The sequence below is a fragment of the Seohaeicola saemankumensis genome (genome assembly GCF_021021435.1).
Classification (GTDB): domain Bacteria; phylum Pseudomonadota; class Alphaproteobacteria; order Rhodobacterales; family Rhodobacteraceae; genus Seohaeicola.
Genome location: NZ_JAINWI010000018.1, coordinates 1 through 115,343 on the forward strand (window position 1 = coordinate 1; position 115,343 = coordinate 115,343).

At 58.6% G+C, this 115,343-nt stretch carries 98 protein-coding genes and 3 pseudogenes (1 of these 101 running past the window's edge); 55 read left to right on the top strand and 46 right to left on the bottom strand.

The annotated features are described in order from the left end of the window. Positions 1–265: 265 nt before the first annotated feature. Positions 266–1,423, top strand: a complete 1,158-nt coding sequence (locus K7H22_RS16445) for an acyl-CoA dehydrogenase family protein (RefSeq protein WP_230801974.1) — start codon at positions 266–268, stop codon at positions 1,421–1,423. Between the two features lie 21 nt (positions 1,424–1,444). On the opposite strand, the gene K7H22_RS16450 is transcribed toward K7H22_RS16445, so the two are convergent. Together K7H22_RS16450 and K7H22_RS16455 are read right to left on the bottom strand one after the other, a co-directional pair. Further along, positions 1,445–2,611 (bottom strand): CaiB/BaiF CoA transferase family protein, encoded by a 1,167-nt coding sequence (locus K7H22_RS16450; protein ID WP_230801975.1) that lies wholly within the window; start codon positions 2,609–2,611, stop codon positions 1,445–1,447. An 18-nt stretch (positions 2,612–2,629) separates the two neighbouring features. Then, positions 2,630–3,775, bottom strand: a complete 1,146-nt coding sequence (locus K7H22_RS16455; RefSeq protein WP_230801976.1) for a CaiB/BaiF CoA transferase family protein — start codon at positions 3,773–3,775, stop codon at positions 2,630–2,632. Positions 3,776–3,879: 104 nt separating this feature from the next. On the opposite strand from K7H22_RS16455, the gene K7H22_RS16460 reads away from it, so the two are divergent. The 10 genes from K7H22_RS16460 (at position 3,880) to K7H22_RS16505 (ending at position 12,994) form a co-directional block, all read left to right on the top strand. Next, positions 3,880–4,257: a Zn-ribbon domain-containing OB-fold protein gene (locus K7H22_RS16460; protein ID WP_230801977.1), complete on the top strand. Its 378-nt coding sequence runs from the start codon at positions 3,880–3,882 to the stop codon at positions 4,255–4,257. Between the two features lie 3 nt (positions 4,258–4,260). Continuing rightward, positions 4,261–5,412 carry an acetyl-CoA acetyltransferase gene (locus tag K7H22_RS16465; RefSeq protein ID WP_230801978.1) on the top strand — a complete coding sequence of 384 codons (1,152 nt, stop codon included), beginning with the start codon at positions 4,261–4,263 and terminating at the stop codon, positions 5,410–5,412. Positions 5,413–5,435: 23 nt separating this feature from the next. Beyond that, entirely contained in the window at positions 5,436–6,293 is an 858-nt protein-coding gene (locus tag K7H22_RS16470; protein ID WP_230801979.1) for a MaoC/PaaZ C-terminal domain-containing protein, read from the top strand. 10 nt (positions 6,294–6,303) lie between these two features. After that, entirely contained in the window at positions 6,304–7,440 is a 1,137-nt protein-coding gene (locus K7H22_RS16475; protein WP_230801980.1) for a CaiB/BaiF CoA transferase family protein, read from the top strand. Positions 7,441–7,503: 63 nt separating this feature from the next. After that, positions 7,504–8,223, top strand: coding sequence for a transglutaminase-like domain-containing protein (locus K7H22_RS16480; protein ID WP_230801981.1), 720 nt, complete (start codon positions 7,504–7,506; stop codon positions 8,221–8,223). Then, the gene (locus K7H22_RS16485) at positions 8,220–8,669 is read left to right on the top strand and encodes a MaoC family dehydratase (protein ID WP_230801982.1); all 450 of its coding nucleotides are present in this window, start codon (positions 8,220–8,222) and stop codon (positions 8,667–8,669) included. Before K7H22_RS16480 ends, K7H22_RS16485 begins: the two co-directional genes overlap by 4 nt. Next, complete coding sequence (locus K7H22_RS16490; RefSeq protein WP_230801983.1) at positions 8,656–9,780, top strand: acyl-CoA dehydrogenase family protein; 1,125 nt, start codon at positions 8,656–8,658, stop codon at positions 9,778–9,780. The genes K7H22_RS16485 and K7H22_RS16490 overlap by 14 nt, the downstream gene beginning before the upstream one ends. After that, a complete protein-coding gene (locus tag K7H22_RS16495) occupies positions 9,777–10,928 on the top strand; it encodes an acyl-CoA dehydrogenase family protein (protein WP_230801984.1) in 1,152 nt (383 codons plus the stop codon). Before K7H22_RS16490 ends, K7H22_RS16495 begins: the two co-directional genes overlap by 4 nt. 32 nt (positions 10,929–10,960) lie before the next feature. Further along, positions 10,961–11,770 (top strand): enoyl-CoA hydratase/isomerase family protein, encoded by an 810-nt coding sequence (locus K7H22_RS16500; protein WP_230801985.1) that lies wholly within the window; start codon positions 10,961–10,963, stop codon positions 11,768–11,770. Between the two features lie 27 nt (positions 11,771–11,797). Next, positions 11,798–12,994: a phenylacetate--CoA ligase family protein gene (locus K7H22_RS16505; RefSeq protein ID WP_230801986.1), complete on the top strand. Its 1,197-nt coding sequence runs from the start codon at positions 11,798–11,800 to the stop codon at positions 12,992–12,994. 238 nt (positions 12,995–13,232) lie between these two features. Here K7H22_RS16505 and K7H22_RS16510 read toward each other — a convergent pair whose 3' ends face one another. From K7H22_RS16510 to K7H22_RS16530, 5 genes are all read right to left on the bottom strand, one after another. Next, a complete protein-coding gene (locus tag K7H22_RS16510; protein WP_230801987.1) occupies positions 13,233–14,381 on the bottom strand; it encodes an acyl-CoA dehydrogenase family protein in 1,149 nt (382 codons plus the stop codon). Beyond that, positions 14,378–15,436: an acyl-CoA dehydrogenase family protein gene (locus K7H22_RS16515; RefSeq protein WP_230801988.1), complete on the bottom strand. Its 1,059-nt coding sequence runs from the start codon at positions 15,434–15,436 to the stop codon at positions 14,378–14,380. Before K7H22_RS16515 ends, K7H22_RS16510 begins: the two co-directional genes overlap by 4 nt. A 110-nt stretch (positions 15,437–15,546) precedes the next feature. Beyond that, entirely contained in the window at positions 15,547–16,713 is a 1,167-nt protein-coding gene (locus K7H22_RS16520) for an acyl-CoA dehydrogenase family protein (RefSeq protein WP_230801989.1), read from the bottom strand. A 16-nt stretch (positions 16,714–16,729) separates the two neighbouring features. Beyond that, entirely contained in the window at positions 16,730–17,968 is a 1,239-nt protein-coding gene (locus tag K7H22_RS16525; RefSeq protein ID WP_230801990.1) for a thiolase family protein, read from the bottom strand. Between the two features lie 17 nt (positions 17,969–17,985). Next, positions 17,986–18,774 (bottom strand): enoyl-CoA hydratase/isomerase family protein, encoded by a 789-nt coding sequence (locus K7H22_RS16530; RefSeq protein WP_230801991.1) that lies wholly within the window; start codon positions 18,772–18,774, stop codon positions 17,986–17,988. A 112-nt stretch (positions 18,775–18,886) separates the two neighbouring features. On the opposite strand from K7H22_RS16530, the gene K7H22_RS16535 reads away from it, so the two are divergent. Continuing rightward, on the top strand, positions 18,887–19,990 hold the full coding sequence (locus K7H22_RS16535; protein WP_230801992.1) for a CaiB/BaiF CoA transferase family protein: 1,104 nt from the start codon (positions 18,887–18,889) through the stop codon (positions 19,988–19,990). 22 nt (positions 19,991–20,012) lie between these two features. Here the strand turns inward: K7H22_RS16535 and K7H22_RS16540 are convergent, their stop codons facing one another. The 17 genes from K7H22_RS16540 to K7H22_RS16620 form a co-directional block, all read right to left on the bottom strand. Beyond that, entirely contained in the window at positions 20,013–20,801 is a 789-nt protein-coding gene (locus tag K7H22_RS16540; protein WP_230801993.1) for an SDR family NAD(P)-dependent oxidoreductase, read from the bottom strand. Positions 20,802–20,813: 12 nt separating this feature from the next. Continuing rightward, entirely contained in the window at positions 20,814–21,605 is a 792-nt protein-coding gene (locus K7H22_RS16545) for an ABC transporter ATP-binding protein (RefSeq protein WP_230801994.1), read from the bottom strand. A 60-nt stretch (positions 21,606–21,665) separates the two neighbouring features. Further along, a complete protein-coding gene (locus tag K7H22_RS16550; protein WP_230801995.1) occupies positions 21,666–22,904 on the bottom strand; it encodes an ABC transporter substrate-binding protein in 1,239 nt (412 codons plus the stop codon). A gap of 35 nt (positions 22,905–22,939) precedes the next feature. Then, positions 22,940–23,992, bottom strand: a complete 1,053-nt coding sequence (locus K7H22_RS16555; protein WP_230801996.1) for a branched-chain amino acid ABC transporter permease — start codon at positions 23,990–23,992, stop codon at positions 22,940–22,942. Positions 23,993–23,995: 3 nt separating this feature from the next. Beyond that, positions 23,996–24,880: a branched-chain amino acid ABC transporter permease gene (locus tag K7H22_RS16560; protein WP_230801997.1), complete on the bottom strand. Its 885-nt coding sequence runs from the start codon at positions 24,878–24,880 to the stop codon at positions 23,996–23,998. A 15-nt stretch (positions 24,881–24,895) separates the two neighbouring features. Then, the gene (locus K7H22_RS16565; RefSeq protein ID WP_230801998.1) at positions 24,896–26,893 is read right to left on the bottom strand and encodes an AMP-binding protein; all 1,998 of its coding nucleotides are present in this window, start codon (positions 26,891–26,893) and stop codon (positions 24,896–24,898) included. Between the two features lie 4 nt (positions 26,894–26,897). Then, positions 26,898–27,671: an ABC transporter ATP-binding protein gene (locus K7H22_RS16570; protein WP_230801999.1), complete on the bottom strand. Its 774-nt coding sequence runs from the start codon at positions 27,669–27,671 to the stop codon at positions 26,898–26,900. A gap of 998 nt (positions 27,672–28,669) precedes the next feature. Continuing rightward, the gene (locus K7H22_RS16575) at positions 28,670–29,833 is read right to left on the bottom strand and encodes an acyl-CoA dehydrogenase family protein (protein WP_230802000.1); all 1,164 of its coding nucleotides are present in this window, start codon (positions 29,831–29,833) and stop codon (positions 28,670–28,672) included. A gap of 3 nt (positions 29,834–29,836) precedes the next feature. Continuing rightward, on the bottom strand, positions 29,837–30,631 hold the full coding sequence (locus K7H22_RS16580; RefSeq protein ID WP_230802001.1) for a citryl-CoA lyase: 795 nt from the start codon (positions 30,629–30,631) through the stop codon (positions 29,837–29,839). Further along, entirely contained in the window at positions 30,631–31,545 is a 915-nt protein-coding gene (locus K7H22_RS16585; RefSeq protein WP_230802002.1) for an SDR family NAD(P)-dependent oxidoreductase, read from the bottom strand. The genes K7H22_RS16580 and K7H22_RS16585 overlap by 1 nt, the downstream gene beginning before the upstream one ends. A 12-nt stretch (positions 31,546–31,557) precedes the next feature. Then, positions 31,558–32,517 carry a hydroxymethylglutaryl-CoA lyase gene (locus K7H22_RS16590; protein WP_230802003.1) on the bottom strand — a complete coding sequence of 320 codons (960 nt, stop codon included), beginning with the start codon at positions 32,515–32,517 and terminating at the stop codon, positions 31,558–31,560. 4 nt (positions 32,518–32,521) lie between these two features. Further along, positions 32,522–34,528, bottom strand: coding sequence for a biotin carboxylase N-terminal domain-containing protein (locus K7H22_RS16595; RefSeq protein ID WP_230802004.1), 2,007 nt, complete (start codon positions 34,526–34,528; stop codon positions 32,522–32,524). Positions 34,529–34,538: 10 nt separating this feature from the next. Then, positions 34,539–36,146 carry an acyl-CoA carboxylase subunit beta gene (locus tag K7H22_RS16600; protein ID WP_230802005.1) on the bottom strand — a complete coding sequence of 536 codons (1,608 nt, stop codon included), beginning with the start codon at positions 36,144–36,146 and terminating at the stop codon, positions 34,539–34,541. Continuing rightward, entirely contained in the window at positions 36,143–37,534 is a 1,392-nt protein-coding gene (locus K7H22_RS16605; RefSeq protein ID WP_230802006.1) for a phenylacetate--CoA ligase family protein, read from the bottom strand. The genes K7H22_RS16600 and K7H22_RS16605 overlap by 4 nt, the downstream gene beginning before the upstream one ends. A 26-nt stretch (positions 37,535–37,560) precedes the next feature. Next, a complete protein-coding gene (locus tag K7H22_RS16610; protein ID WP_230802007.1) occupies positions 37,561–38,721 on the bottom strand; it encodes an acyl-CoA dehydrogenase family protein in 1,161 nt (386 codons plus the stop codon). A gap of 9 nt (positions 38,722–38,730) precedes the next feature. Continuing rightward, entirely contained in the window at positions 38,731–39,510 is a 780-nt protein-coding gene (locus K7H22_RS16615; protein ID WP_230802008.1) for an enoyl-CoA hydratase/isomerase family protein, read from the bottom strand. Then, positions 39,507–40,688 (bottom strand): acyl-CoA dehydrogenase family protein, encoded by a 1,182-nt coding sequence (locus K7H22_RS16620; RefSeq protein WP_230802009.1) that lies wholly within the window; start codon positions 40,686–40,688, stop codon positions 39,507–39,509. Before K7H22_RS16620 ends, K7H22_RS16615 begins: the two co-directional genes overlap by 4 nt. Before the next feature lie 126 nt (positions 40,689–40,814). On the opposite strand from K7H22_RS16620, the gene K7H22_RS16625 reads away from it, so the two are divergent. Beyond that, on the top strand, positions 40,815–42,815 hold the full coding sequence (locus K7H22_RS16625) for an NADPH-dependent 2,4-dienoyl-CoA reductase (protein WP_330165862.1): 2,001 nt from the start codon (positions 40,815–40,817) through the stop codon (positions 42,813–42,815). Positions 42,816–42,842: 27 nt separating this feature from the next. After that, entirely contained in the window at positions 42,843–44,363 is a 1,521-nt protein-coding gene (locus K7H22_RS16630; protein WP_230802011.1) for a class I adenylate-forming enzyme family protein, read from the top strand. Positions 44,364–44,383: 20 nt separating this feature from the next. Here K7H22_RS16630 and K7H22_RS16635 read toward each other — a convergent pair whose 3' ends face one another. From K7H22_RS16635 to K7H22_RS16655, 5 genes are all read right to left on the bottom strand, one after another. After that, a complete protein-coding gene (locus K7H22_RS16635; protein ID WP_230802012.1) occupies positions 44,384–44,839 on the bottom strand; it encodes a PaaI family thioesterase in 456 nt (151 codons plus the stop codon). A gap of 21 nt (positions 44,840–44,860) precedes the next feature. Next, the gene (locus tag K7H22_RS16640) at positions 44,861–45,298 is read right to left on the bottom strand and encodes a helix-turn-helix domain-containing protein (RefSeq protein ID WP_230802013.1); all 438 of its coding nucleotides are present in this window, start codon (positions 45,296–45,298) and stop codon (positions 44,861–44,863) included. A gap of 271 nt (positions 45,299–45,569) precedes the next feature. Next, a complete protein-coding gene (locus K7H22_RS16645; protein WP_230802014.1) occupies positions 45,570–46,424 on the bottom strand; it encodes an NAD(P)H-binding protein in 855 nt (284 codons plus the stop codon). Next, positions 46,421–48,358, bottom strand: a complete 1,938-nt coding sequence (locus K7H22_RS16650; protein ID WP_230802015.1) for an AMP-binding protein — start codon at positions 48,356–48,358, stop codon at positions 46,421–46,423. The genes K7H22_RS16645 and K7H22_RS16650 overlap by 4 nt, the downstream gene beginning before the upstream one ends. Positions 48,359–48,474: 116 nt before the next feature. Further along, positions 48,475–49,236: a glucose 1-dehydrogenase gene (locus tag K7H22_RS16655; RefSeq protein ID WP_230802071.1), complete on the bottom strand. Its 762-nt coding sequence runs from the start codon at positions 49,234–49,236 to the stop codon at positions 48,475–48,477. A 125-nt stretch (positions 49,237–49,361) separates the two neighbouring features. Here K7H22_RS16655 and K7H22_RS16660 point away from each other — a divergent pair, with 125 nt between their 5' ends. Then, positions 49,362–50,702, top strand: coding sequence for a TetR/AcrR family transcriptional regulator (locus K7H22_RS16660; protein WP_230802016.1), 1,341 nt, complete (start codon positions 49,362–49,364; stop codon positions 50,700–50,702). A 5-nt stretch (positions 50,703–50,707) separates the two neighbouring features. Here K7H22_RS16660 and K7H22_RS16665 read toward each other — a convergent pair whose 3' ends face one another. From K7H22_RS16665 to K7H22_RS16690, 6 genes are read right to left on the bottom strand one after another with little or no spacing between them, the layout of a single operon-like run. After that, positions 50,708–51,112 (bottom strand): PaaI family thioesterase, encoded by a 405-nt coding sequence (locus K7H22_RS16665; RefSeq protein ID WP_230802017.1) that lies wholly within the window; start codon positions 51,110–51,112, stop codon positions 50,708–50,710. Beyond that, positions 51,109–51,591 (bottom strand): PaaI family thioesterase, encoded by a 483-nt coding sequence (locus tag K7H22_RS16670; protein WP_230802018.1) that lies wholly within the window; start codon positions 51,589–51,591, stop codon positions 51,109–51,111. The genes K7H22_RS16665 and K7H22_RS16670 overlap by 4 nt, the downstream gene beginning before the upstream one ends. Positions 51,592–51,603: 12 nt before the next feature. Beyond that, on the bottom strand, positions 51,604–52,407 hold the full coding sequence (locus tag K7H22_RS16675; protein ID WP_230802019.1) for an enoyl-CoA hydratase-related protein: 804 nt from the start codon (positions 52,405–52,407) through the stop codon (positions 51,604–51,606). Beyond that, complete coding sequence (locus tag K7H22_RS16680; protein ID WP_230802020.1) at positions 52,400–53,254, bottom strand: SDR family NAD(P)-dependent oxidoreductase; 855 nt, start codon at positions 53,252–53,254, stop codon at positions 52,400–52,402. Before K7H22_RS16680 ends, K7H22_RS16675 begins: the two co-directional genes overlap by 8 nt. A gap of 13 nt (positions 53,255–53,267) precedes the next feature. After that, positions 53,268–54,467: an acyl-CoA dehydrogenase family protein gene (locus K7H22_RS16685; protein ID WP_230802021.1), complete on the bottom strand. Its 1,200-nt coding sequence runs from the start codon at positions 54,465–54,467 to the stop codon at positions 53,268–53,270. A gap of 13 nt (positions 54,468–54,480) precedes the next feature. Further along, complete coding sequence (locus K7H22_RS16690; RefSeq protein ID WP_230802022.1) at positions 54,481–55,695, bottom strand: acyl-CoA dehydrogenase family protein; 1,215 nt, start codon at positions 55,693–55,695, stop codon at positions 54,481–54,483. 132 nt (positions 55,696–55,827) lie between these two features. Here K7H22_RS16690 and K7H22_RS16695 point away from each other — a divergent pair, with 132 nt between their 5' ends. From K7H22_RS16695 to K7H22_RS16715, 5 genes are read left to right on the top strand one after another with little or no spacing between them, the layout of a single operon-like run. Further along, positions 55,828–56,613, top strand: coding sequence for an enoyl-CoA hydratase-related protein (locus tag K7H22_RS16695; RefSeq protein WP_230802023.1), 786 nt, complete (start codon positions 55,828–55,830; stop codon positions 56,611–56,613). A gap of 21 nt (positions 56,614–56,634) precedes the next feature. Beyond that, a complete protein-coding gene (locus K7H22_RS16700; protein WP_230802024.1) occupies positions 56,635–58,434 on the top strand; it encodes an acyclic terpene utilization AtuA family protein in 1,800 nt (599 codons plus the stop codon). A 12-nt stretch (positions 58,435–58,446) separates the two neighbouring features. Continuing rightward, on the top strand, positions 58,447–59,916 hold the full coding sequence (locus K7H22_RS16705) for an acetyl-CoA carboxylase biotin carboxylase subunit (RefSeq protein ID WP_230802025.1): 1,470 nt from the start codon (positions 58,447–58,449) through the stop codon (positions 59,914–59,916). Further along, a complete protein-coding gene (locus K7H22_RS16710) occupies positions 59,916–60,419 on the top strand; it encodes an acetyl-CoA carboxylase biotin carboxyl carrier protein subunit (protein ID WP_230802026.1) in 504 nt (167 codons plus the stop codon). Before K7H22_RS16705 ends, K7H22_RS16710 begins: the two co-directional genes overlap by 1 nt. Before the next feature lie 2 nt (positions 60,420–60,421). After that, positions 60,422–62,029 carry an acyl-CoA carboxylase subunit beta gene (locus K7H22_RS16715; RefSeq protein ID WP_230802027.1) on the top strand — a complete coding sequence of 536 codons (1,608 nt, stop codon included), beginning with the start codon at positions 60,422–60,424 and terminating at the stop codon, positions 62,027–62,029. Positions 62,030–62,140: 111 nt separating this feature from the next. Here the strand turns inward: K7H22_RS16715 and K7H22_RS16720 are convergent, their stop codons facing one another. Continuing rightward, positions 62,141–62,752, bottom strand: a complete 612-nt coding sequence (locus K7H22_RS16720; RefSeq protein WP_230802028.1) for a transferase hexapeptide repeat family protein — start codon at positions 62,750–62,752, stop codon at positions 62,141–62,143. Positions 62,753–63,026: 274 nt separating this feature from the next. Between K7H22_RS16720 and K7H22_RS16725 the strand changes: the two genes are divergently transcribed. The 10 genes and pseudogenes from K7H22_RS16725 (at position 63,027) to K7H22_RS16770 (ending at position 73,039) form a co-directional block, all read left to right on the top strand. After that, complete coding sequence (locus K7H22_RS16725) at positions 63,027–64,211, top strand: lipid-transfer protein (protein ID WP_230802029.1); 1,185 nt, start codon at positions 63,027–63,029, stop codon at positions 64,209–64,211. Between the two features lie 25 nt (positions 64,212–64,236). Further along, positions 64,237–65,067, top strand: coding sequence for an SDR family NAD(P)-dependent oxidoreductase (locus tag K7H22_RS16730; protein WP_230802030.1), 831 nt, complete (start codon positions 64,237–64,239; stop codon positions 65,065–65,067). Positions 65,068–65,248: 181 nt separating this feature from the next. Continuing rightward, positions 65,249–65,443: pseudogene (locus K7H22_RS16735) on the top strand (TetR/AcrR family transcriptional regulator); the annotation flags it as partial. A 3-nt stretch (positions 65,444–65,446) separates the two neighbouring features. Continuing rightward, positions 65,447–65,881 (top strand): hypothetical protein, encoded by a 435-nt coding sequence (locus K7H22_RS16740; protein ID WP_230802072.1) that lies wholly within the window; start codon positions 65,447–65,449, stop codon positions 65,879–65,881. 3 nt (positions 65,882–65,884) lie between these two features. Then, positions 65,885–67,483, top strand: a complete 1,599-nt coding sequence (locus K7H22_RS16745) for an acyl-CoA carboxylase subunit beta (protein ID WP_230802031.1) — start codon at positions 65,885–65,887, stop codon at positions 67,481–67,483. A gap of 10 nt (positions 67,484–67,493) precedes the next feature. Continuing rightward, a complete protein-coding gene (locus tag K7H22_RS16750) occupies positions 67,494–68,288 on the top strand; it encodes a crotonase/enoyl-CoA hydratase family protein (protein WP_230802032.1) in 795 nt (264 codons plus the stop codon). Then, on the top strand, positions 68,273–70,288 hold the full coding sequence (locus tag K7H22_RS16755) for a biotin carboxylase N-terminal domain-containing protein (protein ID WP_230802033.1): 2,016 nt from the start codon (positions 68,273–68,275) through the stop codon (positions 70,286–70,288). The genes K7H22_RS16750 and K7H22_RS16755 overlap by 16 nt, the downstream gene beginning before the upstream one ends. Further along, complete coding sequence (locus K7H22_RS16760) at positions 70,285–71,451, top strand: acyl-CoA dehydrogenase family protein (RefSeq protein ID WP_230802034.1); 1,167 nt, start codon at positions 70,285–70,287, stop codon at positions 71,449–71,451. Before K7H22_RS16755 ends, K7H22_RS16760 begins: the two co-directional genes overlap by 4 nt. 48 nt (positions 71,452–71,499) lie before the next feature. Further along, the gene (locus K7H22_RS16765; protein WP_230802035.1) at positions 71,500–72,066 is read left to right on the top strand and encodes a biotin transporter BioY; all 567 of its coding nucleotides are present in this window, start codon (positions 71,500–71,502) and stop codon (positions 72,064–72,066) included. A 139-nt stretch (positions 72,067–72,205) separates the two neighbouring features. After that, a complete protein-coding gene (locus tag K7H22_RS16770) occupies positions 72,206–73,039 on the top strand; it encodes an MBL fold metallo-hydrolase (RefSeq protein ID WP_230802036.1) in 834 nt (277 codons plus the stop codon). A 200-nt stretch (positions 73,040–73,239) separates the two neighbouring features. Here the strand turns inward: K7H22_RS16770 and K7H22_RS16775 are convergent, their stop codons facing one another. The 5 genes from K7H22_RS16775 to K7H22_RS16795 all read right to left on the bottom strand — a co-directional run bounded on the left by K7H22_RS16775 (position 73,240) and on the right by K7H22_RS16795 (position 78,318). Beyond that, positions 73,240–75,414 (bottom strand): xanthine dehydrogenase family protein molybdopterin-binding subunit, encoded by a 2,175-nt coding sequence (locus K7H22_RS16775; RefSeq protein WP_230802037.1) that lies wholly within the window; start codon positions 75,412–75,414, stop codon positions 73,240–73,242. A 1-nt stretch (position 75,415) separates the two neighbouring features. Next, complete coding sequence (locus K7H22_RS16780) at positions 75,416–75,874, bottom strand: (2Fe-2S)-binding protein (protein WP_230802038.1); 459 nt, start codon at positions 75,872–75,874, stop codon at positions 75,416–75,418. Between the two features lie 19 nt (positions 75,875–75,893). Then, positions 75,894–76,580, bottom strand: a complete 687-nt coding sequence (locus tag K7H22_RS16785) for a glutathione S-transferase family protein (RefSeq protein WP_230802039.1) — start codon at positions 76,578–76,580, stop codon at positions 75,894–75,896. Next, entirely contained in the window at positions 76,543–77,052 is a 510-nt protein-coding gene (locus K7H22_RS16790; RefSeq protein WP_230802040.1) for a MarR family winged helix-turn-helix transcriptional regulator, read from the bottom strand. Before K7H22_RS16790 ends, K7H22_RS16785 begins: the two co-directional genes overlap by 38 nt. A gap of 306 nt (positions 77,053–77,358) precedes the next feature. After that, the gene (locus tag K7H22_RS16795) at positions 77,359–78,318 is read right to left on the bottom strand and encodes an MBL fold metallo-hydrolase (RefSeq protein WP_230802041.1); all 960 of its coding nucleotides are present in this window, start codon (positions 78,316–78,318) and stop codon (positions 77,359–77,361) included. A 101-nt stretch (positions 78,319–78,419) separates the two neighbouring features. Between K7H22_RS16795 and K7H22_RS16800 the strand changes: the two genes are divergently transcribed. The 3 genes from K7H22_RS16800 (at position 78,420) to K7H22_RS16810 (ending at position 80,788) form a co-directional block, all read left to right on the top strand. Further along, positions 78,420–78,911: a MarR family winged helix-turn-helix transcriptional regulator gene (locus tag K7H22_RS16800; protein WP_230802042.1), complete on the top strand. Its 492-nt coding sequence runs from the start codon at positions 78,420–78,422 to the stop codon at positions 78,909–78,911. A gap of 111 nt (positions 78,912–79,022) precedes the next feature. Continuing rightward, on the top strand, positions 79,023–79,691 hold the full coding sequence (locus K7H22_RS16805) for a cupin domain-containing protein (RefSeq protein ID WP_230802043.1): 669 nt from the start codon (positions 79,023–79,025) through the stop codon (positions 79,689–79,691). 41 nt (positions 79,692–79,732) lie between these two features. Continuing rightward, on the top strand, positions 79,733–80,788 hold the full coding sequence (locus tag K7H22_RS16810; protein WP_230802044.1) for a flavin monoamine oxidase family protein: 1,056 nt from the start codon (positions 79,733–79,735) through the stop codon (positions 80,786–80,788). Between the two features lie 36 nt (positions 80,789–80,824). Here the strand turns inward: K7H22_RS16810 and K7H22_RS16815 are convergent, their stop codons facing one another. From K7H22_RS16815 to K7H22_RS16830, 4 genes are all read right to left on the bottom strand, one after another. Then, entirely contained in the window at positions 80,825–83,905 is a 3,081-nt protein-coding gene (locus K7H22_RS16815) for an efflux RND transporter permease subunit (RefSeq protein ID WP_230802045.1), read from the bottom strand. Positions 83,906–83,933: 28 nt separating this feature from the next. Beyond that, a complete protein-coding gene (locus tag K7H22_RS16820; RefSeq protein WP_230802046.1) occupies positions 83,934–85,085 on the bottom strand; it encodes an efflux RND transporter periplasmic adaptor subunit in 1,152 nt (383 codons plus the stop codon). After that, positions 85,075–85,602: a TetR/AcrR family transcriptional regulator gene (locus K7H22_RS16825; protein WP_230802047.1), complete on the bottom strand. Its 528-nt coding sequence runs from the start codon at positions 85,600–85,602 to the stop codon at positions 85,075–85,077. The genes K7H22_RS16820 and K7H22_RS16825 overlap by 11 nt, the downstream gene beginning before the upstream one ends. Before the next feature lie 168 nt (positions 85,603–85,770). Continuing rightward, complete coding sequence (locus tag K7H22_RS16830; RefSeq protein ID WP_230802048.1) at positions 85,771–86,364, bottom strand: TetR/AcrR family transcriptional regulator; 594 nt, start codon at positions 86,362–86,364, stop codon at positions 85,771–85,773. Positions 86,365–86,951: 587 nt separating this feature from the next. Here K7H22_RS16830 and K7H22_RS16835 point away from each other — a divergent pair. From K7H22_RS16835 to K7H22_RS16940, 22 genes and pseudogenes are all read left to right on the top strand, one after another. Then, positions 86,952–87,959 carry a Hint domain-containing protein gene (locus tag K7H22_RS16835; RefSeq protein WP_230802049.1) on the top strand — a complete coding sequence of 336 codons (1,008 nt, stop codon included), beginning with the start codon at positions 86,952–86,954 and terminating at the stop codon, positions 87,957–87,959. A 630-nt stretch (positions 87,960–88,589) separates the two neighbouring features. Then, positions 88,590–89,663 carry an HlyD family secretion protein gene (locus K7H22_RS16840; RefSeq protein WP_230802050.1) on the top strand — a complete coding sequence of 358 codons (1,074 nt, stop codon included), beginning with the start codon at positions 88,590–88,592 and terminating at the stop codon, positions 89,661–89,663. Beyond that, complete coding sequence (gene rbbA / locus K7H22_RS16845; RefSeq protein ID WP_230802051.1) at positions 89,660–92,401, top strand: ribosome-associated ATPase/putative transporter RbbA; 2,742 nt, start codon at positions 89,660–89,662, stop codon at positions 92,399–92,401. Before K7H22_RS16840 ends, rbbA begins: the two co-directional genes overlap by 4 nt. Positions 92,402–92,404: 3 nt before the next feature. Then, complete coding sequence (locus K7H22_RS16850) at positions 92,405–93,508, top strand: ABC transporter permease (RefSeq protein WP_230802052.1); 1,104 nt, start codon at positions 92,405–92,407, stop codon at positions 93,506–93,508. A 371-nt stretch (positions 93,509–93,879) separates the two neighbouring features. Then, positions 93,880–94,932 carry a quinolinate synthase NadA gene (nadA, locus tag K7H22_RS16855; protein ID WP_230802053.1) on the top strand — a complete coding sequence of 351 codons (1,053 nt, stop codon included), beginning with the start codon at positions 93,880–93,882 and terminating at the stop codon, positions 94,930–94,932. A 4-nt stretch (positions 94,933–94,936) separates the two neighbouring features. Then, positions 94,937–96,508, top strand: a complete 1,572-nt coding sequence (locus K7H22_RS16860; protein ID WP_230802073.1) for an L-aspartate oxidase — start codon at positions 94,937–94,939, stop codon at positions 96,506–96,508. Then, a complete protein-coding gene (gene nadC, locus K7H22_RS16865) occupies positions 96,505–97,353 on the top strand; it encodes a carboxylating nicotinate-nucleotide diphosphorylase (protein ID WP_230802054.1) in 849 nt (282 codons plus the stop codon). Before K7H22_RS16860 ends, nadC begins: the two co-directional genes overlap by 4 nt. Positions 97,354–97,456: 103 nt before the next feature. Next, positions 97,457–98,284, top strand: coding sequence for a 3-methyl-2-oxobutanoate hydroxymethyltransferase (panB, locus tag K7H22_RS16870; RefSeq protein WP_230802055.1), 828 nt, complete (start codon positions 97,457–97,459; stop codon positions 98,282–98,284). Beyond that, complete coding sequence (gene panC / locus K7H22_RS16875) at positions 98,281–99,159, top strand: pantoate--beta-alanine ligase (RefSeq protein ID WP_230802056.1); 879 nt, start codon at positions 98,281–98,283, stop codon at positions 99,157–99,159. The genes panB and panC overlap by 4 nt, the downstream gene beginning before the upstream one ends. A 296-nt stretch (positions 99,160–99,455) precedes the next feature. Further along, a pseudogene (locus tag K7H22_RS16880) lies at positions 99,456–99,660 on the top strand (integrase core domain-containing protein); the annotation flags it as partial. 113 nt (positions 99,661–99,773) lie between these two features. After that, positions 99,774–100,358, top strand: coding sequence for an ANTAR domain-containing response regulator (locus tag K7H22_RS16885; RefSeq protein ID WP_230802057.1), 585 nt, complete (start codon positions 99,774–99,776; stop codon positions 100,356–100,358). Further along, complete coding sequence (locus K7H22_RS16890; RefSeq protein WP_230802058.1) at positions 100,355–101,524, top strand: ABC transporter substrate-binding protein; 1,170 nt, start codon at positions 100,355–100,357, stop codon at positions 101,522–101,524. The genes K7H22_RS16885 and K7H22_RS16890 overlap by 4 nt, the downstream gene beginning before the upstream one ends. 257 nt (positions 101,525–101,781) lie before the next feature. Beyond that, entirely contained in the window at positions 101,782–103,149 is a 1,368-nt protein-coding gene (locus tag K7H22_RS16895) for a CmpA/NrtA family ABC transporter substrate-binding protein (RefSeq protein ID WP_230802059.1), read from the top strand. Positions 103,150–103,234: 85 nt separating this feature from the next. Beyond that, on the top strand, positions 103,235–104,311 hold the full coding sequence (locus tag K7H22_RS16900) for an ABC transporter permease (protein ID WP_230802060.1): 1,077 nt from the start codon (positions 103,235–103,237) through the stop codon (positions 104,309–104,311). Positions 104,312–104,321: 10 nt separating this feature from the next. Continuing rightward, positions 104,322–106,007 (top strand): ABC transporter ATP-binding protein, encoded by a 1,686-nt coding sequence (locus K7H22_RS16905; RefSeq protein ID WP_230802061.1) that lies wholly within the window; start codon positions 104,322–104,324, stop codon positions 106,005–106,007. Positions 106,008–106,012: 5 nt separating this feature from the next. Next, the gene (nirB, locus tag K7H22_RS16910; protein ID WP_230802062.1) at positions 106,013–108,442 is read left to right on the top strand and encodes a nitrite reductase large subunit NirB; all 2,430 of its coding nucleotides are present in this window, start codon (positions 106,013–106,015) and stop codon (positions 108,440–108,442) included. Further along, entirely contained in the window at positions 108,439–108,768 is a 330-nt protein-coding gene (gene nirD / locus K7H22_RS16915; protein ID WP_230802063.1) for a nitrite reductase small subunit NirD, read from the top strand. Before nirB ends, nirD begins: the two co-directional genes overlap by 4 nt. Further along, positions 108,768–111,398: a nitrate reductase gene (locus K7H22_RS16920; RefSeq protein WP_230802074.1), complete on the top strand. Its 2,631-nt coding sequence runs from the start codon at positions 108,768–108,770 to the stop codon at positions 111,396–111,398. Before nirD ends, K7H22_RS16920 begins: the two co-directional genes overlap by 1 nt. Further along, on the top strand, positions 111,395–112,345 hold the full coding sequence (locus tag K7H22_RS16925; protein WP_230802064.1) for a glycosyl transferase family protein: 951 nt from the start codon (positions 111,395–111,397) through the stop codon (positions 112,343–112,345). Before K7H22_RS16920 ends, K7H22_RS16925 begins: the two co-directional genes overlap by 4 nt. A gap of 23 nt (positions 112,346–112,368) precedes the next feature. After that, the gene (cysG, locus tag K7H22_RS16930; protein WP_230802065.1) at positions 112,369–113,757 is read left to right on the top strand and encodes a siroheme synthase CysG; all 1,389 of its coding nucleotides are present in this window, start codon (positions 112,369–112,371) and stop codon (positions 113,755–113,757) included. 61 nt (positions 113,758–113,818) lie between these two features. After that, positions 113,819–114,108 (top strand): annotated as a pseudogene (locus K7H22_RS16935) (DDE-type integrase/transposase/recombinase); the annotation flags it as partial. 271 nt (positions 114,109–114,379) lie between these two features. Continuing rightward, the gene (locus K7H22_RS16940) at positions 114,380–114,622 is read left to right on the top strand and encodes a hypothetical protein (protein ID WP_230802075.1); all 243 of its coding nucleotides are present in this window, start codon (positions 114,380–114,382) and stop codon (positions 114,620–114,622) included. On the opposite strand, the gene K7H22_RS16945 is transcribed toward K7H22_RS16940, so the two are convergent. Beyond that, a protein-coding gene (locus tag K7H22_RS16945; RefSeq protein ID WP_230802066.1) for a Crp/Fnr family transcriptional regulator crosses the window boundary here: on the bottom strand, positions 114,623–115,343 show its 3' portion. The gene runs 71 nt beyond the window's last position; 721 of the gene's 792 nt are visible here — the last part of the coding sequence; its start codon lies off the right edge, out of view; the stop codon is at positions 114,623–114,625.

Here is a 115,343-nt window from a genome sequence, read left to right on the forward strand (position 1 = left end):
TCGCGGACCTCTTCACGGCCGTGCCGGAACTGATCGAGAAGCTGTAAGGGCTCACGGCCCAACCAGCTTAACCATATCAAAGGCCCGCCGGAGCTCCGGCGGGTTTTTTTGCGAGCCGAATGGGAGGCGAGCGGATCGGACAATCCCGAATGCGCGCGGTCGGAAGCCTTGTGACGCCTCGTCACATCGGCCTCGGTTCGTTGTCAAGAAAAATAACACATGTTAGATTCTGCTCAATGCAAGTTTGAATCGATAGGAATATAATATGTCTCTGATCAAGAACTCGCCTAGTTGGGCAGCGGATGAACACAAGATGTTCGCCGATAGTACACGTAAGCTTTTCGACGCCGAAATGGCTCCGAACATTGAAAAATGGGCGGAACAGGGCATCGTCGATCGCGACTTCTGGAGAACGGTCGGTCAGCAGGGTGTCATGGGTGGCTCGATTGCTGAAGAATATGGCGGGTTCGGGGGCGGAATCGGGTTCGATGCGATCACTGTTTACGAGCAGGGGCGCACTGGTGATACGGGTTGGGGCTATGGCATCCAGTCCATCGTAATCCATTATCTCAACGCCTATGGCAGCGAGGAACAGAAGAAAAAGTGGTTGCCGAAACTGGTCAGCGGAGACAGTGTTGCAGCGATCGCGATGACCGAACCGGGAACAGGTTCTGACCTTCAGAACGTCCAGACTTATGCCGAAAAGGATGGCAACCACTACAAGATCAACGGATCGAAGATCTTCATTACCAACGGGCACACGGCGGATCTGGTTGTGATCGTGGCAAAGACCGACCGCAATGCCGGCGCCAAGGGCGTTTCGTTGATCGTTCTGGAAACCGAAGGCGCCGAGGGCTTTCGCCGGGGACGGAACCTCAAGAAACTGGGCATGAAAGGTTCGGATACGGCCGAGTTGTTTTTCGAGGATGTGCGTGTGCCTACGGCGAACTTGCTTGGTCCGGAAGAGGGGCAGGGGTTCTACCAGTTGATGAAACAGTTGCCTTGGGAGCGGCTGATGATCGGCATTACCGCGCTAGGTTTTATTGACTTTGCGATCACTGAAACTGTGAAATATGTTCAGGATCGCAAGGCATTTGGAAGCCGGATCATAGACTTCCAGAACACACGCTTCAAACTGGCAGAATGCAAAACCAAGGCGGAATTGCTACGTTCCTTCGTCAATGACGGGCTCGTCCGGCTTGAAGCAGGAGAACTGGATGCGGCTACGGCTTCGATGGCGAAATGGTGGGGCAGCCAGACGCAGAACGAGGTCATGCACGAGTGCCTGCAACTGCACGGCGGGTATGGTTTCATGATGGAATACCCGATCGCGCGCCTCTATGCCGACAGCCGTGTCCAGATGATCTATGGCGGCACCAACGAAATCATGAAGGAACTGATCGCACGTTCGATGGACGTTTGATCCGTCCGGTGCCGGGTGGGGCTATTCCTCACCCGGCCCCAGGATTTCGTGGGTGTGTTCCCCAAGTCGCGGGGCTGGCCGATGGTCATGTCGGGCCGGGGTCGCCGAGAAGCGAACCGGCGGGCGTGTCGTCCAGATCGCACCTTCGGTTGGGTGATCAATCTGTTGAAAAAAACCTGTCGCGGCAAGATGCGGATCGTTGGGCAAATCTGACAGCTTTTGTACCGGCATGGCCGGGATGTCGGCCTGTTGCATAAGGTCAAGCCATTCCTTTGTGGTCTTGGTCAGCGCAATCTGCGCCACCAGATCGTATACCGCGTCTATGTCGCGGCTGCGGGTGTCCATGTCGGTGACCCAGACATGGCCAGCCATGTCATCGCGTCCGACCGTCTGGAAGAATCGTGCCCACTGCACGTTGGTGTAGGGCAGAATCGTGATATAGCCATCTGCAGTCTGAACTGGGCGTCTGTGCGGAACCAACATGCGGGCATAGCCGAAATCCTTCGGGGTCTCTTCAAAAGTGGCGCCGTCGAGATGCTCGACCATCAGAAAAGATGCCATCGTTTCAAACATCGGCACCTCGACATGCTGAGCTTCCCCCGTGCGCTCGCGGTGGAAAAGCGCAGCTGTGATGGCAAATGCTGCGGTTACACCGCCAAGTTTATCGGCGAGAATCGTCGGGACATAAGCGGGCGGAGACTTGGGGTCACGCAATGTTGCCAGGCTGGCCAACCCCGAAACCGACTGGATAGAGTCGTCAAATGCGGGCTTGGCGGCGTAAGGTCCGTCCTGCCCGAATCCGGTAGCAGATACCGTGATCAGGTTCGGGTTTTTTTGCCGTAGAGTTTCAGGATCGAGAGACAATCTGGCGAGCGCCGCAGGCCGGATGCTTGAAATCATCACATCTGCATCGGCCAGTAGCTTGCGCAACTGACCGCGACCGGTTTGCGTTTTCAGGTCGAGTACGACGCTGCGCTTGTTTCGGTTGGCACCCAGAAAAGCGGCACCCATCAGTTTGTTGCGCGATGGCTGGACCTGGCGAAGCAGATCACCCTCTGGGCTTTCCACCTTGATCACATCGGCCCCCAGATCGCCCAACATCTGCGTCGCCAAAGGACCAAAAACCACAGAAGTCAGATCAATGATCTTCACGCCATGAAGGATCGCCGGTTTTTTATCAGCGGTCATTTAGTTGCCCTTCCTTTTTTAAGAACGAGGGCCGAACTCGGCGCGAAGGGCTTTGCCTTGCGCATCGAAGGCCGGGCAGGGGCGCAGTGTCGTTTCGCCGACGCTGCGCCGGATCGGGGGCGTGGGGACGTTGATTTCACCGGAGGGCGTGCCAATCACGGACCGGTCAAGCTGGGGGTGATCGGACAGGGTTGCCACGTCGTTCACCGCTCCCGAGGCAATACCCGCAGCGTCAAGCCGTTTCAGCATCTCGGCGCGGTCAAGTGAGGTGAACACTGCCTTGATGAGCACTTCGAGCGCGGGCTTGTTTTCAATTCGCGCCGTGTTGTCATGAAATCGTGGGTCGGTTGCCAAAGCCGCATCGCCCAGTATGTGTTCACAGAACAGTTGCCATTCACCGCTGTGCTGCACGGTAAAGACGACAAGCTGACCGTCCTTGCACTCATAGGCCCCGTAGGGGCAGATGACCGTGTGGTTTAGTCCGACACGGGGTGTCGGCTTACCGAGGTAATCGTGATAGAGCAGCGGCACCGCCATCCAGTCGGCCATAACATCAAACATTGCCACTGAAACGCCGCTGCCCTGGCCGGTGCGATCACGCCCCACCAGAGCTTCGCAAATTCCGGCATGGGCTGTCATACCTGTGGCGATATCGCAAACCGACACGCCAACCCGCCCCGGCCCGTCCTCCGTGCCGGTCACCGACGCAAGGCCGCTCTCGCATTGCACCAGAAGGTCATAGGCCTTGGCGTTGCGCATCGGGCCGTCTTCACCGTAGCCGGTGATGTCGCAGGTCACCAGACGCGGGAACCGTTCCCGAAGACTGGCGGAATCGAGTCCGAGCTTGGTTAGCGCGCCAGGCAGCAGGTTCTGAATAAACACATCTGCATTTTCCAGCATCTTGAGCAGGATATCCCGGTCCTCGTCGGCTTTAATGTCCAGCGCGATCGATTCTTTCCCTCTGTTCAGCCATGTGAAATAGGCGCTTTCACCGTTGGCGGCGGTATCGTAGGCGCGGGCGAAATCGCCCGAACCCTTGCGTTCGATTTTAATGACACGCGCGCCGGCATCGGCCAACCGTGAGGAGCAAAAAGGCGCGGCGACGGCTTGTTCGAGCGCAATGACCAGTTTGCCGGAAAGGGGAGCTAAGTCTGAACCTGACATGAGTTTCTCATAATTGATCCTAAGAGGTTGACTAAATCTAACAATTGTTAGAAATATTAGCAATACGCATAAACAAAGACTGGATCACTTGAAGGAGAACGCCGGTGCAAGACGCCAAAGGACCAGACCAGTTTTTCCAACACGCGCTGGCAAATGGAGAGATCTCGCTGCCCATGTGTGAAGACTGCGGGGCCTATCACTTTTTCCCGCGAGTCCTGTGTCCACATTGTTATGGTGCTGCGATTTCGTGGAGGCAGAGCAGCGGCAAGGGACGGGTTTACACCACAACCGTCGTGCGCCGTAAGCCCGAACACGGTGGCGACTACAACGTGTGCATGGTCGAGTTGGATGAGGGCGTTCGGATGATGAGCCGGGTCGAAGGGATTGCACCAGGTGAAGTTGCCATCGACATGGCCGTAACCGCTTTCGTGGGTGAGGCCGAGGGTGTTCCGGTCGTGCTCTTCAAGCCGTCGGAGGGATAATCCATGACCGCTCAACTTCGGGGAAAATCAGCCATTGTGGGAACCGGGCACGCTGGTTTCGGCGAGGCCTACGGCCTGACATCGTATGATGTCATGGCGCAGTCCGCTCTTGCGGCGCTTGGTGATGCCGGGCTGAAAATGACGGATGTGGACGGGCTGTTCTGCACCATGATGGAAGACAGTATGCCAGCGCTGATGGCGGCTGAATACCTAGGCATTCAGCCCCGCTTCATCGACGGCACCATGTCGGGCGGGTCGTCCTTTGTGAATTATCTGACATCCGCGACCATGGCGCTGGATGCCGGTCTGTGTGACGTCGCGCTGATCGTCTACGGCTCAAACCAGCGCACCGCGTCTGGAAAGCTGGTGACGGCCTCGCGCCCACCAGCCTATGAAGCACCATATAATCCGCGCTATCCGATCTCCGCTTACGCGATGGCGGCGGCGCGGCACATGCACGAATACGGCACTACCCGCGAACAACTGGCGGATGTTGCGGTCGCTGCGCGAGCCTGGGCGCGGCACAATCCCGAAGCTTTCGAGCGCGGCCCGCTGACCCGCGAGGACGTGTTGGGCGCGCGCATGGTGGGCGATCCACTGACTGTGCGCGACTGTTGTCTTGTCACCGACGGCGGCGGTGCGATCGTGATGGTCCGCGCGGACCGCGCGCGGGATTTTCCAAAGGCGCCGGTTTATGTACTGGGCAGTGCTGCGGCAAGTTCGCACCGGCAGATTTCGCAGATGAAAGATTTTACCGTCACCGCCGCGCGCGACTCGGGCGCGCGCTCGTTCGCTGCGGCCGGAGTGAGCCCGTCGGATATCCAGGCGGTCGAGCTTTATGATGCCTTCACCATCAATACCATCCTGTTTCTTGAAGATCTGGGGTTCTGTGCCAAAGGCGAGGGCGGGGCCTTCGTCGAAGGCGGGCGCATCGCGCCTGGCGGCGTCCTGCCGGTGAACACGAATGGCGGAGGCCTGTCCTGCGTGCACCCCGGGATGTATGGTATCTTCACGGTGATCGAGGCTGCGCGTCAGATCCGTGGCGACGCGCCAGGTATTCAATTGAAGGATATCGATCTGGCGCTGGCGCATGGCAACGGCGGTGTGCTGTCCAGTCAGGTCACGGCAATACTTGGATCGCAAAATACACTCTGACGGCAATCAAGGGAGGAAAGTCAATGCCATTGGATATCGATGCACTGTCAAACTGGGACTTTGAGGAAATCGAACAGACGCTGACCGAGCGGGATACCATTCTGTATGCACTCGGTCTTGGATTCGGAGAGGATCCGACCGACCAAAAGGAACTGGCCTATGTTTATGAAGACGGGCTCAAGGCAGTTCCCTCAATGGCGGTCACTTTGGGGTATCCTGGCTTCTGGCTGCGCAATCCCAAGACCGGCGTAAACTGGCAGAAAGTGTTGCACGGGGAACAGTGGCTGGACATCTACAAGCCGCTGCCGACGCATGGCCGGATTGTTGGCCGCAGCAAGATCGACTTCATCGCCGACAAGGGCGAGGGCAAGGGAGCCATCATTTACCAAAGCCGCGATATTATCGACGCGGACAGTGGTGAAAAGCTGGCGCGCGTAGCGATGTCGGCCTTCTGTCGTGGCGATGGGGGCTTTGGAGGTGAAAATCAGGCTGGCCCCGCACCTGCAACGCTGCCTGATCGTGCCCCCGATCACGTCTGTGAAATCACAACCTTGCCGCGCCAGGCTCTCATTTATCGTCTCAGCGGTGACTTCAATCCGCTTCATGCTGACCCGGATGTGGCCCGTTCTGTCGGGTTTGATCGCCCGATCTTGCATGGTCTGGCGACCTACGGGTTGGCGGCCCGGGCGATCCTCAAGACGTTGCTCGACTATGATGCGGCCCGGCTTGTCGGTCTGGATGTTCGGTTCTCGGCACCGGTCTACCCCGGCGAAACCGTGCGGTTTGAAATCTGGGAAGAGGGCGGAGAGGCCCGATTCCGCGCGTCGATTCCGGCACGCGACGTGGTGGTGCTGAACAACGGCGCGGCGCGTTTCGTATGAAGAATTGACAATGGCGCAACCGCTTAAGGATATCCTGGTGTTGGATTTCAGCACCCTTCTTCCCGGCCCGATGGCGACGCTCATGCTTGCCGAGGCCGGGGCCGAGGTTATCAAGTTCGAACGACCCGGATTCGGGGAGGATGCGCGCCAAACTGAGCCCAAGATCGACGGAGAGAGCATCGGGTTTGCTTTGTTGAACCACGGTAAGCGGTCGGTTGCCATTGATCTCAAGTCAAGGGGAGCAGTAGAACGTCTGCGCCCCTTGATCGAGAAGGCTGATGTTCTGGTAGAGCAGTTCCGTCCCGGAGTGATGGGCCGGCTTGGGCTTGGTTATGATGCTGTGCGCGAGATCAATCCCGGTCTCATCTACTGTTCGATCACAGGCTACGGCCAGACCGGACCAAAGGCCAGCGCAGCTGGCCACGACCTCAACTACGTCGGTGATGCCGGTGTCCTGTCGCTGAGTCGCGGGCCAGATGACCAGCCAACAACTCCGTTCGGACTGGTTGCCGACATCGGCGGCGGAACCTATCCGGCGGTGATGAATATCCTGCTGGCCCTGATTGCGCGGCAGACAAGCGGGCAGGGGACGCATCTGGATATCGCAATGTCTGAGGGCGCGTTCGCCTTTGCCTATTGGGCCCATGCCGAAGGTGTGATCGCCGGGCAGAACATTAAAAGCGGCGGCAGTCGCCTGACTGGCGGTCTGGCACGGTATCGACTTTATACGGCTGCGGACGGGCGTCAGATCGCCGTGGGCGCGTTGGAAGAAAAGTTCTGGCAGTCGTTTTGTGATGTCATTGGTTTGCCCGCGGCGCTTCGGGATGACTGGTCTGATCCAAATCCCTGTGCTGCGGAAGTTGCGAGTCTTTTGGGACAGCAACCCTCGACCCATTGGGAGCCTTTGCTGGCGGAGGCCGATTGCTGTTGTTCGGTCGTGAAAACGCCCGTGGAGGCATCGCTTGACCCGCATTTCAAAGCGCGTGACGTGTTTGGGCGGACCGTAAAAATCTCCGGTCGGGACGCTCCTGCTTTGCCGCTGCCAATTGCGCCGGAGTTCCGGTCTTCGGGAAGTTCGGTCGGATATGCAGCCGCTTTGGGCGAGGACAATGCGCGTTATGGCGTGGACGTGCCGAAGACAGAGTAAATCTCGTTGACGGGCAGGTTCTAAATCGGTAATCTAACAATTGTTAGAAAAAGGGAGGAGCCAATGGACAAGTCCGACGATGACCTGCCGGCTGAAGCCGAGCGTTATGTTATGCCATCGCACTTTGTGGAAAGTGATAGCTTGGAAGTGCAGGGCTTCGTGACATCGGCTTTGCGTGATCTTCCCGTGGACGCAACCAATCGAGACAAGGCAATCCGCCTGTTCGAAGCGGTTCGCGACGATATTCGCTATGATCCTTATTGTTTCGCGCTGGATGCGGACTCTTACCGTGCCAGCCGGATAGCCGGAGCAGAAGCGGCATTTTGCGTTCCCAAGGCAATTCTGCTGGCGGCCTGCCTGCGTGCAGTGGGCATCCCTGCGGCTTTGGGGTTCGCGGATGTGCGCAACCACCTGAATACCCCCAAGCTGCAGGAGTTGATGGGGACCGATCTCTTTATCTTTCACGGCTATGTTCAGCTGTGGTTGGGGAATGAGGCCTATAAGGTCACCCCTGCATTCAATATGGAACTGTGTGAACGATTCGGGGTCAAACCCCTGGTGTTCGACGGCTATCACGACGCGCTCTTTCACGAGTTCGACGAACAGAACCACCGGCACATGGAATATGTGAATGATCGAGGTCTTTATTTCGACGCGCCGATTGACGAGTTTCTAAAAGCCTTTAGGGAAACCTATCCGAAGCTGGAAGAGTTCAACCTGATCCGGATTTCAAAGGATGCAAACGGATACGATTCCGGTTTTGCAAAGGAGGATGCCACTTGAGGTATCTGGATGATTTCGCGCCGGGCCAAGTTTTTCACTTTCGCAGCGCGCCGATGAGCACTGAAACGATAAAGGCGTTTGCCGCGGAATGGGATCCGCAGCGGCTTCACACCGACGAAGCCTATGCGAAAACCATTCACGGTAGCCTGATCGCCTCGGGCTTTCAGACAATGCTTGAGGTGTTTAGGCCAATCATGACGGAGCTGATGGTCGATGTCGCCAATATTGGTGGCATGGGCTTCGACAATTTGCGCTGGTTGCGGCCTGTGCGCCCGAATGAGGCGCTTGATATTGAAATGACCATCAACTCGGTCACGCCTTCTAAAAGCAAGCCCGACAGAGGTGTTTTGCACTACACGCTTCATGCCAAAAACCCAAAGGGCGAGGTCGTTTTTTCAACCGACACCCCCGTGATGATCCAGCGGAAACAAAATGACATCGACTGATATGACGTCCAGCGAACAAGAAGATCTTCGCCTGCTGCGCGAGAGTGTGCGCACACTTTTTGCACGTGCAGGAGGAAGTAAAAGAGCCAGAACACTGCGTGATGCAGGAGGCGACTTTGACCCCGAAATGGTACGAGAATTGGCCGAGGCTGGCGTTTTTGGCGTAGCAGTACCCGAAGACAGCGGTGGTCTCGGCATGGGTCTGGCCGCCGGGGGGATCATCGCCGAAGAGGTCGGTCGCGTGATAGCCCCAGAGCCGGTCGTGTTGACGACTGGCCTGAGTCTCGGCCTTCTGAGCCGTCTTTGCCCGGAACATCCGAAGGTGCTGCAACTCATCAGCGGTGAAATCGTATTGGCGGTTGCTTGGCAGGAGCGCGGCCCGGGCGGAGCGCCCGCCGATGCGACATGCCGGTACGCAGATGGAAAGCTGACCGGCCGCAAGGCTTGGGTGGTCGGCGCGGCCGGTTCGCGCGGGTTCCTTGTTGTGGCTCAGGAAGACGAAGGACAGGTTCTGGTGTTGGTCGAGCCAAACGCTGACGGGTTGGTCATCAACAAGCGAGCGCAAGCCGATGGCAGCGCCTTGGGCGAGCTTTCCTTTTCTGGAACCCCTGCCGCGAAACTGGCCAGCGGCAACGTGGTTACGGATGCGCTGGCACAAGCTGTCGCTGACGCTACGGCGCTTGCGGCGGCGGAGCTTGTCGGGCTGAGCCAGCGCGCATTCGAGATCACGCTTGACTACATTAAAACCCGAGAGCAGTTCGATAAGCCGATCGGATCATTCCAAGTCATTCAACACCGTGCGGTTGATCTCAACGTGGTGTGCGAGGTAGCGCAGGCAGGTGTTCGTGAAGTTCTGGCGCAGATGGACGGTGAAACGGATTCGAAGATTCGCGCCCGATTGGCCAGCCGAGCTAAGGCACGGGCGGTCACAGCGGCGAAGAAAATCACCCGCGATGCCATCCAGCTGCATGGCGCGGTCGGGTACACGGATGAGTTTGATATCGCGCTTTACCTGAATCGAGCTCTGGTCCTGTCGGCCTGGTTGGGCGACGACGCTTATCACCGGCGGCTTTGGTTCGAGGCACGCGAAGAAGAGGGATCTGCCCAATGACCGACTGGAAGACAATGACAGATGCAGAATTCCGCAACGAGGTTAGTCAGTTCTTCAAGACTGAATACCCCGACGAGCTGCGCCATTTGCCCCACCGCCCGAAATTCGCCGAGATAGAGCAATGGCATCGTAGGCTGCATGCTAGGGGCTGGGTCGCGCCGGCCTGGCCTGCGGAATATGGTGGCATGGGGCTGAACGCGGCCAAGCTATTGATTTTTTATGAAGAGCAGCAACGTTGGGGCGTCAATCGTGGCCGTGACATGGGCGTGCAGATGGTCGGCCCACTGATCATCAAGTTCGGCACCCAGGCACAAAAAGACTATTGGTTGCCGCGTATTCTGAGTTGTGAAGACATTTGGTGTCAGGGCTACTCGGAACCAGGCGCCGGTTCCGATCTGGCCAATCTGCGCACGCGCGCTGAGATTGACGGCGACGAGTTTGTCATCAACGGACAGAAGATCTGGACCACGATGGCGCATGATGCCACGCATATCTTCATGCTGGTGCGCACTGATCCGAATGCTCCCAAAAAACAACAGGGGATCAGTTTTCTTCTTGTTCCAATGGATCAGCCCGGTGTCGAGGTTCGCACGATCACAACCCTGTCGGGCGAGAAGGAGTTTTGCGAAGTATTCTTCGACAACGCTCGCACGCCGAAGGAAAACCTTGTCGGCGAGTTAAACAAGGGCTGGACGATGGCCAAGGCGCTGTTGAGCTTCGAACGCATTTTCATTGGCTCTCCAAGTCTGGCCCAGAACGCTCTGGGACAGCTTGAAATCTTTGCCCGTGGGCGTGGCGCGTTTGACGATCCGGTGTTCCGCGACCGCTTCACCCAAGCCGCGCTCGACGTCGAGGATCATGCCGCGCTCTACTCGCGTTTCGCTGATCAGCTCAAGCGTGGCGAAACGCTGGGCGCCGATGTCTCGATGCTCAAGATCTGGGTGACCGAGTGCTTTCAGCGCATCACGGAACTGATGATCGAGGCGGCAGGCCCCGACGGCGGATCGATCGGTCCGCTACAAGTCGGCAATATCAGTGTGGACGTCCTCTCGAGTTTCTACAAGGCCCGTCCCACCACGATATACGGCGGATCGAACGAGATTCAGCGCAATATTCTCTCCAAGGCCGTCCTCGGATTGCCTGGCTAGATCAACAACAACATAAGTAAAGGAACAGAAACATGTCTGATCGTTATGCAAAATACAACAAGTTGAAATTCGACTATCCGGCGGATCGCGTTCTGCGCATTACGTTCGACCGACCGGAATCCTTCAATTCCGTAGATGCCGAAACGCATACCCAGATGACGGATATGTGGATCGACATCGACCGCGACCAAGATATCAACGCTGTCATAGTGACTGGCGCAGGAAAAGCGTTTTCGGCCGGCGGCGACTTCAGCCTGATCGAGAACATGATCGGCAATTCACATGAGATTATGAAGACGTGGAAAGAAGCCAAGGATCTCGTCTACAACATCATCAACTGCAACAAGCCGATCATTTCCGCAATTAACGGGCCTGCGGCCGGTGCCGGGCTTGTTGTTGCCATTCTCGCCGACATCTCGATTGCCGGAAAGAAGGCCAAGATTGTCGATGGTCATCCGCGCTTGGGTGTTGCTGCTGGCGATGTCGCGGCGATCATCTGGCCGCTGCTGACCTCGATGGCCAAGGCGAAATACTATCTGATGACCTGCAAACCGGTTTCGGGCGAAGAGGCCGAGCGCATTGGCCTTGTGTCCATGTGCGTCGAGGATGACGAGTTGCAGCAGATTGCATTGGACACGGCCGTCGAACTGGCCAACGGCTCACAAAGTGCGATCCGCTGGACCAAGTATTCGCTGAACAACTGGCTTCGTCAGGCCGGACCGATTTTCGATGCCTCAACCGCACTGGAAATGCTTGGCTTCATGAGCGAGGACGTCAAGGAAGGGGTGCTGTCGCACCGCGAAAAGCGCGCGCCGAACTTCCGCAAGGACTGCCCGCTTTAAACCCTAAACGGACAAGGAGCCATGAACATGTCCGATGACATCTACCGTGACATCGCTCAAGCCTACGCCGCCGCGGCCGAAATGGCACCCGGTCTGAAGTCACGATTTGCAGCTGCCGGATTCGATCCGGCGGCTGTGTCATCGTTGGCGGACTTGTCTCGTCTGCCGGTAATGAAAAAAGAAGAACTCCTGAGGATCCAGCGCAACAATCCGCCCTTTGGTGGGTTTCTTGCCTCCGATCTGAAGGATGTCGGGCGTATTTATGTCTCTCCCGGCCCCATATTCGAACCTTCGCTTCCAGGCGGTGGCGGGCATGGTCTGGATTTGTTGTTCAAGGCCGCAGGGGTGGGCAGTGGAGACATCATCCTGAATACCTGGATGTATCACCTGGTTCCTGCGGGTCTGTTGTTTGACGAAGCGGCGCAGGCTGCGGGCGCGACAGTGATCCCCGGTGGCGTCGGCAATACCGAGCTTCAGGCACAGATCATCGTCGAAACCGGCGTGACTTCGATCTGCGCCTCGACCGCCTTTTTCCTGACACTCGCAGACAAGGTCATCGAAACCTATGGCCGAGATGCGTGGAAGGTAAAGACCGCCTTCCTCGGGGGCGAGATGGGCGATTGGATGGCCAAGCGCCGCCGAATCGAGGCTGATTATGGCGTATCAACCTGGGCCGCCTATGCCACCGCCGATTTGGGCCTTGTCGCCTACGAAGATGGTGGCGAAGGCTACGTGGTTCACCCTGACCGCGTGGTGCAGATCTGCGATCCGGTCAGCGGCGCGCAAGTGTCGCAGGGTGAGCCGGGCGAAGTTGTCGTGACCGCCCGCGACGCCACCTGGCCGATGATCCGGTTCGGTACCGGCGACAGTGCATTCGCGCTAGAAAGCAACGGGGATGGCAGCGTCAGCCGCATTTCCGCGTTGCAGGGCCGGGTCGGGGCGGCGGTCAAGGTCCGCGAGATTTTCGTCTATCCGCGCGTGATCGAGGAGGTCGTCATCGCCACGCCGGGGGCAAAGGCCGCGCAGGCTGTGGTGACGCGGGAAAACGATCGCGACATGATCCGCGTTTCTCTTGTTCTGGAGGAAGGCGCCGACACGGCCAAGGCCGAGGCAACCTGCGCCGAGGCTTTTAAATTGCATTCGAGAATTCGTGCTGACGCGGTGACAGTCGTCTCTGATTTGCCAGAGAATGCGGACTTGATCGTCAATCAGAAAGACAACTGAGACTCTCTGAAGCACCCGAAATTGGCAGTTGCAACAGCGAAGGGCAGTGGGGCAACCTGCTGCCCTATCCTGAGGCTCTAGTCATCGGTGCGCTCGCGGAACGCTTGGCCCAGAATCAGAAACTCTACGTGACAGTGGTTAAATAGAGCGCCGAAGAACTTTCGCTGGCGCTAGGCTAACGTCGAGGCTGGAGCAGTCCTGAGTTATGCTGGGTCGATCCGGCTGGCCGAATTCCCCGTCACCTCAGCCCTAGTCCGCGTGCGATGATGCCGCGTAGAATCTCGCGGGTGCCTCCCCGAAGCGAGAAAGACGGTACTGCGAGTTCAGTATAGGCTAACACCGCAGCATAGCTGTCGCGTCCTCCGGGCACGGCCGGTCGGGACACGAGGCTGCGGGCCAGACGAGGGACGTCCTGTTCAAACAACGCGCCCAAATCCTTGACTATGGCGGCTTGAAGTGCGGGGTTCTTGCCCTCGTTCAGCATCCTAGCGACCGAGCGTGACATTTGCCGCAGCACCATCAGATGCGCGGAAAGGCGACCGATCTCGGCCTGTTGCGCTTCGGTTGCGTCTTTGCCCAGCAATCGGATCAGTTCCTCGATAAGGGTGAAGGACGACAGGAATCGTTCCGGTCCGCTGCGTTCGAAGGCCAGTTCACTCATGACCTGCGACCAGCCCTCGCCCTTTTCGCCTAGAAGCGCGTCGGCTGGCAGAAAAGTATCGTCGAAGATGACCTGGTTGAAATGATGTTCGCCGGCCATGTCGATGATCGGGCTGATCTGGATGTTTTCGGTGGCTTTGAGATCAATGAGGAACTGGCTCATACCGCCGTGGCGGTCGTCGCTTTTGTCGGTTCGGCAGAACAGGATCATGTAGTCGGCCACATGCGCATAGGTCGTCCAGACCTTGGTGCCGTTGACGCGGAAACCGCCCTCGACCTCGGTGGCGACTGTGCGCGTTGCAGCAAGGTCCGAGCCGGAATCGGGCTCGCTCATCCCTATGCAGAAACACAATTCGCCCGCAGCGATGCGCGGTACGATAGCGCGTTTCTGTTCTTCGGTTCCTTTTGCCAGAATAAGCGGGCCACTCTGACGATCGGCGATCCAATGCGAGATCACCGGCGCGCCGGCGGCCAAAAGTTCTTCTGACACGACATAACGTTCCAGTGCGCTGCGCGCATGCCCGCCGTATTCCCTGGGAAAAGTCATGCCGACCCAGCCGCGCTGCGCCAGCTTGCGCGAAAAGTCACGGCTGAATCCGTTCCATGATTTCGCGCGCATGTCGGGTGGGAAATCGGCCAACTCTACGGCCAGAAAGGCCCGGACTTCTTGTCTGAGGATGTCGTAATCGGTGTCAGGCGCGGGTGGGGGAAATGCGGTAAGGGTCATGCTGGGGTGCCTTGTGCACTGCTGTCAGTGATGAAATGCCAGAAGGTTTCGTGGGGGCTCGACAAGGCGGCCCGCCCCAACTCCCTTGTCCAATCCAACTCGGTGCCGAACTCGTCGCGCCAACTCCAGATCCGTTTGGTGAAATGGTGCAGTGCATGTTCCTGAGTGTAGCCAATGGCTCCGTGAACCTGATGAGCCAGCGCACCTACCGTTTCCGCAGCTTCACCGGAACGGCTCTTGGCGGCGGCAACGGTCAGGGCGAAGGCTGGAGTATCATAACTGTCGGCCGCCATTTCAGCGGCGGCACGCGATGCGGCGGTTTCTCCGGCCATAGAAGCAAGGTAGTGTTGTATCGTCTGAAACTTGGCAATCGGTCGTCCGAACTGGACCCTGTCGTTGGCATATTCGACAGTCATCGAAAGAATGGTCTCCATAGCCCCGGCGGTGGCCAGACTGCGGATGAGCGCGCCTAGCCCGCGCATGCCGCCCAGCGACATTGGCAGAGGAGCGGCGTCAGCTGCGGTCAGCACAAGGTCGACCTCGGCATCGTCGCGTGGCATCCCGGCGAGATCCTGCGCCGGGATCACTGTCAGATCCTTGACTGGCAAAGATAGAACATGATCGGTGCCGTTTAGCGCGGCTATGGTCACGATCCGGTCGACCCAACGGGCAAAAGGCACCACTTTCAGCTGTCCAATCGCATGAATCGCAGCACCGCGCCGCTCCAACTGCAGCGAGGCGCCTTCGGCGATGGTCAGTCTGCCGCCTGGCAGTTCCAGACCCGCACGCGCCAGCACCGCGTTCGCGATCAGAGTCTCAGCCAGTGGCAGCGGCAGGCCATGCGCCCCAGCGATGCGCACCAGCCCCAGCGCTTCGGCGGCGGGCACACCGAAACCGCCAGCCTCTTCAGGCACCAGCGCCATATGCAACCCGGCCTCCTCGATTCGCGTCCAGAGCGCCCGGGGGCAGTTTCCGGCAGCGGCGCTCTCGCGCAGGCCATGACCGATATTGTCGCGAAACAACCGCTCGGCCATGTCATGGATCATTGATTCCATCAGGTGGTCCTTTCAGACGGCGCGTTCTGGGCGCGGTTGTGCCGTGTTCCCGTCTGCCGTCGGGCAGCGGCGGTAGATGCATCCGCGTGTGCCTTCCTTCGCTGAACGCGTTAAAACGCGTTCAGCCCGGTCAGGTTGCGCCCGATAACCAGCTTCTGGATTTCGGTGGTGCCGTCGGGGATTGGCATGACCTTGGCGTTGCGGAAGTGGCGTTCGACGGGAAACTCCTTGGTGATACCGTTGCCACCGTGGATCTGCACGGCCTTACCGGCGATTTCGACAGCCATTTCCGTCGCATACCACTTCGCCATTGATGTCTGGGTGTCGCAGCGCACGCCCAGATCCAAAAGTTGCAGTCCGCGTTGGCACAACAATCGCGCGGCATCGAGATGCGTGACCATGTCGGCCAGATAGCCCTGGATCAACTGATGCCCTCCGATCGGCTTGCCGTGTTGTGTGCGATCCTTTGCATATTTTACAGCACATTCCAACGCTGCTTGGGCAATGCCAATGCTCGTCAGGCCGACAAACACTCGCGCGCTTTCAAACAGCTTCAAAGTCTGGAACAGGCCCCCGCCTGCATTACCGAGAACATGCTCGGCTGTGGTTTCGGCCCGGTCAAAAAACAATTCACAGGTCGATGCTCCGACAAGCCCCATCTTGCGCAATTCGCGGCTTTCATATCTGCCGGTGTCCCGGTCGACGATGACCATGGAAATCCCGTCGTCCAGATTGCAGACAACGATGGCAAAATCCGATTGGGCACCATTGGAAATCCAAAGCTTCTGGCCAGTGACGAAAATCTTGTTTCCCTCACGTTCTGCACGGGTTTTGACCTCCCGCACATTCGAGCCGACCTCCGGTTCAGAAATGCAGGTAGCGCAAATCCGTTGGCTCCGCAGGAGCGGCTTGAGGTAAGCCTCTTTCTGAGCCGCATTTCCAAGAAGGTTGAGCGCGAACACTGCATGACTCTGGATCAGTACTGCAATCGCCAGATCGGCCCAGATCCGGGCCAGTTCCTCGTAAAGGATGCCATAGGTCATGCGGTCGATCCCGGCACCGCCATCCTCTTCGGGGATCAGGCCGCTGATAAGCCCGAATTCCTCAACCTTGGCGAACAGGGATTTCAGCGTTTCTGCATCGGGCGGGTGGCCAAGGTTTTCGTATTTCTCGGCCAAAGGCGTGAACTCCGCTTCGGCCATCTTGCGGAAGTTTTCCAGCAACATGCGTTGCTCGTCTGTATAGATTGCCTGAGCGGCAGCCATCACATTTTCCATTGTTCTTTTCCTTGTTTCAGCGACCCAGAATGGTGACGCAGGCTGCGGCTTCTTCGACGCCGTGCAGGCCTCCGCCGTTTTCGGCAATCGCGTTTTGCGCGCCTTCAACCTGGCGCGCGCCTGCCTCGCCGCGTAATTGTGTGACCAACTCGAAAATCTGGCCAATACCGGTGGCCCCGACGGGGTGCCCCTTGGATTCCAGCCCGCCGGAAGGGTTCACGGGAATCCGTCCGCCGATTTTGGTGTCGCCGCGCAAGCTGGCCGGGCCGCCCTCGCCGAATTCGACAAATCCAAGGTTTTCGATTTGGATAACCTCACCGACAGCGGTGGCGTCATGCACTTCGGCGACTGACATATCTTCTGGGCCAAGCCCGGCCTGTTCATAGGCTTGAAGCGCGGCAAGGCGGGTCAGGTGATTTTCGTAATCTTCCGGCGGACGGTCGGTGCCGGAGCGCAGGATCGCGGCCTTGACTTTGATCGCGCGTGCGGGGTCTAGCCCAAGCCGTTTAAGCCCTTCGCGGGTGCATAGAACGGCCGCCGCTGCGCCATCGGAAATCGGCGCACACATCGGCAGGGTCAGCGGATAGGTGATAGGCGGCGCATGAAGAACCTGTTCGATCGTCATTGCGTCGCGATATTGTGCGAGCGGATTATGCGCTGAATGCGCGTGGTTCTTGGCGGAGACGGCGGCGAACTGTTCCTGCGTGGTGCCGAAGGTCTTCATGTGGAGCCGCGCGAAGCCTGCATAGACATCCATGAAAACGCTATATGGTTTGGTCGATTTCGATCCTTCCGGTTCCGCGACCCCTGCGCCCAGATCAGCCAGACGCTGCGCGACTTCCTCGCCGTTGCTCACATCCCAGCCGCTGTCGAAGGCCGAAAACATCAGCGTGCGATCGTCGGAATACATCTTCTCGGCGCCCACGGCCAAGCAACAATCGCCATTGCCTGCCCTGAGGAAATCCACTGCCAGCTTGAACCCTGTCGAGGCGCTGGCGCAGGCGTTTTCGACATTGACCACTGGAATGCCCTGAATGCCCATCTCGCGCAACGCGATCTCGCCCCGGATCATGTGCTGGCCTTCCATATGGCCCTGCACGGCGTTCGAGAAGAACGCACCGTCGATACGATCAGCCGCGAGAGCAGCGTCCGAAAGTGCGGCTGCGACAGCGTCGCCCGTCATGTCCTTGATGGATTTGTCCCTGAATTTCCCGAATGGCGTCATCCCGACGCCCACAACATATATGTCCTGCATCGTTTGTCCTCCTGATTTTAGTAACCGCGAAACTGCGGTTTGCGTTTCTCACCGAATGCCGTCAGCCCTTCGCGCATGTCCCATGAGCGCATGTGCGCGCGCAGGTTCAGCATCTCTTCGGCAAGCGCGGCGGTTTCGTCGACATTCAGCGACCTGTTCGCGACCGCTTTCATTCGGCGCAGCACGGCGGGGCTCTTGTCAGCCAGCCGGTCGGTGAAGACCTGCACGGCCTCTCGTAACTGCGCATCTGGGACGACAGTGTTGACCAATCCCCAGTCCATCATGTCCCTGGCCGAAACATTATCGCCCGAGAACAACAGGTATTTCGCGCGGTTCAATCCGATCCGTTTTGGCAGGATTGCCGCACCCCCCGCGCCCGGAAAGACGCCGAAATTCGAGTGGGCATCACCCAACTTTGCGCTTTCGGCGGCAAAGACGAGATCACAGGCCATTACCATTTCCAGACCGCCCGCCATTGCCAGTCCGTTCACGGCAGCGATGACGGGTTTCGGGCCGTTGCGCATCAGCCCGAAGGCGTGTTCGACCAGATCGAGAAGATCCGGCTCACCGGGTTCATGTCTGGCACCCGCGACTTCCTTCAGATCTGCACCGGCGCAGAAGGCCCGGCCCGTGCCGGTCAAGACGATGGCGCGAACCGCATCGTCGGCAATTGCCGTTTCCAGAGCGGCAGTCATTTCGCGCAGCATCTGCGTTGACATGGCATTCATCTGGTCGGTCCGCTGGAAGGTGATCCATTCGGTTCTGGCCACACGTTCGACGGATAGGGTTTGGGGCGCTTCAGTCATGTTAACCTCCTGAAGAACATAGATAATTATTTATTTTGACTTGCCTTTCGCGGCGGATTGCGCTGCTATGTTGCGGACCCGCACGCGGACGAAATGATAGTTGGAGAGTGATATGAGCACTGCACCCCTGGCCGGCCTGAAAATCCTTAGCCTCGCCGAGCAATTCCCCGGTCCTTATGCGACAATGCTGTTGTCCGACATGGGGGCCGAGGTGATCATGATCGAACGACCGGGTATCGGCGATCCGGCCCGGCAGTTTCCGCCGCTGTTCAGGGCGCTGAACCGTGGCAAGCGCAGCGTGGCGCTCGACCTGAAATCTGCCGATGGTCTTGCACAGTTTCGTACGCTTGCGCAAACTGCCGATGTCATTGTTGAAGGGTTTCGCCCCGGAAAGCTTGCGGCGCTCGGTGCCGGGTTCGAAGACATCCGAAAGATAAATTCGAGCCTCGTTTATGTGTCGATTTCGGGCTATGGGCAGGACGGGCCATATCGGGACAGGGCAGGGCACGATCTGAGCTACGAAGGTGTTGGTGGTCTGCTGGCAGATCAGGCGGAGACGGGTCTCCCCGGACCGCTGCCCACCGTCCCTCTGGCGGATATTGGCGCGGCTTTGTTTGCGGCCATCGCGATCCTGTCGGCAGTTATCTCCAGCCAGCGCACAGGGCAGGGTCGTTACGTGGATGTCTCGATGTCGGACGCAGTCGTTTCCATGCTCACCGCCTTCCTCGTTCCGGCGGCCAATGGCACGCCGCTTGGCGAATTCATCGCCGAACCGGCCTATGGCGTGTTTACCTGCAAAGACGGCAAGTTGATGACGCTGTCCATTGCGCATGAGGACTGGTTCTGGAAACCGTTCTGCGAAGTGATCGGCAAGCCGGAGCGTGCCGGATTGAAAGGCCGCGACCGTGTGGCGCAAAAGGACACTCTGCGCGAAGAGATCGCGGCGGTGCTGGTCAGCAAGACACGCGCCGATTGGGGCGCTCTTTTCGACGAGGCCGGCGTGCCCTGGGGACCGCTCAATTCGTTGGTTGAAACGCTTGATGACCCGCATGTGCGCGCGCGTCAGTTGCTGCGAACCATGACCCAAGAAGGCGGAAAGACAGAAACTTTCTTGGTCCAGCCGCTGAAGTTTGACGATTTTGATTCCGAGATTTCGGGTCTGCCGCCGGAAATTGGCGCCGACAATGAAAGCATCTTTGCGGGGGGCTCCGATTGACGGTTGCCCTCTGCATTTGGCTTTAGCAGGCAAAGGAATACCCGCCATTCACAGGATAGGTCTGGCCGGTGATCCAACTGGCCGCATCCGAGCACAGAAACAGGATCATCCCGGCAGGGTCCTCCGGCTCGCCCAGACGACGGATCACATATTGCGAAAGCGCCCGTTTTTCGGCTTCAGCGTCGGGGATTAGATCGGCGACTGCCGGGGTTCTTGTGCCGCCCAAGGCGACGCAATTCGCGGTGATTCCAAAGCGGCCACCGGCCTTTGCAATGGCGCGCATGAATCCCGCCGCCCCGGCCTTGGCACCGGAGTAAACGGCCAGATGCGGCTCTCCCACGCGGCCCGCGTCAGAGATGACCGTGACGATGCGTCCATATCTGCCCTTGACCATTAGCGGCATCGCATGGCGGGTACAGTTTAGAACGCCATCGAAATTGGTGGCCATCCAACGGCGCCATTCCGAAGGGTCCGATTCCCAGAAGGGTACCAAATCGTCAAGCCGCGAAGTCGGCCCCGCGTTCCCGGCGTTGTTGACTAGAATATCGACGCTGCCGAAGGTTTCATGTGCCTTGGCAAAGGCCGTGTCGACCGCTTCGAAATCGGACACGTCAAAAGCGAGCGGCAGCGCCTTTGCACCTGCCGCTTCTACTTCAGCGGCAACACTTTCGGCGCGCTCTGCGTGAAAATCGTTGACCACAACAGCGCCCGCACCGTGTTGGGCCAGATACAGTGCGACTTGACGGCCCACGCCTTGTCCGGCCCCGGATACAAATGCGGTCCGGCCCTTGATGTCGAGCAGTTCACTCATGATCTTTCCTTTTTATCCCAGCCACCTCTTGCGGCGTCGATAGTGTTTGATCTCGCGATAGCTCTTGCGTTCACCAGAGGCGGTGACGCCGAGATAGAATTCCTTGATGTCTTCGTTGTCGGCGAGCTTGTCCGCCGGACCGTCCATCACGATCCGCCCGTTCTCCATCACATAGGCATAGTCCGCGATCGACAGTGCCGCGGCGCTGTTTTGTTCGACCAGGAAGAAGGTCGTTCCTTCCGATTTTAGTTGCTTGAGCACCTCGTAGACATCCCGGATCATCATCGGAGCGAGCCCCAGAGACGGTTCGTCGATAGCAATGATTTTTGGTTTCGCCATCATGGCCCGGCCGATCAGCAGCAGTTGCTGTTCACCACCGGACATAAAGCCGGCGGTGCGGCTACGCAGAGCGGTCAAGCGTGGCATCAGGGTATAGACGTGATCCAGACGGCGTTTTAACTCGGCTGAGTTGGGCACCATGTGCCCACCAACGATCAGGTTCTGCTCGCAGGTGAGGTGTCGCAACACGCGTCGGCCTTCCATCACGTGTATCAGGCCGTTCTTGACGACGTTCGACGTTTCCATGTTCTGGATCGCGGTGCCGTTCAGAATGATTGAACCTGCCGAAACCGTCCCGTCTTCAGATTTCAGGGTTCCGGAAATGGCTTTGAGTGTGGTGCTTTTTCCCGCGCCGTTGCCGCCAAGCAGTGCAACACATTGACCTTCTTGGACCGACATCGACACGCCCTTGAGCGCCAGGATGACGTCGGAATAGGTCACTTCTACGTTGTTGAGTTCCAGCATATTTTTGCGCTCGAAGCTAAGGATTAGGACGGGTGCCGCTAGCGCGGCACCCGGTTGCGTTCACCACTTCTGAAGGTCGGGAACATCGACACCGGTGGCATCGATTGCGATCTTGCCGTCCTTCACGGTGCCGACATTCACTTTGAGACCCTGCAGAGGGAAGGGCGCGTCGGGGGTGAAGGTCAAGGTCGGCAGAAACCCATGTGTTTCCTCGGTTGTGATCGGCTGCGCAAAGAGCGCCTCGCGCACCTTCTCACCGGTCACACCATCGGCGCCATTTTCCTCGATCGCGTGCTGGATCACGGCCACTGTGTACAGACCCTGGGAAATGCCCATCGCGGTGACGACGTTCCACGGCGCCTCAAGGCCATAATCCGCAACCAGTGTTTCATAGAATTGCCGCGCAGGAGTGTCCTCGTCGGCGGCAACTGCCATGCCGTAGGCTTCGTAGTCACCTTCGAGTTGCTCGAGTCCCCCAAGCGCAGCGCCGGAGGCGGGCAACCCGTTATGCGAGCTCATCATGATTGGGATATTGGCTCCGTTTGCTTGCAACCCCCGTTTTGCGGCAACCACAATAGAGGTGTTTGTCTGGATGACGAGAGCTTCGGCCCCGGCCCGAACCACGCGGCGCATCTGTGCTGTCAGGTCGGTCGGTTGGACTTCAGTATAGATGACTTCAACCAAGTCGATTTCCTGCGGATGCTCTTCGGCATAGAGTTCGAGGCCCTTAGCCATATCGACATAGGCTGGCGATGCTTCGGAGGCCAGAATCGCAACTTTGAGCGGTTCGTCTCCGCCCCGCTTTTCGCGCATCCAATTTAGAAAACCTGCGCTCTCGTGCGAATAAGTCGGACGCGGGTTGAAGATCCAGGCATCGGACTGCCAAGCATATCCGTATGCGGCTGTCGCCATGAACATCGGAATCTTATCTTCTGGCAGGCGTTCAGACAGGGCGGCAACATCCGGCCCACCGAGGCCGACAACCGCAATCGGATCCAGCTCAGATTTGATCCCCGGCCACAGGCTTGCGACCTGTGCAGCGTCATAGCGGGTTTCGTAGTTTTTGTAATTCAGAGTGACGCCGAGTTCCTGGCCGCTGGTTTCGTTCCACCAGTCGAACACGGTTTCCCGGCTTGCCGCCAGAATCGGCATGATATCGGCATACGGTCCCGAAAAGTCCGATAGCAGAGCCAAATTGTATGTCGTTTCCGCATATGCCTTGATTGGCATGGCTGCCGTGACTGTTATGGCACCTGCCGCAAGTAGGCCGCGGAGCCCAAGTCTTGTCTTGTCCGTCATTGTTATTCCTCCCAGGTTTAAAGCCGCGCTATTGGTCAATAGGGAAACGGCCAGATACGGTAAGATGATTTCAGGATATTCCAGCGGTGCATCAGTCCCTTGGGTTCAAGAATCATGAACAAAGCGATTACGCCGCCGAGAATGACATTCATGCCTGCGAACACTATGTCGCCGCCCAGAAAGGATACCGATTCGGCGATGTTGGGGCCGACGGTCGCTATGATTTCCTGGATGATACGGATGACGAAGACACCGATCAAAGCTCCTACGATCGACCCCATTCCGCCCACGATGATCATTGCGACGAAGAAGATCGAGTGAAAGAGGGTGAATTGATCCACGCCGACAAAGCGGATCATATAGGCCCAAAGTGCGCCCCCCACACCGGCATAGAACGCGCCGATCAGAAAGGCATTCGCCTTGGTGGCTGCAACGTTGATGCCCATAATGCCGGCTGCTACGTCATCGTCCCTGACGGCCACGAACGCCCGGCCAAAGCGTGATCGCACAATTCCGAAGGCACCGGCGACCATGATCGAGGCAACCACGAAATTCATGTAGAATTGCGCTGTTTCACCGACAAAACGCACTCCGAAAAGTTCCGCAGGTGGAACCGTGATGCCGTTTGACCCACCCATCCAGGTCGATGGGAGGTTCAGGATCGCAAAGTGAAAGATGAACTGGGCCGCGATTGTTGTCAGAGCCAGATAGAACCCTTTGATCCGCGCCGCCGTCAGTCCGAAGAGAAAGCCGAACGCCGCAGCCGAGAACCCTGCCAAGGGAATCGTAAGAAGGAACGTCAGGCCGGTCTTCGAGGCTAGTATCGAGGCGGTATATGCACCGACGCCCATGAATGCCGCCTGGCCGAGATTGATCTGGCCAGCATAACCGGTGCAAATCTGAAGCCCGACGGCAATGACGGCGCTGATCAACATCATGTTCAGCACGGCGATAATGCGCCCGCTGAACAGATAGGGTGCCAACAGCATGAGAACGGCGAACAAGGCAAGGGCCAGAAGTTGCCAGCGGGTGCGGACAACGCGTCTGTCGGCGCGATAGCTTGTCGGGAAAATGCCGGACGGATCCATGGTTTACACCCGCTCGATTGTGCGCCAGCCGAACAAGCCAGTGGGCCGGATCAGCAGAATGGCGAGCATGATGATGTAAGGCACGACACTGCCCATAGAGCCGCCGATCAGCGGATCAAGGTAGTTGGTAGTCAGGCTTTGGGCGATGCCGATGATCACCCCAGCAAGGATCAGCCCGCCGATAGACTCCAAACCGGCAAACAATGCCACCGGCAGCGCGGCAAACCCGATATCCGAGGCAAGGAAGGTCAGCGACTTGCCGCTGAGAAAGATCATCGCGCCGATCGTGGACAGGATCGCCCCCACAATCCAGGCAAAGGCGATCGACTCTTTCACTGAAATCCCCATCGAGGATGCGACAAGATGATCCTCCGCCACCGCAGTCATTCGCAAGCCGGACCGGGTTCGATTGAAGAACCACGACAGGCCCACGGCAGCGATAATGGTAATGATGCCGCCAATCAGAAGATTCATCGGGATCAACATGTCGCCCAGGAACAGGGGTTTCAGCGGAAAGATGATCGGAAAAGGGCGAACGGCAGGGCCGAACAGCAACAGCACAAGCCCTCGCAACAGGATCAGCAGGCCGACCGTGACCATGACCATTGAAAACACAGATTCACCGATTAGCTTTGTCAGGAAAATCCGCTCGATTGCATACCCTACAAGACCTGCCAGAACCAAAGACAGCGGTATCGACAGCCACAGGCTGAGCCCCATTTGCATGGTCGTGAACCAGACGATGAACCCGCCGATGATGACAAGCTCGCCTTGCGCGAAATTGAATACCTTGCTGGCTCGGTAGATCACGACGAACCCCATGGCCACCAATGCGTAGAGCAGGCCGATCAAAGCCCCGGTTATGATATCATTGATGAGATAAATCATTGTCACCGAACTCCCTTAAGTTTGCGACTGCCGATTGGCAGCCTTAGATGCGTCTTCAACATCCGATACGTGAACACTGGCTTTGAGCACGCCCTGGCGGCCATCCTGATAGGTCACGGCGATTTCAAGGCTGGTCTTGTCATCACCGGCATAAATCGCCTCGACAAGCTTCGCATATCGCTCTTCCAGAAAGGCGCGGCGGAGTTTCCGGCTCCGGGTCAACTCGCCTTCATCCGGGTCTAGTTCCTTTGGAAAGTTCGCAAACCGCACCACGCGCGAACCCTCAGGCAGAAGCGCATTGATACGCGCTACTTCGTTCCTGATGAGTTCAAGAATCTCGGGTTTTTGCGACAGATCAGTATAGGTTGAAAAACTGATCTTGTTCTCTTCCGCCCAACGGCCGAGAACTTCCATGTCTATATTGATCAGCGCGCTGACAAAGTCTCGGGTTTCATCGCCCAGGGTCATCAGATCCTTGATGAAGGGGCTATAACGCAGCCGCGTCTCGATGAACTGCGGCGGATAGCTGTGCCCGTTTGCCAGTCGGCGCATGTCTTTGACCCGATCGAAGAACACGAGTTCTCCGTCGTCGGTCATCGAGACAGCGTCGCCGGTGGCATACCAGCCTTCTTCGGTCAGCGCCTCGGCAGTTTTATCGGGTTTGCCGTGATACCCGCCGAAACCCGATCCGCCGCGGACCTGAAGTTCCCCTTGCGGCGAAACCCGGTATTCGAGCGGGTTGCCATAGGAAGTGTTGCTTTGCATCCAGCTACCGCTTGTTTCAAGCTGATAGCTTTCGCCCACATGTGCGGTCAGAAGCCCGATCTCGGTCGCCCCGTAGACATTGCGCAGTTTGACACCCATCGCGTGGAACATGCGAAAGACATCCGGCGCCATCAGCGCACCGCCGCTTAGTGCGTTCTTGGCTTTCCCAAGTCCGAGATTGTCGCGCAGGTGATGCAGGACGAGCGCCTCGGCGATGGGGAGTTGCAGGCGAGCGGAAAGGGTTGGCTTGCGCCCTTCCAGATGTTCGACATAAACGTCGCGGCCGACTTTCATACCCCAGTTGTACATTGCCTTGCGGACGTTGCCGGCCCCCAGCATCCGAGCCTGAACGATAGAGGCGAGATTTTCCCACTGGCGCGGGCTGAACACCAAAGCGTCAACCGCGAGTTCGCGGATGTTATCCAGCACTTCCTCGGGGCCTTCGGGAAAGTTCACGACCATCGGCGCGATCAGCCCGATCGACAGGCCGAAAATCTGTTCCGTCACCCAGGCCGGTGAGATATAGGTGAGGTATTCCGTGCCCGGTGCAATTTCGATCGCGCCCATCACCCGCGAGCAGTTGTCGAACAGATAGCGATGGCTGATGATAACGCCTTTGGGCTTTCCGGTGGTCCCTGACGTGTAGGACAGCAGAGCCGTGTCCTCGGCACGACCACGTTTGACATGATCTTCAAACCGGGAAGGGTCTTTGGCGTGTATTTGTCGTCCGGCGTCGCTCACGCTCTCGAACGAACACAACAGCGGGTGGTCGTAGTTCCAAAGCCCCGAACCATCCCAGTAAATGATCGCCAAGCCTCCCTGGTACTTGTTCGCGATCTCAATGCATTTATCAACTTGTTCCTGGTCCTGCGCCAGAAATATTCGTGTCTGGGAATCTTCTGCGAGGTAAAGAATTTCCTCAGCGGTCTGATCAGGATAGACAGACAGAACCTTCCCGCCAAGTGACTGTACCGCGTATTCGGCCCAGAAATGCTCTGGCTCGTTCTCTCCGATCATCATCACGGAGTCGCCTGCTTTCAGGCCTTTGTCCTCCAGCCCGAGTGCCAGCGCTCGGACCTTGTCAAGCACATTGGCCCAAGTGAATTCGCGCCAGATTCCTAGGTGCTTATGGCGCTCGGCCAGCGCGTTGGGGGTTGAGGATGCACGCGCAAGCAAAACCTGTGGCAGGGTTTCGCTCTGCGTCACGGCCGGGTCGGTATAGACCATTGCTTTTCGTTGTTTGACCATTCCGCTACCCCAGATATGCCTTGATCACTGCTGGGTTTTTCTGGATCTCTTCGGGCGTTCCTTCGGCGATCACTTTCCCAAAATCTAGCACCACGATCCGGTCGGCAATATCCATCACCACACCCATGTCATGCTCAACCAGAACCACCGGAATTTTGCGCGCTTCGCGCACATCGAGAATGAAGCGCGCCAGGTCTTCCTTCTCTTCCGAGTTCATGCCAGCCATCGGCTCGTCCATCAGCAGTATCGACGGCTCCTGCGCCAGCGCTCGCCCCAGGTCGACCCGCTTGCGCAACCCATAGCCCAATGTGCCGACAGGCCTGCTTCGGATTGCTGTAATTTCCAGGAAATCAATGATTTCCTCTGCCGCTTCGCGATGCTCGGACTCTTCGCGTATCACTGGGCCGAACTGGAAAAAGGCCTGAATCACATTCGATTTCATCAGCATGTGACGACCGATCATGATGTTTTCCACCACACTCTGCCCGGCAAAAAGATGGGTGCCCTGAAAGGTGCGCGCCAGACCCAGTCGAGCGATCTGGTCGACACGCAATCCTGTGACGTCTTTACCGGACAGTTCGACACGTCCTTTCTGAGGACGATAAAACCCTGCTGTAACATTCAGAAGAGATGTTTTTCCGGCACCGTTCGGGCCTATGATTGCCAGCAATTCGTTGTCATTGACGGTGATGCTTACATCGTCGAGCGCAGTCACACCGCCGAATTTCAATGTCGCGCCATGAACTCCAAGCGGTGCGAATCCCGCAGCGGTGGTCATATCGTAATCCATGCTTGGTTTTGGCGTGCTGTGCGGTAAATCACCGCGGCACGAACTGTCGCCCAATTGACGTCTAGGCCTCCGCGCATCAACGCTCCTCCCCGCGATCTTCACAGAATTTTATTGGCTTTTTCCAGCCCCCTTCACAAAACTAACGTATGTTAGAAAACAAATCAACAACTGACTCTCGTGACCTCGCAGAGTAATTGGCGGAAAAAAAGCACTGGCTGGTTTCGTCCTGACGACGGACTGTCCCTGAGGCAGCATCGAGCTTGCAGGTCAACTGAATCTCGCAGGGGGGGGGTGTCATCGATGTCAGTGCTGGCCCCGGAAGGAAAACCCATGAGGAAACTTACTTATCGCCTTTGCCACAAGGTTCAAAAAGTAGTGTCAGCTTGAAGAAAGTGCCGTGCACGACAGGCCCAGCATATGCGTCCGGCCAGATCGAGATGCGCCAGTTCGACGGGTGGGAAACCTTGTCTCAACTCCTTGAGCCGATGCCCCTTGACCTTGCCGCCCGAGAAACCCAAGCGTCACATATGTTAGTGGACGAGCAAGTTCTCTAATCGTCGTGGACAAGATCTGATCGTGCAATGTTTCACACTGCGCGCCGGACTCCAATGTTCTCTCCGCGGTCGCCGTTCGGCGCCGCATGCTTGCGTTCAGGTTCGGGTGGATCGAAGTGGTATGCGCCGTCGCAACAGCCTGTGCTTGCTGTGCCTAAAGAGCAGTTGCTGATGCAATACCCCGCCGCGCATATCTAACACATGCGAAGGCGTTCATGGTAAAGGACCTGCAACTGCAGCATGTCGTATCCGACATCAAAGTTGCAAATCCTCCATCGCTAAAATCAAAAGCCGCGTTGGTCGATAACAACCGTGTCGAACATGTCTTTGCCCTCACACAGATCGGTGAGCTGGCCTCATTGCCCAGACCAAGGATGTTTCTTTGGATTGCGGCTTTGGTCCCGCATGTCAGGAATCTCGCCCAGACAAATTTCAGAACGACCGCGGCATACCCAGAATATGCTCGCCGACGTAGGACAGGATCAGGTTGGTCGAGATCGGGGCCACCTGATACAGTCGGGCCTCTCGGAACTTGCGCTCGACATCGTATTCCCGTGCGAAACCGAAACCGCCATGGGTCTGGATGCAGGCATTGGCCGCCTCCCAACTGGCCTCTGAAGCCAGCAGCTTGGCCATATTCGCCTGCGCCCCACTATCCATCCCGGCATCGAATCGTCTGCAGGCTTCAAAGCGCATCAGATTGGCGGCCTCGATATTCACATAGGATCTGGCGATAGGGAATTGCACGCCCTGGTTCTGGCCGATGGGACGGTCAAAGACGACGCGGTCGCCTGCATAAGCGCGAGCCTTGTCAACGAACCAGTATCCATCACCGATACATTCCGCCGCAATCAGGGTCCGTTCGGCGTTCAGCCCGTCAAGAATGTGGTAAAACCCGCGCCCTTCGGTCCCTATGAGATTTTCAGCGGGGATTTCCAGGCTGTCAAAAAATACTTCATTTGTTTCGTGTCCGGGCATATTGGCGATGGGGCGGACCTCCATGCCGTTGCCGATTGCCTCTTTCAGATCGACCATAAAGATCGACAGGCCCTGCGACTTTTTCTTGACCTCGTTCAGAGGCGTGGTGCGTGCCAGAAGGATCATCAGGTCAGAATGCTGGATGCGGCTGATCCAGACCTTCTGGCCATTGATCTCATACCGGTCACCCTTCTTGACCGCGGTGGTCTTCAGTTTGGTGGTGTCAGTTCCGGTTGTCGGTTCGGTCACGGCCATGGATTGTAGGCGCAACGCGCCGCTGGCAATGCTGGGCAGGTATTTCTGCTTTTGCTCATCCGAACCGTGCCGCAGCAGCGTGCCCATATTATACATCTGCCCGTGGCAATGACCCGCGTTGCCGCCGCAGCGGTTCACCTCTTCCACGATGATCGAGGCTTCCGTCAACCCCAGACCCGAGCCACCGTATTCCTCGGGGATCATCGCCGCGAGCCAGCCCTCGCGGGTCAGCGCATCGACGAATTCCTCGGGGTAGGTTTCGTTCTCGCCGAACTTGCGATGATATTCCGGCGGAAACTGCGCGCAAAGTGCGCGCAAGGCGTCGCGCAAATCGGTGTGAGTGTCTGGGGCTGACGTCTGCATTGGCTACTTCGCTCCCGGACCCGACGTTTCAAGAATTTCCTGCTCGGCACGCTGCCAAAGCTCATAAGAAATCGGGTTTTCGCTCTCTTCAAGGATATGACCGACCAGACCGATGGCGCGTGCCATGACACCAAAGCCGCGCACGATCTTCCAGGGAAAGCCGAATTCACAGCAGATGGCTCCAATCGCACCAGTGGCATTGATCGGCAGCATCTTGCCCGATTTTTCTTCGGCAACGGCCTGAATTTTCTGGATCAACTTGATGTATTCACCGGACTTGCCGTTCTCGGCAGCGATCTGGAACAGGCGTGGCGTGCGCGGATCGACTGGCTTGTGCACCGGATGTCCGAGCCCCGGCACGATCATCTTGCGGGTGCGGAACTTTTCCACCGTCTCGACGGCCAGCGCATCCAGATCGACACCGGTGCCCAACTTGTCCTGTGGCAGCGCCTCGTAAAGCATTTTCGAGGCACCTTCCATCGAACCGACAAAGACGGTGCCCAGCCCACACAAGCCAGCCGCCACAGCCGCCTGAAGCGATTCCGGCGCCCCCATATAGGTCATCCGCGCCGCCAGTGCCGAAGGCGTGATGCCATGTTCGACCAGTGTAATGACGATGGCGTTGAACACCCGGCTTTCCTCGGGTGTGGCCTTGCGGCCTGTCAACTGCAGGAATGCCAGATCGCCGAGGTTCATGTGCCCCAGAATCTCGTTGGGCAGGTCGAGGCCACGCACGCTGATCTTGTCAGAGGTGCTCCAGGCAATATCGGAGCTGATTTTTTCTTTGCGTTTTCCCATTAGACTGGATCCCAAGAAAAGACATCCGCCGAAACCTCGAGCGGCGTGAACTGCGATTTGAGCGCGGGAATGGCGCGCTCGGCGATTTCATCGGCGGTCCAGCCATCACCGGAATGGATCGACCGTACCGGGCGGGGCTGGTTGAACAGGAAGATCTCGTTCTTGCGCACCGCAAAGATTTGTCCTGACACGTCAGCCGCGCGGTCGCTCATCAGAAAACAGGCCATCGGCGCGACCTTGGCTGGTGTCATCTCCTTGATCTTGGCAACCCGCGCCTTCTGTTCTTCGGTGTCGGTCTTGATCGACGAGATCATCCGGCTCCAGGCGAAGGGCGCGATGCAATTGGACCGGACGTTCCAGCGCTTGAGATCAAGCGCAACAGATTTTGAGAAGGCCGCGATGCCCAGCTTCGCGGCAGAGTAGTTCGCCTGGGCAAAATTGCCGATCAGCCCCGAGGTCGAGGTCATGTGCACGAGCGCGCCGCTTTCCTGTTCGCGGAAATAGTCGGCGGCCGCGCGGCTGGTATTGAAGGCACCATAAAGATGGACCTTCACCACCGCGTCGAAATCCTCATAGGTCATCTTGTGGAAGTAACCGTCGCGCAGAATGCCGGCGTTGTTTACCACCCCGTCGATGCGGCCGAATTCTTTGACACCAGCTTCGATCATCGCGCGTGCGGCGTCGGGATCGGTGACGTTGCCGCCATCGGCAATGGCGTCGCCGCCTGCTGCCTTGATCTCTTCAACGACTTTCTGCGCCGCGGTTTCTGTCTGACCGGTGCCTTTCAGGGACGCGCCCAGATCATTGACGACCACGGCGGCGCCTTCCGAGGCTGCCATCAAGGCGATGTCACGCCCGATCCCCCCGCCGGCCCCGGTGACCAGAACAACCTTTCCATCAAGTGCCTTTGACATTCTCATTCTCCCTCAGCTTGCCTTGCGGTATTTGTCCAGGCCGCCGGTATGCATGACCCGGCCCATGAGCGGTACGCCGATGATCTCTTCTGCCTTGACCGCCGCTGCGATCAGCTTGTCCAGATCAATGCCGGTCTCGATGCCCAACTCGTGACACAGGAACACTGCATCTTCGGTACAGACATTTCCTGCGGCGCGGGCGTGGCCGTGGCCCGCGAAAGGACAGCCGCCAAGACCGGCAACCGAGCTTTCAAACATGTCCACGCCCATCGACAGAGCGGCATAAACGTTGGCGATTCCCAGCCCGCGTGTGTCATGGATATGCATACCGATGCGCGCCTCGGGCGCCATTTCGCGAAGGGCGCCGATCATGCGTTTGACCGCCTCGGGGTTTCCCCAGCCCATGGTGTCGGCGATCACAAGGATCGGCACGGGGATGTCCTCTTCTTCGCACAGTTGAAGTATGAAACGGAAATCGTCCAGGATGCGCTTTTGCGGGATCGGACCTTCGAGATTGCAGCCGAAGGCCGTCATCACATAGGCCGCGTCGACCGTATATCCCTCTTCTTTGTAAAGGCGGACCCAGTCGCGTTGCCTTTCGCGCATCTCTACAGAGGAACAATTATTGTTTGATTGAGCGAATGCCTCGGACGGATAGAACAGCAGGCGCGGATCGATATCGACCTCATGCGCGGTCAAGGCCTTGCGAAACCCTTTGTCGTTCAGCCAGAGCGACGTGTAGTTCACACCCGGCTTGCGCTTGATGCGCTGGAACAGCTCTCCGGTATCGGCCATCTGCGGCACGTATTTCGGGCTGACAAAGCTGCCGACCTGAATGCGCTTGAGACCGGTTTCGCTGAGCATGTCGATCAGCTCGATTCTTTCTTCGATCGGATAAATCTTTTTTTCGATCTGGAAACCCTCACGCGGGCCTTCCTCACGAAATTCGACGAATTTGGGAAAGTCGTTCATTTCATCACTCCTCGGATGGCAGAATCTCGGCGATGACCTGGCCGCGATCGACCATGTCTCCATTCGAGACGGATATATTGCTGGCGATTCCGGCCGCAGTCGCCCGGATCGAGATTTCGAGTTTCATCGATTCCATGACCGCAACCACGTCGCCTTCGGCGACAGTCTGGCCGTCGGAAACCTTGATTTCGACAATCATACCCGTCAGTGGAGAGGTCACGGCGCGATCCGCCACAGCTTCGCCGCCGGCAAAGGCAAGGGGCGCGGCAGGGCGGAAGATAAGACGGCCTTCGGGTGTGTCCAGTTCGATCACGCCGGCGTGCAGACGTGTCTCGATCAAGTGGACAGTGTCGCCCTCAGCAATACGCCAACGGCCCGGCGAGATTTCACGTGCGGACAGTATCAGCGCTTCGCTGTTCTCCGAATAGACTGTGTATATTGCACCCGGTTTGACAGGCCCGACACGCAATTCCTCGGATGCCTGGTCTGAATCGGTGAGCGTCACACGCTGCCCCGCTTCGATAGCATCTCCGCCCAGGCCAAGCCGCCAGCCGGTAAAGGAGTCACGGTTGGCCCAGGGATTGGCGTTCGCGTCGCCGCGCGATGTAGTCACAAAGAGAATGGCGGCTGCCGCTTTCCACAGATCGGGGCGAACGAGGGCGGTTGCTTGTGTCAACTCGTCCAGCCTGCCGTCGATCCAGCGGGTATGCACCTGCATCCGTTCGAATTCAGGGTTTCGCGCCAGCGCCGTCAGAAAGGCGCGATTGGTCTCGACGCCTTCGACCGAGACATGATCCAGCGCGGTAGCCAGACGCGCCAGTGCAGTTTCCCGGTCGGGCGCGTGCACGATCAGCTTGGCGATCATCGGATCGTAATAAGGTGTGACCGCGTCGCCTTCCTCGACGCCACTGTCGATGCGCAGGCCCGATGGCAGGCGGAGCGTGGAGAGCGTGCCCGTCGACGGGGCAAATTGCATACTTGGGTCTTCGGCGTACAGTCGCGCCTCGACCGCATGTCCGTTGATCTTGAGGTCCTCCTGAACCAGACCAAGGCCCGCACCTTCGGCAATGCGCAAGTGAAGCGCGACAAGGTCCAACCCAGTAATCGCCTCGGTAACGGGGTGTTCCACTTGAATACGCGGGTTCACCTCAAGGAAGAAATACTCGTCCCCCGCGACCAGAAATTCGACCGTGCCCAGCCCGCGATAGTCCAGCGTTTCGCCCAAGCGCACCGCGTCGCGTGCGATGTCGTCCAGAAGCGTTCGGGGCAGACCCCAAGCCGGTGCTTCCTCGATGACTTTCTGGTGGCGGCGCTGAAGCGTGCAATCGCGTTCAAACAGATGTACTACATGGCCCTTGCCGTCGCCCGCGATCTGCACTTCGACATGGCGCGCCTCGGGCAGGAAACGCTCCAACAACAGCCCTTCGGAGCCGAAGGTGGATTTAGCCTCGCGCAGCGCGCCTTCGATGTCCTCGACCAGCGTGGTTTCGTCGGTGACGAGCCGTTGACCGCGCCCGCCTCCGCCACCGACCGCCTTGAGCAGGACTGGCAGGCCCATTTGGCGCACCTCGTCGGCAATCTGCTGGGGATCCGACCGCGCGCCTTCCGCGCCTGAAATGACCGGGACGCTGGCTGCCACGGCGGCCTGTTTGGCGCTGGCTTTGTCGCCGAATCGTTCAAGCGTTTCCGGCGTCGGCCCCATAAAGATCATGCCGGCGGCTTCGACCGCACGGGCAAAGTCGGGGTTCTCTGCCAGAAAGCCGTAACCGGGATGGATTGCATCCGCACCCACTGATTGCGCGGCGGCAATCACCGCATCGATTTTCAGATAGCTTTCGGATGCAGGTCCGGCGCCAATACAGACCGATTTGCCAATCTCGCGGACATGCAGGGCATTGGCGTCGGCCTGCGAATGTATACCGACAGGGGCGATACCGCTGGCCCGCGCGGTGCGCGCGATCCGGCAGGCAATTTCGCCGCGGTTGGCGATCAGAAGCGTTTTGATTTTCATGGTTCGCTCCTCACATCCTGAAGACGCCGAAATTGGTATCGACCTTGGGTCTGCGTGATGTCACATCCAGCATCAGCGCCATGACGTCACGGGTCTCACTGGGCTCGATCACGCTGTCGATCCAAAGGTTGGAAGCAAAATTATAGGCACCCTGAAAATTTTCGTATTCCTTTCGGATCGGCGCCTTGAAGGCTTCTTCTTCCTCCGGCGACCAGCTTTTCCCTTCGCGTTCATGGATCTGCGCGCGGACCTGAGCCAGCACGCTTGCAGCCTGTTCGGGACCCATTATCGCGGAACGGCCCGTCGGCCAGGCGAACATCGCGTCCGGCTGGAACGGGCGGCCCAGCATGGCCAGATAGCCCGCTCCGTATGAGCCGCCGGTGATGATGGTGAACTTTGGCACTCGCGCAGAGGACATGGCCGTGATCATCTTGGCCCCGGCTTTGGCGATGCCCATCTGTTCGACTTCGCGGCCCACCATGAAGCCATTCACATCAGCGAGAAACAGCAACGGGATATCTCGCTGGACGCAGAGATTGATGAAATGCGTTGCCTTCAGCGCGGCTTCGACGAACAGCACGCCCGTATTTGCGAGTATACCGACCTCATGGCCATGGATGCGCCCCCAACCGGTCATGATCGTGTCGCCATAGAGCGGCTTAAATTCGTGAAAATCGCTGTCATCCACAAGCCGCGCGATGATCTCGCGGTTTTCGGTAGGTACCTTCGGGTCGCGGCTGATGATGCCGTAGATTTCCTCGACCGGATAGGCGGGGGGGCGCGGCGTTTGCGGCGTCTTGCGGGGCAGAGGCTTTTCGCCCAGATGGCTGACGATCTCGCGCGTGATGGCAAGCGCGTGGGCGTCATCCTCCGCAAGATGGTCGGTCACACCCGACACTGACGAGTGCATTTTGCCGCCGCCCAGTTCTTCTGCATCCACCTTTTCGCCCGTCGCGGCAAAGGTCAGTTCCGGGCCACCCAGATACATGAAGCCCTGGCCACGCACGATCACCACTTCATCGCAGAGCGCCGGGATATAGGCACCGCCAGCGGTGCAAGGCCCCATGACGACGGCGATCTGCGGAACGCCGTCACCGGACATGCCGATCTGTTGGTGAAAGATGGACCCGAACTGGCCTTCGTCAGGAAACAGGTTGGCCTGATCGGGCAGGAAAGCCCCGCCCGAGTCAACAAGCGTGATGACAGGCAGGCGGTTATTCCATGCGATTTTTTGTGCCCGGACATGTTTGCGGCAGGTGATCCCGAAATATGTGCCGCCCTTCACGGTCGCATCATTGGCGATGATCATGCACTGACGACCTTCGATCACACCGATTCCGGTGATGATACCGGCACCGGGCGGAACACCTTTGTGCATGTTCAGTCCTGCCAGTTCGCCGAGTTCCAGAAAAGGTGTGCCCGGATCGATCAAACGCTCAATCCGTTCGCGGGGCAGGATCTTGCCTTTTTCCACATGACGTTCGCGCGCTTTTTCGGGGCCGCCGACGCGCTGTGTGAGCCGGAGGGCATGCAGTTCGTCAACTTTATCGCGGTAAGACGCGTCGTTGGCGCGGAAGTCGTCCGACGCGGTGTCGAGAAGGGATTTCATTTTTGTCATGGCAGGTCTGGATATTTTCTGAGAACGAAGGCGACCTTGGCGGCGCCGGGTTTTTCGAAAGAGTCGGCCGCAACCAGGTGAACGTCGGCCTTAAAAACCAAGGAGTCGCGCAGTCGTTGCTCGATTTTCTTTTTAAGGGTGGCATCATCGGCCGGATCCCGATCGGGGCCGCGTTCGACGATCACCGTCAGCGCACCTTGCGTAGTATGGCCTTCGAAATCGGCCACGATGCGCATAACGCCGTTGGTCTCCGGCACCATTTCGGTGATGACGCTGTTGATGGCCGACGGAAAGACATTTGCCCCGCGCACGATCAGCATATCGTCGGTACGTCCGGTGCAACGGATTTTGGGGCCGGTCCGACCGCAGGTGCATTCGGTGTCGATGACCTCGATATAATCACCTGACCGGAACCGCACCAGAGGGCTCGCCTGCCGGCCGATGGCGGTATAGATCATCTCGCCTTCGGCACCTTTTTCCCAAGGTATGATTGCGCCGCTTTCGGGGTCGAGCAATTCGGTGATGATATAGTCCATGTTGACCATATGCATCCCCGTCTGGGCGTCACATTCGGCCCAATAGGTCACGCCCAAGTCGGTGCCGCCCAGCATTTCAGAGCATTTTGCACCCCATGCCTCTTCGATCTTGGCGCGAATTGCAGGGATGCCACCGCCGGGCTCTCCGCCGACGACCACTTGTTCCACGCCCAATTCACTGGCCTTGCATCCCAGCACTTCTGGTGCCTTTTCAGCCAGGTGCAGAACGAAATTCGGAGCGCCGACGATACAACGCGGGCGCGTATCGGCGCAGGCGCGCAGCAGCCGCTCGACACCGCCGTCCGCTCCCACTGGCACATCGATCGTGCCCATGTACTGCAGGCCCTGCATCACCGGAATGCCGCCGACAAAGCCCTTGGCCAGCGAAAATGCATGCAGCACCATGTCGCCGGGGCGCACGCCATTGGCAAAGAAACAACGCGCTGTCATCTCGTGCCACATCTCGGCGTCGGCTTCGGTGAGGGCAACATATGAGGGGCTGCCGGTCGTGCCCGACGAGGCCTGCATCTGGACGATGTCGGCCATCGGCGCGGCGCGGTGCTTGCCGAACGGCGGCGCGGCGGACAGGCTTTCGCGGATCTCGGTCTTGTAAGTGTAGGGCAGCTTCTGCAGGTCTTCGATGGTGCGTATATCGTCGAATTCCATACCGGCCTCGGCGAACTTTTCCTGATAAAAGGTCGAGTTCGCCTTGAGGTAGGCCATCTGATCACGCAACCGCTCTTCCTGAATGCGGCGCACCTCGTCGAGTGGCGTGCCCTCGATCTCGTGCCAGAAGCGATCATTTACCTTGTCAGCGGCATCCTCGCGCCGGAAGCGCATTCCAAATTGCATATTGTCCTCCATTCTAGGCCGGGCGATCAATAGGACCGAGGCAGACCCATGACCTTTTCGCCTATGAAGCTGAGGCACAGTTCGCGGTTCACGGGGGCCGTACGCAACAGGCGCACCAGCGGATACATCTCGTATAGTCCCGTATCCTCAGTGAAACCCGATCCGCCATGCGCCTGCAACGCGGCATCCACCGCTTCGATCCCAGCTTCGGCGGCGGCGTATTTTGCCATGTTTGACGAAGCCCCTGCCGGCAGTTTGTTGTCAAACTCCCATGCCGCGCGACGGGTCATCAGGCTGGCCATCTCAACCGCTGTGTGCGCCTTGGCCATTGGGTGCTGCACGCCCTGGTGCGCACCGATGGGTTGGCCGAACACATTGCGCTCGGAGGCATAGTTCACGCCCTTGTTCAGGGCGAACCGGCCGATGCCGCAGCACAATGCGGCCAGGATGATGCGCTCGGGGTTGAGACTGTCGAACAGGATCGAGAACCCTTCGTCCACCTCGCCGACCACATCTTCGGGGCCCAGATCCACCTCGTCGAAGAACAAGGTCCACTGTTCTTCAGGCAGGGGGATCGAGATCTTAACCCGTTGCTTGTCGACGCCTTTTTTCTTCAGGTCTACAGCGAACAAGGTAAAGCCGTCGGTCTTACGGCTGACCTCGGTGTGCGGTTTGGTCCGCGCCACAACCAGGCAATAGTCCGATACTTCGGCACCGGTGATAAAGGTCTTTTCTCCGGACAGGCTGAACCGGTTGCCCCTACGCTTGGCCAGCGTGGTGGCCTTCATTGTGTTCGACCCGGCCCCCGGTTCGGTGATCGCGAAACAGAACTGGATATCACCGCGGCAGGCGGCCGGCAGCAGTTCTTTCTTGTGGAATTCGCTCCCATGGCTGGCGATGTGGGCCAGCGACATGGTTGGCCCGACCACCATCATCAGAAGCGGAATGCCGTGATTGGCAGTACCTTCCATGAACAGGGCCATTTCGGTCATGCCAAGGCCCGCACCGCCGTATTCCTCTGGGACCATGATGCCCAAAAAACCGTCATCGGCAATCTGCTTGAACATCTCTTGCGGAAACTCATGCCTGCGCGCGTGGTCCAGCCAATAAGCATTGTCGTATTTTTGTGCCAACAGACCGCCGTATTCGTAAATCTGACGCTGTTCGTCGTTTAGAGTGAAATCCATGTTTCGTCCTCAGGCCTTGAATTCAGGGGCGCGCCGGTTCTCGAACGCGTCGAGACCTTCGGCGACATCATCACTGGGCAACGCGCGCACGGCGGCATCACGTTCCAGCCGCATTTGCTGGTCGATTCCGAGATCCGCGCCTTCCCGTGCCAGCCGCTTCATCTCGGCGATACCGGGACGCGAGCGGGTGGCGATTTTCTCGCAGTATTCCAGTGCGGACTTGTGCAGATCCGCGTCCGGCACGATGTAATTGACAAGCCCAGCCTCTTTGGCCTCTCCCGCCGCAAGCCAGCGGGCTGAGAACATCAGATCGAGTGCCCGGCGCTGCCCCATCAGCCGTGTCAGCCGCTGTGAGCCGCCCCAACCGGGAATCAGCCCGAATTGCGCATGCTGATCGCCAAACTGGGCGGTTTCGGCCGCGAAACATACATCGCATGCCAGCATCAGTTCGATCCCGCCGGCCAGACACAACCCCTGCACAGCCACTACGACAGGAAGGGAGGAGGTTTCGAGCGCACGCAGGTTTTCCATGCCAAAGGCGATGAAATGATCCAGCGCGGCGGGATCGTTCAATTTACCTTTCACTTCCACCAGATCGGCGCCGGTACAAAAGTGCTTGCCCTGCGCCCGGATGAGGATCGTCCGGATTTCAGGGTTTGCCTCGAATTCCGATCGTGCGGCTGATATGCGCTCATGCACATCAAGTGACAGGCAATTGAATTTCTCGGGGCGGGCCAGCTCGATGATGCCGGTGTTGCCCTCGGTTGTGACGATGATGGGATCGTTCATTTCTGAGCACCCGTCGCCTTCTTGTCATACTGCAGCGCCATCCGTCCGACCTTCTCGCGAGCAATCACAAGCTTCTGGATTTGCGCTGTACCGTCACCGATCTGCAGGCCGAGCACATCGTTGTAGCGCTGGTGGTGAGGCAGGTCGGTCGTATAGCCGTAATGCCCGTGCAGGATCAGGCACTGGTGCAGGATCTCGCAGGCGGTTTTGGGCAGATACCATTTGCACATGGCCGCTTCGGAGGTATGCGGCAGGCCACGGTCGCGCAGGTCCAGCGTGTAATAGCAAAGCTGGCGCATCATGGTCAGCTGGGTTTCGGCCTCGGCCAGCGGAAAGCTGACGCCCTGGTATTGCACGATGGGGGCCCCGAAGGCCTCGCGTTCCCGAACGTAGGCCCAGGTTTCATCCACCGACGCTTGCGCGGCCCCCAGGCATTCCAGCCCGATCAGCGCGCGGGAATAGTCGAAACCCGCCATGATCGTGCCAAAGGCACGGTCCTGTTCCGCCATCATGTTTTCGGCTGGCACGAATACATCGTCAAAGAACACCGACCCGCGCCCGACAGGTTTTGTGCCGATGTCTTCAAAATGAGTTCGCTTGATGCCTTCCTGGTTAAGATCGACAAAAAAGGCGCTAACCCCGCGCGAGCCGCCGCTAGGGTCGCCCGTGCGCGCGAAAACCACGGCAGCATCGGCCTGGGACGCAAAGCTCATCGAGGTTTTCTCGCCGTTCAGCCGCCATCCGTTCCCAGATTTCTCCGCCTTGAGAATCAGATTGGCCGCATCTGACCCGCCGCGCGGCTCGGTCAGACCCAGACCAATGACAGCTTCACCCGAAACAACTTTGGGAACCCATTCCGATGCGATCTCTTTGGACGCGTGCTTGGCCACCATGCCGCCCATGAGAGAGCCCAGAAGCTGCACGTAACTTGCGTTGAAATCGGCATAGGCGATCTCTTCGACGATCAGCCCCGACGTGACAGAGCTTTCGCCCAGCCCACCGAATTCTTCAGGCAGATCGGCCCCGATCAGGCCCAGTGCGCCCATCTCTTTGATCAGGGCGCGATCAAAGGTGTGGCCGCTTGCGCGCTCTTGATAAGTGGGCGCAAGTTTCTCAGTTGCAAAGCGCTTCGCGGTTTCGCGAAACGCCTTTTGATCTTCTGTAGGCTGGAATTGCATCGGTGCTCCTCCCTATGACCGAAATTTATCTTTCCAAAAATCTAACAAATGTTAGAATATAGATCAAGAGTAGTTTTGAGGAGGAGGATCAAAATGGAAAATGGACCATCGGGGAGCTTTGAAACCATGCTTTCCCCTATTCGTGCGGGTCGGCACGTGATGCGAAATCGTGTCATCATGGGGTCGATGCACACGCGGTTGGAAACCGAGCCTGACGGCATAGCCAAACAGATCGCGTTTTACGCCGAGCGAGCGCGGGGTGAGGCGGCGATTCTGATCACCGGGGGATTTTCGCCCAATGCCGAGGGCATTTTCGATCCAGAAGGTCCGCGAATTGATGACCCGGAAGAAGCGCGCAGCCTGCGCCCGATCTGCGAGGCGGTGCAAGCCGAAGGTAGCCTGATTTGCGCGCAACTTCTTCACGCCGGGCGCTATGCAAAAATCGAAGGGTGTGTGGCTCCGTCGCCGATCCGGGCACCGATCAACCGTTTCATCCCGCGTGAAATGACAGAAGCAGATATTCTCCGTACCATCGAGGATTTTGCCGTGGCCTCTGCGAATGCGCAGGCCGCAGGCTTCGATGGCGTCGAGATCATGGGGTCCGAGGGATACCTCATCAATGAATTCACCGTTACTCACACCAACAAGCGCGACGACGACTGGGGCGGAAGCGCTGAGAACCGTCATCGATTCCCGGTCGAGATCGTGCGTGCAGTACGTGAACGCTGTGGTCCCGACTTCCTGGTCATCTATCGGATTTCGGCGGCCGATCTGGTCGAGGGCGGCGCGCCCGCCGATGAAATTGCCGCACTGGCGCGCAAGATCGAGGCAGCAGGCGCGGATATTCTGAACACCGGCATCGGCTGGCACGAGGCCCGTGTCCCTACGATTGCCTATCCGGTGCCGCGCGGTGCATGGCGCAAGGCGGCGGCTAACGTAAAAACGGCCGTGTCGATCCCGGTGGTCGCCTCAAACCGAATCAACACACCCGAACTCGCCGAAGACATACTCGCCTCTGGCGATGCGGACATGATCTCGATGGCGCGCCCGTTTCTGGCCGATCCGAATTTCGTAAAAAAGGCGCGCGAGGGTCGCTCGGACGAAATCAACACCTGCATTGCCTGCAACCAGGCCTGCCTGGATTTCATCTTTTCGGACAGGCCGGTCGGGTGTCTCGTCAATCCCAGGGCCGGGCGTGAAACGGAATTTCGGGACACGCCAACCGACGTGCCAAAGAACGTGGCTGTCGTCGGCGGTGGCGCCGCAGGTCTGGCCACCGCGGCAGAGGCGGCGCGGCTGGGCCATTATGTCACGCTGTTCGAATCACAGGACAAGCTGGGCGGTCAACTGAACCTGGCGCGCGCTGCACCGGGCAAGGACGAGTTCGACGAAACCCTGCGCTATTATGCCGGTCAGTTGAAAAAGCATGGTGTCAAACAGCGTCTGGGGCAGCGGGCCGATGTGAACGATCTTGAAGGCTTCGAGCATGTGGTCATCGCCACGGGCGTCACGCCACGCGTTCCCGAGTTGCCGGGTATCGACCATCCCAGCGTGGCGACCTATGCCGAAATCCTGTCCGGTGAGCGCGTGGCGGGCGACCGTGTCGTCGTGATGGGGGCAGGGGGCATCGGCCATGATGTGGCCGAGTTCCTAGTGACTGATCCCGACGAGTTTGCCAATACTGAAGCCTTTTGCGATACTTGGGGTGTTGACCCCGAATTTGCTTCGTCGGGCGCTCTGATCGGCGATCCCCTGGCACCGAAACCATCGCGCCGCAAAGTCGTCATGCTTCAGCGCAAGACAGAGAAACCCGGTGCAGGGCTTGGTGTCTCGACAGGGTGGATCCTGCGCAATGCGCTGCGCAAACATGGGGTCGAGGCCATGGGCGGAGTGACCTATGACCGCATCGACGACGAGGGGCTGCATATCCTCGTGGACGGCATGCCAAAGATCATCGTGGCCGATACAATCGTGCTGTGCACCGGTCAGGAGCCGGAACGGGCCCTAGCAGAAGAGCTTGCCGCGCGCGGCGTCACGGTTACGATGATTGGCGGCGCAAAGGAGGCCGCCGAACTTGATGCGCTGCGCGCCATTGATGAAGGAGTGCGCCTGGCGCAAAGTCTTTGAACCTAAACCCTGGCAAGAGAGGATTCCATGCTGACCGAAGTCTCGCGTGCAGGGCGCGCCGACCTGTATTCGATCTTTCGAACCCGCGCACAGGATTGCGCGGGGGATCTGGCCATCGAGGACGGCAGCAAGAGACTGACCTATGCCGAATTGCTGGGGCGGGTCGATCGTCTGGCGGCTGTCTTTCTGGCACGAGGCGTGGTGCCCGGCGACAGGATCGCGATCCTGTCGCACAACCGCTCAGAATACCTGGAGGTCGAACTGGCAGCGGCAGGTATCGGCGCGATTGTCGCTTGCCTGAACTGGCGGCTTGCCCGCGATGAACTGCAGCACTGCATCGATCTGGTCGAGCCGGTGCTCGCGGTTGTCGAACCCGATCTTTCAGCAGCTTATAGCGCTGTCGCGGCGACACCCTGTCTAACCGTCGGGCCAGACCTGGAGACGGCCATTGCCGGGGTCGAGCCGGACCCGCGCACCGGAACCATGGTCGACGATCCAGAGGCCGGTCTGACGATTTTGTATACCTCCGGGACTACGGGCCTGCCCAAGGGGGCCCTCATCAGCCACCGCGCGCATATCGCCCGATCCATGGCTTTTGCGGCACAACTGGCACTGGATCCCGGTGACGGGTTTATCGCCTGGGCACCGATGTTCCACATGGCCTCCACCGATCATGCGCTGGCGACGGTCCTGCGGGGCGGGACCGTGGTGATGGTGGACGGATTGCAGCCTGCAGTCATCAACGAAGCGTTGTCGCGCTACCGGATCGGCTGGTTCGTGATGATGCCCGGTGCGCTGGACGCCTTTATCGCAGAACGACGCGCCAACCCTTTGCCCGTGAAGGGGATCAAGGTTTGCGGCGCCATGGCCGATCTGGTGCCGCCGCATCAGATCGCGGAGCTGACAGCCCTTCTGGACACGCCCTATCTGAATTCCTTCGGCGCAACTGAAACCGGCCTGCCGCCGGGGACCGCCGATCTGATTGCGCCGGGTGTGACCCCGGACCGGCTTTCAAAGCGCATCAGCGCATTTTGCGAGGTTCGGCTGGTCGATCCCGACGACCACGAAGTGCCGGATGGAACGCCGGGCGAAATGGCTGTGCGGGGTCCGACATTGTTTTCGGGGTACTGGAACGCCGACGACGCCAACGCCCGCGACTTTCGCAACGGCTTTTTCCACATGGGCGACTTGTTCCGGCGCAATGCGGACCGCACCATCGACTTTGTGGACCGGGCCAAATACTTGATTAAGACTGGCGGCGAGAACGTCTACCCTGCGGAGATCGAGCGTGTTCTTCTATCTCATCCCGGTGTGGTTGATGCCGCTGTAGTAAGGGCATTCGACGTGAAATGGGGAGAAAGTCCGGTGGCCTTTGTCGCCTGCAGCAAGGACGGGCCGGATGCCGAAGCGCTGATGAATTTGTGCCGTGACAACCTCGCAGGCTACAAACGGCCGCGCGAGTTTCTTTTTATCGCGTTCGAGGATTTTCCCAGATCGACCAGCGGAAAGGTCCAGCGGCATGTCCTCGAAGCCCGGCTCGCGGATTGATTTGCGCCCCGGCCCGGTCGTCAGCCCACCACGCCCGTTCGCCCCACAAGCGCCATAAGCGTTCCGGTCATCGTCGCGACCAGCTTCTCATCCTCGCCTTTCACGGCATAGGCACGCGCTTCGCAGATGGTCAGAGTCCTTCCCGGCTTCACCACGTCAGCGACGAAGCGAAACCGTTCGCCGTCCGCCGGGTTGAGCAGGTTGATCTTGAATTCGGCTGTCAAAACGGCTGCTTCCGCGGGCATCAGCGAAAAGGCCGCGTATCCGCAGGCGCTGTCGAGCGCGGTCGATACGATTCCGGCATGTAAAAAACCATGCTGCTGGGTCAGCGTATCCTGATGTGCCATTTCCAGAACAATGCGGCCGGGCGACAACTCGGCAATGCTGATCCCCAACGTATGCATCACCTGCTGGCGGTTGAAACTGTCATGCACGCTTGCGTCATAGTCGGGGTTCTTTGGTTCGAATCGCGTCATGGCGGGTCTTCCTCTTCGATTTCATTCATTGATGACCACTCTTAGGCGGTCTTTGAGGCGCGCATCTTGTAGCGAAAGGCCAAATCGACACGTTGCGGACTGAGCGCGCAACGCGCCGGGCGGTTTGCCGGCAAAGGTACGGCAAGCGGCAGACAAATGAGATTGATCATAATATCCGGCGTCCAGCGCCAGATCGCTCAGCGGCAGGGTCTGTGACGCGAGCTGCCCGAGAGCCTGACGAAAGCGTCGCGAAGCCGCAAGCCTCCGCCGCGACACGCCGGTTTCCGCCCGCACCTTTCGACGTTCGGTCCGGTCGCTGTACGCTCCGGGTGGCGCGGCAAAGCACAGGCCTTTCGCGAGGCCGTCAAGCACCGCGACAAGCGCAGGCAGGTCATCGTCCCCGGTCTGTACGCGGCCCAGTTCCAAGGCCAGCATGTCCAGCACTTTGAAGTCGGGCATTCGCTGCGGTCGTGACGACAGTCGCAGCCCGGCCACGACACCCTGGAAGGGCCTTGGGCGGGGCGTGAAACAAGGGCGCGGTTCTGCCAGCGATACGCGCGCCCCGTCGCTGTCGTCGCAGGTTATCGAAAGGGTAAAGAGGTCAGTTGCGAACCGGCCGCTTCCACGACGGCTTAGCACACCGGTATCGCGGAACACGAAAAGGTGGTCGATCTGTGTGGCCGCTTCCTGAGGCGGCGCCAACTCGAGATAGAGCGGCGGCGCCGCAAGGTCACAGGACAAAAGCATCCCGGTTCTCGGCGACGAAATCGGCAAATCGACGCGCCGGGCGGCGGAGCACGTCGCTGACCGTGGTCTCGATACCGGCAAGGTAGCCCTTGGGCGCTATGGAGGCCAGTTCGACCATGGCTCCGGCGACCTCGTCCTGCATTCCGCCTGCGACCATACCCGCCTTGGCATCTTCGGCCGACAGGGGCGCGCAGGTGACAGTCCGGCCTGTCACCTCGGACAGGAGGGCGGCAATATCCTCTCCGGCAAGAGCTTCGGGTCCGGTCAGACCAAGAGCCTTGCCTTCGTACCCCGGAGCGGTCAGCGCCTCGGCGGCGACATCCGCGATGTCGCGGGCGTCGATCCAGGCTACGGGGCCGCCCAGATCGTCGTAATAGACCCCATCTTTTGCAATATTTCCGGCCTGCCAGAGCAGATTCTGCATGAAATACGTCGGCTGAACGAAGGTCCAGTCAAGGCCACTTTGCTTCAACAGTTCCTGGGTTTCGGAATGCCATTTCCCAAAGGTCAGCCCCGCCTTGGGCGACGCGCCAAGCCCCGTGGCTACAACGATATGGCGCACGCCAGCAGCTTTGGCCGCCGCGACCACATTCGCCTTCCACTGACGCATGTCCCGATGGGCAGGCGTAACCAGGTATATCTTTTCTGCTCCGTCGCAGGCCCGCGCCAGCGCTGTGGGATCAGCGAAATCCGCAGCGACTGCCACGCATCCTTTGGCCTTAAGCGCGTCTAGCTTGGAGGTATCGCTGGTGACAGCACGCACGGTCGCGTCTTTTGCCAGAAGCGTATCGACAAGAGGCGCGCCAGTGGTGCCCGTGGCTCCGAATACAGTGATCATGATTTCTCCTTTTGCAGGTTTGCTATAGGCTGAATGGTTTCAGGGTTGCTGATCGATGACAGATCGCCCGGATCCTGACCGAGGAAGGCGGCGCGTACGACCCGGCGCATGATTTTCATGCTCCGGGTTTTTGGCAGCGCCTCGACAAAGTGGATCTCGCGCGGGCGGAAGGGTTTCGAGACGATTTCTCCGACCTGATCCTTGAGCTGTTCGACAAGGGCAGCGTCGGGCGACACGCCCGGTGCCGGCACACAGATACAGACCACGGCCACCCCCTTGATCTCGTCGGGCGCGGCAATGGCTGCGGCTTCCACCACCTGTCCCGTCTCGGTGAGGGCCGCCTCGATCTCGGGTGGTCCTATGCGTTTGCCGGCGATGTTCAGCGTGTCATCCGACCTTCCTAATATGTACCATGTCCCGTCTGGATCGCAGCGCACCCAGTCACCATGCCGCCAGATGCCGGGATAAGTGGACCAGTAGGTTTCAAGGTAGCGCTCGCGGTCTCTCAAAATGGCGGGGGTCAGGCCCAGCGGTGGCTGTGTCACAACGAGTTCGCCCACTTCGCCCGGGCGGGCTTCGCTGCCGTCCTCGCTCAGCACTTTCGCCCCGACACCCAACGCCTCGGCGGAGAATCCGCCAGGTTTGATTTCGTGCAGCACGGTCGAAGTCAGGATCGCGCCGAAAAGCTCGGTCCCGCCCGAGATATTCAGCGGCACCGCGCGGCGGCGGCAGATATGGTCGAGTTGCCACAGCCAGGCGTCGAGGGTCCAGGGTTCACCGGTCGAGGCAACAATGCGCAGGGACGACAGGTCGTAGCCCGTCAAGAGTCCAGAATCCTGCGTCATGAACTGCCGCACCAGGGTTGGGGCGACGCCCATGTGGGTCACGTTCATATCGGAAGCAAGACGTAACAGCCGAAAGGGATCGCCTGGCGTTGATGGTGCACCCTCGGCCAGTATCAGCGTCGAACCGGACAAGAGCACCGACAAAAGCGTGAGCGGGCCCATGACCCACCCCATGTCGGTCATCCATAGGTGCCGGTCATCCTGTTTCATGTCGAGACACAGCATGAAATCGGCCGTGGCCTTTGCCTGCGCCCCCAAATGGGTATGCACGACGCCTTTGGGCCGACCGGTCGTGCCCGAGGTGTAGGCGATCAGAAAGATGTCTTCGGCCGCGACTGGAACAGCCGCGAAATCCGGGCTGGCCGCCCCCACGGTTTCGGCCCAGTCGAGATCGCGGGCTGGATTGGCCACCGCGCCGCCGAACCGTCGCAGGCTGATTACGGTATGGGCCGTTGGCACCTCGGTCAGGGCCTTGGCAAGGGTCGCCTCCATCCATACTGGCTTGCCTCGTCGGGGTGTGGCGTCCGCTGTCAACACCGCCACCGCAGCGGCATCGTTCAGCCGCGATACGATGGCTGCGGGCGCAAAGCCGGAGAACAGCGGCACCGCCACCGCGCCCAGCCGGGCAATACCCATAAGCGCGGCCTCGATTTCGGGGATCATCGGCATATAGATGCCGACCGCTTGGCCGGGCTTTACACCGCGGGCGGCAAGGGCTGAGGCGACACGGGAGGCTTCGGCGGCAAGTTCGGAATAGGTCCAGCGGCGGCGGCTTCCGTCCTCGCCGACCCAGTCGATTGCGACCTTGTCGCCCAGGCCGTCGGCAATTCGAACGTCAAGACAGGTTTCCGTCAGATTCAATGTGCCTCCGACGGCCCACTTGACTGATTCGGAACCTTGGGAGATATCCCGCAGCCGCGTATAGGGCCGCATGAACCGTATACCGGCATGTTCAATGATCCGGCCCCAGAACCAGTCCGGCTCTTCATTCGAGCGGCGGACAAGACCCTCGTAACTGTCAATGCCGCAGTCTTTCAAAAAACCGGTCAGCGTGCTTGTCCGCTGAATGTCAGAGTCTGGTTGAAACATTCGCAACCTTTCCGCACCGAAAAAAAATGGCCGTACTTAATGCACGGCCAGTCAGGGAGGTAACTCTTGGCACGATTTGGCAGCAGCGCCGTGTGACCGGCTCCGCTGCCAGCGTTTTAACCGTGCATGGACAAGCCGCCTGAAACCGAAATCACCTGGCCGGTGATGAACCCAGCGTCATCCGACGAAAGAAAGCAAATGATGCCAGGGTAATCTGACGGTTGTGCCAGGCGCTTCATCGGAATTGCCCGCTTGAGACCTTCGGCGATCTTTTCACCGGCCTCGCCCTCAGCAACCTGAGCGAAAAGCGGAGTGTCGGTGGGGCCGGGCGCAACCGCGTTCAATTGAATACCTTTGCGTGCTAGTTCGCGCGCCACGGTCTTGGTGAACGAGATGATGCCGCCCTTGCAGGCCGAGTAGACGGCCTCGCCCGATGACCCGACCCGACCGGCGTCAGACGCGATATTGACAACGCGGCCGCCCCCGTTTTTAACCATGCTTGGAAGCACCGCGTGATGCATATTGAGCGGTCCATAAAGATTGATGTCGATGACCTTTTTCCAAAGATCGGCATCGGTATCCAGGAACGGTTTGATCACGTCCCAGCCGGCGTTGTTCACCAGCACATCAATCGGCCCTCCGGCCTCGAACCCGGCCACTGCCGTGTCGACCTGAGCGCGGTCGGTGATATCTACCTTGAAGGCCTGCGCCTTTCCACCGGCCTCGGTGATCAGTCGAACAGTTTCTTCCGCCCCTTCCATGTTCAGATCGAAAACGGCCACCTCGGCACCATATTCGCCGAACCGTTCGCAAACTGCACGACCGATGCCGCTGCCACCGCCGGTCACGATGACCCGTTTTTCAGTCAACCCTCGCATGTGGAAGTTCTCCTCTCCCGTTACACTTTCTAAGGAGCTTGATTCGACGCTCACTTTGATGTATTCTAACAGTTGTTAGATTTATTGCAATAGACAGCCTCACCTCTGACAAGTATCGACATTGGATGGCACGACAGATTGAAGATACCAGGATAGTGAATGACGATCTGAGCAAATCAGAGAGGACCCGCAAAGCCATACTCGCTGCGGCCGCACGACTTTTTCGGTATGAAGGTTATCACGCAACGACGATGCGCGACATCGCGCAGGAAGCTGGCATTGAGGCCGGCAGCATTTATTACCACTTTCAATCCAAGGACCAGATTCTGAGCGAAGTTCTCGAACTTGGCGTGCGTCAACTTTATGAGAAAGTCAGTGACATCGTTGGATCGGCAACGAGAAGTTCAGAGGATTTTCGCAAGACCTTCGAATTGCTGATTGAAACACACCTGACCTATCTGTTGACCGACAGCGACTTCACGTCGGCCAATATTCGGAACTATCCGATGTTGTCAGACGAAACACGCGCCCCGCATCGCGAGTTGCGTGCTTCATATGCAGGGGCTTGGGGCAGATTCCTCAATGACGCCAAACGCGCCGGTCACCTTCGAAGTGACATATCCACGACAGTGATCCGGCAGTTTATCCTGAGCGCCATGAACTGGACCGTGGAATGGTATAATGTCGACAAGTATCCGGTGCGCATCCTCGCGGAACGGATGAGCAAGCTTATACTTGACGGAATGTGTTTCCGTGACAGGGCGGACACCAAAGGTTTGAAACTGTATCCCGCCGTTCCCGCCAAGACCGAGGATTCCAACGGCAAGGCCGCGAAGACCCGAGGAGAAATTCTTCAGGCCGCAGCGCGCGTTCTAAGGGACAATGGCTATAAGGCAACGACGCTGAGGAAGATCGCAGAAGAAGCGGACATGCAGGCGGGCAGCGTCTACTACCACTTCAACTCCAAGGAAACGATCGTTGACGAAGTTCTGAACGCCGGACTGGGCGACTTGCTAACTGGCGTCGAAGCGGCGGTTCAGAAATTCGATGCGCCGTACGATCATCACGCCAGGATAGCGACTGCAATCTGGACGCACCTGGATTTCCTCTTCAAGGCAAGCGAATTCACTTCGGCGAACATCCGAAGCTATGGAATGCTTCCCAATAATTTCAGGGAGAGGCACAGAGCTATTCGTCACGAATATGGAAAACTCTGGGACCGTATACTCCGCGAAGCTCAGGAAGACGGCGCGATAAGGTCGGATATCAAGATCGTTCCCTTGCGCCAAGTCATGTTGGGCGCCTTGAACTGGACGGTAGAGTGGTTCAATCCGAACAAGGCTGGAGAGGAAGGGTATATATCTCTGCCTGAGTTCTCCGCGATGCTCATCGATCTTCTACTGGAAGGAATTTGCAAACGAGAGGCCATTCCATCGACGGGGCAAGACACGCCCGAAACCAATTGATGTGATTACACCAAAAGGAAGTGATACAGCCCTTCCGCGACCGCCTTTTCCCGTTCCGCCTGCCAAGTAATCACGCTGACACTCGCCATCCGCTTGCCCTTGCGCGTCACTTTGGCGTGGGCAAAAAGCGGTCCCTTCACACCTGGTCTCAGATAATCGACGGTCAGGTTAATCGGCTTGGCCGGAACGTCCGCGAAATCGGGCTGTACCGCGATGGCGGCAGTGGCTTCCATGAAACTCGCAATTATGCCGCCATGGTAATACTCCATGACCGGGTTTCCGATATGGCGGTCTTCAAAGGTAATTTCCGCTTCGGCATGGAGACCGTCCAGGCTTTGAACTTCAAAATTGAGAAAACGGAAGAATGGCACTCTTGATGCGTGTGCATTGACAATTTGCAAATCTATCACGAGGCTTCTCTTTCAGTTAGCGCGTCAAACAGGCTGGTGTCACCACGCGTCAAAGCAAACGAGGCGGTTCCACGGGCTATTTCGGCATCCTCATGGCCGTCGAACCAGATGCTGCCGGAATTGAAGGCAATGTGGCGGGTCTCGCGAAAACAATGCGCGCGAACGATCACATCCGCGCGCGAACGGGCAGGGCGCAGATAATCAACTCTGAGGTCAAGAGTCGCCATCGTGCTGACGCCTTCGATAGCAACAAAGTTTGCCAGTCCGAAGACACTATCCAGAAGGGCCGTCAGGATGCCACCATGAAGCCTGGTTTGATCCACGTCGACGCAAAAGTCAGGGTTGAACGGCATCCGAACCCGAACGCCCTCGGTCGAGACCTCTTCGATCTCAAGCGCCATATGCGTTATCAGCCCCTTACCGCGCGCATTCCACATCAGGGCGATCTGCTCCATCTTCTTTTTGGAGATATCAGACATAGGAATTTCCCATTAGCGCCCCGTGAAGTTGGGTTTGCGTTTCTCGATGAACGCAGCAACCGCCTCGTGGTGGTCTTCGGTCTGATGCATGAGCGCCTGATAGGCCGCGGCAGAGTTCAGGAAATCCGGTAGATCCATTCGTTCGGCATTGCGCATCAGACGCTTGGCGATCCGCACCGCCCGCGGAGGTTTCGCTGCGATGACGGCAGCCCGTTCGCGGGCCCGTTCCATCAATTTTTCATGGGGCACAAGTTCAAGCACCATGCCAAGCTCCAGCGCCTCTTCGGCCCCGACCATGCGCCCAGAGAAGGTCAGATCGGCGGCCTTTTGATGGCCCAGACGACGCAACATAAACCAGCTACCTGCATCGCCCGGAATGATCCCGAGATTCAGAAACACCTCGCCGAATTTTGCTTTCTCTGAGGCGATGCGCATGTCGCACATCATGGTCAGGTCGCAGCCAGCGCCGACCGCAGGTCCGTTGACCGCGGCGATCGTCGGAACATCCATATTATAGAGGGCCTGTGGCAGGCGCTGCACCCCATCGACATAACTCTGCGCCGCCGCAAGCGGCTCCTTGCGGAACACGCTTTCGGGGTCGTTCATTTCCTTGATGTCGCCACCGGCGCAAAAGGCCGGATCGGCGCCGGTGAGAATCATCACGCTGACCTCCGGGTTCGCCTGCACCTTGGTGAAGGTCTCCAGAAGAGCGGCGATCATGTTGTTGCCGGTCACCGGGTTGCGCCGCTCGGGATCATTCAGCGTGACCGTGGCGATCCTGTCTGAGATCTCCAGAAGGACGGGTTGTTCACTCATTTTTTCCGTCTCCTCGTTCGCGTTTCTCAAACATCTGCGGATTTATCATGTCGCGGGCATCGTGGCCCATATGCAGAGTTTCCCCACCGTCAACATAGATATCTTCGCCGGTGATGAAATTCCCCAGATCGGACGCAAGGAAAATGATCGTCCCAGCTATATCCTCGGCCATACCCATCCGGTTCAGGACCGATCGGTTCAATTCTTTCCACCGTTCCGGTGGAATGGGATAGCGGCCAAGTGCGTCAGTCTTGATTGTTCCCGGCGCAACGCAGTTCAGACGGATCCCGTATTCGCCCCATTCGGCGGCAAGTGTCTTCATCATGCCTGTGACGCCGGCGCGGGCAGCGACTGTGTGGGTAAAGCCGGTCAGCGCGGTGCGCGCTGAGATGGCGGTGACAAACACGACCGAACCACCATTGTCATACATGAAATGATCGGCAGCGGCGCGGGTCATCTGCCATGACCCTATCAAGTTGTTGCGAATGACCGCCTCGAAGCCCTTGTTAGTGATGTCACGGGCTGCAGCGATGTACTGGCCACCGGCATTGTTCACCAGAACATCCAGCCGCCCGTAATGGTCCTTGATGCGTCCCATAGCGGTTTCGATACTATCCTCGTCGCGGGTATCGCCGGACACGACAAACGCTTCGCCTCCCGCCGCGCGGATCATTTCGGCGGTCTCTTCCAGCGGCTCTTCACGGCGCGCAAACAGCGCCAGTCTGGCCCCGCATGAGGCCATCTCAAGCGCCGTCGCCCGACCCATTCCAGAGCCAGACCCCGTCACGAGGGCAACCTTGCCCGCCATCAGATCCGGCGCGTAGCGCCGTAATTTCTTGTCGCTCATGATGTCCCCCTCCTCAGTTCTTCAGCAACTCGCCGGAAATGATGAGTTTACGCACTTCTTGGGTGCCCGCGCCAACTTCAAGCACGCGACCGGTGCGATAAAGCCGGTTCACCTCGGTATCGCGCATGTAGCCCGAGCCGCCGTGGATTTGCACCGCCCTATCCAACACGAAGGAGGTCGCCTCGGCAGCCTTGAAGATCGCGGCAGCTGTGAGCTTGTGGATTTCGCCGCGTCCGCCCTCGCCCTCTTCAAGGCCCTCACACATGGCTGCGGTGCGCAAGGAAAGGCTCCGCGCCGCCTCAATCTGGGTATACATGTCGGCGAGCATCGCCTGTACCATCTGGAACTTGGCGATCGGTTTGCCGAATTGCTGGCGTGTCTTAGCGTAGTCGATGGAAATATCCAATGCCCGCTGTGCAATGCCCAAGGCGTTGAAACAGACAATAGCCCGTTCAAGATCCAGCCCGGACATGGTCACCGCCACGCCGCCATCCAGCTTGCCGACCATGTTCTTAGCGGGCACCCGGCAGTCTTCGAACACCAATTCGCCGGTGGGCGAGCCGCGGAACCCCATCTTGTTGAGCTTCTGCGCCACCTTGAAACCCGGCGTGTCGGTTTCCACGATAAAGGCGGAGATACCCTTGGCGCCCTTTTCCGGCGAGGTCTTGGCATAGACCAACACCAGATCGGCAATCGGCCCGTTGGTGATGTAGATCTTTGCCCCGTTCAGGATATAATCGTCGCCATCCTTTTTTGCCGTTGTCCGCATCGAGCCAAGCGCATCGGATCCCGCGCCAGGTTCGGTCAGGCCCAGAGCACCCACCAGCGTGCCGTTGCACAGGCCCGGAAGGTACTTGCGGCGCAACTCCTCATTGGCGTTGCGATAGATATTGTTGACGCACAGGTTGTCGTGGGCCACATGAGTAAGCCCGATCGCGGCAGAGGCCCGCGACAGCTGTTCGGTGATGATACAGGCGGAAGTAAAATCGAGCCCGGCACCACCAAATTCCGGCGGCACGTTCAGGCCGAGATAGCCCATCTCGCCCAGCTTGGGAAAGACCGAAGTCGGCAGGTCGTCGGTGTCATCCATCTCTGCGTTGAGGTGATGGAACTCTGACATGAAGAACTTGCCTGCCTGATCGGCCAGGGCCTGCTGTTCGTCCGTCATGAAATGTGTTGGCAAAGTGGTGTCGTTGCGCAGTTGCTTGTTCATGGTCACGTCCCCCTCAGGCGCGCAAAAGTTCTTCGGCAATGATGATCTTGCGGACTTCGCTTGTGCCCGCGCCGATCTCCAACAGCTTGTTGGCGCGGAACAGCCGGTTGATCTCGGTGTCCTGCATGTAGCCAGAGCCACCATGGATATGGCAGGCTTCGGTCACCGCCTTGTTGAATGCTTCACCAGCGTACAGACAGGCTGCCGCAGTCAGTTTGTGGATTTCACCTCGGCCCCCGGCACCTTTAGGCAGGCCGACACATGCAGCCAGCGCGCGATAGCTGAAGGCGCGGGCGGTTTCGACCTCGATGTAGATCTCGGCCAGTTTCGACTGCACCATCTGGAAACTTGCGATCGGCTTGCCGAATTGCTCGCGGATCTTCGCATATTCCAGGCCGAGCTCCAGCGCGCGCTCGGCCATGCCGACACAGACCGAGGCTACCATGGCGCGTTCCAGGTCGAGCCCACTCATGACAACCGACACGCCGCTGTTCTCTGCACCCATCATGGCAGAGGCCGGCACACGACAGTCTTCGAACACCAACTCTCCGGTGGGCGAACCGCGGAAGCCCATTTTGTCAAGCTTTTGCGCCACTTTGAAACCGGGATTGTCTGTCTCGATGATGAAGGCGGAAATGCCCTTGGCACCTTTCGATTTGTCGGTCTTGGCGTAAAGCAGGATCACATCGGCAATCGGGCCATTGGTGATGTAGATCTTCGAGCCGTTGATGACATAGTCATCGCCGTCGCGGCGAGCGGTGGTCGCCATGGACCCGAGTGCATCGGATCCCGCGCCCGGTTCGGTCAGTCCCAGAGCACCGACCAGGTCGCCCGAGCAAAGACCAGGCACATATTTCTTCACCTGCTCTTGCGATCCATTGCGCAGCAGGTTGTTCAGGCACAGGTTGTCATGCGCCCCGTGCGATAGACCTACAGCCGGGTTCCATTTCGAGATTACCTCGGACACTAGCGCCTGAGTGAATTCGTTCTGACCCGATCCGCCAAGCTCTTCAGGCGCGGTAATCCCCAGCAAGCCCAGTTCGCCCATCTGCTTGAACAGATCGTCCGGCCACCATTCCTCGTCATCCATGCGCGCTTGCAGCGGGTGCAGCACCTCGCGCGACACCCGATCCACGTGATCGACAATCTGGCGTTGCTCACTGGTCAAAGAATAGTTCGCCCTGATGGCTTCCAAATCAGCCGCTATAGCCTCACTTTGAGTGGTCATATCATCCTCCCGAAAAATGCCGTCCACAGTGTTGACCAAAATCAAACATATGTTAGAAAATAGATCAAGCCAAGCTTTTAACGACCTGACGTAAGAAAGCATGGTGTTCTGAATACAGGGGGGACTTCGGAAATGACTGAGAGCATTGTTCAATCGCAGGCGCTCGGCAAAGAAGTGCGTATCACGATTCGACGTCCTGAGAATCGAAATGCCCTAAACCGTGAAGTCGCAGACGGGATCATGGCCGCCATATATGCTGCCGAGAAGAACAGCGATTGCCGTGTGATCGTTCTGACCGGCGAGGGCGATCGCGCCTTCTGCGCCGGAGGCGACATCAAGGCGGGTGCGGATGGCGGCCCGTTTGTTCAGGATCCCTCGGACCCGGATCATTTTGCCGGAAAGTTATTCGAAACGATACAGGCGTGTCGAAAGCCAACGATCGCGCGCATCAACGGCGTCGCGATGGGTGCGGGGGCGGGCATCATCTGTGCATGCGACCTTGCGGTGATGGCCGATCATGCGCGCATCGGAACGCCGGAAGTAAAAGTGGGCCTGTTTCCCATGACGATCGTGCCACCGATGATGCGTGTTTTGCCTCGGCGGAGGCTGATGGAGATGTTCATCACTGGCGTTCCTCTGACGGCCGAAGAAGCCCTGCAATTCAATCTGGTCAACTATGTGACCGATGCCGCGGGGTTGGACGACAAGGTTGGAGAACTGGTTGCCCAGATTGCCGCGCAGTCGCCGAGCGCGATCCGGCTGGGAAAATACGCCTGTCACGCGATGGAGGACATGACCTATCCGCAGCAAATGCGGTTTGCAGAAACGCTTTTACCGCGAGTAGCACAGACCGAAGACGCGCGAGAAGGCTTTGATGCCTTCATTACGAAGCGCAAACCTGAATGGACGGGCCGCTAAGCAAGCGGGGAGGAGAGGCACATGTCGGAACGAAAACTGCGCATCGGATGCGCATCGGGCTTCTGGGGCGATACGCCGGAAGCGATCGGTCAACTGGTCTCAAAGGGTGAGATCGACTATCTTGTTTTTGACTATCTGGCAGAGGTGACAATGTCGCTGATGGCGCGTGCCCGCGCCAAAACGCCCGAGTCGGGCTATGCGCCGGATTTCGTAAAGGCGCTTGTTCCGTGGCTGCCTGCAATCAAACGTCAGGGCATCAAGGTCGTTGCCAATGCCGGGGGCGTGAACCCACGTGGATGCCGCGACGCGCTTGCCAAAGCCGCTGCCGAGGCCGGGCTTGATCTCTCGGTCGGTGTCGTGCTGGGCGATGACCTGTTGCCTAGGGCTGATGAAATTCGCAAAAGCGGTCAGACGGAAATGTTCTCGGGTGTCGAATTTCCAGACGATATCTGGAGCATGAATGCCTATCTGGGTGCCCGGCCCATCGCGACCGCGCTGGATGCCGGGGCCGACATCGTGATCACGGGGCGCTGCGCCGACAGCGCGGTGGCGCTTGGCCCCTTGATGCACGAATTCGGCTGGGGCGATGACGACTGGGACAAGCTCAGTCAGGGATCGCTGGCCGGCCATCTGATCGAGTGCGGTCCCCAGGGAACGGGTGGTAATTTCACCGATTGGCGGGACGTGCCGGGCTGGGATGATATGGGAATGCCTATTGTCGAAGTGTCGGAAGACGGCAGTTTCGTCATGACCAAGACACCGGACACAGGCGGGCTGGTCGTACCCGGATCGGTTGGAGAGCAGATGCTCTATGAAATCGGCGATCCGCGCGCCTATCTGTTGCCTGACGTGATCTGCGACTGGTCCGGGGTCACGCTGGAACAGGTCGGGCGCGATCGAGTGCTGGTCAAGGGCGGCAGGGGTCTGGGGCGCACTAACAGCTACAAGGTGTCGGCCACCCATGCTGATGGCTGGCGCGCGGTCTCTACCCTGACACTGGCCGCGATTGATGCGCCTGCCAAGGCGGAACGCGTGGCCGAGGCGATTCTGACCCGCTGCCGCCGAATTTTCCGCGACCGCAACATGGGCGATTTCCGGCAGGTCAGCGTCGAGGTTTTGGGCGCCGAGTCCACTTATGGCGCAAATGCACGCGCCCAGACCCGCGAGGTGGTGCTCAAGATCGGCGCGGTCCACGATGATCGCGCTGCGCTGAACATCTTTGCCGGAGAAATCGCACCGATGGCGATTTCGACCGCGCAGGGCCTGACCGGGTTCTTCGCCGGACGGCCAAAGGTGCAACCGGTGGTCCGTCTGTTTTCCTTCTTGCATAGCAAGGCCGAGACCCCCGTCGCTGTCGAGGTCGACGGCAAGGATGTGCCCGTCACCGTGGCCACCACGACAGTCCAACTTGATCCGCCTGCCGCGCCGCCGGCAGATAGCCGCGCGCCCGGTTCGGACGCGGTCAAGGTGCGCCTCGTCGATCTGGCCTGGGGACGCTCAGGCGACAAGGGAGATATCGCCAATATCGGCATCCTCGCGCGCAAGCCGGACTACCTGCCATATATCCGCTCGGCTCTGAGCAAAGAGGTGGTGAAAGACTATTTTGCTCATGTTTGCGACGGCAAGGTCGAGCGGTTCGAACTGCCCGGAAGCCATTCGCTGAACTTCCTGTTGCATGAATCGCTTGGCGGGGGCGGCATTGCCTCTGTCCGCATCGACCCGCAAGGCAAAGGGTTTGCGCAGATGCTGCTTGATATCGAAATTCCCGTACCGGCCGATCTGGCCGCCCGCGATGGGCTGACGGCCTCGGACCGGAACTGAGAGGATACGACAATGACCATTTCAAAACTCCTGGTTGCAAACCGCGGCGAAATCGCAGCGCGCGTGTTGCGAACCGCCAAGGCACGCGGCCTTGCAACGGCGGTCTTGCGCCATGAATCGGAGCAAGAGGGCCCCGCCCATCTGATTGCCGACGAGATTGTGACCATCGAAGGGCCAACGCCTGTGGCCGCCTATCTCGATATTCCGCAGATTGTCGAGGCTGCAAAGAAAATCGGCGCCGACGCGGTGCATCCCGGCTACGGCTTTCTGTCAGAGAATGCGGCCTTCGTCGCGGCGCTGGAAAAGGCCGGTGTGACATTTGTCGGCCCGACCTCTGAGGTCATCGCCCTGATGGGCGACAAGGTCCGCGCCCGCGGCTTTGTCGAAGAACGCGGGTTTCCCGTCGCGCCCTCGGCGATCGAAGATGACGATCCGGCGAGTTTTGTCGAACGCGCCCGCACGGTGGGCTACCCTCTGCTGATCAAGCCCTCGGCTGGCGGCGGCGGCAAAGGTATGCGCATTGTGCGCGAAGACAGCACGTTGGAAACCGAAATCGAAACGGCACGTCGCGAAGGCATCCGTTATTTTGGCGATGGCCGGCTGTTTGTCGAACGCTACATCGAACGCCCGCGTCATATCGAGGTGCAGGTGATGGGCGACGGGCAGGGTAACGTGGTCCATTTCTGGGAACGCGAATGTTCGATCCAGCGCCGGTTCCAGAAGATTATCGAAGAAACGCCGTCACCGGCGCTGACCCCAGAACAGCGGGACGAGATCTGTGAAACCGCTGCAGGGATTGCCCGCGCCGTCAAATACCGCGGAGCAGGGACCGTCGAATTCATTTATGCGCAGGACGGGGCCTTTTACTTCCTCGAAATGAACACCCGCCTTCAGGTCGAACATCCGGTGACCGAACTGGTGACTGGCTTCGATCTGGTCGCAGAGCAACTACGCATCGCGGCAGGTGAGGGGCTGAGCGCGACGCAGGCGAATATTCCCCAGACTGGCCATTCGATCGAACTACGCATCTGTGCCGAAGACGCGACGGCCGATTTTCGCCCCTCGATCGGGGATATCCTGCTGCTGGATGAACCCTCCGGCCCCGGCGTGCGCGTGGACAGCGGCATTCTGGACGGCGGCAAGGTGACCACCGATTTTGACCCGATGCTGTCTAAGCTGATCGTGCATGGCCGCGACCGCGTAGAGGCCATCGCCCGTGCGCGGCAAGCGGTGCAAAACTATGTGGTTCTCGGGGTGACGACCAACACCGGATACCTAGATGCAATCCTTGCACATCCAGATTTTGCCGCAGGTAACGTTTCAACCGGGTTCCTTGCTGAACAATCCGAAACGCTGACCGCTCCGGCTGAGGACATCTCTGAGCTACTGATGGCGGCAGCGGCCTTATCAGATGAACGATTGGTGGGCGACGTAATGCAGATACCGGAAATGTACCGCAAGATGGGCGGGTGGAGAAACTGATGCAACGGATTTTTCAGATCGACGGAGAAGAGACCGAATGCTGGCTGGGCCATGATGGCAGCCGCTTCGTATTGAATACACCCGATGGTTCTGTTGCCTGCGAATTGAACCCGACGGCTCTGCCGGGCGGTTATACGTTGCGTGCCAAGGGTGTTGTGCGCGAACTGCGATTGGCGGTGGGACCGGATGCAACTTTTGTGCACATGAACGGCCGGACCCACGAAATCCGACGCATTGACCCCGACGAACGTCTGGCCGGACGCGACAAGGGCGCAAGCGATGATCGGTTGGTCGCGCCTATGCCCGGCGTCGTGGTGTCGGTCGCGGTCAAACCCGGCGATACAGTTGCAGAAGGCCAGCCGCTTTTGGTTATCGAAAGCATGAAGCTTGAAACCACACTGACGGCGCCACGTGACGGGGTCGTTGCTGAAATGCCATTCGCCGAAGGCGACAGTTTCAGGCTGAAAGACATCCTGGCCCAATTGGCCCCGGAGGAGGAGTGAGAATGCGCCGGATTGAAAGTCTGATCGACACCAACGCCGCCGACTACAAGGCAAACTATGCCGCCATGTCCGAGCGACTGAAAGAGTTTCACGCCCGCCAGCAAGCGGCGCGTTTCGAACGCCCGCAACGCGATATTGATCGCCTTGCCCGCCAAAACAAACTGGGCGTGCGCGAGCGGTTGAAACTACTACTGGACCCCGGCACGCCCTTTTTGGAGTTTTCCACACTTGCCGCTTGTCGCGAATACGACGGCACCGTGCCTGGCGCCGCTGTGGTGACGGGCATCGGTATTGTGCAGGGCCGCGAGGTCGCCATCCACGCCAATGACGCGAGCGTCAAGGGCGGGGCTTGGTATCCACATACCGTCAAAAAGGTCGTGCGGCTTTTGGATGTGGCGCTGGAAAATCGCTTGCCGGTTGTCCATATCTGCGACAGCGCTGGCGGCTTTCTGCCATTGCAGCATGGCGTCTTTCCCGACCGCTATCTGGGCGGACGAGTGTTCCGCAACCAGGTCAAGCTGAGCCAAGCCAACATTCCGCAAATCGCGGTGGTCGGCGGGCATTGCACCGCAGGCGGTGCCTATGTACCTACGCTGAGCGATTACAACATCATCATCGAAGGCACTGGGGCGATTTTCCTTGGCGGTCCCCCGCTGGTCAAGGCGGCCACCGGCGAAGAGGTCGGTGTTCAGGAACTTGGTGGGGCGGTTATGCATACCTCGGTTTCGGGAACCGGCGACTACCGAGCCGCCACTGAACAGCACGCCTTTTCACTGGCGCGCGAGATTGTCAGCCAATGGAAGCGCACCCCGAAAACGATCATCGAAACCGCCGCTTTTGAAGAGCCATACTACGACCCCAAGGAGCTTTATGGGATCATCCCCAAGGACCGGAAAACCCAGTTTGATATGCGCGAGGTTCTGGCGCGGATCGTCGATGGCTCGCGCTTTCACGAATACCAGCCCGACTATGGCACCACGATGGTTTGCGGCTTTGCTCATATCTGGGGTTACAAGGTTGGCATCCTTGCCAACAACGGGGTGTTGTTCAACGACAGCTCGCTGAAGGCGGCGCATTTCATGCAGCTTTGCAATCAGAACCGCACACCTCTGGTCTTCTTTCAGAACATCACTGGCTATATGGTGGGCCGCGAATACGAAGAACGCGGCATCGCCAAGGACGGTGCCAAGATGCTGATGGCGCAGGGCGGTTCGGTCGTACCGAAGTTTACCGTGATCGCCAATGCCTCGTACGGGGCAGGCAATTACGGCATGTGCGGGCGGGCCTGGGATGCGCGCACGCTGTTTATGTGGCCGCAAGCCGAGATCGGCGTGATGGGGGCGGATCAGGCCGCTAATACCATGGCGGACGTCAAGATCCGGCAGCTTCAGCGTGAAGGCAAAGAGCTGACAGAAGAAGAAATCGCCGCAATCCGTGAACCGGTGCTGGAAAAATACAAGCGCGATGTCGAAGCCTATACCTCCACCTCGGAACTGTGGGATGATGGCATCCTCGATCCGGCGGACACACGCAACGCGCTTGGCATGTCGATTTCCGCCTCGCTCAATGCACCGATCGAGGAACCACACTACGGGATCTTCCGGCTGTAACTGCTTGCGGGACGGCGCACCGATTTAGGGGGTGCCGTCCCGCGTCAAGGTCTTTCCATCTGGCGCTTTCGCAATGCGAAGTTCGCCGCCGCAGTCCGGTGCCCGGACAGGTCAGGACGACGTCTGCCGCGCCTCCTGAATCGAAACGACGTCAGAGGCTGCCACCTCGGGCCGGTCGGCTTCGACCATCTTCAGCGGCTCGACGGGCATCAATCCGGCCAGACAGTCACGCGCGAGTTTCTGGTATTCCGCCGTCCCGCGTGTCTTCCAAGCGACTTCCTTCTCGCTGACGCCGCGGATCACCTTGGCTGGCGATCCGACCACCATCGAACGCGGCGGAATCACGGTTTCGCCTCGTACAAAAGCTTGTGCGCCGACGATTGATTCCGCCCCTAGTTCTACACCATCCATGATAACAGCATTCATCCCGACCAAAGCGTTCCGGCCCACAATACAACCGTGCAGGATCGCACCGTGGCCGATATGACCGTCGGATTCGACCACTGCGTCGCGCCCGGGAAAAGAATGGATGATGCAGTTGTCCTGCACATTGGCGCCATCACCGATCACGATCTTGCCAAAGTCGCCTCGCAGGCTTGCCCCGGGTCCGATGTAGCACCCATGCCCCAGGATGACATTTCCGATAAGGACGGCCTGAGGATGGACATATGTGTCCTCGGGCACAACGGGTATAAACCCTTTGAATTCATAACAGTACGCCATTCTCGCTTCCTTTCGCAGTCTGCATGTCGCTGGTTTAAGAAAACAGTCACCAAACGTTCATGGACAGTCATGCTGGCAACCGAAGGTCCGAAATGCGCTGCCTTCCATTACCCACATTCAAATAAAAGAACATATGTTAGAAAAAGGGGCAAGCACCCTACGTCACGGCCTTACAGTGTTGACAGTTGATGGGCTCAGGAGTTTAATTCTAACAAATGGTAGAAAATGGTATGGCGCAGCTTTGCAACAGCCAGATTAAAATTGGGAGAGAGAGATGAAAGACAAAGCTTATGTCGCCGGCGTCGGGATGGTGCCGTTCCAGAAGCCTGGAAAATCCGAAAGCTATGACGTAATGGCGGCGGCTGCGACCCGCTCCGCTCTGGCGGACGCAGGGTTGGATTATAGAAAAATTCAACAGGCCTATGTGGGTTATGTCTATGGCGACAGCACCTGCGGTCAGCGCGCCTTGTACCATGTTGGAATGACCGGCATCCCGATTTTGAATGTGAACAACAACTGCTCGACCGGTTCGTCTGCCTTGTTCCTGGCCCGGCAGGCAGTTGAAAGCGGCGCGGTTGATTGTGCTCTGGCACTTGGGTTCGAGCAGATGCAGCCCGGCGCAATCGGTGCGATGTTCCATGATCGGGTAAGCCCGTTTGCGGCCTTCGACGAAGAAACCGACATACTGGTAGGCAGCTCGGACATCCCGCTGGCGTTGCGATACTTCGGTGGTGCGGGCAAAGCGCATATGGACGAGTTCGGCACCCCCCTTGAGACTTTCGCCAAGATTCGCGCCAAGGCCAGCCGACATGCAGCGAAGAATCCGGTGGCCCTGTTCCGGCAGGAAGTGACAGCTGAAGACGTCATGGCAGCACAGGTCGTCTGGCCGGGCGTGATGACCAAGCTCATGGCCTGTCCGCCAACCTGCGGCGCAGCGGCGGCAATCATCTGTTCCAAGGAATTCGCCGACAAGCACGGACTGGACAGTTCCGTTCGGATTGCGGCGCAGGCAATGACAACGGATGGCATGGAAACTTTCGAAGCACATGATATGCGCGAAGTGGTGGGCTTTTCGATGGCCAAGCGCGCCGCCGATCAGGTCTACGAGGCCGCGGGCGTCGGGCCAGAAGACGTGGATGTGGTCGAATTGCACGACTGTTTCGCCCATAACGAGCTTATCACTTACGAGGCACTTGGCCTTTGCGGTCGCGGCGAAGCAGCAAAATTCGTTGATGATGGTGACAACACTTACGGCGGAAAATACGTGACCAACCCGTCGGGCGGTCTGTTGTCCAAAGGACATCCACTTGGCGCCACCGGCCTGGCGCAATGTACCGAGCTTGTGCAGCAGCTTCGCGGCCAGGCCGATGCGCGCCAGGTTGATGGCGCACGCTTGGCGCTTCAGCACAATCTGGGCCTCGGCGGGGCCTGCGTCACCACGCTTTATGAAAAAGCGTGAACAGAACCTTTCAGGAGAAAACTTTATGACAGGAAAACTCGACGGGAAGGTCGCCTTGGTCTCGGGTTCGGGCCGGGGTATTGGCCGCGAAATCGCACTCAAACTGGCCTCGGAAGGGGCGCGTGTCGTGATCAACGATCTGGACGCTGACCCGGCCAATGAAACCGCCGAGGCGTTGCGCGCAATGGGAGCCGAGGCCGTGGTGTGTGCCGGTAGTGTGACCGAGGACGGATTCGCCGAACGATTCATCAAGACCGGCATGGATAGCTTCGGCGGGCTCGATATCATCGTGAACAACGCAGGCTACACTTGGGACAGCGTCGTTCAGAAGATGTCCGACGAACAGTGGCAGGCGATCATTGACGTCCACCTAACGGCACCTTTCAAGATCCTGCGCGCCGCCCAGCCTGTGATAAGTGCCAAGTCCAAGGAAGAAGCCGCCGCCGGAAAGGAAGTGTTCCGCAAAGTGGTGAACATTTCGTCAATCGCTGGCACTGGCGGTAACGCGGGGCAGATCAACTATTCGGCCGCCAAGGCCGGCATACTGGGTGTCACCCGGACGATGGCCAAGGAATGGGGCCGCTACAAGGTCAACGTCAATGCCGTGGCCTTTGGCCCGATCCGCACCCGCCTGACCGAAGGCAGCGCGGACGGCGAGAGCACGATCAAGGTCGAGGAAAAAGAGATCAAGGTCGGCGTCAACCCTGATCTTCTGTCCCAGATGGAGCGCATGATCCCACTGGGCCGGGTCGGTACTCCAGAAGAGGCTGCTGGTGCTGTCTATCTGTTCTGCTCACCCGAATCGAACTTCATCTCGGGCCAGCACATCATCTGCGGCGGCGGCTTCACGATCTGAATACAATCGGTTCAGCCCCTTGCCAGAGGGCCGGACAACAAGATCAGCAAAGGCGGGTGAGCGAGTTTCGGTCACCCGCCTGTATTTTCGCGGATGCCGGATCAACCGTACTTTTTCAGATTGACACTCTGGAATCGGCAACCTAACAAGTGTTAGTTATGTATGAGATTGACTGGATACGATGACAGATGCAGCGGTCACTAGTAAAGAGATCGAAACGCCCCGAAGCCCTGTTGGCCGCAAAGGGGTGCTTGACGTTGCCGCCCGACTTTTCCGGGACCATGGCTATGGGTCTGTCTCTCTTAGAAAGATAGCTGATGCTGCAGGGATCAAAGCAGGAAGCATCTATTACCATTTCGGGTCTAAGGACGAAATAGTGGTGGCCATTCTGGATGAAGGCATCTGGGCCGTTCACAAGAACATGCGTCGGGCGGTCGCGGAACAAGCCGATACCGCCGGAGCCTCGGTTGTCTTGCGCGCGGCCATCAGTGCGCATCTTCGCGCACTTCTGGATGTGAGTGACTATTCCTCGGCCAACGTGCGGATCTTCGGGCAGGTTCCACAATCGGTACGCGACGCGAATTTGCCCGCGCGCCGTGCCTATGAGAACGAGTGGGACGATCTGCTAGCACGGTTGCAAAAGCACGGTGAGTTGAGGGCCGATGTCGATGTTCGCCGATTGCGCCTGATGCTTATCGGTGCACTGAACGCCACGCTTGAATGGTTCGACCCCTCTCGTGGCGGCGTCGATGCACTGGCCTCTGCCTATGCCGATGTTTTTCTCAACGGAATGCTCGAAAAACGGAAGGTCTGAACCATGGCACGTCTCGAAACAACAGTGCTGACCGCATCGGAAACCTACGTCCGCAACCATGCAGCACAAAGCGAGAGGGTTGACACGCTGCGCACGCGGATCGCAGGGGCTACGTCGGGCGGACGCCCCGACATGGTTGAACGTCACCGCAAACGTGGCAAGCTTCTGGTGCGTGAACGGATCGACTTGCTGGTGGACCCAGGAACTGCGTTCATGGAACTGTCGTCGCTCGCGGCCTACGGGCAATATGGGGATGAGGTGCCTGGCGCGGGGATCGTGACCGGCATCGGCGTTATCCATGGGTTGCCCTGCATTGTGATCGCCAACGATGCTACGGTGAAAGGCGGCTCGTTTTACCACGAGACCGTCCAAAAACACATTCGCGCCCAGGAAATCGCAGCCGAGAACCGGTTGCCCTGCCTCTATCTGGTGGATTGCGGCGGTGCCTATCTGCCAGAGCAGGACCGGGTTTTTCCCGATGCTCGCCATTTCGGTAATTCCTTCTATCGCCAGACCAACATGTCAGCGAGCGGCCTGCCGCAGATCTCAGCGGTCTTTGGTGGTTGCACGGCCGGTGGTGCTTATATCCCCGCCCTGTCGGACGAAGTCATCATGGTGCGGGGCAACGCGCGCATCCATCTGGGCGGTCCCTCAATCGTCAAGGTGGCAATCAATGAAGAGGTCGATGGCGAAACGTTGGGCGGGGCTGAGATGCATTCGCGCGTATCGGGTGTGTCTGATCATTTGGCCGAGGACGAGTACCATGCGCTCGCGCTGATGCGCGACATCGTGGCCGAGCTTGGCCAGTCGCGCCCGATGCGACCGGACCAGACCCCCGAAGCGCCCGCCCACGATCCCTCCGAACTGCTTGGCGTGATCAGCGCTGATCGCAAACAGCCCTATGACATGCGAGAAGTTCTGCTGCGCATGATCGACGCTGGCGAGTTCCGAGAATTCAAGCCCGGATGGGGCGACACGCTGGTCTGTGGCACCGCGCGCATCCACGGCTATCGAGTAGGCATTCTGGCCAATAATGGAGCGCTTCTGTCCGACAGTTCGCTCAAGGGTGCGCAATTCGTTTCGATGTGCGATCAACGTAACATCCCGCTTTTGTTCCTGCACAACATCTCGGGCTTCATGGTCGGCACCGAAGCCGAGCGCGGCGGCATCGCCAAAAACAGTGCCAAGCTGGTGTATGCCATGTCGGTGGCCAAGGTGCCGCGCCTGTCGGTTTTGCTGGGGGGCTCATACGGGGCGGGAAATTACGGCATGTGTGGACGGGGTTTCGCTCCGAATTTTCTCTTTGCCTGGCCAACGGCAGAATTGGCCACCATGTCCGCCGACATCGCCACCAATGTGATGCTGGAACTGCGCCGCCAGAAGGGGGGTAACCCAGACAAGATGGAGGCCGACATGAAGCTGATCGAAGAGCAGGTGCGCGCCCAGTATGGTGAACAATCCGATCCCTATTATGCCACCTCGCGGCTTTGGGATGACGGGCTGATCGAACCCGCGCAAACCCGCGATATCCTTGGCCTGTGTCTGGCCATTGTGACATCGGTGCCCGAAGCCGGTCGTCATACCCCTGTTTTCAGAATGTGAGGCCGACGCCATGACGACCACTTATCAAACCATCGTTGTCGAAACCGATGCGCGAGGAGTTGCCACTGTCGCGCTCAACCGCCCGGACAAGCACAACGCCCTGAACGGCACCCTGATCGCCGAGCTTTACGACGCGGCCCAGAAGTTGGCCGCGGATGAAAGTGTGCGGATCGTGGTCCTGACCGGCATAGGAAAAAGCTTCTGCGCAGGCGGCGATTTCAACTGGTTCGCTTCGAATGTCGAGAAAAGCCGCGCCGAGCGGGTCGAACAAAGCGCTACCTTGGCACGGCTTTTGCGCCGTCTTGACACGCTGCCCAAGCCCTTGATCGGGCGGATCAACGGCCCAGCCTATGGTGGCGGTGTCGGTATGATCTCGGTCTGCGACTACACCATCGGTGCCGAAGGCGCGCGCTTCGGTCTAACCGAGGTCAAACTGGGCCTGCTGCCCGCGAATATATCGCCTTACGTGGTGGCCCGCATCGGCAAGGTGCATTCGCGTGAAACCATGCTGTCGGGCGCGTTGTTCGACACGGCCCGCGCCGAGAGGATTGGACTATTGACGGAAGTTGTCGCGCCCGACGGTCTGGACGCCGCGGTGGACCGTGTGGTGCACGATCACCTTCAGGCTGCGCCGGGTGCAGTGGCCGATACCAAGGCGCTGATCGCCTATGTCGCATCGCACGATCTGGAGACCAATATGATCTACACCGCCGACCGGCTAGCCGATGCGTGGGAGACTGAGGAAGGTATCGAGGGCATCAACAGCTTCATTAACAAGGACATTCCGTCATGGCGGGTGAAATGAGCTTCACCCGCGTTCTGATTGCCAACCGGGGCGAGATTGCCCGGCGCATCCAGCGCGGGTGCCACAAGTTGGGATTGGAAAGCGTGGCAGTGTTTTCGGATGCAGACCGCGAAGCGCCCTTCGTGGCGGAGGCCGATCACGCCGTCTGTATCGGCGGGGCCGCGCCTGCGGACAGCTATCTGAACGTCGAGGCCATTCTGGACGCCGCGCGCGCGACCGGCGCAGGGGCAGTGCATCCGGGCTATGGCTTCTTGTCGGAAAATGCCGGTTTCGCCGCAGCGGTCGAGGCGGCGGGCCTTGTGTTCATCGGGCCTTCTGCCGCTGCAATCGCACGGATGGGAAGCAAGATCGAAGCCAAGGCCGCCGCCGAGGATGCGGGAGTTCCTGTGCTGCCCGGCTATCGCGGCGAAGATCAGTCCGACGCACGATTGCTGGAAGAGGCGCGCATGCTTGGCACCCCGTTTCTGGTTAAGGCCAGCGCCGGTGGGGGCGGGCGCGGCATGCGTCTTGTTTCTGATCTGAGCGGCGCGTCTGAAGCAATCGCATCTGCCCGGGCCGAAGCGCAAGGCGCCTTCGGCGATCCCGCAGTATTCCTTGAGCGCTACGCGCCTCGTGCGCGGCATGTCGAAGTGCAAGTGTTCGGCGACTGCCATGGCAATGTCCTGCACCTCGGTGACCGCGACTGTTCGCTTCAACGCAATCATCAGAAGCTGATCGAAGAAGCCCCTGCGGCCGATCTTCCCGAGGCCCTTCGCGACGAAATGCGCGCAGCATCTGTGCGACTGGCGCAGGCGATAGGTTATCGGTCCGCTGGGACAGTTGAGTATCTTTATGACTCCGAGCGCTGCGAGTATTACTTCCTTGAGATGAACACCCGCCTTCAGGTGGAACATCCGGTGACCGAGGCCATTACTGGCATTGATCTGGTCGAATGGCAGTTGCGTATCGCGCGGGGCGAGACCCTGACATTGGCGCAATCGGATGTGCAGTTTAACGGCCACGCCATCGAAGTGCGCATCGCCGCCGAGAACCCCGCCGAGAATTTCCGCCCCGAAACCGGCAAGATCACCCTTTGGGCGCCGCCTGCTGGCATACGGCTCGATAGCGGCGTCGCGGCTGGGTCAATCGTCAGCCACCATTACGATTCGATGTTGGCCAAATTGATCAGCCATGCGCCGGACAGGGCAGGGGCAATCCGTCAGGCCATTGCTGCGATTGATGCCTTTGCGGTGGGCGGCGTCGGGTTGAACCTGTCTTATCAGCGGGCGCTGTTGAACCATCCTGATTTTCATGCCTTCCGGCATCATACCTCGGGCCTTGCCGAGTTGTTCCCGGATGGCTGGGCAGAACCGACGCCCAAAGCCGAGGACGCGTGCCTCGCCGCCATAGCGCTGCATCTGCACCGCACTCCGGCAGGCGCATCGCCTTGGGACAGCCTTGGATCTTGGCGGCTCACGGCCCGTGCGGGACTGCCCGGCGCTGCGTTCTATTGGAACGCATCCGAGGAAGATCCGATCCGCGTGACCCAAACCGGAGCGGGGCTAACCGCCAAATTGCCTTACGGCCAGAGCATCACAACCGAAACAGTCACTTTGACCGGAGACCGTCTGAGTGGGCGCATCGACGGCGTTCCCTTTTCGCGCGTTGCCCATGTTGAGCGCAGTGGCAATCACTGGCGGGTGCATTTGCAGACGCCTGCGGGAATGTCCGTAACAGACCTGCGCAGTCTGGAAGATCAGCACCTTGCCCGCGCCAGCGGCGGATCGGGCGGCGCTGACCTGCTGACGGCACCCATGCCCGGCGCCGTCGCCGAGGTGCGTGTCGCGCCCGGAGACCGGGTCAAAGCCGGTGATACGCTGGTGGTGCTAGAAGCCATGAAGCTGCTGCAAAGTCTGCGCGCCCCGGTCGGGGGCGTAGTAGCCGAAATATATTGCGCTCAGGGCGACACTGTCGCCGGGAACGCCCCCCTTGTAAAACTCGATCCGGAGGAAGAGACATGACAAAACTGGAAAATTTCACCGCTGCGACAAGCCCATTCAACGACGATCTCGAGATGATCCGCAGCCAGCTGCGCCGGTTCATCGAGACCGAAGTGACAGCCAAGGCAGCGCCTTGGGAAGAGGAAGGCATGGTGCCCCGCGACGTTCTGCGCCGGATGGGTGATCTCGGCGTGCTGGGGATGCGCTATGACGCGCAATATGGCGGCGCGGGGCTGGACGTGATGTCCAGCGTGGTTTTGGCCGAAGAGGTGGGGCGCTCCACTTTCGGCGGGTTTTCAGCCACGGTTCTGGTCCATACTGATATGGCCTCGCCGCATCTGGAAAACGCAGGCACCCCGGAACAAAAGGCGCGCTGGATGCCGTCGATCATATCGGGTGAAAAGATCACCGCTGTGGCCGTGACCGAACCGGGTGCCGGGTCGGACGTGGCGGGCATGCGCACTCGCGCGGTGCAGGACGGGTCAGACTGGGTGCTGAACGGAACCAAGATGTTCATCACCAATGGGGTACATGGCGATCTCTACTTTGTCGGTGCCAAGACCGACCCCGATGCCAAGGGATCGCGCGGGATCACCATGTTCGCGGTCGAAAAGGGCACGCCGGGTTTTTCAGTCGGCCGGGCGCTGAACAAAACCGGCTGGCTGTGCTCGGACACGGCCGAACTGATCTTCGAAGATGTCCGTATCCCCGCCGAAAACGTTTTGGGTGAGGTCAACCGCGGTTTCTATTCGGTAATGAAAAACTTCCAGAACGAGCGGATCGTGCTGGGCGCCATGGCCTGCGCCGAGGCCCAATCCGCGCTCGACATGACCGTGGATTACGTCAAACAGCGCAAGGCCTTTGGCGGCGTTTTGTGGGACAAGCAGACGGTGCGCCAGCGGCTTGCTGATTGCCAGACGCGGATCGCGGCGGGACGGCAGCTCGTTTATCATGCCGCAGGCCTCGATGCAGCGGGCCGCGATTGTGTGAAAGAGGTCTCGATGGTCAAAGCCTATTGCGGCGAACTGGTGAACAGCGTGCTCTACGACTGTGTCCAGTTTCACGGCGGTATGGGCTATATGCGCGAAACCCCGGTTGAACGCATGTCACGCGACGCGCGTGTTCAGGCGATTGGCGGCGGGGCGAGCGAGGTCATGCTGGAAGAAGTCGCCAAGCGCATGTGAGCTTACTACCCAGCAAATCAACGATCTACAGAAGCAAGGACGAAACAGATGACTTTGGAAACTACTCAACGCCAACCCGCTGCAAGACTGACCCGAGAGATCTCAATAATACTCGTCGGCACAATTCTTCTGACACTATCCGCCAAAATCGTGGTGCCGTTCTACCCGGTTCCGATGTCTACACAAACTCTGGTTGTCCTGGCTCTGGGCCTTTTCCTGGGGCCGGTGCGCAGTAGTCTTGTTGTTGTGGCATACCTTCTCGAAGGTCTGTTTGGCCTTCCGGTGTTCGCAGGCACGCCTCCGGCGCCGGCCGGACTCGCGTATATTGCCGGTCCCACAGGCGGATACTTGTTAGGCTTCGCACTTGCAGCGGCGGCTGCTGGATGGATTGTTCAAGCACTGGAAGGACTTCGGCCTGCCTTCAGGGCATCTGTCGCGGTCCTTTTTGGGTCGATACTGATGTATTGCGCCGGGCTAGTCTGGTTGGGTAGCTTTATCGGCTATGGCGAAAATTTGCTGAGCGCAGGGCTTTACCCGTTCCTTCTTGGGGATCTGACAAAAGCGGCGATCGCAGTGGCTCTGTATACAGGCTTCCAAAATTGGGGCCGTGATTGACTGCCGGGCTTCTCTGCATTGTTCCAGCGCCGGTGAAACACGGCGCTGGACGCCAGCCCCAGCCTTCTATCGCTATACAAAAGCAAAAGACGGCGTCGCGTCTTCCGGGTTTTGCACTGTCAAAAGGTGTTTGAATTCAATGACACAAAGCAGCATGTTTTTCACAGAGCCGGAACCGCCTCGCGCACAATGTATACAGGTGGCAGAGGGCATCCAGAGGATTGTCGCGAACAATCCCGGAAAGATGACCTATCATGGTACGAATACCTATATCGTCGATACATCCGAGGGCCGGTTCATTATCGACCCCGGTCCGGTGGAAGACAGCCTTCATCTCGAAGCGATTATCGACAGTTTGGGACCCAATCCGGCCGGTATTCTCGTCACTCATCACCATTCTGATCACTTCGGCGCAGCCCCGATATTGCGCGAGCGAACCGGTCTGCCCGTTTATGTGTCGCAGGCATTTCCGGACGACGCCTTTCAACCTGACGCGTTCCTAGAGGACGGCGAGGTAATCGCTGGTCTTACCGTCCTGCACACACCGGGCCATGCCAGCGATCACCTTTGCTTTGCGCGACCGGACAGGGTTTTGTTTACAGGCGATCATATTATGAGTTGGAACAGCTCAATCGTAAGCCCGCCCGACGGCAACATGCATGATTACTGTGCTCAGCTTAAGCGGCTGATAGAACGTGATGACAAGATTTGCCTGCCGGGACACGGTCCGATTCTCCCGCATCCGCAACCCTATGCCAAAAAGCTGCTCGCCAACCGGATGCGTCGGGAAGCGGAGATCCTTGCACACCTGGCGGACACCCCTGATACAGTCAAAAACACTGCCGCTTTAGTTTACAAGAAATCCGATCCGCATATTGCGATGGCCGCCGAACGAAATGTTGCGGCACATCTTGAAAAGCTTCTCTCAGAATCGCGAGTGACGCAGGATGGAAATATCTGGAAAGTTACTTAACATAACTATGCTTATGCGAATTATATGGCGTGTTTGAAACCCTCCCCCAACCGGCCCGCAAAACTGTCCTAAAAAGCAGGACTACTTCATTCACAACAATTTGGCGTTCCTGAAGGACGATCTCGCTTTTGAAATCCTAAAATAAGAACGCTAGTTGACGCTCGCCATAGGGCAGCGCGCGCCAACAAAATCTATATTGGTTAGGCGAGTCCGTGGTTCGAAAATGGCAAATCTCGAACCGTCTTGCCGGTTGCCCGACGGACAGCATTTGCAACAGCGGGACCAATGGGCGGTGTGCCGGGTTCGCCAATTCCGGTCGGCGCCTCGGTTGATTGGACGATGTGAACGTCCACCTGAGGCATGTCGGTGATCCGGAGAGGCGTGTAGTCGTAAAAATTCGACTGGTTCACCTCTCCCTCTGTCATCGTGATCTCTTCACGCAGGATCGCCGAAAGACCGTAGCCCAGCCCCCCTTCGATCTGCGCCTCGATGTTCGAAGGGTTGATCGGCACGCCGCAATCGACAGCACAGGTCACATGTTCGACCTTGACTGTTCCGTCCTGGCGAATACGAACATCCGCAATTTCAGCGACATAGGAGCCGAAGCTTTTGTGGACGGCGATGCCTCTTGTCAGGCCGTCAGGTATCTTACCGGCCTTTTCCGCTGCCAGTTCGAGCACGCCTCGCGCGCGCGGATCGGTGAGGTAGCGCAGACGGAATTCCACAGGGTCGGCCTCCGCCGCCTCCGCCAACTCATCCATGATCGTCTCGACCACGTAGGCGGTGTGGGTATGCCCGACCGAGCGCCACCAGAGTACGGGAACACCAACGCGCGGATGATGAACATCAACCGACCAACCCGGTATGGTGTATGCCGAGTGTTGACCAAGGCCTTCAACAGAAGATGCATCAACGCCGCCGCTTACCATAAACTGTTCGAACGCAGTTCCGATAGCGATACCCTGCCCCACCACGCGCTGTTCCCACGACGTGATATTACCGTCTACATCAAGGCTGGCACGCACACGGTGCATGTGCATCGGGCGGTAATATCCGCCGCGCACATCGTCCTCGCGGGTCCAGACCAGCTTGATCGGGCGCGCTTGCCCGTGCGTTTGAAGCCACGCTTGCGCAATCATCGCCGCCTCAGCCACGTAGTGGCTGTCGTAGATCGCACGGCGCCCAAAAGAACCGCCGCCCCAAAGGGTCTCGATTTTTACCGAACCCGGATCAATGCCAAGCACCTGAGCCCCGATGTTCTGGTCCAGGGTCTGTATCTGCGATCCGGTCCAGAATGTCGCCTCAGCGCCGTCGAACAGAACGGTCACGTCGATCGGCTCCATCGGCGTATGCGCGAGATAGGGGAAGAAGTAATCGGCTTCGATCACTTTCACCTCTTCGACCTGTGAGACTGCGGCGTTTTCGAAGACAATGCCATCCTCATCAAGCAATGCTGTGTATTCTGCACGCAGTTCTTCCGTGCCACGGTTTTCGGCCTGTGAGAAATCCCATTCAGCTGAAAGAGCGTCGCGCGCCTGAATTGCCTGCCAGGTTGACTCGGCGATCACCGCCGCCCGATCCGGCAGGCGGATCACGTCGATCACGCCGGGCATTGCCCGCGCCTCAGCGTCATCCAGTCCGGCCAACGCACCACCAAAACGCGGACTGCGCAGGCTGACAGCGTACATCAGCCCCTCCATCGCCACGTCCATCCCGAACATGCCCGTGGCACCTTGGGTCTTGCGCGCCACATCCACCCGCGGAAAGGATTTGCCGATATAGACCCATTGATCGGGCGATTTCAGTGTCACGCTGTCCGGCACGCTCTGCTTCGCCGCAGCGACCGCCATATCGCCCAGCGTGGCTTTGTTCGCGCCGTCAGTGATCTCACCGTTTGATATGGTAATGCTGGCAGGATCAACGCCCCAGGTCTTGGCTGCCGCCGCGACAAGCATCGCTCGTGCCGTTGCACCGGCTTCACGGTATTGCTGCCAGGAGTTGGGCATCGCGGTTGAACCACCTGTGCCCTGCACACCCAAGAGAGTATTGGCATAAAGACCGGTATTGGCGGGCGCAAATTGTGTTGTGACCTGCGCTGCATCCGCATCAAGTTCGTCTGCAATCAACGTAGCCAAACCTGTAGCGGTCCCCTGCCCCTTGTCGAGGTGCTTAACAATTACGACAACAGTGTTGTCAGGACGAATATGGACAAAAGGTGTGGCCAGACTGTCCGGGCCACCCTGTGCTGTTGCTGCGGTCGGCAAAAGCGCACCACCCAGAATGAGACCACCCGCCGCGCCTGCGCTCATTTTGAGAAAGCCCCGGCGCGTCGTACCCCGAGCGGACACGGCCTGTGAGATAATTCTGTTCAGCATGTTAACCCTCCACAATTTCGGATGCGCGATGGATCGCTTTGCGTATCCGTGCGTAGGTGGCACACCGGCAAAGGTTTCCATCCATCGCCGTGTCTATGTCGTCGTCGGTTGGTTTGGGCGTGTCCCGCAACAACGCCGCTGCCGACAAGATTTGACCTGATTGGCAATAGCCGCATTGGGGCACTTCAAGCTCGACCCACGCCGCACGGACAGCCTCGGTGGTCGCATCTTGCGCGCCCTCGATCGTCGTCACGGTGGCACCGTCAATGTCGCCCACGAAGGTCTGGCAAGAGCGCACAAGCGCCCCATTCACGTTCACTGTACATGCGCCGCATGACGCAACACCGCAGCCGAACTTGGTGCCAGTCAAGCCCAGTTCATCGCGCAAAGCCCACAACAAAGGTGTATCAGCACTTGCTGCTATCTCGCGCGGCTCACCGTTCAAATTAAGTTTGATCATCGCTCGCTTCTCCTTTTCCTCAGCTAAGGTTTGGAGCAGTGGAGGCAAAGACGTCATCCGCGCTCAACCTGTCCCACCAGTCTTGCATCCCATCAACGGCCAGAAGCGCGGCGCCATCTTCTGTCAGTGTCGCATAAAATACGATGGGCCCCAGAAGATAGTCGGCATAGCCAGGTGCGTCGCCTGCAAGGAATGGCGCGTCGCCTTTGTTTTCCATCGCCAGTTTGGCAAACTTCTTGCCGTTTTCGAGGCCGGATTGGCGCAGTTCCTCATTCTTCCCACCGACCATATGAGGGAACAAGTGATAGGCCACAAACCCCGTAATCGCACTGCCACCGTAATTGTGATAAAGTGCCACGTTTTCATCAGATTTTGCACGTGCTCTTGCATCAGTGGGAAGCATCGGTGGCTCAGGGTCGCGCGCTTCAAGATAGCGCACAATGGCATCTGTTTCGCGCAAACGCATTCCGTCAATGTCCAATACCGGCACTTTGCCAAAGGGGTGGCGCTCAAGGTGTTCGGCTTGACGCGGCTCGCCTTGCAAGACATTCACGGACACCTGATCGTAGGGCACGCCCTTGTTTGCCAAGACACAGCGGACGGTGCGCACATATGTTGAACCGTCAAAACCGTAGAGAGTTGTTTCTGTCATGGTATCCTCGATAGTATTATTTGAGAGGGGTTGGTGTTGGTAAAGCAACGCCAATAGGCGTGTTGAGATCCTCGGACAGCAGAGCCACAAGTTTGCGGACACTGGTACGGAGGCCCTCGACCACATCATGACCAAGACGGTCGCCAATCTGGTCTGACAAGGCTTGTGGAATTTCTTTCGCTTGGTCTTTCAGAGACTGGCCCCGAGATGTCAGCCGCACGATGACGTGGCGTTGGTCGGAACGGTCGCGGTTTCGCGTCAGCAATCCTTGATCTTGCATGCGCTTCACGATCGGCGTCATCGTAGCGCTATCAATATGCAGGCGTTGAGCAAGGGCTCCTACATGAATGGGCCCCTCCTCCCACAGGATCAACATGACCAAATACTGCGAATAGGTCAGGCCCAAAGGCTCAAGAAGCGGTCGGTACACACGCCCCAAAAGGTTTGATGCGGCGTAAAGGGGAAAGCACAACTGTCTGTCCAAGCCGAGCATGTCGTACGGGTCATGGCTTTGGGCTTTCTTCATCACGGTACCCGGTGCTGGGTGGCACGCGTACCGGTGACACTCTCCAACCCGAGCGAAAACAACCATTCGCACCACAAGTCATCGTTCGGAATTTGTCGAACGCGTACAAAAATCGTGCTCATGTATCCCCCGAAAATTGATCATCGCTTCCTTGAACTGCAAGATAGACTGCTAACTTTATCTGGCAACCTAATAATTCGTGCACGAAGTAAATAACCTAAATAGTCTGTGCTTTGCAAATCATATCGCTTAGCCCCAGACCCAGAAAAGAGAGCGCCTTTCGACGCTCTCTTGAATTGTGCACTGTTACATCCAGGTCGCTGGGACATAGCGATACGCGTCGCCGTCCCGCAGAATACGGCCAAAACCGGGGAAGTGGATGTGACTCCCTGCGACGAGCATCTTGTCGGCCGACACCATGTCAAAGATACGGCGGCGCGAGACCGCTGCTTGCGCGGGATCAGAGTCGAAACCAAACCCGATATCTGGCAGCGCTGTATGCACGTCTGCCGAGTGCAGCGAATCGGCAATCATCAGCAACTGGCGATCGCCACCGTCAATCCGCACAATGGAATGACCGGGCGTATGGCCCGGAGACAGTATCATCGACAAACCTGGAGCCGCTTCATTACCGTCAGCAATGCGGGTCACGTTTGTGCCATAGGCATTCAACACAGTCTGTGCCAGTTGGAAAAGGCCCTTCGCCTCTGCGGGGGCTTGCGCCATCATCGCCTCGTCGGTCCAGAAACCGGCCTCGACTTCGCCAACCGCCAGTTCGGCGTTCTTGAACACAGCTTCACCTCCACGGATCAAACCGCCAAGGTGGTCGGGGTGCGCGTGCGTCAGGATAACGAGATCAATGTCTTCGGGCGCGACGCCAGCTGCGGCAAGGCCAAGGGTCACCCCGCCAAAACCGGGCCCGAGCAATTCTTGCTCGCCCATACCCGCATCAATCAGGATCGTGCGGTCGTCTGACTGCAGAAGGAAAGCCGAAACAGGCGCGGGCAAGGCGTCTGGTCCGATGCCAACCTGCTCCATGACAGTGTCTATTTCGTCGCCTCCGAAGAAGAAGCCGCGCCCCAAAGGTGCGACCCCGTCGAGCAGGGCGGTGATGCGGTATTGCCCGAGCGGTGCAGAATAGAGCGCCGCCCCTTCTGTCGCGCTATGCCCAGCGGCCAGTGCCGGGCTTGCTACCCCTGCGAGAGCGGCGGTTGCAGGCAATATGGCAGCACCTTTGAGCAGGTTGCGTCGGTTGATCTGGGTCACAGTAGGTCCTTTCGTGTTGGATTATTTCGTATGCGAAGTTTTTGGTCGCAAATGAAGCGTTGAGTCTTTGCAATTTTGACCAGTGAGGCTAACTAGCGTGTATGGGAAAAAAATCCAAGCTCAATGATCTGGCCTGCTTTCAAGTGTACACGCTGCACCATGCGTTTGGCCGCTATTATCAGGCGGCCTTTGCAGAAAGTGGTCTGACATATGCAAAGTACATTATTTTGAAAGCTCTGGCCACGCAGTCACAAATGTCTCTTTCCGAGCTATCGCAGGGTGTCGGCGTTGAGCCGAACACGATCTCTCCTCTTGCCAAAAAAATGGCGACCTATGGCGTGATCGAACGGGTGCGCGACGCTGAAGACGAACGCCGCATTGTTTTGCGCCTCACGGAATATGGCATTCAGGTCCTGAAAGCAGCCGATGAGGTTGTGGCGGAGAATTTTGCAGATCTCGGCATCTCGGACAATGATGCCAAGCAAGCGATTGCTCTGATTTCACGCATCCGATCGGCGGTAGAAAAAGCCAAGCCGAGTCGACTTAATTTGCCTCAAGCGCCTCCCAACGTACAAGACGGCCTGCCAGACTGAGAGCATGGGCGTAGAGCTTTCCCCGTTGATCGAAATTCTCACCCGATCGTGCCCAAGACAAAACCTGAACGACATACCGCCCCTTGAGGGGTGTGGAAAGGACTGAAACAGATGGAACTGAACGCAGATTTTTCGCAGAAGGTCGTTGTGGACACCGATGGCCTTGAATGGCAAGCCTCGCCCATGAAAGGTGTGGACAGAAGGATGCTCGACCGGATCGGGGACGAGGTTGCTAGGGCCACAACAATCGTGCGCTATGCGCCCGGCAGCCAGTTTTCCGCGCACACCCACGGTGGTGGTGAGGAATTCATCGTGCTTGATGGCGTCTTTCAGGATGAACATGGTGACTATCCGGCAGGCACCTATGTGCGAAATCCTCCAACGACATCTCATACGCCGGGATCGGAAGCGGGCTGCACGATTTTCGTCAAACTCTGGCAATTCGATATGAATGACCGCACCCAGTTTCACAAAGATATGGAGGCCGAGCTTGGCGCTTCCGAAAATGGTGTGGCAACTGCCATCCTGCACCGCGATAAGCGCGAGACAGTGACGTTCTGCAATCTGGAGAAGAGCGCGACCATGACATCGGATGAAATTGGCGGCATCGAGATATTGGTGATCAGCGGGACCGCAACGGTAAATGGGGAAACCCTGAAACAGAACACTTGGTTGCGTCTGCCTGATGGCACCGCTTTGACAGCCACAGCTGGGGCTGAGGGTGCAAAGCTTTGGATGAAAACAGGGCATCTACCATACGCCAAGGCACCGCAAGTTTGACGAAAACGGGTCGAACCACGTCGCACAGGAAAGTTTGAACGTTGCAAACGCAAACACTTATCATCGGTGGTGGGCTTTCAGGTCTGTCGCTCGCAGCGCGGCTATCTGCCGAGGGGCAGGATTTTCTGCTTGTCGAAGCCCGCGAAAGGTGGGGCGGACGTATTCTGAGCGAGCAGTACCAAGTGGGCACCTTTGATCTTGGCCCCTCGTGGTTCTGGCCCGGCCAACCACGTATTGCGGCGCTGGTCGCGCGCCTTGGGCTCACACGGTTTGAGCAGTTTTATCAAGGTGAACTTTTGTATGAAGACGAACGTGGGCATGTGCAGCGGGGACGCGGTTTTGCGTCGATGCAAGGCTCTTGGCGGTTGCAAGGCGGTCTTGCGGCCTTGATAAACAAACTTCTGCCCGAAATTCCGTCAGACAAACGCTTCTCCGCCATGCCAATCAATGCGCTGCGTCGAACGAGCGATGGCATTGCCGCCCAGACAGAGGCGGGTGCGGAGATCGCGGCACGAAAGGTTGTTTTGGCCCTGCCACCGCGGGTTGCAGCGCAGTTTTCCTATGCGCCCGCGCTACCCTCGGGCGCTTTGACTGCAATGGAGGGTATTCCGACTTGGATGGCAGGACAGGCCAAAGCCATTGCTGTGTATGACCGCCCCTTTTGGCGCGATAATGGCCTGTCCGGTGATGCAACAAGCAGACTTGGCCCGATGGTTGAATGTCACGATGCAAGCCCGCTTGAGGGTGGTCCCTATGCCATCTTCGGCTTCATAGGGATTCCGCCCGACATGAGGCGCGACACCGAAGCCCTGCGCGAGCAGGTGCGAATGCAATTGGTCCGTCTCTTTGGCCCCGAAGCACAAAACCCAAAGCGTCTTTACGTCAAGGACTGGGCTTTCGACCCATACACAGCGACCGCCCTTGACCAAAAGCCCGTTCATGCCCACCCAGATTATGGTTTGCCGCGCGCTTTGTCCGATCTTTGGGACAATGCGCTTGTCTTTGGCGGTACCGAGGCGGCCCCGACATTCGGCGGTTTTCTAGAAGGCGCGCTTGAGGCGGCGGAACAAGCTCACGCCGCCATTGCGGCAGGTTGAGGGCGCACAGCGACGCGCGTGCAACAACCTGTGCGCTCAGGCTGTCGCTGCGGCACCGGAAGGCGCCCCTTCTTTCTTCGGCGGCGTGATCCGGAAGAACAGCGCATACAACACCGGCACCGCGATCAGTGTCAGTATCGAGGCGAACGCGAGACCACCCATGATTGTAACCGCCATGGAAGCAAAAAACGCATCTGGCAAAAGCGGTATCATCCCGAAAATCGTGGTACCCGCGGCAAGCACAACGGGCCGCAAACGGCTGATCGAGCCATCGACGATTGCCTTGTAGTCTTCCACACCGTCGGCGCGCTGAAGATCAATTTCTTCGACTAGAACAATCGCGTTCTTCATCAACATCCCCGAGAGTGACAGGAACCCAAGAAGTGCCGTGAAGGTGAAGGGCAGGCCCGTGAACAACAGGCCCAGAACCATACCTGTCACAGACATCGGCACGACCAGCCACAGAATCAGGGGTTGGCGAATCTTGTTGAACATCAGGATCGAAATTGTCAGCATGACCAGAAAGCCCAAAGGAAGCTGTTTGCCGAGGCTTTCTTGCGCCTCTCCCGCGCTTTCGAATTCGCCGCCCCATTCCATCGTGTAGCCTTCCGGAAGCGGAATGGCTTCGATATCAGAGCGGACGCTGCGAAATGCCTCATCTGCTGTCAGATTGCTGCCGGCACCACCGAGAACCGTTATTGTGCGCTCACGGTCGCGGCGGTGGATAAGCGCTTCCACCAGTCGCGTCTCAAACCGCTCAACGATATTACTCATTGGGACATAGGCCCCTGCCCCGTCCGACCACAGTGAAAGATCAGACAGGCGGCCCAGGCCGTTGCGCTCGTTTTCGGGCAATCGCAACTGGATGGGGATCACTTCGTCATCCTCACGCAACTCACCTACACGCAGACCGGACGTTCCATAGCGGACGGTATCCGCGATGGTGCCGCGCGTTGCACCTGCGATACGCATCCGCGATTCATCAACAATGGGCTCTATAAGAATCTCGCGCTGACGCCAATTGGTGCGCGGATTGGTGATTGTGCCCGCGTCTTCGAATATCCGAAGGGCATCATCTGCAAGTTGGCGCAGGATCACGGGATCAGGCCCAGAGAAACGAACGGCCACATCGGCACCCGATGGGGGGCCAAACACGATCTCTTCCACACGGATGAGGGCATGCGGGAATTGGGCAGGCAAATCCCGGTTCAGACGCGTTGCGATGTCCGGAATAGCTTCGGCATTGTCGACCCGTACAATAAGCTGGCCATAGCTGGGGTCTGCCTGTTCGGGGTTGTAGGTCAACATGAATCGGCTTGCGCCGCGACCCACCAGGGTCGTTACGTCAGTCACACTCTCCTCGGACAACAACATTTTCTCTAAACGTTGCATCTGGCCATCTGTGACATTGATGTCTGTACCCTGAGGCATCTGGACTTCGACATAAAAGATCGGCGTGTTCGAGGCAGGAAAAAACGCCTGTTTTACCTGACCGAAGGCCATAATCGATATCACTGTAATGCCCACAATCGTCAGAACGACGATGGCCCGCGCGCGCAAAGCCAACCAAAGAAATCCGCGGTACACGCTGTAAAATGCACCTTTGTACGGGTCGTCCGAGACTTCTTTCGGGGCACGCAGCAAGAGTTTTCCAAGGTAGGGCGTGACCGAAACGGCAAGCGCCCAACTCATCAAAAGGGAGATCGCAATCACTGCGAAGAGCGAGAACAAGAATTCACCCGTGGCATCAGGCGACAGACCGATACCAGAGAACGCCATGATCCCGATCACGGTCGCGCCCAGCAAGGGAATGGACGTCGAGGTTTCCGTCTCCGCGGCTGCGTCTTCAGCACTTTTGCCGCGCGCCATACCAATAACCATGCCTTCTGTAATGACGATGGCATTGTCCACAAGCATCCCCATGGCGATGATAAGTGCGCCAAGACTGATCCGTTCCATCTGTATGCCAAAGATTGACATGAAGAACAGAGTCGAGAACACGGTCAGGCTCAAGGTCAGGCCGACAACCAGCCCAGCACGCCACCCCATGGTCAGCATCAGGGCGGCAACGACGATGGCAACGGATTGCCCCAGACTGACAAGAAAGCTTGATACCGCTTCGTCCACGACGACATGCTGTTCGTAAATCGGGGTGACCTCAACACCATCCGGCAAGTCGGCTTTCAGTCGCTCCAGCCGCTCGGTTACGCCCGCGCCAACCTCAACAACATTTCGATCCGTCAAAGCCGACACACCAAGCGTAAAGGCCGCCGAACCGTTCTGCCGGATGATCTGGCTGGGCTGCTCGGCCTTGTCGCGGGTCACGCGGGCGATGTCATAGACCGCAACCTGCCCAACCTGTCCCGGAACGCCAAGTCGAAGTTCCTCGATCCCTTCGGGACTGACATATCCCGGCGGAACGGACAGCCCGATCCGCGCAGGGCCTTCGGTTATTTCGCCGTTCGAAAACACCTGATTTTCGTCGGCCAAAACGCCTAAAATCTGGTTCGGAGGAAGACCCAATTCGGTCAAACGGGAAGATGAAATCGAGATATTGATCACTTCTTCGGTGAGGCCCTGAACTTCAACCTTGGCGACGCCATCCACGGTCACCAGCCCAAGCCGGAGTTTGGTTGCCAGATCCCGCTGTTCCGTTGGACTGAGTCCTTCAGTCGTCACCGCATAAAACATGCCATAGACGTCACCGAAATCGTCATTGATGATCGGCGGACGCGCCCCTACAGGCAGGTCCCCCGCCACGTCGCTGATGCGGCGACGCATCTCATCCCAGACCTGTGGGATCTCGTCGGCTCCGTAGGTTTGCTCGATCTCGACGGTGATCTGCGCCATGCCCGGCATGGATTTCGATTCCACACGGTCAAGCTGCTTCATCTGCTGCAGCGCATTTTCGACAACGTCGGCAACCTCTTCTTCGACCTCTAAGGCCGTGGCGCCGGGATAAGGTACGAAAACAAGCGCGGTCTTGAGCGTAAAGCTTGGGTCTTCAAGGCGACCCACTGTATTCAGGCCCCAATAGCCGCCGATAAGGCAGAAAATAATGGCGAGCCATGCTGCTACCGGACGTTTGATAGTCGCTCGTGAGATACTGAGTGCCATAGACCGTCACCGTTCTTTTGATTTAGGATCAGAGACCTGAAACCGTCACTGACTGATTGTCGCGAAGCCGCCACCAGCCCCCGGAAACGACCATCTCGTTGCCTTGCAGACCGTCCAGAACAACAACCTCGTCATTCACCGGAAGCCCCAATCGGACTGTTCGCCGCGCGACTTGGCCGGATGCTTCCTCGTAAATCCAAACGGATGGGTCTGTTCGGCTTGTCGTGTCTACTGCTGATACCGGAACGGTGACGGATCGGGCAGGACTTTCCTTGGAGGCGGTAGAAATGCGCACGTCGGCCGTCATGCCGGGCAACAGCCGCTGGTCGATATCACCTGTGATTGCAAATTCCACGTCATAGGTCTGTGCAGTTGGATCGGCATCGGTCGCAAAGGAACGAGGGACCAGTGGCGCGTTGAAACCGGGCACTGCCGGAAAGCTTGCAATGATGTCGAACGCGTCGGGCGAAGACCGGGCGACAGCCGCCAGTTCTTCGGGCAAAGAGATAATTATGCGCATTTCGCTCACGTCTTGCAGGCGGGAAACCGGTGCCGCCGAGGTGACGTTGACGTATTCCTCGACAAAGGTTCGCGCTACGATCGCGTCAAAGGGCGCGGTGATTTGGGTCTGGGACAGGCGTCGCGTGGACTCGCGCAGAGCAACGTCTGCCTGTGCGAACTGGGCGCGCGCCGTATCGAGACGCGCATCGGCTGCGACCCCCCGCTGGGCAAGGCTCGAGGCACGATCAAACTCGGTTTTAGCAAGGTCAAAGGAAGCCTGAGCCCGATCAACCGCGAGTTCAAAATCAGCTTGGTCGAGTTTCGCAATCACATCGCCCTTTAGGATCCTGTCCCCCGCTTCGACATCGAGAGAAAAGACCTGTCCGGGGATCTGAAACGCGATGTCCACTGTGCGGGCAGGTTCGACACGGCCTGCAACGGCGCGGGATTGATTGACCACACGGCTAAGCGCCCGCGTCACTTCAACGGTGACCGGTCGATCAGGTTCGGGTGCCGCCCTAGTTTCGGCCTCACTTTCCCCGGAAGCCATCTCCGTTTGGGCTAATACATCGGTCACGGCCACCGGAAGGAAGGGCATCGCCAAGGCCGCCGCCGCCGCTGCCAGCACAATGACTGAAGCGATCCGTTTCAAGCTTCGGTTCTTTTCGTTAGAGCTCATCAATAATTATCCTCAATCGTTCGATGACGCGCTCTCTGATTTCCGCGCCGCCGTCCGGAAGGTTCAGCAGTCGTTGGAACCGCAGCCCTTGAATCGCTAGCACCGCAATCATGGCAGCAGGAGCGTCTTGCGTGTCGGTTAGAATGCGCTCAAGGTCGGAGTCCAGTTCCGTCCGCAGCGGATCAAGCAAACGTGGATCAGTTGCAGCCGTCGCGAGTATTGCCATGGACAGGTCATCATCCACGTCTTTTGATTGTATAACCGTTTCCAGATATCCGGTTAAGGTGCGCGCAGGATGACTTTCCGGGACTTCCGACAATAACCCCCGGTGCGCCACTAACATTTGGTCCAACAGACCGGAAAGCAAAGCCTTTTTCGTCGGAAAATTGTAAAGCACGCCGCCCTTACTGAGACCGGCTTCTTTTGCGACCGCCTCGATCGTTATCTTTCCCGCTCCATCACGCGCAGCTATTGCGCGCGCCGCTTCGAGAATTCTCGAAGACGCGTTACTTGACACCGTTGACTGCCCCAAGCCACTCACTACTGTACCATTCGGTCGGTTAAGATCAGAGGGAGAGCTAGTTCAGGGCAGTGTCAACGTCAAGGGTTTGGGAAAATAAGCTCTGAGTTTGGCTCCCTCTGCATTTGCAAAACCACTTGGAAACGGGTGGTTGACTCGCTTCCGCTAGACATGTCTCGGTGAGTAAATCTCAAGAAACGCGTTTACCGCCCTTTTGGATTGCTCTGACGCATCGATGGGCGGATCGACCGAAAGCAGTCTCGGCATGATGATACCCGAAACGGAAAGGTGAATAAACTGGCCTGCGGCGCTCTGCACGTCATGCACTTTCAGTGATCCCGCATTATGCAGGCCTTGAAGAACTTGCCCGACAATTCTGGTGGCTCGTCTGGGTCCCGCTTCCATATATATTTCGCCTGCCTCGGGCAGGACCGCAACCGCACCAATGCAGGTACGCAACAGACGAATGTAGTCATCATCCAAGACCAGTCTGATCATGCGCCCAGATAGTTCTTCCAGAACGGCTCGCGGTTCGTCGTCATTTGAAAGCGGCAGGGAAATCTCAGCCGAGAGCCTGTCACATTCTGCCTGCACAACACTCAGGAAGAGCGTGTTCTTGCTGGGGGAGTGGACGTAAAGCGTCGCCTTGGACACTTTGGCTTCCTCGGCAATCGCATCGACGCTGGCTCCTTCGAAGCCCAACTTCAGAAAGACCGTCTTGGCTCCGCTCAGAACATCCGTAACTTTGCTTTGCCTCATGTCAGTTGCCTCATTCCAAATGTGCATCGAAGCATGGTGTCACATTCCTCGCTCTCCCAAAAGCTTGCTTCGTCGCGCATTTGCGGACGCTGCGCTTTGAAACAGTACCCAAATTCATCACCTCTAAAACGGCCGCATCTTCCCATCGTTCCGAGATTTATCCCAGTTCTAGCAGCGTGCCCTGCAGGGTGCTGCCAAGCAGCCTCAAGACCGATGTGACTGCGTGCGGAATCGTCTTTTTCCGTTGACAGCAGATGACCCCGGCGCTTTTAGCCATCCGCGGTCGTCCGGATAGCATGAGGATCGTTATTATGCCCGACACTTGGCGCCACATGACTGCCCACGCCTCACGCTGCTGCCATGATACCTGATCAAACCCAAGAATACTGCTGCATTTTTCCCCTTAAACATGGCTTGGGTCATGAGCGATTACCTCGAGCGTAGGTGAAAAGCGTTCGATTTGAATGGAATTGAGAGTTTAGCAGTTTGTTCATGACCCACCCCTACAAACATCCGGAGATGATTCCAGAACGGCGCTATTTTGTGCAGGGGATCAGCCACTGTATTGGTTGCAAAAGAGACGTGCTATGGCCGTAATTTACGATCTTTTTGAAGTGACCGACATAAGCGAAAACACGACCTACTCTACGGCGGCCGGAAACCTTCTGGGTATCGTGGACAACGTAAGCTCGTCTGATCTAAATGATGGTCAGTTCGATGTTGGCGACGATGTTCTGATTGGTGGTGTATGGTACAACATCGACCAAATCCAAGAACCGCAATCTGCAGGTAGTTTTACCCTCGGTGATGGAAGCACCGTAGGCTTTGATTCTAGGATTCTCGAAAACAATCTTGATGTCGTCTTTTTGACGGTCTCCAACGGCGGTGATGTCAGGCATTTCATCATTCCAAACGATAGCTATGGCAGCGGCAATGTGCAGTCGATCCAAACCGGCCAGATCGAGAATGTCGGGTTCAATGATGCGGGTGTTATTTCGACAACGGATAACGACATCAATATCGTCTGTTTCGCAGCAGGCACCAAGATCAAAACCCCCGGCGGTGATACAGCAGTAGAAGAGATTCAGATTGGTGACCTCGCACTGACCCGTGATAACGGCCCGCAACACGTCCGGGCGATATTGGTGCGAGCGGTGGATTTCAGCACCGCGCCAGATCGATTGAAGCCTATCTTGTTCGAAGAAAATTCCTTGGGTCCGGGCCGTCCAAACAACAAGCTTTTCGTATCTCCGCAGCACCGTATGCTTGTAACGGACCTATCTGGAAGCAAGGTCTTGGTGCCTGCCAAAGCCCTGTTACCTCGGCGAGGGGTCCGCGTGGCACACGGCAAACGTCAAGTGACCTATATTCACCTCGTGTTCTCGAGACATGAGGTTATCTACGCGAACGGGACCCCAACGGAGAGCTTTTTCCCGGGCTCCACGGCGATGAAGACGATCCCAAAAAGCAGCCGTGCGGAACTACGCGATATTTTTGGCGACGATATTGCTATTGGAACGCAAGACAGCAAGATGCCCGCTACTGCGGTACTGCGTGTTCAACAGGCGCGGCTGCAAGCTTTGAACTTCTCCTAAAACTTGCCGCATGGTTTTGGCGTGCAGACTTGGAGAAACGATAGGCTTGGTGGTGCCGTCATCGGGCAATACCCTCTGCGCTTTCGCGCTGCGCATTGTCTGACAAAGTGCTCACTTGAGTTGCGCCCTTCAGAGATTGCCAATTGAGCTGAGTGCCGTGAAGCAATTTGGGCTTCCTAAAATCGGCTGGAAGGTTCTTTGGCTGTTCGGCCAGCGAGCCAAAAATATGGGCTATTGTCGTTGACAATCGACGCGCCACATGGGGATCGAACCGCGTGCGGGGCACGGGCTCTAGAACAAAAGTTCATTCAAGCATTCATAAAGCATGGATAATCGCCTCTCATTGCCAACTTTTCAGAATCCCTTCAGAGAACAAAGCATAATGATAGGCTGGAATGACACATCCTGCTTGCTCAGGTGGCACCCGATTATTCGTAAATGCAGAATGCGGTATCTGCGATGCAAACAGGATTAGTTCAACTTTCGAAGCCGAGAGGCAAGGCGAATCCATCCATTCAAACAGGGCTGATCGACGCGTTTACAAGATCGCATGCATAGAGTTTAATATTAACGTCTTCGACCGACGGATGATCTTACAAAATCCGTCCTTTAGCAGCAATCGAGCATAACATGACAAATGCCAGATTTCTTCTCTTTGCAGCGATGATCGCAGGCGGGGCTGTATTGGGTTTCTTGGCCTGGCAGGGCAATGGGAATGGCAACGGCGCGGTACCCGAAGGGTTCGCGCGCGGCAACGGGCGCGTCGAAGCGGTTGAGATAGATGTGGCTTCGAAGCTTCCCGGACGGATTGAATCGATCCTGGTGCGGGAGGGCGAGTTCGTCGAAAAGGGGCAACCTCTGGCCGTGCTTGAAACGCGTCAGTTGAAAGCCAACCGTCATCAGGCCGAGGCGGAACTGCGCCGCGCCGAGATCGCAGTCGAGAACGCTCAACTGGGGATCCAGCAACGTCAGGCCGAAGTACGCGCGGCCGAGGCGGTTCTGGCGCAGCAGAATTCGGCCCTCGACGCCGCGCAGCGCCAGTTCGCGCGGGCGCAGGCGTTGGCGGAAAGCAGTGTCTCGTCCGAGCGGCAACTTGATATCGACAGGTCGAACGCGCTTGGTGCAGAGGCTGCCGTCGCCTCGGCCGAGGCGCGGCTAGCGGCGGCGCGGATCGGAGTGTCCGCAGCCGAAGCGGCAGTGATCGGGGCCGAAGCGGCGGTGGCAGCGGCAACGGCAACGATCGAAGCGATCGACGTCGAGATTGAGGACAGCACGCTGAAAGCACCACGGCCAGGACGGGTGCAGTACATCGTTGGGCAAGCGGGCGAAGTGTTGGGCGCAGGTGGGCGCGTGATCAATATGATCGATCTCAACGACGTGTACATGACGTTTTTCCTTCAGACCGCTGCGGCAGGACGTGTCGGACTGGGGACGGACGCCCGATTGATTCTGGACGCGGCACCTGGCATCGTCATCCCCGCAGAGGTTTCGTTCGTGTCGGACGTTGCACAATTCACCCCGAAGACTGTCGAGACTGAAATCGAACGCGAGAAGCTGATGTTCCGGGTCCGCGCTCGGATCGCGCCGGAGCTGCTGGCGAAATACCTTGATTACATCAAGACCGGTCTGCCCGGCGTCGCCTGGGTTCGGCTGGATTCCACGCTGCCCTGGCCGGAGGCCGCGGACGGCAGGGTGCTGGAATGACGGCCGCCGGGCCTGTGGTGCGGGCAGAGGGGCTCTCGCTTCAATATGGCAAGGTCCGGGCACTTGATGCAGTTTCTATCGACCTGCCGGCGGGCTGCATTGTCGGTCTGATCGGACCTGATGGCGTCGGCAAATCGAGTTTCCTTGCGCTGATCGCCGGGGCAAGGAAGATACAGGCGGGGCGGCTTGACGTGCTGGGCGGCGATATGCGCCGTGCTGGGCACCGGGCCCGAATTTGTCCGCAGATCGCCTATATGCCGCAGGGGCTGGGGCGCAATCTCTATCCCACGCTCTCGGTGCGGGAGAATGTGGACTTCTTCGGCCGGCTTTTCGGCGAGAGCCGGAACGAGCGCGACAAGCGGATCGCCGAGTTGCTGGAGGCGACCGGTCTCGCGCCCTTTGCCGACCGCCCGGCGGCCAAGCTCTCGGGCGGCATGAAACAGAAGCTGGGCTTGTGCTGCGCGCTGATCCACGACCCCGATCTGCTGATACTGGACGAGCCAACAACGGGCGTCGATCCGCTGTCGCGGCGTGAGTTCTGGGCCCTGATCGCGCGTCTCCGCGCGACGCGACCGGACATGAGCCTGATCGTCGCCAGTGCCTATCTGGAGGAGGCTGCCGCGTTTGACCATCTGGTCGCGATGGATGCCGGCAGCGTGCTTGCTGCTGGAAGCCCCGAAGATATCCTGAACAGCACCGGTGCAGCCAACCTTGACGAGGCTTTCATAGCACTTCTTCCCGCAGAAATACGCGCCCGGCACCACGATCTGACCGTCCAGCCGCGTGACTCCGCAACTCGCGACGGCTACATCGTCGAGGCTGAAAACCTGACAGTTCGGTTCGGAGACTTCGCCGCGGTCAAGAACGTGAGCTTTCGCATCGAAAAAGGAGAGATATTCGGCTTTCTCGGATCAAACGGATGCGGCAAGACGACGACGATGAAGGCGTTGACCGGGCTGGTGGAACCTGCCGAAGGAACCACGCGGATCGACGGGCGAACGGTCGATGCACGCGACATGGCCACCCGCAAGCGCATCGGTTACATGACGCAATCCTTCTCGCTATATTCCGAACTTACGGTTCGTCAGAACCTCGATCTTCACGCGCGGCTTTTCGATATAGCACCCCTCGAGATCGGGCCCCGGATAGCGGAGCTTGCGCAACGGTTCGATCTTGAGGAAGTTCTCGACAGCTTGCCACTGCGACTTCCGCTGGGACTCCGTCAGCGGCTATCGTTGGCCGTGGCACTGATCCACCGCCCGGAGGTTCTGATCCTGGATGAGCCGACCTCGGGCGTCGATCCGGTGGCGCGCGACATCTTCTGGCAAGCGCTCGTGGACCTGTCCCGAAAAGACGGCGTAACGATCTTTGTCTCGACCCACTACATGTCCGAGGCCACGCGCTGCGACCGGATTTCGCTGATGCATGAAGGCCGCGTGCTTGTCAGCGACACGCCCGAAGCCATCCGCGAAGGCGCAGGCGCAGCGACGCTGGACGATGCCTTCATCCATCACCTGGAACTTGCGCAAAACGAGAGCGGCAAGCCTGCGGCCACGCATCGGGTGGATCTCGGCGCCGAGGTGTCATCCGCACCAAAACGGCGGCGCGGACGATTCAGCCTTGCCCGGCTGCTGAGTTTTTCCTGGCGCGAGTCGCTGGAACTGCGCCGCGATCCGATCCGCCTAACGCTCGCAAGCCTCGGCAGCGTGATCCTGATGATCGTGCTAGGATATGGCATTTCCATGGATGTCGAGAATCTCAAATTCGCGGTGCTTGATTTTGACCAGACCATCGCCAGCCAGTCCTATGTCAACGATCTGGCCGGGTCGCGCTACTTTGACGAACAGTCACCGCTCATCGACCATGCCGACATCGACCGGCGGATGCGCGCGGGCGACATCAGCCTCGCACTGGAAATCCCGCCGGGTTTTGCAGCGGATGTCGAACGCGGACGCCCCGTGGAAATCGGGGCCTGGTTCGACGGTGCCATGCCGATGCGTGCGGACACAGTGCGTGGCTATGTTCAGGGTATGCACGTTCACTGGCTGACCGATCAGCTGCGCCAAATCTATGGCGATGACGCGGTCGCCGGCAGCTACAGCCTGGAAATGCGTTATCGCTACAACCCGGATGTCGAAAGCCTGGCGGCCATGGTGCCCGCTGTGATCCCGCTCTTGCTGATGCTGATCCCGGCGATGCTCGCCGTCCTGTCCGTCGCGCGCGAGAAAGAGACAGGCTCGATTGTGAACCTCTATGTGACACCGGCCATGCGACTGGAATTCCTGCTGGGCAAGCAAGTGCCCTACGTATTGCTGGGCTTTGTCAACTTCCTGCTGCTGCTGGCGCTGGCGGTGTATGTCTTCGAGGTGCCGGTCAAGGGCAGCCTTCTGGCGCTTTCGGCAGGGGCGCTGGTCTATGTTGTCCTGGCTACAGGGCTGGGGCTGCTGATCTCGGCTTTCACCCGCAGCCAGGTCGCGGCGCTGTTCTTTACCGCGCTGGCCACCCTGATCCCGGCCACTCAGTATGGCGGTATCATCGACCCGGTCTCGTCACTAGAAGGCATGGGTCGCGTGATCGGCGAGGTTTTTCCCACGAGCCATTTCGTCACCATCTCTCGCGGGGTCTTTGCCAAAGCGCTGGACTTCGGCGATCTGGCAGGCTCTTTCCTACCGATGCTTCTGCTCATCCCGGTGCTTGTTGCGCTTGGGGCGTTCTTTGTACGCAAACAGGAGGCCTGAGCGATGCGCCCCAGGCATGTGCTGTACCTTGCGGTCAAGGAGCTTCGCGGGCTGGCGCGTGATCCGCTGCTCCTGGCGCTGGTGTTCTATGCCTTCACCTTGGACATCTACTCCCACGCCACTGCCATGCCCGAATCGCTGAACCGCGCCACAATCAGCATCGTGGATGAAGATGCTTCGCCCCTGTCCCGGCGGATTGCGGATGCGTTTCTGCCGCCCTATTTCGTGACACCCGACCAGATCGACATGGCCGAAATGGATGCGCGCATGGATGCGGGCATTGATACGTTCTCGCTCGTCATCCCGCCGAACTTTCAGGGCGACCTGATAGCGAACGCACGACCCGAGGTGCAGCTCAACGTCGATGCAACACGGGTCAGCCAGGCCTTCACTGGCGCGGGCTATATCCAGGCGATCGTCAATCAGGAAATCACGGGCTGGGCCGGGCAGGAAGCCGTGGTGCCGGTCGATCTTGCGCTGCGCGCCAGGTTCAATCCGTCGCTGGACCCTGGCTGGTTTGGCGCGCTGACGGCAGTGATCAGCGCCGTGACCATGCTGTCGATCATCCTGTCGGGGGCTGCGTTGATACGGGAACGTGAGCATGGCACCGTCGAACACCTGTTGGTCATGCCAGTCAGCCCGGTCGAGATCATGACCAGCAAGGTGCTTAGCATGGGCGGTGTGGTGCTGGTGGCGACGGGGCTGTCGCTGACCTTTATGGTGCAAGGGGTTCTGGAAGTGCCCGTGGCGGGATCGGTGACGCTGTTCCTGGTGGGTGCGGCTCTGCACTTGTTCGCCACCACGTCGCTGGGAGTCCTTTTGGCAACGATCTCGGGTTCGATGCCGCAATTTGCCATGCTGCTGCTTCTGGTGCTGCTGCCGCTGGAAATCCTGTCGGGCGGGATGACGCCGCGGGAATCAATGCCCGAGGTGGTGCAATATGTGATGTTGGCGGCGCCCAACACCCATTTCATCGCGCTTGCGCAGGCCGTGTTGTTTCGTGGCGCAGGATTTGCGGTAGTCTGGCCGCAACTACTGGCGCTGGCGGTGATCGGAACGGCCATGTTCGCCTTCGCCTTACGACGGTTCCGCGACTTCCTGCGGTAACATTGCCTATCCGCCACTTGCGACAACCCTTCATCCGTTGCGGAAAAGTTCTGAACCCGCGATAACTTTTTGTGCCAGAAGAAGTCTGCACCCATCACGCCGCCTAATATCGGCAGCGAAAGACCGCCTCATCCGGCACTTTGACGCTTCGCAGTCGGTTGCCCATCGCACCGCGTTGATGAAACAAGACGGCCACGCGTGTAACCACGACGCTTCTCAATTAACAACAGCAGAGAAATGTTAGCGTATGACATTGATTTAATATGCAGAAACCATCTTGCCCTAACGTCACCTGACCCATAGAACCGGCGCTGCCTGCACCCGCTCTCACCGTCTCCGGCGGTTCGAAACAAATTGAGGAATCCCCCGTTTTGCTCGACCAGATCGCTCTGCGCGCCGAACTCGCCGAAACCTATGATCTTGCGCCATCCATAGAGATCGCTGATGCAAACGCGCATCTCTATTCTGGTATGAAAAGGGTTGTTTCTCCACCAGACTGGGCTGTCTACGCACCCTATGTCGCCGCTATCAACCGGCTCAAAAAAGAGCGCAACGCGGTCATCCTGGCGCATAATTACATGACGCCGGAAATATACCACGGCGTCGCCGATGTTGTGGGCGACAGTCTTCAATTGGCAATCGAGGCCACAAAGGTCGAAGGTGATGTCATCGTTCAATGCGGTGTGCATTTCATGGCAGAGACATCGAAGATCCTGAACCCGAGCAAGACAGTTCTGCTCCCGGACATGGATGCTGGCTGTTCGCTTGCCGAAAGTATCACTGCCGAAGGAGTTGCCGAGATGCGCGCCCGCTATCCGGGCGCCCCAGTTGTCACCTATGTCAATACATCCGCAGAAGTGAAGGCGGCATCCGACATCTGTTGTACCTCTTCCAACGCGGCGCAAATCGTCGCCGCGCAGGAGAGCGACACCGTCATCATGACCCCTGACAAGTATCTGGCGCAGAATGTCGCGCGGCAGGTACCCGGAAAGACAATCGTTTGGTGGGATGGTTCGTGCATCGTGCATGAACGCTTTACCGCGCAGGATCTGCGGGATTTCCGTAGCCACAACCCAGACACACGGATCATCGCCCACCCCGAATGCCCTCCTGACGTAGTAGCGGAAGCTGATTTCTCAGGCTCCACCAGCGGTATCATCGATTATGTCGCACGCGAGCGCCCCACAAAAGCGATGCTTGTTACAGAATGCTCCATGGCATCGAACATCGCTGACAAGCTCCCCGAGGTCGAGTTTGTAGGACCCTGCAACATGTGCCCCTACATGAAAAAGATCACGCTGGAGAAGATCCTATGGACGCTGCACAGCATGCAGGGTGCGGTAGAAGTCGACCCTACCGTAGCGGCGAAAGCCCGTCTCGCGGTGCAACGAATGATTGATCTCTCCGGTCGTCTGGCCTGCTGAGCCAATGATGCGGATCGACACGTCGCGCGTCATCGTCGTGGGCGCTGGGTTGGCAGCCCAGTATGCCGCTCTGAAACTTGCGCCTCATCCTGTGCTGATGATCTCCCCAGAGCGTTTAGGCGAAGGTGCGTCCTCTGGATGGGCGCAGGGCGGTGTCGCTGCCGCAATGGATCCGCGAGATAGTGCCGGTTCGCACGCCCAGGATACGATCCGGGCTGGGGCAGGAACTGTCGATCCGCAAGTCGCCCTAATGGTCACCGAGGAGGCCCGCAGCCACATCCTGGAACTGACCGGGTTGGGTGCACCCTTCGACCGTGCAAGCGACGGTGGATATGTTCTGTCGCGGGAAGCCGCGCATAGTTGCGCCCGCGTTGTGCGGGTATGTGGAGATCAGGCTGGTGCCGGGATCATGCGCACACTGTCTGCCCGTGTCCGCGAGGCAGATCATATTCAGGTGCTGGAAGATGTCATGGCAACAGCACTCCGCGTCCAGAACGGGGTCGTGGTCGGCGTCGAGATCGCCCGATGCGCCGCAGGTCCCACGCAGAGCGTTTTCCTCCGAGGGGCAGCCGTACTCTTGGCCGGTGGCGGTTCGGGCGGACTATACGCTTTGACAACTAACCCGTCCCGCATCCGAGGCGAGGTTATCGGCATGGCCGCGCGTGCAGGCGCGGTGATTGCGGATGCGGAATTTGTGCAGTTCCATCCGACGGCGATTGCCACTGGCGCCGATCCTGCTCCCCTGGCCACCGAAGCCTTGCGCGGCTTAGGTGCGACCCTTGTAAACAGCCATGGTGAACGCTTCATGCTCAATGTCCATCCGGATGCTGAGCTTGCTCCGCGCGATATCGTTGCACGCGCTGTCTATGCGCAAACACAGAAGCGACTTGCCCCTGCATTGGACACGCGTCAGGTCCTTGGCTCGAAGATCTCTACCGCGTTTCCCGCCGTTGCGGCAGCCTGTCGGCACGCCGGCTTCGATCCGCTGGCACACCCAATTCCGATCGCCGCAGCCGCTCATTACCACATGGGCGGCATCGCAACAGATCCAACCGGGCTAACATCTCTCGCAGGGCTCTGGGCCTGCGGTGAAGTTGCCTCAACAGGATTGCACGGGGCCAACCGCCTCGCGTCGAACGGGCTTTTGGAAGCACTTGTCTACGGAAATGCCTGTGCAAACAGTATTGCCAATGCTCTTGACCCATGTCGAAAGGCGGCGTCCGACGTCACCTTGCCCGATCTCGCACCTGCAGAGCGTCCTTCTCCCATCCTGGTAGAATGCCTGCGCAAGAGCATGACGGACGGTGCCGGTGTCGTTCGAAACAGGGAGGGTCTCCAGAAAACTCTGGATGACATCAGACAGATCGAAGCAGCGCAGTCCGGTTGCGCCCCTCTTCTCAACATGACAGCCACCGCGACAGTGATCGTCACATCTGCCCTCGATCGCCGCGAGAGCCGTGGGGCGCATTTCCGTTCAGATTTCCCAAAGACGGATGATGCCATGGGTAGACGTTCGTTTCTGACTTTGAACGAGGCGCGAACCCGTCGCCCTTCATCCCCATTGGAGACAACATGACTCAAGCCCCTCTGCCCGACCTGATCCTTGAGCCGATGGTCCGTTCCGCACTGATGGAGGATCTCGGTAGTTATGGTGATATCACCACCCGCACGGTGATACCCGCAGATACAAACATCACAGCTACTCTGAATGCGCGCGAGGCCGGAGTTGTGTCCGGGTTACAGGTTGCTGCCCTTGCCTTTCGTCTGGTCGATCCGGACCTAAAAATTACAGTCCATATTGGCGATGGTGAGCAAATCACTGCCGGTGATCTTTTGATGGAAATCAATGGCAGCGCGGCATCCATCCTCAGTGCAGAGCGGGTCGCCCTGAATTTTGCAGGACGGTTGTCCGGGATCGCAACGCTAACGGCCCGTTTTGTGCGTGAAACCGTCGGGACTGCGACGCGCATTACCTGCACGCGCAAGACCACCCCCGGCCTTCGCTTGGTTGAAAAGCAAGCCGTGATCCATGGTGGCGGGTTCAACCACCGCTTCTCTCTATCCGATGCGATCTTGATCAAAGATAACCACATCGCAGCGGCTGGCGGTATTCGGCCTGTACTCGCGGCCGTGAAAGCGCGTGCTTCACACATGATCCGAACCGAGATCGAGGTGGATAGGTTGGAGCAACTGGCTGAAGTGCTCAATGAGGGCGGGGCGGACGCAGTCCTGCTGGACAATATGGATACGCCCATGTTGCAACAAGCCGTAACGATGAACGCCGGCCGCCTTGTGTTGGAAGCTTCCGGCAACATGGGGTTAGACCGCGTGGCAGAGGTCGCCGCCACGGGCGTTGACTACATCTCGTCAGGAGCATTGACACATTCAGCAAGAACCCTCGACCTCGGCTTGGACATCTGATCCTCGGTTCTCGGTCATCTCCACGAAATAAAAATACGCTGCACTTGCGAAGTCGAGATTCAGACGCTAGCAACTTGCCGTGACGTCAACTTAGGGGGCCACAATGAGTCACTCCGCCTCGGTCAAATCCCTGACCGCCACCGCCATTCGTGCAAGGAAAGGCACCGAGCCTTTGGTCTGTTTGACCGCCTACACAACGCCTGTTGCCAAACTTGCGGATGAGCACTGTGACCTCGTCTTGGTCGGTGACAGTGTCGGGATGGTGCTTCACGGCCTGCCATCAACTCTCAACGTCAGCATGGAAATGATGATCATGCACGGACAAGCCGTGGCCCGCGGGCTGGACCGAGCGCTAATGGTCGTCGATATGCCATTCGGGAGCTATGAGGAATCCGCAGCGAAAGCGTTTCGCAATGCCGCACGGCTCATGGCCGAAACCGGCGCTGGTGCAGTCAAACTGGAAGGAGGTCAACATATGGCCGAAACGATCCGCTTCCTCGTGGACCGGGGTGTCCCCGTGATGGCGCATATCGGACTGACCCCGCAGGCAGTCAACGCGATCGGCGGTTACAAGGTCCAAGGTCGTGGTGAAGATGGTGAGCGTATCCGCGCGGATGCACGCGCTGTTGCCGATGCAGGGGCATTCTCGGTCGTTTTGGAAAAGGTGCCAGCGGCGCTTGCCGACCAGATTACGGCAGAGATAGCCATTCCCACGGTTGGCATAGGGGCTTCGGCAAGTTGCGACGGCCAGATCCTGGTGATTGACGACATGCTGGGCCTCTTCGACACTTTCAAGCCGAAGTTTGTAAAACGCTACGCGCATCTCGCCGCCGACGCCGCCCATGCCATCCAAGCCTATGCTGAGGAGGTGCGTAGCCGCCGCTTCCCCGCACCCGAACATGTCTTTTCTCAAGAGGAACCAGGCAAATGAAGATCATTCGCACCAAAGCCGAGTTGCGCGCACTAACTGAAACCTGGCGCCGCGCAGGCGAGACAATCGGTGTGGTTCCTACAATGGGCGCATTGCATGCTGGGCACCTCAGTCTGGTCGAGGCCGCTTGCTCCGCAACCGACAGAGTGATCGTCACGCTCTTTGTGAACCCGAAGCAATTCAACAGCCCCGAAGATCTTGCAAACTATCCACGGACTGAAGAGAGTGACGGGAAGAAGCTGAAACCTTACAGCGCCGACGTTCTTTATGTTCCCGATGGGGCGCAGATGTATCCCGATGGCTTTGCCACCACTATCTCTGTGACAGGTGTTAGCCAAGGTCTATGTGGAGCGGCCCGACCCGGCCATTTTGACGGTGTTGCAACGGTTGTAACCAAGCTGCTTCTGCAAACCGACGCGGATCAGGCCTTCTTTGGAGAAAAGGATTACCAGCAACTTCAGGTCGTGCGCCGTCTCGCAACCGACCTCGACCTCAAAACCAGGATTGTTGGTTGTCCAACGATACGGGAAGACGACGGGCTCGCCATGTCCTCGCGCAACCTCCGCTTGGGTAAACACGCACGTGCCACTGCTCCGGTCATCCGCGAGGCATTGTTGCGAACGGCTGAGGCAATTTGTGGCGGGACTCCTGTCAGCAACGCGCTGGCAAGCGCGCGGTCCCATTTGCATGAAAACGGTATCCTGGAGATCGACTATCTCGAACTCAGGGGCGATCCTGATCTCGAAATTCTTGACACAGCTGATAGACCAGCCCGCCTGTTTGTTGCAGTTTGGCTCGACGGTGTCCGACTCATTGATAATCTTCGGGTGCAAGCAACAACTGCTCAAGACGGGCTTCTTGAGTTGGTGGGTTGAGTGTAACATCAATCAGAAGAACCAAAGCTCTCCAGGCAAAAATCACTCCACCGTTACCATATCATTCGACGACGGGCACTTGATCAGGGCGAAGGTGCGCGTGGCCACCCCGTCGGTCAGCCCAAGTATCTACTCGAGCGACTTGACCTTCAGATTGGATGTTTTCTCGAGTGGCATTGCCGCGATGAGCGTATGAGTCATGTCCGAGAACTCGGTATCGTCGCGCCAGTTTGGCAGATGATGTGCGTCCAGCCGCGTGGCAAGCTGGATATCACCATGGATGAGCTAGATGCGCGAATGGCACCGAGTTGAGGTCGAACGCCATGCTCAAAGGATAGGAATACCTACAAGTCGAATGGCGCTACGTCGCGCCTGATAAACCGATGCAGACCAGCTTTGGTGAATCTTCAACGCTTTCGGGACGTGCACCTGTTCCCGGACCTGCGCCATGCTCGCCATCTGATTGCCGCATGGCGCAGCGACTACATGCAACACTGCCCGCAGGTGCGCTAATTTTAGGCAAAAAATCCCCAATACTATGGTTTTCAAGCGTTTTCAGCCAGCGCATTCGGTCAGCACTTGCCACTATACATAGGTCGGTGCATTTACATTTCATGAGATCGAAGCTGACCATAGTCGTTGTTGAAGAAGATCGCGATCGTGCACTGGGGATCGTTGACGCGCTCCAAAACACTGGTGATTACGAGGTTTTTGTGATCGCCAATTACAGCGGTCTTGCACGCAAGATTGCGATGCACGAGCCGGACATCGTGCTTATAGATATTGATAACCCGACCCGCGACATGCTGGAAGAACTCACTATTGCCTCCGGCCCTCTGGAACGCCCGGTCGCCATGTTTGTGTCCAGCTCGGCTGGTGGTCTGGCACGGGCGGCGATTGAGGCCGGTGTGTCGGCATACGTCGTCGACGGTTTGGCTCCAGAAAGGCTCAAACCAGTTATCGACACAGCGATTGCACGTTTTGGTTTGGTCCGGCAGATGCGACAGGAGCTTGTTGAAACACGCCGCGCGCTGGAAGAACGTAAAGTGATCGACAGGGCCAAGGGACTGTTGATGAAAGCAAAGGGCATAGACGAAGATGAGGCCTATGCCCTGTTGCGCAAGACCGCCATGGACCAGGGTCGCAAGGTTGCTGATGTGGCAGAGGCTCTGGTGACGGCAGCGGGGTTGTTGCGATGAGCCGCGTCACGATTCCTGTCGCCTACATGCCCTTGGTCGATGCAGCCCCCTTGATAATCGCACAAGAGATGGGCTTTGCAGATGCCGAGGCGATCGCTTTGGATCTAATCGCGGCGCCGTCCTGGTCCTCGCTGCGCGATATGCTGGCCTTCGGCCGCGTCGACGCAGCGCATATGCTATCCGCCATTCCAGTGGCCATGCGACTTGGCCTCGGCGGCATGACCACGCCCCTTGCTGCGGTTTCAACCTTGTCGGTGAACGGCAACGTGTTCGGGGTTGGACGTCCTCTCGAAGATCGGCTGCGCGCATTAGGGTCTGAATTCGACTTCGCTGATGCCCGGCACGCGGCTTCCATGCTCGCCAAGGCCCATAATGGTGTGCTGACCGTTGGCGTGCCTTTTCCTTTCTCCATGCATGTGGAATTGCTGCACTACTGGGCGGAGCGCACTGATTTGGGATCGGATCGGATCGAGTTTCGCACAGTTCCGCCACCGCTCATGGCTGAAGCGCTGGAAGCGGGCGATATTGATGCATTTTGTGTGGGCGAGCCATGGGGCTCTGTCGCCGTGGATCGCGGGGTTGGAGCATTGCTGCTGCCTGGTCAGGCGATCTGGCAGGGCGCCCCTGAAAAGGTGCTGGCGACGCGCACCGATTGGGCAGAGAGCGAGCCTGACTTGCTGGGCCGCCTTATCCGCAGCGTTTGGCACGCAAGCCGCTGGCTGGCCAAACCGGAAAGCAAAATCGCTGCGTCTGAAATCCTCGGGCGCTCCATGTATCTCGATCTTCCGCCAGAAATCATTGATCGTGCTCTTTCCGGACGGTTGATCCTTTCAAGTCATGGCGAGCAGCGCCGCAACGAAAACTTCTTGCGGTTCCACGGTGCTGCGTCAACCTTTCCATGGCGCAGTCAAGCCAAGTGGATCGCGCATAGATTGATCGAACGGTATGGTCTTTCGACGGATCTCGATGCCGCCGCCAGCGTGTTTCGCGCCGATCTCTATCGTCAGCATATGCAAGATACCGGCGCCGACCTGCCGGGAGCGTCGGAGAAACTGGAGGGTGCGATTCTGCATCCTACTGCGGTAGCTTCATCGCGCGGGCAACTGAGTCTGCTGCCTGATCGTTTCTTCGATGGCGCGGTTTTCGACCCAGACGCTCCGATTTGATGAAATTTTAATCGGTTCTCCGCATCTTTGATTGAGCTTGCGGTCTGTCACACAAATTTCGTTAGCTTCCATGCTGCACTGCCGCATAAACTGAAGCCATCGGCTTGCAACGGGGTAGGTCGAACCGAATTCTCCCGATGACAGGGATACTCTGAGCAAGGTCGCTCGCTTTCTGCCGAAATATTCCGGTGGTAAGTGAACGGCCTTTTTTGTTTTTCCCGGCCTCCTCTCCTCCGGGTGTATTGAAAGGACCCGCTATGAAAAAGCTCCTCCTCGGTCTTGCTGCAACAACAGCCTTGGCCAATCCCGCTTTTGCCGAATTGCTCGATCTGGAAAAGGAAGAACTGACCTTTGGCTTCATCAAGCTGACGGATATGGCGCCACTCGCCGTGGCCTATGAGAATGGCTACTTCCTCGACGAGGGCCTGTTTGTCACGCTTGAGGCGCAAGCCAACTGGAAAGTTCTGCTGGACGGCGTGATCGACGGCAAGTTGGACGGCGCACATATGCTGGCCGGTCAACCGCTAGCCGCCACCATCGGCTACGGCACCGAAGCGCACATCGTGACGCCCTTTTCCATGGATCTGAACGGTAACGGCATCACGGTCAGCAACGCGGTCTGGGAAAAGATGTTGCCGCATATTCCCAAGATGGACGACGGCCGCCCGCAGCATCCCATCAGTGCCCAGGCTCTGGTGCCGGTAATCGAAGAATTCAAGGCCAATGGCCAGCCTTTCAATATGGGTATGGTCTTCCCGGTTTCTACGCACAATTACGAACTGCGTTACTGGCTGGCCGCTGGCGGGATCAACCCCGGCTACTACAGTCCGGAAAACATCTCGGGCCAGATCGCTGCGGATGTTTTCCTGTCTGTCACGCCACCACCGCAAATGCCCGCGACGCTAGAGGCCGGCACCATCCACGGCTACTGTGTTGGCGAACCGTGGAACCAGCAGGCGGTTTTCAAAGGGATCGGTGTTCCGGTCATCACGGATTACCAGCTTTGGAAGAACAATCCTGAGAAGGTATTCGGGTTGACCAAGACATTCACCGAAGAGAACCCCAACACAACCTTGGCCATCACCAAGGCACTGATCCGTGCTGCTATCTGGCTGGACGAGAATGACAACACCAACCGGCCTGCGGCTGTCGAAATCCTGAGCCGCCCGGAATATGTGGGCGCGGATTACGAGGTCATCGCGAACTCCATGACCGGCTTCTTCGAGTTTGAGAAAGGCGACAAGCGCGACATTCCGGATTTCAACGTGTTCTTCCGTTACAACGCGACCTATCCGTTCTACTCCGATGCGGTGTGGTACCTGACGCAGATGCGCCGTTGGGGTCAGATCGACGAGGCAAAGCCTGACAGCTGGTATGATGAAGTGGCCAGGTCCGTCTACAAGCCCGAGATTTACCTCGAAGCCGCACGGCTGCTGGTCGAGGAGGGTCTGGCGAATGAGGCGGATTTCCCTTGGGACAGCGATGGCTACAAAGCGCCGACCCCGGCGGCCGATATTATCGACGGCATTCCCTATGACGGCCGCACCCCCAATGCCTATCTCGAGAACCTGCCGATCGGCCTGAAAGGTCAGCAGGTCGTCGTGGGCAACGAAGTCGAAGGCTGAGCCACAGCAGCGGGGTGAACCCGGTCCTACTCGACGCTGTAGGCGGCGTTTATCCCGCATTCCCTCCCAAACGCGAAGGTTTCCCATGACAACCGTCGATCCGAATTTTTCCGAGAATGCCGACCGTGAAGCACGGCGTGCACGGCTCTTCACCCGCATCAACGCCGCAGACAAATGGTTTCAGGTTCTGGGGCTTAGCTGGGTCACTCCCATCATCAAGGCCGTCGCTGGCGACAACCTGCGCGCGCAGATGAAGGACATCTGGCGGCTGCTGGCGGTCCCGATCCTTGCCATCTGCGCCTTTCTAATGCTTTGGGCGACGCTAGCGCCCAAGGTGCAAACCTCTCTGGGAGCCGTGCCCGGCCCTGCGCAAGTCTGGACAGAGGCGGTGAATCTGCACGAAGACGCGCGAACCAAGAGCGCCAGCAAGGCCGAGTTCGAAGCCAAGGTCGCGCAGTTGAACGAGCGTCGTCTAGAACAAGGCAAGGAGTCCGTGCAGCGCGCCTATACCGGCGCGCCGACATACTACCAGCAGATCTGGACCTCGATTCAGACGGTGTTCTTTGGCTTTCTGATCGCAACGGTCGTGGCGGTGCCGCTGGGGATCATGGCTGGGTTGTCGCCCATCGCCAATGCCGCGTTAAACCCGCTGATCCAGATCTTCAAACCGGTTTCGCCGTTGGCATGGTTGCCGATTGTGACGATGATCGTGTCTGCGCTTGCAGCTTCCAACGATGGGTTGTTGCCAAAAAGCTTTGTCATCTCTGCCGTGACCGTCACGCTTTGTTCCCTCTGGCCGACTCTGATCAACACTGCTCTGGGTGTGGCCTCCATCGACAAGGACCTCGTAAACGTCTCCAAGGTGTTGAAGATGAACACCTACACCAAGATTACCAAGCTAGTTTTGCCCTCGGCCTTGCCGCTGATCTTTACCGGGTTGCGTCTATCCCTCGGTGTGGGCTGGATGGTGCTGATCGCAGCCGAAATGCTTGCGCAAAACCCCGGTCTGGGCAAGTTCGTCTGGGACGAGTTCCAGAACGGCTCGTCGTCCTCTTTGGCCAAGATCATGGTGGCGGTGTTGACCATCGGCATCATTGGCTTCCTGCTGGATCGCGTGATGTACGCGCTGCAATCGCTGTTCACCTTCACGAACAACCGCTGAGGGGGAAGAGATGAGCATTCTCAAACTCGAAAACGTCAGCCAGAGTTTCGGCAGCGGTCTGCACGCCGCCCACGTGCTGAAAGATATCAACCTCAACGTTCAGGAAGGTGAGTTCCTCGTGCTCCTGGGCTTTTCCGGCACAGGCAAGACCACGCTGATCAATCTCATGGCCGGGCTGGAACAGCCAACCAAGGGAAACGTAACCTTCAAGGGCGAAACGGTCAAAGAACCCAGCCCCGAACGCGGCGTGATCTTTCAAAGCTACAGCCTGATGCCATGGCTGACGGTGAGCGGCAATGTCCGGCTGGCCGTGGACACTGTCTTTCCGAGCCTCAGCAAGGCCGAGCGCGCCAAAAAGGTTGACTATTTCGTGCAGATGGTGGGACTGAGCCACGCCGCGACGCGCCGCCCGGCAGAGCTGTCAGGCGGGATGCGCCAGCGCGTAAATGTGGCGCGGGCGCTCGCGATGAACCCCGAGATGCTGCTGCTTGATGAGCCGCTATCGGCGCTCGACGCGCTGACCCGTGCCAACCTCGCCGACGAGATCGAGCACATCTGGGAGGCGGACAAGAAGACCTGCGTTCTGATCACCAACGATGTGGACGAGGCAATCATGCTGGCGGACAGGATCATCGCGCTGAATCCCGACGGTACGCTGGGACGGGAATTCAACGTCAGCATCCCGCGCCCCCGCGACAGGATAGAAATGAACGGCAACGACACGTTCAAACGATTGCGGGCGGATGTTACGAAATATCTGATGGATGTAGGGATCGAGGCCAAGGTCGAGGGCACCCGCAGCCTGCCCGATATCACCCCGATCCATGGTGTGCCGACAGCGGTCAAGGATGCGCAGCACGGGCTGATCGACGAACGGTTCCTTAATTTCAGCCAGTTGCACAAGGTTTATCCCACGCCCAAGGGCCCGTTGACCGTGGTCGAGGATTTCGATCTGAAGATCAACAGGGGCGAATTCATCTCCCTGATCGGCCATTCCGGCTGCGGCAAGTCCACGGTGCTGACCATGGCGGCCGGTCTGAATTCGATTTCCAAGGGCGCGATCAAGCTTGATGGCCGCCACGTCGAAGGCGCAGATCCGGAACGCGCCGTGGTGTTCCAATCGCCCAACCTGTTCCCTTGGCTTTCGGCGCGGGAAAACTGCGCCATCGGTGTAGACAAGGTTTATCCAAGAGCGTCTCAGGCCGAGCGACAGGACGTCGTCGAATATTACCTTGAACGCGTCGGATTGGCTGATGCCATGGACAAACCCGCCAGCGATATGTCGAACGGCATGCAACAGCGGGTCGGCATCGCGCGGGCGTTCGCGCTTTCGCCCAAGCTACTGCTTCTGGACGAACCTTTTGGAATGCTCGACAGCCTAACGCGGTGGGAATTGCAGGAAGTGCTGATGGAGGTGTGGTCGCGCACCAAAGTCACGGCTATCTGCGTTACCCATGACGTGGACGAGGCGATCCTACTGGCCGACCGTGTAGTGATGATGACCAACGGTCCGCAGGCCACCATTGGCAAGATCACCTCGGTCAACCTGCCACGCCCGCGCACCCGCAAAGCCCTGCTCGAACATCCGAATTACTACACCTACCGGCAGGAAGTGCTCGATTTCCTTGAGGAATACGAACACGGCGCAAAACCGAAACCCAAGGCGTCGGCCCCTAAGCCAATTGCAGCGGAGTGAAAGACATGACCCTAAAACTCGTTATCGTCGGGGCCGGGATGGCCTCAGGCAGAGTGATCGAACACTTGGTCGAAGAAAACCCGGATGCCTTCGACGTCACCCTTTTTAACGCCGAGCCGCGCGGGAACTATAACCGCATAATGCTGTCGCCCGTTCTGTCCGGCGAAAAGACCTATGACGAGATCGTCACTCATGACGAAGACTGGTATGCGCGGCATGGGGTGACCTGCCGTTTTGGCGAACATGTGATTGGCATCGACCGGGACCGAAGGGTTGTTATCGGGCAGAAAGGTGAAGTCTCTTACGACAAGCTGATCATCGCCACCGGATCGGCCCCTTTCATCATCCCGGTTCAAGGCAAAGATCTTCCCGGAGTCATCACCTACCGCGATCTGGACGATACAAACGCCATGATCAAAGCGGCGCAAGAGGGTGGCAAGGCGGTGGTGATCGGCGGCGGGCTCTTGGGGCTAGAAGCCGCGGCGGGCCTGGCTGAGCGCGGGATGCAGGTCACGGTGGTTCATCTGATGGGCCACCTGATGGAACGCCAATTGGACGAGGCCGCCGGATACCTTCTGCGGCGCGATCTGGAAAAGCGGGGCATCACCATCCGCACACAAGCCTCGACCAAGGCGATCATCGGCAACGGCCAAACCGAGGCGGTCCTGTTGGAAGGCGGTGAAACCCTTCCAGCCGATTTGGTGGTCATGGCGGTCGGCATCCGGCCCGAAACCCGGCTGGCTAGCGATACCGGACTCGAGGTCGCGCGCGGGATCGAGGTGAATGCGCAGATGCAGACATCTGATCAGGATATCTATGCCGTCGGAGAATGCGTGGAGTTCGGTGGGCATCTCTTCGGCCTTGTCGCGCCGCTTTACGATCAGGCCAAGGTGCTGGCGCAAACCCTGCTGGGCCAGCCGGAAGCCTTTGTCGTCAAGGACATCGCAACCAAGCTGAAGGTCACAGGTTGCGATCTTTTTTCCGCTGGGGATTTTGCCGAGGGGCCGGGACGCGAGGATATCGTATTTCGAGACCCGTCGCGCGGCGTCTACAAACGGCTGGTGATCGAAGGCGATCGGCTGGTCGGCGCGGTCATGTATGGCGACACCGCCGACGGCACCTGGTTTTTCAGTCTGATCAAGGACGGCACCAAGATCGAAGAGATGCGCGAGACGCTGATCTTCGGCCCTGCCTTCCAGGAAGGTGCCTCTGCGGACCCTCTGTCAGCCGTTGCAGCATTGCCGCCTGAGGCGGAGATTTGCGGCTGCAACGGCATTTGCAAGGGGACTATCACCAACGCCATCGCAAGCGGCGCGACCGACCTAGGTGCGGTGCGCGCGCAAACCAAGGCCAGCGCCTCCTGCGGCACCTGCACCGGCTTGGTCGAGCAGCTCTTGCAGGTCACGCTTGGCGACGATTTCCAGATGCCGACAGCACAGCCGGTCTGCGGTTGCTGTGATCTGACGCACGAGGACGTGCGCCGCCTTATCAAGGCTCAGGAACTGAAATCGCAGGAGGCCGTCTGGCAGGAACTGGGCTGGAAGTCGCGCAACGGCTGCCATGTCTGCCGACCGGCGGTGAATTTCTATCTGCTGGCCGACTGGCCGCTAGAGTATCGAGACGATCCGCAAAGTCGTTTCGTCAATGAACGTAAGCACGCCAATATCCAGAAGGATGGGACGTTCTCGGTCGTGCCTCGCATGTGGGGCGGCATCACAAACGCGGCTGAGTTGCGTGCGATTGCCGATGCAGCGGATAAGTACAACGTGCCGACCGTCAAGGTCACGGGTGGGCAGCGGATCGACCTGCTGGGCATCAAAGGCGAAGACTTACCCCATATCTGGGCTGATCTGAACAAGGCCGGTCTTGTGTCCGGTCACGCCTATTCCAAGGGACTGCGCACGGTAAAGACATGTGTCGGCACGGATCACTGCCGCTTTGGCACGCAGGATTCCACCGGGCTTGGTATCAAGCTTGAGCAGATTCTGTGGGGTTCATGGACGCCCCACAAGGTTAAGCTGGCCGTCTCTGGCTGTCCGCGCAACTGCGCCGAAGCAACTTGCAAGGATGTGGGCATCATCTGTGTCGACAGCGGCTATCAGGTAGGCGTCGCGGGTGCCGCCGGCATGGATTTGAAGGAAACCGAACGTCTCGTGGATGTCCCAACCGAGGCAGAAGCCATTGAATGGACCGTCGCCTTCATCCAGCTCTATCGCGAGAACGCCAAATACCTTGACCGGCCCTATAAATGGGTCGCCAAAGTAGGGCTGGCCTGGGTCAAGGAACGGCTAATCGACCCGGTGGAACGCGCGCGACTGGTCGACGCGTTCGAGCTGTCACAATCATTCTTTCGCAAAGACCCATGGGCCGAACAGGCAAAACAGGCCGAGCGGTTCCAACCGCTGGCAGATCTCACACTGGAGGCCGCGGAATGAGTTGGATCGACATCTGCGCCATAGACGACATCCCCTTGCGCGGCGCGCGCAAACTGAAAACAGCCTTGGGGTGCGTTGCGGTTTTTCGGACTGGCGAGGAAGAGGTCTTTGCGGCCTCCGACACCTGCCCACACAAAGGTGGGCCGCTGTCCGAAGGCATCGTGCATGGACAATCCGTAACCTGCCCGCTGCACAATTGGGTGTTTGATCTTAATTCCGGGCACGCACAGGGTGAAGATGGGCGGATCGCCACCTATCCCGCGCGCACCGAGGCGGGGCGTGTGCTGATCGACGTGGCGCGTCTGGCGACACGGAGTGCGGCATGATGGACGGTTTGGGACTGCCTGAAATCCGGTCCACCTGCCCCTATTGCGGCGTAGGATGCGGTGTGTTGTTGCGCCCGGACGGTCAAGGCGGTCTCGACGTGCGCGGAGACCCCGATCACCCAGCCAATTTCGGGCGGCTGTGTTCCAAGGGCTCGGCCCTAGGCGAAACCGTGGGGCTAGAGCAGCGTCTGCTCGCCCCTCGTGTGAAAGGGCAGAACAGCGACTGGGACAGTGCTTTGCAGCTAGTGGCAGACCGGTTTTCCCAAACCATCGCGGAGCACGGCCCCGACAGCGTGGCATTCTACGTCTCGGGTCAATTGCTGACCGAGGATTACTACGTCGCCAACAAACTCATGAAGGGCTTTATCGGGTCGGCCAATATAGACACTAATTCGCGACTTTGCATGGCGTCGAGCGTCGCGGGACACAAACGCGCCTTTGGCACCGACACTGTGCCCGGCACCTACGAAGACCTCGACGAGGCGGACCTTGTTGTATTGGTCGGCTCGAACCTTGCCTGGTGCCATCCTGTACTCTATCAGCGCGTGCTAGCGGCTCGAAAGTCGCGGGGCACAAGAATCGTGGTGATCGACCCGAGGCGCACTGCCAGTTGCGATGGAGCAGACCTGCATCTGGCGCTGCTGCCCGGTTCTGACGTGGCGCTGTTCAACAGGCTCTTTACCGAGATTCATGCACAAGGCGCCACCGATGCCGAATTTCTGTATCACACCAACGGCTTCAAAAATGCCTTGGATGCCGCCGAAACCGACGATTGTTCTGTGACGGGCTTGAGCGAGGCGCAGATCAAGACGTTCTGCAACCTTTGGATTGGGACCGAAAACGTCGTCACGATCTATAGCCAAGGCGTGAACCAATCCACATCTGGTTCCGACAAGGTCAACGCTATCTTGAATTGTCATTTGGCCACGGGCCGCATCGGCAAGCCCGGCTGTGGCCCTTTGTCAGTAACTGGCCAGCCCAATGCAATGGGCGGTCGTGAGGTGGGTGGATTGGCCAATATGTTGGCCTGTCACCTTGATCTGGAGAACGCAGACCACCGAGCGGCTGTCCGCGATTTCTGGCAGGCGCCGCGCATCCCCGACGGGCCGGGCCTAAAGGCCGTGGATATGTTCCAAGCGGTGGGCGACGGACGGATCAAGGCACTGTGGATCATTCACACCAACCCTGCCGTTTCCATGCCGGAGGCCGATGCGGTACGGGATGCCATCGCGGGTTGCGACTTCACTGTAGTCAGTGACATCACGGCGCAAACCGACACTGCGCGTCTGGCCGATGTAATCCTGCCGGCAACCGCCTGGGCCGAAAAAGAGGGCACCGTCACCAATTCCGATCGCACCATCAGCCGCCAGCGCAGCGTTCTGCTTGCTCCGGGGCAAGCGCGCCCCGATTGGGACATCCTGTCTGAAGTAGGACGACGTATGGGCTTTGCAGCACCTTTCGATTATGCATCTCCCGCCGAGATATTCCGTGAATACGCCGCTCTGTCCGCGCTTGGCGGTCATTTTGGGCGCGACTTCGACATTTCGCTTCTCGCAACGCTGAGCGATGCAGGTTACGCTGGGATGGTGCCGCAGCGCTGGCCGATTACCGCAACCCGCGAAGGCGGGCGGTTCTTTGCAGATGGCGCGTTTTATCATGCCGACGGCAAGGCACGCTTTTTACCCGTAAGATGGCATCCCCCCGCAGCACGGACAGAGCCCCGCTTTCCATTCCGCCTGAACACCGGACGGTTGCGCGACCAGTGGCACACTATGACGCGCACGGCTCTGAGCCCGCGCCTTGCCGCACACTTACCCGAGCCCTTTGTGGATATTCACCCCGAAGATGCCGCGCGGTTCTCGATTTCGCCTGCCGATCTTGTCCGCCTGACCAGTCCGGTCGGCACAGCGATCCTGCGCGCGCACATTACTGACACGGTGCAACCCGGGCAGCTGTTCGCCTCCATGCACTGGACCGGAGAAACCGCACCCTCAGCTCGGATAGATGCACTGGTCCCGGCGGCCACTGACCCGGTGTCGGGTCAGCCGGAGAGTAAAGCCGGTGTTGTGGCGCTCCAGCGGTTCGAGGCGGCGTGGTATGGCTTTGCCGTCTCCGGTTCGGCCATGGTCCCTAATTGCGCTTATTGGGCACAAGCACGTACACACAATGGGTATCGAGCGGAGCTCGCCGGGCTCGAGGAAATCGTGGATTGGGAAGCCGAAGCGCGTCGGCTGTTCGCAGCGCCAGAGGCCCTTGCCACCATCATGACCGATATCAGCCGCGGCGTTGCCAGGGTTGTGCTGCACCAGCAGGGGGTGGTCAAGGCGGCCCTTTTCGTAGAACGTCAGCCCGTCGCGGTGATGCGCGATTACCTTACAACAGTTCCGGGCACTGCGGGAGATGGCGTGCTGACGGGTACGCCCCCCACTGATGTGCCCGACCCCGGACCTGTGCTCTGTTCGTGTTTCGGGATCGGGGTAAGAACGATCCTCGACGCGATCGAGGGAGGAAAGGTTGTGAACGTCGACGCGGTCGGCGCGGCGCTTGGCGCGGGCACAAATTGTGGTTCTTGCCGACCCGAGATTTCCGCTCTGTTGGACAGGGTGTTGCACCGGGAGGCAGCGGAATGACCCTTTCTGACCATGTCCGCATCCTCGGGCGCGGCCCCGGACGCTCGCGCAGCCTGACGCGCCAAGAGGCGCGGGACGCCATGCAACTAATGCTGTCAGGCAAAGCCGCGCCAGAAGCTGTCGGCGCCCTATTGATGCTGTTGCGCATGAAAGGTGAGACTGCCGAGGAAATCGCCGGGTTTGCCGAGGCCGCGGTGCAAGCCGCTCCGGCGCTGCCGCCAGTCGATCTGGATTGGCCCAGCTATGCGGCTGGGCGCACGCGCGGGCAGCCCTGGTTCCTGTTGTCGGCGAAACTGGTCGCGCGGCACGGGCACCGTGTTTTAATTCACGGCTGGAACGGCAGCGATCAGAAAGTGCGCGAAGGCCTGGCGCAGGCCGGAATCGGCCTCGCACAGACACCAGATGAGGCGACGCGTCTGCTGGAGCGGGACAAGATTGCTTATCTGCCGCTTGAGAACATGCATCCCGCGCTGTTTCGGTTGCTCACACTGCGCGACGTGCTGGGGCTGCGGTCTTGCATCAATACAGTGTGTCGGATGCTCAACCCGGGCCAAGCGCGCACCAGTGTGCAGGGTGTGTTTCATCCCTCCTACCGCTTGCTGCAAACGGATGCCGCGGCTCTGCTGGGCTGGTCTGCTCTCTGCGTCATCAAGGGCGGCGGCGGCGAATTCGAGCGCCATCCCTCAAAGGACATCGTGGCCTTTGGTCTGCGTGACGGGGCTGCATGGCAGGAGACTTGGACCGCCCTGTGCACGGAAACACGCAGGTTGGCCGCGCACCAGAACCTGCGCGTGAGCAATCTGTGGCAAGGCCCAACAAGCCCAGAATTCGAAGCCCAAACCGTTCTTGGAACTGCCTCGCTTGCCTTGCGCACCTTGGGCATCACCGAGTCCGACGCCAGAGCGCAAGCGCTCTGGACAGACCGCCACCGAGCGGATGCTGCCTGAACTATCCGCAAAGGAGACGCGTCATGAAAGCCTTCCCGATGTTTGTCCGCACCACTGGCCGCCGCGTCGTGATCGTGGGCGGAGGAGAGCAAGCCGCCCAGAAAGCTAGGCTCATGCTCAAAACCGATGCACAACTGGTTCTGGTCGCTGAAACGCTGGAGGATGAATTGAAGGGCTTGGTCGATGAGGGCCGGGCGGTTCATACGCACTGCCTTGGTGTTGCGGTATTCGATGATGCGGCCATGGCCTTTGTCGGCACCGGGTGTCCGGGGCTGGACGCGGCGGCGCATGCGCTGGCCAAGGCGGCGCGTTGTCCAGTGAACGTGGTGGACCAGCCCGATCTTTGCGACCTAACAACCCCCGCTATCGTCGACCGTGATCCGCTGGTGGTTGCGATCGGATCGGAAGGCACGTCGCCGGTTCTGACGCGTGACATCAAGACTCGGTTGGAACAGATGCTGCCGCAGAATATCGGCGGCCTGGCGGCGCTCGCTGGACGTCTGCGACCGTCGGTCAACGCGCGCGTACCGCGCGAACAGCGCCGCGCACTTTGGGCCTGGGTCTTCAAACGCGGACCGCGAGATGCGTGGATCCGAGGGCAGGAACGCGATACCGCCCGCGCCATCAAGGCAGCCATTGAGGCAGGTGCGCCACCAAAAGATGCAGCGGCAGGTCATATCTGCCTTGTGGGTGCAGGCCCCGGCGCACGAGATCTGCTGACCCTGCGCGCCGTAGAGCGTTTGCAGGAAGCAGATGTAATCTTTTATGACCGCCTCGTTGATGAAGAGGTTCTTGAACTCGCGCGGCGTGACGCAGAGCGGGTGTTCGTCGGCAAGCATGTTGGAGCGCATAGCTGGCCGCAAGACCGCATTAGCCAGATCATCGTCGCAGAAGCGACCAAAGGCAGGCGCGTGGTACGTCTCAAATCCGGTGATCCAGGTATCTTCGGGCGCGCCACTGAAGAAATGGATGCGGCGCACGAGGCGGGTATTCCAGTAGAACTCGTCCCCGGTGTCACAGCGGCTACAGCAGCTGGGGCAGCCTTGGGCACAAGCCTTACGCAAAGGGATGTTTCAGACGTCTTAATTCTGGCGACCGCTAGCGGCTGTGCGTCCGATCCCGACCTTGATGCAACACGGCATTCCGGTCCCGGAACAACAACAGCGATCTATATGGGCGTCCACCATTCAGCGCGCTTGGCATCTGAATTGATGGCCAAGGGTTTGGCCGCCGATACGCCGGTCCAGGTTGCGGTACAGGTCTCAAAGCCGGGCCAGATGCTTGTGAATGCCACCTTGGGGACCCTCGCCGAAACGCTGGAGGCGGGCCAAGTCAAAGGATGTGCGTTGATCGTCGTCAAGTGGCCCAAATCACGCGCGATGGAGGGTTCTGTCGCAAACTTTGCTTCTTGACCCGAGTATCCTGAAGAATCGATGGTTTCAGCCTGCCGAAGCGACATTCGGAGGTCGGAAGATGATCACGTCAAAAGGTGCGCACTTTCCAAAGGAGGTCATCCTGTTCACGGTCTTCTTCTATGTCCGCTATACAGTGTCGTATCGAGACCTTGAGGACATCATGGCCGAGTGTGGTATTGCCATAGATTATGCCACGCTGAACCGCCGGGTCGCCAATTAGTTGCCTTTGTTCGGCATCAATGCCCGACGCCGAACACCCCCACTGAGCGATCTTGGCGCATGGACCAGACTTACATCATAGTGAAAGGCAAATGGGTCTACCTCTACCGCGCCGTCGAAAAGCTCGGCCTCCCCGCAGTCGAAGACTTCGTGGACCGTCGCATCGCAATGCTTACGAAGCGAGATGACCGCATGACAGGCTGCGAGATCATCCTGGACGCAACGCAGAAGAAGAAACGACATGGCCGCGTCCTCTGGGTCAGGCTCAACCTGCATCTGCCGGGTCCCGATCTATCGATTTCGCAAGGTCGTTCAAGGCAGTGCGCAGGACGACCTGAACCTCGCCGTGAACCGCGCCTTTACCGCCGCAGAGAAGGCTTAGAAGAAGCGCAGGAAGTTTATGGCCGGAATGAAGGTCAAGCATCACCCCCCTGCCCTGCACGGCGAGATCATCGAACTGGAGCCGGAGCTTGGCCATGGCTGGCTCGAAGCCGATGACGGACGGAAGGTCTATTTCCAGCCCGACAGTCTCATCTGGCTGGACTGGGATCGTTTGCAAACGGGCACGAGCCTGAGGTTTCGCGAAATATCGGGAGAGAAGCGACCCTATGTAGCAGCCGTGACAGTTGCCGAGCGCGCGTGATCAGGTTTTCAGCCTTTCTTCCCGCAGAAGGTCTTTCACGCTAGGCAGCCCGCTGATGTCGTCTTCGCCAGCTCTCTTCGCCAACAGGTTGAAATCCCGGACGAGCATTCGGTCGGGTTCGAGGATACTGATTTCATCAGCGTCCTGCAGCGCATGAAACGCGCGGGAGACGGATTCCGGTCTCGTGCCGAGAAGATGGGCGAGATCCTTGCGGCTGATCGGAAGCCGGACTTCCGTTCCACGCTGTGTCTCCTCGATGATGTGATCGATGGCGGAGAATCGGGACCTCATGAGCAGGAGGAAGCCCGCAATCCGGCTGACGATCTTCTGGTTCGACAGGACTATCATCCAGTCGCGGGCGCGGTCGAGTTCGTTGAGAATGTTCAGCATGACAGCCCGATCGAGGTCGGGCGACCGCATCAAGAGCGCCTCGAACTCCGCTCGGGGAAATGCGCAGATCTCGACATCGGTCGCCGCCTCGATCGAGAATTCCACTGCGCCATCGAAAGCACGCCCGAACATGTCGCCTTCGAACAGTAGCCCGACGATATGCTGGCGACCGTCGACGAGACTCTTTTGCATGCGCAGGATGCCTGAGAGCACGTATCCCAGAAAATCTGTCTTCTCGCCATCCTGGACAACGGTCTGGTTGGTCCGGTAGGACCGCACACGGCACATGGCGTCCAGCGCCGCCCGGGTTTCCCCATCAATTTCATGAAAA

Bases quoted from the DNA above. Each gene is read 5' to 3' on its own strand.
- K7H22_RS16570 (WP_230801999.1), bottom strand. From the start codon at position 27,671: ATGACCACCGCTGCGGGATTCGCACCGCTTGGAGTTCATGGCGCGACA.
- K7H22_RS16695 (WP_230802023.1), top strand. From the start codon at position 55,828: ATGACTGAGAGCATTGTTCAATCGCAGGCGCTCGGCAAAGAAGTGCGT.
- K7H22_RS16585 (WP_230802002.1), bottom strand. From the start codon at position 31,545: ATGTCAAAGGCACTTGATGGAAAGGTTGTTCTGGTCACCGGGGCCGGC.
- rbbA (WP_230802051.1), top strand. From the start codon at position 89,660: ATGACGGCCGCCGGGCCTGTGGTGCGGGCAGAGGGGCTCTCGCTTCAA.
- K7H22_RS16925 (WP_230802064.1), top strand. From the start codon at position 111,395: ATGACCCTTTCTGACCATGTCCGCATCCTCGGGCGCGGCCCCGGACGC.
- K7H22_RS16545 (WP_230801994.1), bottom strand. From the start codon at position 21,605: ATGCTGGAACTCAACAACGTAGAAGTGACCTATTCCGACGTCATCCTG.
- K7H22_RS16860 (WP_230802073.1), top strand. From the start codon at position 94,937: ATGATGCGGATCGACACGTCGCGCGTCATCGTCGTGGGCGCTGGGTTG.
- K7H22_RS16800 (WP_230802042.1), top strand. From the start codon at position 78,420: ATGGGAAAAAAATCCAAGCTCAATGATCTGGCCTGCTTTCAAGTGTAC.
- nadC (WP_230802054.1), top strand. From the start codon at position 96,505: ATGACTCAAGCCCCTCTGCCCGACCTGATCCTTGAGCCGATGGTCCGT.
- K7H22_RS16580 (WP_230802001.1), bottom strand. From the start codon at position 30,631: ATGGGAAAACGCAAAGAAAAAATCAGCTCCGATATTGCCTGGAGCACC.
- K7H22_RS16650 (WP_230802015.1), bottom strand. From the start codon at position 48,358: ATGTTTCAACCAGACTCTGACATTCAGCGGACAAGCACGCTGACCGGT.
- K7H22_RS16690 (WP_230802022.1), bottom strand. From the start codon at position 55,695: ATGACCACTCAAAGTGAGGCTATAGCGGCTGATTTGGAAGCCATCAGG.
- K7H22_RS16850 (WP_230802052.1), top strand. From the start codon at position 92,405: ATGCGCCCCAGGCATGTGCTGTACCTTGCGGTCAAGGAGCTTCGCGGG.
- K7H22_RS16900 (WP_230802060.1), top strand. From the start codon at position 103,235: ATGACAACCGTCGATCCGAATTTTTCCGAGAATGCCGACCGTGAAGCA.
- K7H22_RS16520 (WP_230801989.1), bottom strand. From the start codon at position 16,713: ATGGAAAATGTGATGGCTGCCGCTCAGGCAATCTATACAGACGAGCAA.
- K7H22_RS16610 (WP_230802007.1), bottom strand. From the start codon at position 38,721: ATGGATTTCACTCTAAACGACGAACAGCGTCAGATTTACGAATACGGC.
- K7H22_RS16895 (WP_230802059.1), top strand. From the start codon at position 101,782: ATGAAAAAGCTCCTCCTCGGTCTTGCTGCAACAACAGCCTTGGCCAAT.
- K7H22_RS16600 (WP_230802005.1), bottom strand. From the start codon at position 36,146: ATGACAAAAATGAAATCCCTTCTCGACACCGCGTCGGACGACTTCCGC.
- K7H22_RS16495 (WP_230801984.1), top strand. From the start codon at position 9,777: ATGACCGACTGGAAGACAATGACAGATGCAGAATTCCGCAACGAGGTT.
- K7H22_RS16920 (WP_230802074.1), top strand. From the start codon at position 108,768: ATGGACGGTTTGGGACTGCCTGAAATCCGGTCCACCTGCCCCTATTGC.
- nirB (WP_230802062.1), top strand. From the start codon at position 106,013: ATGACCCTAAAACTCGTTATCGTCGGGGCCGGGATGGCCTCAGGCAGA.
- K7H22_RS16710 (WP_230802026.1), top strand. From the start codon at position 59,916: ATGCAACGGATTTTTCAGATCGACGGAGAAGAGACCGAATGCTGGCTG.
- K7H22_RS16705 (WP_230802025.1), top strand. From the start codon at position 58,447: ATGACCATTTCAAAACTCCTGGTTGCAAACCGCGGCGAAATCGCAGCG.
- K7H22_RS16565 (WP_230801998.1), bottom strand. From the start codon at position 26,893: ATGGTCAAACAACGAAAAGCAATGGTCTATACCGACCCGGCCGTGACG.
- K7H22_RS16540 (WP_230801993.1), bottom strand. From the start codon at position 20,801: ATGAGTGAACTGCTCGACATCAAGGGCCGGACCGCATTTGTATCCGGG.
- K7H22_RS16820 (WP_230802046.1), bottom strand. From the start codon at position 85,085: ATGAGCTCTAACGAAAAGAACCGAAGCTTGAAACGGATCGCTTCAGTC.
- K7H22_RS16505 (WP_230801986.1), top strand. From the start codon at position 11,798: ATGTCCGATGACATCTACCGTGACATCGCTCAAGCCTACGCCGCCGCG.
- K7H22_RS16635 (WP_230802012.1), bottom strand. From the start codon at position 44,839: ATGACGCGATTCGAACCAAAGAACCCCGACTATGACGCAAGCGTGCAT.
- K7H22_RS16790 (WP_230802040.1), bottom strand. From the start codon at position 77,052: ATGAAGAAAGCCCAAAGCCATGACCCGTACGACATGCTCGGCTTGGAC.
- K7H22_RS16530 (WP_230801991.1), bottom strand. From the start codon at position 18,774: ATGACTGAAGCGCCCCAAACCCTATCCGTCGAACGTGTGGCCAGAACC.
- K7H22_RS16655 (WP_230802071.1), bottom strand. From the start codon at position 49,236: ATGCGAGGGTTGACTGAAAAACGGGTCATCGTGACCGGCGGTGGCAGC.
- K7H22_RS16760 (WP_230802034.1), top strand. From the start codon at position 70,285: ATGACAAAACTGGAAAATTTCACCGCTGCGACAAGCCCATTCAACGAC.
- K7H22_RS16465 (WP_230801978.1), top strand. From the start codon at position 4,261: ATGACCGCTCAACTTCGGGGAAAATCAGCCATTGTGGGAACCGGGCAC.
- K7H22_RS16525 (WP_230801990.1), bottom strand. From the start codon at position 17,968: ATGCAGGACATATATGTTGTGGGCGTCGGGATGACGCCATTCGGGAAA.
- K7H22_RS16685 (WP_230802021.1), bottom strand. From the start codon at position 54,467: ATGAACAAGCAACTGCGCAACGACACCACTTTGCCAACACATTTCATG.
- K7H22_RS16455 (WP_230801976.1), bottom strand. From the start codon at position 3,775: ATGTCAGGTTCAGACTTAGCTCCCCTTTCCGGCAAACTGGTCATTGCG.
- K7H22_RS16840 (WP_230802050.1), top strand. From the start codon at position 88,590: ATGACAAATGCCAGATTTCTTCTCTTTGCAGCGATGATCGCAGGCGGG.
- K7H22_RS16720 (WP_230802028.1), bottom strand. From the start codon at position 62,752: ATGGCGTACTGTTATGAATTCAAAGGGTTTATACCCGTTGTGCCCGAG.
- K7H22_RS16660 (WP_230802016.1), top strand. From the start codon at position 49,362: ATGGCACGACAGATTGAAGATACCAGGATAGTGAATGACGATCTGAGC.
- K7H22_RS16575 (WP_230802000.1), bottom strand. From the start codon at position 29,833: ATGCAGACGTCAGCCCCAGACACTCACACCGATTTGCGCGACGCCTTG.
- K7H22_RS16445 (WP_230801974.1), top strand. From the start codon at position 266: ATGTCTCTGATCAAGAACTCGCCTAGTTGGGCAGCGGATGAACACAAG.
- K7H22_RS16885 (WP_230802057.1), top strand. From the start codon at position 99,774: ATGAGATCGAAGCTGACCATAGTCGTTGTTGAAGAAGATCGCGATCGT.
- nirD (WP_230802063.1), top strand. From the start codon at position 108,439: ATGAGTTGGATCGACATCTGCGCCATAGACGACATCCCCTTGCGCGGC.
- panC (WP_230802056.1), top strand. From the start codon at position 98,281: ATGAAGATCATTCGCACCAAAGCCGAGTTGCGCGCACTAACTGAAACC.
- K7H22_RS16670 (WP_230802018.1), bottom strand. From the start codon at position 51,591: ATGTCTGATATCTCCAAAAAGAAGATGGAGCAGATCGCCCTGATGTGG.
- K7H22_RS16835 (WP_230802049.1), top strand. From the start codon at position 86,952: ATGGCCGTAATTTACGATCTTTTTGAAGTGACCGACATAAGCGAAAAC.
- K7H22_RS16765 (WP_230802035.1), top strand. From the start codon at position 71,500: ATGACTTTGGAAACTACTCAACGCCAACCCGCTGCAAGACTGACCCGA.
- cysG (WP_230802065.1), top strand. From the start codon at position 112,369: ATGAAAGCCTTCCCGATGTTTGTCCGCACCACTGGCCGCCGCGTCGTG.
- K7H22_RS16700 (WP_230802024.1), top strand. From the start codon at position 56,635: ATGTCGGAACGAAAACTGCGCATCGGATGCGCATCGGGCTTCTGGGGC.
- K7H22_RS16590 (WP_230802003.1), bottom strand. From the start codon at position 32,517: ATGAACGACTTTCCCAAATTCGTCGAATTTCGTGAGGAAGGCCCGCGT.
- K7H22_RS16550 (WP_230801995.1), bottom strand. From the start codon at position 22,904: ATGACGGACAAGACAAGACTTGGGCTCCGCGGCCTACTTGCGGCAGGT.
- K7H22_RS16470 (WP_230801979.1), top strand. From the start codon at position 5,436: ATGCCATTGGATATCGATGCACTGTCAAACTGGGACTTTGAGGAAATC.
- K7H22_RS16805 (WP_230802043.1), top strand. From the start codon at position 79,023: ATGGAACTGAACGCAGATTTTTCGCAGAAGGTCGTTGTGGACACCGAT.
- K7H22_RS16595 (WP_230802004.1), bottom strand. From the start codon at position 34,528: ATGAAAATCAAAACGCTTCTGATCGCCAACCGCGGCGAAATTGCCTGC.
- K7H22_RS16605 (WP_230802006.1), bottom strand. From the start codon at position 37,534: ATGCAATTTGGAATGCGCTTCCGGCGCGAGGATGCCGCTGACAAGGTA.
- K7H22_RS16620 (WP_230802009.1), bottom strand. From the start codon at position 40,688: ATGCAATTCCAGCCTACAGAAGATCAAAAGGCGTTTCGCGAAACCGCG.
- K7H22_RS16500 (WP_230801985.1), top strand. From the start codon at position 10,961: ATGTCTGATCGTTATGCAAAATACAACAAGTTGAAATTCGACTATCCG.
- K7H22_RS16750 (WP_230802032.1), top strand. From the start codon at position 67,494: ATGACGACCACTTATCAAACCATCGTTGTCGAAACCGATGCGCGAGGA.
- panB (WP_230802055.1), top strand. From the start codon at position 97,457: ATGAGTCACTCCGCCTCGGTCAAATCCCTGACCGCCACCGCCATTCGT.
- K7H22_RS16450 (WP_230801975.1), bottom strand. From the start codon at position 2,611: ATGACCGCTGATAAAAAACCGGCGATCCTTCATGGCGTGAAGATCATT.
- K7H22_RS16475 (WP_230801980.1), top strand. From the start codon at position 6,304: ATGGCGCAACCGCTTAAGGATATCCTGGTGTTGGATTTCAGCACCCTT.
- K7H22_RS16480 (WP_230801981.1), top strand. From the start codon at position 7,504: ATGGACAAGTCCGACGATGACCTGCCGGCTGAAGCCGAGCGTTATGTT.
- K7H22_RS16645 (WP_230802014.1), bottom strand. From the start codon at position 46,424: ATGATCACTGTATTCGGAGCCACGGGCACCACTGGCGCGCCTCTTGTC.
- K7H22_RS16625 (WP_330165862.1), top strand. From the start codon at position 40,815: ATGCTTTCCCCTATTCGTGCGGGTCGGCACGTGATGCGAAATCGTGTC.
- K7H22_RS16640 (WP_230802013.1), bottom strand. From the start codon at position 45,298: ATGCCCGACTTCAAAGTGCTGGACATGCTGGCCTTGGAACTGGGCCGC.
- K7H22_RS16815 (WP_230802045.1), bottom strand. From the start codon at position 83,905: ATGGCACTCAGTATCTCACGAGCGACTATCAAACGTCCGGTAGCAGCA.
- K7H22_RS16780 (WP_230802038.1), bottom strand. From the start codon at position 75,874: ATGATCAAACTTAATTTGAACGGTGAGCCGCGCGAGATAGCAGCAAGT.
- K7H22_RS16775 (WP_230802037.1), bottom strand. From the start codon at position 75,414: ATGCTGAACAGAATTATCTCACAGGCCGTGTCCGCTCGGGGTACGACG.
- K7H22_RS16745 (WP_230802031.1), top strand. From the start codon at position 65,885: ATGGCACGTCTCGAAACAACAGTGCTGACCGCATCGGAAACCTACGTC.
- K7H22_RS16770 (WP_230802036.1), top strand. From the start codon at position 72,206: ATGACACAAAGCAGCATGTTTTTCACAGAGCCGGAACCGCCTCGCGCA.
- K7H22_RS16675 (WP_230802019.1), bottom strand. From the start codon at position 52,407: ATGAGTGAACAACCCGTCCTTCTGGAGATCTCAGACAGGATCGCCACG.
- K7H22_RS16905 (WP_230802061.1), top strand. From the start codon at position 104,322: ATGAGCATTCTCAAACTCGAAAACGTCAGCCAGAGTTTCGGCAGCGGT.
- K7H22_RS16730 (WP_230802030.1), top strand. From the start codon at position 64,237: ATGACAGGAAAACTCGACGGGAAGGTCGCCTTGGTCTCGGGTTCGGGC.
- K7H22_RS16630 (WP_230802011.1), top strand. From the start codon at position 42,843: ATGCTGACCGAAGTCTCGCGTGCAGGGCGCGCCGACCTGTATTCGATC.
- K7H22_RS16615 (WP_230802008.1), bottom strand. From the start codon at position 39,510: ATGAACGATCCCATCATCGTCACAACCGAGGGCAACACCGGCATCATC.
- K7H22_RS16755 (WP_230802033.1), top strand. From the start codon at position 68,273: ATGGCGGGTGAAATGAGCTTCACCCGCGTTCTGATTGCCAACCGGGGC.
- K7H22_RS16940 (WP_230802075.1), top strand. From the start codon at position 114,380: ATGGCCGGAATGAAGGTCAAGCATCACCCCCCTGCCCTGCACGGCGAG.
- K7H22_RS16555 (WP_230801996.1), bottom strand. From the start codon at position 23,992: ATGGATCCGTCCGGCATTTTCCCGACAAGCTATCGCGCCGACAGACGC.
- K7H22_RS16680 (WP_230802020.1), bottom strand. From the start codon at position 53,254: ATGAGCGACAAGAAATTACGGCGCTACGCGCCGGATCTGATGGCGGGC.
- K7H22_RS16725 (WP_230802029.1), top strand. From the start codon at position 63,027: ATGAAAGACAAAGCTTATGTCGCCGGCGTCGGGATGGTGCCGTTCCAG.
- K7H22_RS16830 (WP_230802048.1), bottom strand. From the start codon at position 86,364: ATGAGGCAAAGCAAAGTTACGGATGTTCTGAGCGGAGCCAAGACGGTC.
- K7H22_RS16715 (WP_230802027.1), top strand. From the start codon at position 60,422: ATGCGCCGGATTGAAAGTCTGATCGACACCAACGCCGCCGACTACAAG.
- K7H22_RS16515 (WP_230801988.1), bottom strand. From the start codon at position 15,436: ATGGAATCAATGATCCATGACATGGCCGAGCGGTTGTTTCGCGACAAT.
- K7H22_RS16890 (WP_230802058.1), top strand. From the start codon at position 100,355: ATGAGCCGCGTCACGATTCCTGTCGCCTACATGCCCTTGGTCGATGCA.
- K7H22_RS16560 (WP_230801997.1), bottom strand. From the start codon at position 24,880: ATGATTTATCTCATCAATGATATCATAACCGGGGCTTTGATCGGCCTG.
- K7H22_RS16535 (WP_230801992.1), top strand. From the start codon at position 18,887: ATGAGCACTGCACCCCTGGCCGGCCTGAAAATCCTTAGCCTCGCCGAG.
- K7H22_RS16510 (WP_230801987.1), bottom strand. From the start codon at position 14,381: ATGACCCTTACCGCATTTCCCCCACCCGCGCCTGACACCGATTACGAC.
- K7H22_RS16490 (WP_230801983.1), top strand. From the start codon at position 8,656: ATGACATCGACTGATATGACGTCCAGCGAACAAGAAGATCTTCGCCTG.